The sequence below is a fragment of the Billgrantia ethanolica genome (assembly GCF_021404305.1).
Classification (GTDB): domain Bacteria; phylum Pseudomonadota; class Gammaproteobacteria; order Pseudomonadales; family Halomonadaceae; genus Halomonas; species Halomonas ethanolica.
Map to the genome: position 1 here is coordinate 1432304 of NZ_JABFTX010000001.1, position 109000 is coordinate 1541303.

At 65.4% G+C, this 109000-nt stretch carries 119 protein-coding genes, 1 tRNA gene, 1 other RNA gene and 1 pseudogene (2 of these 122 cut by a window edge); 67 read left to right on the forward strand and 55 right to left on the reverse strand.

Annotated features, from left to right (window positions below):
- Positions 1 to 170, forward strand: the 3' portion of a protein-coding gene (locus tag HOP53_RS06430) for a phosphoketolase family protein (protein WP_234269242.1). 2245 nt of this gene lie to the left of the window's left edge; only the last 170 of its 2415 coding nucleotides appear in the window; the start codon falls outside the window, past its left edge; the stop codon is at positions 168 to 170.
- A gap of 31 nt (positions 171 to 201) precedes the next feature.
- On the opposite strand, the gene HOP53_RS06435 is transcribed toward HOP53_RS06430, so the two are convergent.
- The 7 genes from HOP53_RS06435 to HOP53_RS06465 form a co-directional block, all read right to left on the reverse strand.
- Complete coding sequence (locus tag HOP53_RS06435; RefSeq protein ID WP_234269243.1) at positions 202 to 1443, reverse strand: GspE/PulE family protein; 1242 nt, start codon at positions 1441 to 1443, stop codon at positions 202 to 204.
- A 180-nt stretch (positions 1444 to 1623) separates the two neighbouring features.
- Entirely contained in the window at positions 1624 to 2055 is a 432-nt protein-coding gene (locus tag HOP53_RS06440) for a hypothetical protein (protein WP_234269244.1), read from the reverse strand.
- 11 nt (positions 2056 to 2066) lie between these two features.
- Positions 2067 to 2531, reverse strand: coding sequence for a 2-hydroxyacyl-CoA dehydratase (locus HOP53_RS06445; protein ID WP_234269245.1), 465 nt, complete (start codon positions 2529 to 2531; stop codon positions 2067 to 2069).
- A gap of 133 nt (positions 2532 to 2664) precedes the next feature.
- Complete coding sequence (locus HOP53_RS06450) at positions 2665 to 3129, reverse strand: DUF6586 family protein (protein WP_234269246.1); 465 nt, start codon at positions 3127 to 3129, stop codon at positions 2665 to 2667.
- A complete protein-coding gene (gene topA, locus HOP53_RS06455) occupies positions 3126 to 5753 on the reverse strand; it encodes a type I DNA topoisomerase (RefSeq protein ID WP_103968206.1) in 2628 nt (875 codons plus the stop codon). The genes HOP53_RS06450 and topA overlap by 4 nt, the downstream gene beginning before the upstream one ends.
- Before the next feature lie 258 nt (positions 5754 to 6011).
- Positions 6012 to 8480: a DUF3141 domain-containing protein gene (locus tag HOP53_RS06460; RefSeq protein WP_234269247.1), complete on the reverse strand. Its 2469-nt coding sequence runs from the start codon at positions 8478 to 8480 to the stop codon at positions 6012 to 6014.
- Between the two features lie 137 nt (positions 8481 to 8617).
- Positions 8618 to 9559, reverse strand: coding sequence for an ATP-binding protein (locus tag HOP53_RS06465; protein WP_234269248.1), 942 nt, complete (start codon positions 9557 to 9559; stop codon positions 8618 to 8620).
- Positions 9560 to 9675: 116 nt separating this feature from the next.
- Here HOP53_RS06465 and HOP53_RS06470 point away from each other — a divergent pair, with 116 nt between their 5' ends.
- On the forward strand, positions 9676 to 10665 hold the full coding sequence (locus tag HOP53_RS06470; RefSeq protein ID WP_234269249.1) for a LysR family transcriptional regulator: 990 nt from the start codon (positions 9676 to 9678) through the stop codon (positions 10663 to 10665).
- A gap of 175 nt (positions 10666 to 10840) precedes the next feature.
- Positions 10841 to 11896: a lipoyl synthase gene (lipA, locus tag HOP53_RS06475; protein WP_086508703.1), complete on the forward strand. Its 1056-nt coding sequence runs from the start codon at positions 10841 to 10843 to the stop codon at positions 11894 to 11896.
- A gap of 62 nt (positions 11897 to 11958) precedes the next feature.
- Here lipA and lipB read toward each other — a convergent pair whose 3' ends face one another.
- The 11 genes from lipB to HOP53_RS06530 all read right to left on the reverse strand — a co-directional run bounded on the left by lipB (position 11959) and on the right by HOP53_RS06530 (position 22511).
- Entirely contained in the window at positions 11959 to 12609 is a 651-nt protein-coding gene (lipB, locus tag HOP53_RS06480) for a lipoyl(octanoyl) transferase LipB (RefSeq protein ID WP_086508760.1), read from the reverse strand.
- Between the two features lie 18 nt (positions 12610 to 12627).
- Positions 12628 to 12936 (reverse strand): HP0495 family protein, encoded by a 309-nt coding sequence (locus HOP53_RS06485; protein ID WP_086508702.1) that lies wholly within the window; start codon positions 12934 to 12936, stop codon positions 12628 to 12630.
- Positions 12937 to 13128: 192 nt separating this feature from the next.
- Entirely contained in the window at positions 13129 to 14334 is a 1206-nt protein-coding gene (locus HOP53_RS06490; protein WP_422677591.1) for a D-alanyl-D-alanine carboxypeptidase family protein, read from the reverse strand.
- A 44-nt stretch (positions 14335 to 14378) separates the two neighbouring features.
- Positions 14379 to 15392, reverse strand: coding sequence for a septal ring lytic transglycosylase RlpA family protein (locus HOP53_RS06495; protein WP_234269251.1), 1014 nt, complete (start codon positions 15390 to 15392; stop codon positions 14379 to 14381).
- An 11-nt stretch (positions 15393 to 15403) separates the two neighbouring features.
- Positions 15404 to 16462: a lytic murein transglycosylase B gene (gene mltB / locus HOP53_RS06500; RefSeq protein WP_422677592.1), complete on the reverse strand. Its 1059-nt coding sequence runs from the start codon at positions 16460 to 16462 to the stop codon at positions 15404 to 15406.
- A gap of 54 nt (positions 16463 to 16516) precedes the next feature.
- Complete coding sequence (gene rodA, locus HOP53_RS06505; protein ID WP_234269252.1) at positions 16517 to 17671, reverse strand: rod shape-determining protein RodA; 1155 nt, start codon at positions 17669 to 17671, stop codon at positions 16517 to 16519.
- 3 nt (positions 17672 to 17674) lie between these two features.
- Positions 17675 to 19585, reverse strand: a complete 1911-nt coding sequence (gene mrdA, locus HOP53_RS06510; RefSeq protein WP_234269702.1) for a penicillin-binding protein 2 — start codon at positions 19583 to 19585, stop codon at positions 17675 to 17677.
- A gap of 39 nt (positions 19586 to 19624) precedes the next feature.
- Entirely contained in the window at positions 19625 to 20092 is a 468-nt protein-coding gene (rlmH, locus tag HOP53_RS06515; RefSeq protein ID WP_234269253.1) for a 23S rRNA (pseudouridine(1915)-N(3))-methyltransferase RlmH, read from the reverse strand.
- Positions 20089 to 20448, reverse strand: a complete 360-nt coding sequence (gene rsfS, locus HOP53_RS06520; protein ID WP_234269254.1) for a ribosome silencing factor — start codon at positions 20446 to 20448, stop codon at positions 20089 to 20091. Before rsfS ends, rlmH begins: the two co-directional genes overlap by 4 nt.
- Before the next feature lie 66 nt (positions 20449 to 20514).
- Positions 20515 to 21144: a nicotinate-nucleotide adenylyltransferase gene (gene nadD / locus HOP53_RS06525; RefSeq protein ID WP_234269703.1), complete on the reverse strand. Its 630-nt coding sequence runs from the start codon at positions 21142 to 21144 to the stop codon at positions 20515 to 20517.
- A gap of 65 nt (positions 21145 to 21209) precedes the next feature.
- Positions 21210 to 22511: a glutamate-5-semialdehyde dehydrogenase gene (locus HOP53_RS06530; RefSeq protein ID WP_234269255.1), complete on the reverse strand. Its 1302-nt coding sequence runs from the start codon at positions 22509 to 22511 to the stop codon at positions 21210 to 21212.
- Positions 22512 to 22600: 89 nt separating this feature from the next.
- Between HOP53_RS06530 and HOP53_RS06535 the strand changes: the two genes are divergently transcribed.
- From HOP53_RS06535 to HOP53_RS06545, 3 genes are read left to right on the forward strand one after another with little or no spacing between them, the layout of a single operon-like run.
- On the forward strand, positions 22601 to 23464 hold the full coding sequence (locus HOP53_RS06535; protein WP_234269256.1) for a hypothetical protein: 864 nt from the start codon (positions 22601 to 22603) through the stop codon (positions 23462 to 23464).
- Positions 23457 to 24389: a diguanylate cyclase domain-containing protein gene (locus tag HOP53_RS06540; RefSeq protein ID WP_234269257.1), complete on the forward strand. Its 933-nt coding sequence runs from the start codon at positions 23457 to 23459 to the stop codon at positions 24387 to 24389. Before HOP53_RS06535 ends, HOP53_RS06540 begins: the two co-directional genes overlap by 8 nt.
- A gap of 43 nt (positions 24390 to 24432) precedes the next feature.
- A complete protein-coding gene (locus tag HOP53_RS06545) occupies positions 24433 to 25833 on the forward strand; it encodes a bifunctional DedA family/phosphatase PAP2 family protein (protein ID WP_234269258.1) in 1401 nt (466 codons plus the stop codon).
- 24 nt (positions 25834 to 25857) lie between these two features.
- Here HOP53_RS06545 and HOP53_RS06550 read toward each other — a convergent pair whose 3' ends face one another.
- From HOP53_RS06550 to mpl, 3 genes are all read right to left on the reverse strand, one after another.
- Entirely contained in the window at positions 25858 to 26481 is a 624-nt protein-coding gene (locus tag HOP53_RS06550; protein ID WP_234269259.1) for a LysE family translocator, read from the reverse strand.
- A gap of 67 nt (positions 26482 to 26548) precedes the next feature.
- On the reverse strand, positions 26549 to 27190 hold the full coding sequence (locus HOP53_RS06555; RefSeq protein WP_276574614.1) for a flavin prenyltransferase UbiX: 642 nt from the start codon (positions 27188 to 27190) through the stop codon (positions 26549 to 26551).
- Positions 27183 to 28562 carry a UDP-N-acetylmuramate:L-alanyl-gamma-D-glutamyl-meso-diaminopimelate ligase gene (gene mpl, locus HOP53_RS06560; RefSeq protein ID WP_234269260.1) on the reverse strand — a complete coding sequence of 460 codons (1380 nt, stop codon included), beginning with the start codon at positions 28560 to 28562 and terminating at the stop codon, positions 27183 to 27185. Before mpl ends, HOP53_RS06555 begins: the two co-directional genes overlap by 8 nt.
- Before the next feature lie 179 nt (positions 28563 to 28741).
- On the opposite strand from mpl, the gene HOP53_RS06565 reads away from it, so the two are divergent.
- Positions 28742 to 30001, forward strand: coding sequence for a 6-phosphofructokinase (locus tag HOP53_RS06565; protein WP_234269261.1), 1260 nt, complete (start codon positions 28742 to 28744; stop codon positions 29999 to 30001).
- Positions 30002 to 30082: 81 nt separating this feature from the next.
- Here HOP53_RS06565 and HOP53_RS06570 read toward each other — a convergent pair whose 3' ends face one another.
- Positions 30083 to 31738: a protein kinase domain-containing protein gene (locus HOP53_RS06570; protein ID WP_267955291.1), complete on the reverse strand. Its 1656-nt coding sequence runs from the start codon at positions 31736 to 31738 to the stop codon at positions 30083 to 30085.
- A 298-nt stretch (positions 31739 to 32036) separates the two neighbouring features.
- Here HOP53_RS06570 and ppa point away from each other — a divergent pair, with 298 nt between their 5' ends.
- The 8 genes from ppa to purH all read left to right on the forward strand — a co-directional run bounded on the left by ppa (position 32037) and on the right by purH (position 40781).
- Positions 32037 to 32567, forward strand: coding sequence for an inorganic diphosphatase (gene ppa, locus HOP53_RS06575; RefSeq protein WP_010629112.1), 531 nt, complete (start codon positions 32037 to 32039; stop codon positions 32565 to 32567).
- Positions 32568 to 32765: 198 nt separating this feature from the next.
- Positions 32766 to 34634 (forward strand): protein-disulfide reductase DsbD, encoded by a 1869-nt coding sequence (dsbD, locus tag HOP53_RS06580; RefSeq protein WP_234269262.1) that lies wholly within the window; start codon positions 32766 to 32768, stop codon positions 34632 to 34634.
- A gap of 191 nt (positions 34635 to 34825) precedes the next feature.
- Complete coding sequence (accB, locus tag HOP53_RS06585; protein WP_234269263.1) at positions 34826 to 35290, forward strand: acetyl-CoA carboxylase biotin carboxyl carrier protein; 465 nt, start codon at positions 34826 to 34828, stop codon at positions 35288 to 35290.
- 27 nt (positions 35291 to 35317) lie between these two features.
- Positions 35318 to 36658: an acetyl-CoA carboxylase biotin carboxylase subunit gene (accC, locus tag HOP53_RS06590; protein ID WP_234269264.1), complete on the forward strand. Its 1341-nt coding sequence runs from the start codon at positions 35318 to 35320 to the stop codon at positions 36656 to 36658.
- Positions 36659 to 36738: 80 nt separating this feature from the next.
- Positions 36739 to 37653, forward strand: a complete 915-nt coding sequence (prmA, locus tag HOP53_RS06595) for a 50S ribosomal protein L11 methyltransferase (RefSeq protein ID WP_234269265.1) — start codon at positions 36739 to 36741, stop codon at positions 37651 to 37653.
- A 96-nt stretch (positions 37654 to 37749) separates the two neighbouring features.
- Entirely contained in the window at positions 37750 to 38793 is a 1044-nt protein-coding gene (dusB, locus tag HOP53_RS06600; protein ID WP_234269266.1) for a tRNA dihydrouridine synthase DusB, read from the forward strand.
- A complete protein-coding gene (gene fis, locus HOP53_RS06605; protein ID WP_234269267.1) occupies positions 38790 to 39128 on the forward strand; it encodes a DNA-binding transcriptional regulator Fis in 339 nt (112 codons plus the stop codon). Before dusB ends, fis begins: the two co-directional genes overlap by 4 nt.
- A gap of 72 nt (positions 39129 to 39200) precedes the next feature.
- Entirely contained in the window at positions 39201 to 40781 is a 1581-nt protein-coding gene (gene purH / locus HOP53_RS06610; RefSeq protein ID WP_234269268.1) for a bifunctional phosphoribosylaminoimidazolecarboxamide formyltransferase/IMP cyclohydrolase, read from the forward strand.
- A gap of 157 nt (positions 40782 to 40938) precedes the next feature.
- On the opposite strand, the gene HOP53_RS06615 is transcribed toward purH, so the two are convergent.
- The 4 genes from HOP53_RS06615 to folE all read right to left on the reverse strand — a co-directional run bounded on the left by HOP53_RS06615 (position 40939) and on the right by folE (position 43891).
- Entirely contained in the window at positions 40939 to 42396 is a 1458-nt protein-coding gene (locus tag HOP53_RS06615) for an NAD-dependent succinate-semialdehyde dehydrogenase (protein ID WP_234269269.1), read from the reverse strand.
- Positions 42397 to 42465: 69 nt separating this feature from the next.
- Entirely contained in the window at positions 42466 to 42783 is a 318-nt protein-coding gene (locus HOP53_RS06620; RefSeq protein ID WP_234269270.1) for a hypothetical protein, read from the reverse strand.
- Between the two features lie 95 nt (positions 42784 to 42878).
- Entirely contained in the window at positions 42879 to 43289 is a 411-nt protein-coding gene (gene folX / locus HOP53_RS06625) for a dihydroneopterin triphosphate 2'-epimerase (RefSeq protein WP_234269271.1), read from the reverse strand.
- A gap of 44 nt (positions 43290 to 43333) precedes the next feature.
- Positions 43334 to 43891: a GTP cyclohydrolase I FolE gene (gene folE / locus HOP53_RS06630; protein WP_234269272.1), complete on the reverse strand. Its 558-nt coding sequence runs from the start codon at positions 43889 to 43891 to the stop codon at positions 43334 to 43336.
- 271 nt (positions 43892 to 44162) lie between these two features.
- On the opposite strand from folE, the gene HOP53_RS06635 reads away from it, so the two are divergent.
- The gene (locus HOP53_RS06635) at positions 44163 to 44726 is read left to right on the forward strand and encodes a hypothetical protein (RefSeq protein ID WP_234269273.1); all 564 of its coding nucleotides are present in this window, start codon (positions 44163 to 44165) and stop codon (positions 44724 to 44726) included.
- Positions 44727 to 44815: 89 nt separating this feature from the next.
- Here HOP53_RS06635 and HOP53_RS06640 read toward each other — a convergent pair whose 3' ends face one another.
- Together HOP53_RS06640 and HOP53_RS06645 are read right to left on the reverse strand one after the other, a co-directional pair.
- A complete protein-coding gene (locus tag HOP53_RS06640; RefSeq protein ID WP_234269274.1) occupies positions 44816 to 45802 on the reverse strand; it encodes a serine/threonine protein kinase in 987 nt (328 codons plus the stop codon).
- 268 nt (positions 45803 to 46070) lie between these two features.
- The gene (locus tag HOP53_RS06645; RefSeq protein WP_234269275.1) at positions 46071 to 46808 is read right to left on the reverse strand and encodes a double zinc ribbon domain-containing protein; all 738 of its coding nucleotides are present in this window, start codon (positions 46806 to 46808) and stop codon (positions 46071 to 46073) included.
- Between the two features lie 296 nt (positions 46809 to 47104).
- Here HOP53_RS06645 and bioB point away from each other — a divergent pair, with 296 nt between their 5' ends.
- The 6 genes from bioB (at position 47105) to HOP53_RS06675 (ending at position 51755) form a co-directional block, all read left to right on the forward strand.
- Entirely contained in the window at positions 47105 to 48229 is a 1125-nt protein-coding gene (gene bioB / locus HOP53_RS06650; protein WP_234269276.1) for a biotin synthase BioB, read from the forward strand.
- A gap of 4 nt (positions 48230 to 48233) precedes the next feature.
- On the forward strand, positions 48234 to 49388 hold the full coding sequence (bioF, locus tag HOP53_RS06655; RefSeq protein ID WP_234269277.1) for an 8-amino-7-oxononanoate synthase: 1155 nt from the start codon (positions 48234 to 48236) through the stop codon (positions 49386 to 49388).
- Positions 49385 to 50116, forward strand: a complete 732-nt coding sequence (locus HOP53_RS06660) for an alpha/beta fold hydrolase (protein WP_234269278.1) — start codon at positions 49385 to 49387, stop codon at positions 50114 to 50116. Before bioF ends, HOP53_RS06660 begins: the two co-directional genes overlap by 4 nt.
- Positions 50113 to 50943, forward strand: a complete 831-nt coding sequence (locus HOP53_RS06665) for a methyltransferase domain-containing protein (RefSeq protein WP_234269279.1) — start codon at positions 50113 to 50115, stop codon at positions 50941 to 50943. Before HOP53_RS06660 ends, HOP53_RS06665 begins: the two co-directional genes overlap by 4 nt.
- Positions 50925 to 51626, forward strand: a complete 702-nt coding sequence (gene bioD / locus HOP53_RS06670; protein WP_234269280.1) for a dethiobiotin synthase — start codon at positions 50925 to 50927, stop codon at positions 51624 to 51626. The genes HOP53_RS06665 and bioD overlap by 19 nt, the downstream gene beginning before the upstream one ends.
- A gap of 44 nt (positions 51627 to 51670) precedes the next feature.
- A tRNA-Leu gene (locus HOP53_RS06675) sits at positions 51671 to 51755 on the forward strand.
- Between the two features lie 747 nt (positions 51756 to 52502).
- Here HOP53_RS06675 and HOP53_RS06680 read toward each other — a convergent pair.
- Positions 52503 to 53549: a phage portal protein gene (locus HOP53_RS06680; RefSeq protein ID WP_234269281.1), complete on the reverse strand. Its 1047-nt coding sequence runs from the start codon at positions 53547 to 53549 to the stop codon at positions 52503 to 52505.
- Positions 53546 to 55321, reverse strand: a complete 1776-nt coding sequence (locus tag HOP53_RS06685; protein ID WP_234269282.1) for a terminase large subunit domain-containing protein — start codon at positions 55319 to 55321, stop codon at positions 53546 to 53548. Before HOP53_RS06685 ends, HOP53_RS06680 begins: the two co-directional genes overlap by 4 nt.
- A gap of 163 nt (positions 55322 to 55484) precedes the next feature.
- On the opposite strand from HOP53_RS06685, the gene HOP53_RS06690 reads away from it, so the two are divergent.
- From HOP53_RS06690 to HOP53_RS06775, 19 genes are all read left to right on the forward strand, one after another.
- A complete protein-coding gene (locus tag HOP53_RS06690; RefSeq protein ID WP_234269283.1) occupies positions 55485 to 56300 on the forward strand; it encodes a GPO family capsid scaffolding protein in 816 nt (271 codons plus the stop codon).
- 9 nt (positions 56301 to 56309) lie between these two features.
- A complete protein-coding gene (locus tag HOP53_RS06695) occupies positions 56310 to 57329 on the forward strand; it encodes a phage major capsid protein, P2 family (protein ID WP_234269284.1) in 1020 nt (339 codons plus the stop codon).
- A gap of 9 nt (positions 57330 to 57338) precedes the next feature.
- Complete coding sequence (gene gpM / locus HOP53_RS06700; protein WP_234269285.1) at positions 57339 to 58025, forward strand: phage terminase small subunit; 687 nt, start codon at positions 57339 to 57341, stop codon at positions 58023 to 58025.
- A 101-nt stretch (positions 58026 to 58126) separates the two neighbouring features.
- A complete protein-coding gene (locus HOP53_RS06705) occupies positions 58127 to 58597 on the forward strand; it encodes a head completion/stabilization protein (RefSeq protein WP_234269286.1) in 471 nt (156 codons plus the stop codon).
- Positions 58597 to 58806 (forward strand): tail protein X, encoded by a 210-nt coding sequence (locus HOP53_RS06710; protein ID WP_234269287.1) that lies wholly within the window; start codon positions 58597 to 58599, stop codon positions 58804 to 58806. The genes HOP53_RS06705 and HOP53_RS06710 overlap by 1 nt, the downstream gene beginning before the upstream one ends.
- Before the next feature lie 25 nt (positions 58807 to 58831).
- Entirely contained in the window at positions 58832 to 59176 is a 345-nt protein-coding gene (locus tag HOP53_RS06715) for a putative holin (RefSeq protein WP_234269288.1), read from the forward strand.
- Positions 59173 to 59445, forward strand: a complete 273-nt coding sequence (locus HOP53_RS06720) for a phage holin family protein (protein ID WP_234269289.1) — start codon at positions 59173 to 59175, stop codon at positions 59443 to 59445. The genes HOP53_RS06715 and HOP53_RS06720 overlap by 4 nt, the downstream gene beginning before the upstream one ends.
- Position 59446: 1 nt before the next feature.
- The gene (locus tag HOP53_RS06725) at positions 59447 to 60022 is read left to right on the forward strand and encodes an N-acetylmuramoyl-L-alanine amidase (RefSeq protein WP_234269290.1); all 576 of its coding nucleotides are present in this window, start codon (positions 59447 to 59449) and stop codon (positions 60020 to 60022) included.
- A gap of 60 nt (positions 60023 to 60082) precedes the next feature.
- A complete protein-coding gene (locus tag HOP53_RS06730; RefSeq protein WP_234269291.1) occupies positions 60083 to 60454 on the forward strand; it encodes a hypothetical protein in 372 nt (123 codons plus the stop codon).
- Positions 60348 to 60575, forward strand: coding sequence for an Rz1-like lysis system protein LysC (lysC, locus tag HOP53_RS21705; RefSeq protein WP_422677604.1), 228 nt, complete (start codon positions 60348 to 60350; stop codon positions 60573 to 60575). The genes HOP53_RS06730 and lysC overlap by 107 nt, the downstream gene beginning before the upstream one ends.
- Entirely contained in the window at positions 60572 to 61063 is a 492-nt protein-coding gene (locus HOP53_RS06735) for a phage tail protein (RefSeq protein WP_234253174.1), read from the forward strand. Before lysC ends, HOP53_RS06735 begins: the two co-directional genes overlap by 4 nt.
- Positions 61056 to 61505, forward strand: coding sequence for a phage virion morphogenesis protein (locus HOP53_RS06740; RefSeq protein ID WP_234269292.1), 450 nt, complete (start codon positions 61056 to 61058; stop codon positions 61503 to 61505). The genes HOP53_RS06735 and HOP53_RS06740 overlap by 8 nt, the downstream gene beginning before the upstream one ends.
- A 73-nt stretch (positions 61506 to 61578) precedes the next feature.
- The gene (locus tag HOP53_RS06745) at positions 61579 to 62097 is read left to right on the forward strand and encodes a phage baseplate assembly protein V (protein ID WP_234269293.1); all 519 of its coding nucleotides are present in this window, start codon (positions 61579 to 61581) and stop codon (positions 62095 to 62097) included.
- A gap of 2 nt (positions 62098 to 62099) precedes the next feature.
- Complete coding sequence (locus HOP53_RS06750; RefSeq protein ID WP_234269294.1) at positions 62100 to 62297, forward strand: hypothetical protein; 198 nt, start codon at positions 62100 to 62102, stop codon at positions 62295 to 62297.
- Positions 62298 to 62636, forward strand: a complete 339-nt coding sequence (locus tag HOP53_RS06755; protein ID WP_234269295.1) for a GPW/gp25 family protein — start codon at positions 62298 to 62300, stop codon at positions 62634 to 62636.
- Positions 62633 to 63562: a baseplate assembly protein gene (locus HOP53_RS06760; RefSeq protein ID WP_234269296.1), complete on the forward strand. Its 930-nt coding sequence runs from the start codon at positions 62633 to 62635 to the stop codon at positions 63560 to 63562. The genes HOP53_RS06755 and HOP53_RS06760 overlap by 4 nt, the downstream gene beginning before the upstream one ends.
- Entirely contained in the window at positions 63555 to 64178 is a 624-nt protein-coding gene (locus tag HOP53_RS06765) for a phage tail protein I (RefSeq protein WP_234269297.1), read from the forward strand. Before HOP53_RS06760 ends, HOP53_RS06765 begins: the two co-directional genes overlap by 8 nt.
- A complete protein-coding gene (locus tag HOP53_RS06770) occupies positions 64175 to 65452 on the forward strand; it encodes a phage tail-collar fiber domain-containing protein (protein WP_234269298.1) in 1278 nt (425 codons plus the stop codon). The genes HOP53_RS06765 and HOP53_RS06770 overlap by 4 nt, the downstream gene beginning before the upstream one ends.
- 10 nt (positions 65453 to 65462) lie before the next feature.
- Positions 65463 to 66104, forward strand: coding sequence for a hypothetical protein (locus HOP53_RS06775; RefSeq protein WP_234269299.1), 642 nt, complete (start codon positions 65463 to 65465; stop codon positions 66102 to 66104).
- 45 nt (positions 66105 to 66149) lie between these two features.
- Here HOP53_RS06775 and HOP53_RS06780 read toward each other — a convergent pair whose 3' ends face one another.
- The 3 genes from HOP53_RS06780 to HOP53_RS06790 all read right to left on the reverse strand — a co-directional run bounded on the left by HOP53_RS06780 (position 66150) and on the right by HOP53_RS06790 (position 68389).
- A complete protein-coding gene (locus HOP53_RS06780; RefSeq protein ID WP_234269300.1) occupies positions 66150 to 66746 on the reverse strand; it encodes a hypothetical protein in 597 nt (198 codons plus the stop codon).
- Positions 66746 to 67549: a hypothetical protein gene (locus tag HOP53_RS06785; protein ID WP_234269301.1), complete on the reverse strand. Its 804-nt coding sequence runs from the start codon at positions 67547 to 67549 to the stop codon at positions 66746 to 66748. The genes HOP53_RS06780 and HOP53_RS06785 overlap by 1 nt, the downstream gene beginning before the upstream one ends.
- A gap of 156 nt (positions 67550 to 67705) precedes the next feature.
- Positions 67706 to 68389 carry a hypothetical protein gene (locus HOP53_RS06790; RefSeq protein ID WP_234269302.1) on the reverse strand — a complete coding sequence of 228 codons (684 nt, stop codon included), beginning with the start codon at positions 68387 to 68389 and terminating at the stop codon, positions 67706 to 67708.
- A 176-nt stretch (positions 68390 to 68565) separates the two neighbouring features.
- On the opposite strand from HOP53_RS06790, the gene HOP53_RS06795 reads away from it, so the two are divergent.
- The 7 genes from HOP53_RS06795 to HOP53_RS06825 are packed head-to-tail and all read left to right on the forward strand — an operon-like array spanning position 68566 to position 74809.
- Positions 68566 to 69741, forward strand: coding sequence for a phage tail sheath protein (locus HOP53_RS06795; RefSeq protein WP_234269303.1), 1176 nt, complete (start codon positions 68566 to 68568; stop codon positions 69739 to 69741).
- Between the two features lie 39 nt (positions 69742 to 69780).
- On the forward strand, positions 69781 to 70290 hold the full coding sequence (locus HOP53_RS06800) for a phage major tail tube protein (protein ID WP_234269304.1): 510 nt from the start codon (positions 69781 to 69783) through the stop codon (positions 70288 to 70290).
- Positions 70291 to 70343: 53 nt separating this feature from the next.
- The gene (locus HOP53_RS06805; protein ID WP_234269305.1) at positions 70344 to 70673 is read left to right on the forward strand and encodes a phage tail assembly protein; all 330 of its coding nucleotides are present in this window, start codon (positions 70344 to 70346) and stop codon (positions 70671 to 70673) included.
- Positions 70674 to 70699: 26 nt separating this feature from the next.
- Positions 70700 to 70843, forward strand: a complete 144-nt coding sequence (locus tag HOP53_RS21550; protein ID WP_267955215.1) for a GpE family phage tail protein — start codon at positions 70700 to 70702, stop codon at positions 70841 to 70843.
- A gap of 8 nt (positions 70844 to 70851) precedes the next feature.
- Positions 70852 to 73320 carry a phage tail tape measure protein gene (locus HOP53_RS06815; protein WP_234269306.1) on the forward strand — a complete coding sequence of 823 codons (2469 nt, stop codon included), beginning with the start codon at positions 70852 to 70854 and terminating at the stop codon, positions 73318 to 73320.
- Positions 73321 to 73346: 26 nt separating this feature from the next.
- Positions 73347 to 73790 carry a phage tail protein gene (locus HOP53_RS06820; protein WP_234269307.1) on the forward strand — a complete coding sequence of 148 codons (444 nt, stop codon included), beginning with the start codon at positions 73347 to 73349 and terminating at the stop codon, positions 73788 to 73790.
- A complete protein-coding gene (locus HOP53_RS06825; protein WP_234269308.1) occupies positions 73787 to 74809 on the forward strand; it encodes a contractile injection system protein, VgrG/Pvc8 family in 1023 nt (340 codons plus the stop codon). Before HOP53_RS06820 ends, HOP53_RS06825 begins: the two co-directional genes overlap by 4 nt.
- A 200-nt stretch (positions 74810 to 75009) precedes the next feature.
- Here HOP53_RS06825 and HOP53_RS06830 read toward each other — a convergent pair whose 3' ends face one another.
- The 5 genes and pseudogenes from HOP53_RS06830 to HOP53_RS21710 all read right to left on the reverse strand — a co-directional run.
- Positions 75010 to 75351, reverse strand: coding sequence for a hypothetical protein (locus HOP53_RS06830; protein ID WP_234253158.1), 342 nt, complete (start codon positions 75349 to 75351; stop codon positions 75010 to 75012).
- Positions 75352 to 75381: 30 nt separating this feature from the next.
- Positions 75382 to 75732, reverse strand: coding sequence for a S24/S26 family peptidase (locus HOP53_RS06835; RefSeq protein WP_234269309.1), 351 nt, complete (start codon positions 75730 to 75732; stop codon positions 75382 to 75384).
- A gap of 12 nt (positions 75733 to 75744) precedes the next feature.
- Complete coding sequence (locus HOP53_RS06840) at positions 75745 to 76605, reverse strand: BRCT domain-containing protein (RefSeq protein WP_234269310.1); 861 nt, start codon at positions 76603 to 76605, stop codon at positions 75745 to 75747.
- Between the two features lie 135 nt (positions 76606 to 76740).
- Entirely contained in the window at positions 76741 to 77205 is a 465-nt protein-coding gene (locus HOP53_RS06845; RefSeq protein ID WP_234269311.1) for a S24 family peptidase, read from the reverse strand.
- 90 nt (positions 77206 to 77295) lie between these two features.
- Positions 77296 to 77448 (reverse strand): annotated as a pseudogene (locus tag HOP53_RS21710) (helix-turn-helix domain-containing protein); the annotation flags it as partial.
- A gap of 73 nt (positions 77449 to 77521) precedes the next feature.
- On the opposite strand from HOP53_RS21710, the gene HOP53_RS06850 reads away from it, so the two are divergent.
- The 17 genes from HOP53_RS06850 to bioA all read left to right on the forward strand — a co-directional run bounded on the left by HOP53_RS06850 (position 77522) and on the right by bioA (position 87909).
- Positions 77522 to 77746 carry a DNA-binding protein gene (locus HOP53_RS06850; protein WP_234269312.1) on the forward strand — a complete coding sequence of 75 codons (225 nt, stop codon included), beginning with the start codon at positions 77522 to 77524 and terminating at the stop codon, positions 77744 to 77746.
- 43 nt (positions 77747 to 77789) lie between these two features.
- Positions 77790 to 77993: a hypothetical protein gene (locus HOP53_RS06855; RefSeq protein WP_234253151.1), complete on the forward strand. Its 204-nt coding sequence runs from the start codon at positions 77790 to 77792 to the stop codon at positions 77991 to 77993.
- A 37-nt stretch (positions 77994 to 78030) separates the two neighbouring features.
- On the forward strand, positions 78031 to 78219 hold the full coding sequence (locus tag HOP53_RS06860) for a hypothetical protein (RefSeq protein ID WP_234253150.1): 189 nt from the start codon (positions 78031 to 78033) through the stop codon (positions 78217 to 78219).
- Positions 78216 to 78464, forward strand: a complete 249-nt coding sequence (locus HOP53_RS06865; RefSeq protein ID WP_234253149.1) for an ogr/Delta-like zinc finger family protein — start codon at positions 78216 to 78218, stop codon at positions 78462 to 78464. Before HOP53_RS06860 ends, HOP53_RS06865 begins: the two co-directional genes overlap by 4 nt.
- Positions 78465 to 78495: 31 nt before the next feature.
- Complete coding sequence (locus HOP53_RS06870) at positions 78496 to 78906, forward strand: hypothetical protein (RefSeq protein ID WP_234269313.1); 411 nt, start codon at positions 78496 to 78498, stop codon at positions 78904 to 78906.
- A gap of 35 nt (positions 78907 to 78941) precedes the next feature.
- On the forward strand, positions 78942 to 81623 hold the full coding sequence (locus HOP53_RS06875; protein WP_234269314.1) for a toprim domain-containing protein: 2682 nt from the start codon (positions 78942 to 78944) through the stop codon (positions 81621 to 81623).
- A 14-nt stretch (positions 81624 to 81637) separates the two neighbouring features.
- Positions 81638 to 81958 (forward strand): phage antirepressor KilAC domain-containing protein, encoded by a 321-nt coding sequence (locus HOP53_RS06880; protein ID WP_234269315.1) that lies wholly within the window; start codon positions 81638 to 81640, stop codon positions 81956 to 81958.
- A 2-nt stretch (positions 81959 to 81960) separates the two neighbouring features.
- Positions 81961 to 82245 carry a hypothetical protein gene (locus HOP53_RS06885; RefSeq protein WP_234253145.1) on the forward strand — a complete coding sequence of 95 codons (285 nt, stop codon included), beginning with the start codon at positions 81961 to 81963 and terminating at the stop codon, positions 82243 to 82245.
- 3 nt (positions 82246 to 82248) lie between these two features.
- A complete protein-coding gene (locus HOP53_RS06890) occupies positions 82249 to 82641 on the forward strand; it encodes a DUF7673 family protein (RefSeq protein ID WP_234269316.1) in 393 nt (130 codons plus the stop codon).
- 2 nt (positions 82642 to 82643) lie between these two features.
- Positions 82644 to 82856, forward strand: coding sequence for a hypothetical protein (locus HOP53_RS06895; protein WP_234269317.1), 213 nt, complete (start codon positions 82644 to 82646; stop codon positions 82854 to 82856).
- Complete coding sequence (locus tag HOP53_RS06900) at positions 82849 to 83085, forward strand: Lar family restriction alleviation protein (protein ID WP_234269318.1); 237 nt, start codon at positions 82849 to 82851, stop codon at positions 83083 to 83085. Before HOP53_RS06895 ends, HOP53_RS06900 begins: the two co-directional genes overlap by 8 nt.
- A 3-nt stretch (positions 83086 to 83088) precedes the next feature.
- Positions 83089 to 83307, forward strand: coding sequence for a TraR/DksA family transcriptional regulator (locus tag HOP53_RS06905; RefSeq protein WP_234269319.1), 219 nt, complete (start codon positions 83089 to 83091; stop codon positions 83305 to 83307).
- 17 nt (positions 83308 to 83324) lie between these two features.
- Positions 83325 to 83876 (forward strand): hypothetical protein, encoded by a 552-nt coding sequence (locus HOP53_RS06910; protein WP_234269320.1) that lies wholly within the window; start codon positions 83325 to 83327, stop codon positions 83874 to 83876.
- Complete coding sequence (locus HOP53_RS06915; RefSeq protein ID WP_234269321.1) at positions 83873 to 84727, forward strand: DNA adenine methylase; 855 nt, start codon at positions 83873 to 83875, stop codon at positions 84725 to 84727. Before HOP53_RS06910 ends, HOP53_RS06915 begins: the two co-directional genes overlap by 4 nt.
- Positions 84724 to 85014, forward strand: coding sequence for a hypothetical protein (locus HOP53_RS06920; protein WP_234269322.1), 291 nt, complete (start codon positions 84724 to 84726; stop codon positions 85012 to 85014). Before HOP53_RS06915 ends, HOP53_RS06920 begins: the two co-directional genes overlap by 4 nt.
- A 142-nt stretch (positions 85015 to 85156) precedes the next feature.
- On the forward strand, positions 85157 to 86314 hold the full coding sequence (locus HOP53_RS06925) for an Arm DNA-binding domain-containing protein (RefSeq protein ID WP_234269323.1): 1158 nt from the start codon (positions 85157 to 85159) through the stop codon (positions 86312 to 86314).
- 326 nt (positions 86315 to 86640) lie between these two features.
- On the forward strand, positions 86641 to 87909 hold the full coding sequence (gene bioA / locus HOP53_RS06930; RefSeq protein WP_234269324.1) for an adenosylmethionine--8-amino-7-oxononanoate transaminase: 1269 nt from the start codon (positions 86641 to 86643) through the stop codon (positions 87907 to 87909).
- A 112-nt stretch (positions 87910 to 88021) separates the two neighbouring features.
- Here the strand turns inward: bioA and lpxC are convergent, their stop codons facing one another.
- The 17 genes from lpxC to rsmI form a co-directional block, all read right to left on the reverse strand.
- On the reverse strand, positions 88022 to 88933 hold the full coding sequence (gene lpxC, locus HOP53_RS06935; RefSeq protein ID WP_010629136.1) for a UDP-3-O-acyl-N-acetylglucosamine deacetylase: 912 nt from the start codon (positions 88931 to 88933) through the stop codon (positions 88022 to 88024).
- 112 nt (positions 88934 to 89045) lie between these two features.
- Positions 89046 to 90215 carry a cell division protein FtsZ gene (ftsZ, locus tag HOP53_RS06940; protein ID WP_234259799.1) on the reverse strand — a complete coding sequence of 390 codons (1170 nt, stop codon included), beginning with the start codon at positions 90213 to 90215 and terminating at the stop codon, positions 89046 to 89048.
- A gap of 33 nt (positions 90216 to 90248) precedes the next feature.
- Positions 90249 to 91532, reverse strand: a complete 1284-nt coding sequence (gene ftsA, locus HOP53_RS06945) for a cell division protein FtsA (RefSeq protein ID WP_086509815.1) — start codon at positions 91530 to 91532, stop codon at positions 90249 to 90251.
- Between the two features lie 196 nt (positions 91533 to 91728).
- Positions 91729 to 92451: a cell division protein FtsQ/DivIB gene (locus tag HOP53_RS06950; RefSeq protein WP_234269325.1), complete on the reverse strand. Its 723-nt coding sequence runs from the start codon at positions 92449 to 92451 to the stop codon at positions 91729 to 91731.
- Positions 92448 to 93377: a D-alanine--D-alanine ligase gene (locus HOP53_RS06955; RefSeq protein WP_234269326.1), complete on the reverse strand. Its 930-nt coding sequence runs from the start codon at positions 93375 to 93377 to the stop codon at positions 92448 to 92450. Before HOP53_RS06955 ends, HOP53_RS06950 begins: the two co-directional genes overlap by 4 nt.
- Positions 93374 to 94786, reverse strand: coding sequence for a UDP-N-acetylmuramate--L-alanine ligase (murC, locus tag HOP53_RS06960; protein WP_234269706.1), 1413 nt, complete (start codon positions 94784 to 94786; stop codon positions 93374 to 93376). Before murC ends, HOP53_RS06955 begins: the two co-directional genes overlap by 4 nt.
- Before the next feature lie 58 nt (positions 94787 to 94844).
- The gene (gene murG / locus HOP53_RS06965; RefSeq protein ID WP_234269707.1) at positions 94845 to 95900 is read right to left on the reverse strand and encodes an undecaprenyldiphospho-muramoylpentapeptide beta-N-acetylglucosaminyltransferase; all 1056 of its coding nucleotides are present in this window, start codon (positions 95898 to 95900) and stop codon (positions 94845 to 94847) included.
- A gap of 29 nt (positions 95901 to 95929) precedes the next feature.
- Positions 95930 to 97189, reverse strand: a complete 1260-nt coding sequence (gene ftsW / locus HOP53_RS06970; RefSeq protein ID WP_234269327.1) for a putative lipid II flippase FtsW — start codon at positions 97187 to 97189, stop codon at positions 95930 to 95932.
- Complete coding sequence (murD, locus tag HOP53_RS06975; protein WP_234269328.1) at positions 97179 to 98558, reverse strand: UDP-N-acetylmuramoyl-L-alanine--D-glutamate ligase; 1380 nt, start codon at positions 98556 to 98558, stop codon at positions 97179 to 97181. The genes ftsW and murD overlap by 11 nt, the downstream gene beginning before the upstream one ends.
- Before the next feature lie 37 nt (positions 98559 to 98595).
- Positions 98596 to 99678, reverse strand: coding sequence for a phospho-N-acetylmuramoyl-pentapeptide-transferase (mraY, locus tag HOP53_RS06980; protein WP_234269329.1), 1083 nt, complete (start codon positions 99676 to 99678; stop codon positions 98596 to 98598).
- Positions 99679 to 99687: 9 nt separating this feature from the next.
- The gene (locus HOP53_RS06985) at positions 99688 to 101055 is read right to left on the reverse strand and encodes a UDP-N-acetylmuramoyl-tripeptide--D-alanyl-D-alanine ligase (RefSeq protein WP_234269330.1); all 1368 of its coding nucleotides are present in this window, start codon (positions 101053 to 101055) and stop codon (positions 99688 to 99690) included.
- Positions 101052 to 102560 (reverse strand): UDP-N-acetylmuramoyl-L-alanyl-D-glutamate--2,6-diaminopimelate ligase, encoded by a 1509-nt coding sequence (locus HOP53_RS06990; RefSeq protein WP_234269331.1) that lies wholly within the window; start codon positions 102558 to 102560, stop codon positions 101052 to 101054. The genes HOP53_RS06985 and HOP53_RS06990 overlap by 4 nt, the downstream gene beginning before the upstream one ends.
- 31 nt (positions 102561 to 102591) lie before the next feature.
- Complete coding sequence (locus HOP53_RS06995) at positions 102592 to 104301, reverse strand: peptidoglycan D,D-transpeptidase FtsI family protein (RefSeq protein WP_234269332.1); 1710 nt, start codon at positions 104299 to 104301, stop codon at positions 102592 to 102594.
- Positions 104298 to 104624: a cell division protein FtsL gene (gene ftsL / locus HOP53_RS07000; RefSeq protein WP_234269333.1), complete on the reverse strand. Its 327-nt coding sequence runs from the start codon at positions 104622 to 104624 to the stop codon at positions 104298 to 104300. The genes HOP53_RS06995 and ftsL overlap by 4 nt, the downstream gene beginning before the upstream one ends.
- Positions 104625 to 104635: 11 nt before the next feature.
- Positions 104636 to 105592, reverse strand: coding sequence for a 16S rRNA (cytosine(1402)-N(4))-methyltransferase RsmH (rsmH, locus tag HOP53_RS07005; protein ID WP_234269334.1), 957 nt, complete (start codon positions 105590 to 105592; stop codon positions 104636 to 104638).
- 65 nt (positions 105593 to 105657) lie between these two features.
- Positions 105658 to 106020: RNase P RNA component class A (rnpB, locus tag HOP53_RS07010), an RNA gene on the reverse strand.
- A 53-nt stretch (positions 106021 to 106073) separates the two neighbouring features.
- Positions 106074 to 106931, reverse strand: coding sequence for a 16S rRNA (cytidine(1402)-2'-O)-methyltransferase (gene rsmI / locus HOP53_RS07015; protein ID WP_234269335.1), 858 nt, complete (start codon positions 106929 to 106931; stop codon positions 106074 to 106076).
- Positions 106932 to 107034: 103 nt separating this feature from the next.
- Here rsmI and HOP53_RS07020 point away from each other — a divergent pair, with 103 nt between their 5' ends.
- Both HOP53_RS07020 and HOP53_RS07025 read left to right on the forward strand, forming a co-directional pair.
- Positions 107035 to 108804 carry a penicillin-binding protein activator gene (locus HOP53_RS07020; protein WP_234269336.1) on the forward strand — a complete coding sequence of 590 codons (1770 nt, stop codon included), beginning with the start codon at positions 107035 to 107037 and terminating at the stop codon, positions 108802 to 108804.
- On the forward strand, positions 108788 to 109000 hold the 5' portion of the coding sequence (locus HOP53_RS07025) for a YraN family protein (RefSeq protein WP_234269337.1). The gene runs 156 nt beyond the window's last position; 213 of the gene's 369 nt are visible here — the first part of the coding sequence; it begins with the start codon at positions 108788 to 108790; its stop codon lies beyond the right edge, outside the window. Before HOP53_RS07020 ends, HOP53_RS07025 begins: the two co-directional genes overlap by 17 nt.

Sequence of the window (109000 nt, forward strand, 5' to 3'; positions counted from 1 at the left end):
ACCGGGGCGGCACGCTGGATACCTTCGGCATGCTGTATGCCAATCGCGCTACCTGGGGCCATGTGCTGGAGGCCGTCAGCGAAGTGGCACAGCTCGAACTCGAGGCCCTGCTCGATGAGCCGGAGCGCCTGGCGCTCGCCGGCGAAGGCGACCCCCAGGCGCTGCGCTGAGGCGTTCGGCGCTGCGCTGTCAAGCGCAGCGTCAGGCCGTCAGGATGGCGCCCATGCGGAAGACCTCTCGCAGGCTGGTGATGCCCGACTCGGCCTTGGCCAGGCCATCGGCCAGCATCAGTGTCACGCCACGTTCCAGCAAGTGCCGGCGCAACTCGGCTTCATCGGCATGGCGCAGGATCCGGGCATGATCCTCAGGCGTCAGCTGCCAGATCTCGAACACTCCGATACGCCCGCGATAGCCCAGGCCATCGCAGCGAGAGCAGCCCGATGCGCTCCAGGCCAACTCCGGCACTGCCAGGCCTATCGCCGCCAACCACTCCCGCTCGCGATGTTCGGGCGGCGCCTGCTCCCGGCAGTGCGGGCACAGGCGCCGCACCAAGCGCTGCGCGATGACCAAGCCGAGGTTGGCGCTGATCTCACTGTCGCCAAGCCCCATCTGCCGCATTGAGGTCACCACGCCCACCGCATCGCGACTGTGCAGGGTGCCCATCAGCGAGCGGCCGCTGCTGGTCACGTTCAGCGCCGCGAAGGCCGACTCGCGATCGCGAATCTCACCGATCAGCACGTAATCGGGATCGAGGCGCAGCAACGAACGGGTGCCACTGGCAAAATCGAGGCCATGGTCCGGATCGACCTGGATCTGATTGATGCCCTCGATACCGTACTCGACGGGGTTTTCCAGCGTGACCACATGGCTGTCGGAGAGACGCAGCTGGCCTAGCAACGTATAGAGCGTGGTGGTCTTGCCGGCACCGGTCGGCCCGGCCACCAGCAGCATGCTGCCCGTGGCATCCATCCAGCGCCTGATGCCCAACGCCCCTTCCTCACCGATGCCCAATTCAGCGGTATCCTCATACGCCTGCGGCGGTGCCAGAAAACGTACGGCCAGCTTCTCTCCCGCCACACAGTGCACGGCGGTGACGCGAAGCGAGCGTTCCTCCTCCGGACTCTCCGTGTGGAACCAACTGAAACTGCCCTCCGCCGTGGCCAGCGAGGGTACCGGGTTGAGCTTGGCCAGCACCTTGAACTGGTTGACCAGACGCGCGCCCTGCGTCGGCTCCACGTGCAGCGCCTCGACGATGCGCCCATCGATGCGCAGACGAATGCGGTATCCCCGCCGCTCGGGATCCAGGTGGATGTCACTGGCTCTGGCCCGCTGGGCATCGTCGAGCAGTGCATGCGCCTCCAGCGTATTGCCGCTCGGCAGCGACTCCGCCTCGAGCAGCGCCAGCAAGGCAGGCAGCAGCTGCCGGTAGCTCACCTCGGACACAGCGTTTCCTCCCTGATTGGTCCATGCGCCATATCGTGCCGAAGCACGACCGCTGCAGGAAGTCTAGCGCAGGCAAGGTTCGCCACACGGAATAAGGCCTCGTCACGCAGTGAGCCCCGACAGCTCGGCTGCCGGGGCTCACTAGGCTACTGCGAGGTCAACTACCTGGCTGACTTGGCTCTAGGCGTGGGATTCCACGGTGAAGATGCTCTGCAGCTTGTGCTTCTTGCCGTAGATGTGAACCGTGGTCTCGTCGAAGGGGAAACGATCGCGATACTGGCTGCCATTGTTGAACCTGGGCTTGTGTGCATTGATCATCGCCGCCGTCAGCCGTTCGCGATTGGGGTGCCCCACCAGCCCCACGGCATACCAGAGCTCCTCACCCGGCTGCAGGAAAGCCGCCCATTTGTCGTGATCGGGATGGTGCTCCAGGCCATAGCGGGCGCTGCGATGCTCGCCAACGTAGAGCAGCTCCTGCACGTCCATCTCCTTGGTTTCCGGGTCGCGGGCGGCGCGGAAGACACAGAAGAAGCCCGACTCATCCGGTGTGTCGTGCAACTGCTCGCGCGTCCAGTAGCCCAGCACCTTGGGGGAGAGTAGCTGTTCCGACATGGGTGACCTCCTCAGTAATCTTCCAGTCGTTGCATGTCGCGGACGATGCGCCGCACCTCGGCTTCATGCCCCGAGGCCAGGGCCTCGAAGAAGCCTCTCTCGTCACCGCCACCGGCCAGCTCGGCACGATGGGCGTAGAGATCCTGCAGCGTGCGGTGCGCAGTCAGCGCCGTGGCCAACACGTCCTGCACACTCTTACCATCGACGCCTTCCGGCAAACGTTCAAGTACCGGTGCATGAGGAAAGTCGTTGGGATCGTCGAACCAGGCTTCCAGCACGCTGCGGTGATCGCTGCCGTCATCGAGGTAGCCCAGCAGATCGCCTTGCAGCTTACGCTCGCGCTGGGCCAGGTACTCGAGCGCCATCCTGACCCGCTCCTCCTCCCCTGCGGCGACCAGGCGAGCGTATTGATCGGCCAGACGGGCATGGTAATCCGCCGCCCAATCGACCAGTTCCTTGACTTGATGAAAGCGCATACCCCTCTCCTCCAGGCTGGACACCGGCTTCGCTGACCGGCGCTTTTACTTCATCCTAGCCAAAGCCTGGTGACAACGCTTGACGTACATCAACGGAAAGCGATATGAGTATGCGGCCGCCGGGCAACGGCGGCTACCACTCCTGGCTGGTCTCGCGCAGCGACTGGATCTCGCGCTTGGCTTCCTCGAGGCATGCCCGGAGCTCATCGCCCAAGGCCGCACTGCCGCCCACCGCGATCATGCCCGCAGCGCTCGGCCTGCCCCGCCGGGCGACACCGGCACTATCGTGCAGCGCCTCGATGCGCTGCAGCAGCCAGGCCAGCCAGCTGTCGGGGCGGGCCGCCAACTCGCGCAGCCGGTGCAGCTCGGCAATACCCAGCCCCTCGCCACCGAGCAGCTCGTGCCAGTCGTGTCGCGGCAGGCGGGCGTGCTCGGTGACCTCGCGCAGCAGCGACTCCAGCGCCAGCTCGGCCAGAGCCAGCGCGGCCTCTTCGCTCGCCATGCGCCTGGCCTCGGCGTGCTCGTCGTTACCGGGGTCGGTGTCGAGCAGCAGCTCGGCCTGATACAGCAGCTGATTGGTACGGCTACGCGGGGTCACTTGCGCTTGTCCTCCACCTGCCATTTGCCATTGTCGAAGAGCGCCCGCCAGCCGGTCGCCTTGCCGTCCTCCTCGGTCATGACGAACTGCTCCTTGCTCTTGCGCGAGTAGCGGATCTGCGCCGGGCGACCATCCGGGTCCTCGGCAGGCGCGTCGAGCAGGTAGCGGTATTTCTCGGGCAGCTCCTTGGCATGCGCCTTGAGTTCACGCACCAAGGGCGGGCGCGTTTCGCGATTGCGCGGGAATTTGCTCGCCGCCAGGAACAGACCGCTGGCGCCGTCGCGCAGCACGTAGTGGTCGTCGACCTTCTCGCAGGCCAGCTCCGGCATGGGAATGGGGTCCATCTTGGGCGGCGCCACCTCGCCGCTGCGCAGCAGCTTGCGGGTGTTCTTGCACGCCTCGTTGGTGCAGCCGAAGTACTTGCCGAAACGCCCGGACTTGAGCTGCATCTCGCTGCCGCACTTGTCGCACTCGATGGTGGGCCCTTCATAGCCCTTGATGCGGAACTTGCCGTGCTCGATCTCATGGCCGTCGCAGTCGGGGCTGTTGCCGCAGATATGCAGCTTGCGCTTCTCGTCGATCAGGTAGCTGTCCATCGCCGTGCCGCACTTGGGGCAGCGATGCTTGGCACGCAGCGCCTGGGTCTCGGCTTCTTCATCGGCATCGGCGGGCACCGCCTCGTCGCCGGGCAGCAAGTCGATGGTGGTCTTGCAGCGCTCCTTGGGCGGCAGGTTGTAGCCGGAGCAACCCAGGAACACCCCGGTGGAGGCCGTGCGGATCTGCATCTTGCGCCCGCAAGTGGGGCAATCGATATCGGTGGGCACCGGCTGGTTGGGCCGCATGCCCGCCTCGCTCTCGGCGGCCTCGAGCTCCTCGCGGAACTCGGCATAGAAGGCATCGAGCAGTTCGCGCCAGTTGCGCTCGCCCTCGGCCACCTCGTCGAGGCTGTCCTCCATGCGCGCGGTGAAGGAGTAATCCATCAGGTCGGGGAAGGACTCCTTCAAGCGCTCGGTGACGATGTCGCCCAGCTTCTCGGCATAGAAGCGCCGGCTCTCCAGCTTGACGTAGCCGCGATCCTGGATCGTCGAGATGATCGAGGCATAGGTCGAGGGACGCCCGATGCCGCGCTTCTCCAGCTCCTTGACCAGGCTGGCCTCGGTATAGCGGGCCGGCGGCTTGGTGAAGTGCTGCTGCGGGTCGAGTGCCTCGAGCCGCATGGGCGTACCCTCGGCCAGGTCCGGCAGGGCCTGATCCTCGTTCTTGCCCGCCGGCTTCATCACCCGGGTGTAGCCGTCGAACTTGAGCACCCGGCCCTTGGCCTTGAGCTCGTAGCCATCCGCCTCGACCGTCAGCGTACTGGAGAGGTACTCGGCCGGGGTCATCTGACAGGCCACGAACTGACGCCAGATCAGTTCATAGAGCCGCTCGGCGTCGCGCTCCATACCGGCCAGATCGCCGGCCTTGCGATTGACGTCGGAGGGGCGAATCGCCTCGTGAGCCTCCTGCGCCCCCTCCTTGCTCGAGTAGCGGTTGGGCGACTCCGGCAGGTAGCGCTTACCGTACTCCTGCTCGATATGCTCACGGGCCATGGCCACCGCATCCTGCGAAAGGTTGGTGGAGTCGGTCCGCATGTAGGTGATGTAGCCCGCCTCGTAGAGGCGCTGGGCCAGGGTCATGGTCTTCTTCACCGAGAAACCGAGGCGGCCGCTGGCGGCCTGCTGCAGGGTCGAAGTGATGAAGGGAGCACCGGGTTTGGATCGCGTCGGCTTGTCTTCGCGAGCGGTGATGGCAAGCGACGCCTTGCGCAGCGCCTCGATGCGCTCGAGGGTCTCGGCCTCGGTGGTGGGCCGGAACGTCTTGCCGTCCTGGCGCACCAGCTCGAAGCGCACCGGCTCACCCTCGCTGGAGACGAGGTCGGCATGAACGTCCCAGAACTCCTCGGGTACGAAGGCGCGGATCTCGCGCTCGCGCTCGACGATCAGCCGCACCGCCACCGACTGCACGCGACCGGCGGAAAGGCCGCGGGCAATCTTGGCCCACAGCAGCGGCGACAGCATGAAGCCCACCACGCGGTCGAGGAAACGACGTGCCTGCTGCGCTTCGACGCGGGGCAGGTTGAGCGTGCCGGGCTCCTTGAACGCCTCCTTGATGGCATTCTTGGTGATCTCGTTGAACACCACGCGACGATAGCGCTCGTCGTCACCGCCGATGGTCTCCTTGAGGTGCCAGGCGATCGCCTCTCCTTCACGGTCAAGATCGGTGGCGAGGTAGACGGCGTCGGCCTTCTCGGCCAGCTTCTGCAGCTCGGCCACCACCTTTTCCTTGCCGGGCAGAATCTCGTAGTGGGCCTTCCAGCCATGCTCCGGATCGATCCCCATGCGCCGGATGAGCTGTTCCTTGGCCTTGTGCTTCTTGTACTCGGCTTTCTCCTCGGGCGACATCTTGCGCGTCGCCGCCGCCTGGCGCGCCCGCTCCTTGGGGTCGGTGGCCGTCTTGCCCGAGCCGCTGGTCGGCAGGTCGCGGATATGGCCCACGCTCGACTTCACGATGAATTCGCTGCCGAGATATTTATTGATCGTCTTGGCCTTGGCCGGCGACTCGACGATGACCAATGACTTGCCCATAGTGCTCCACATTCTGCAAGGCGGGACCTTTCCCCGCCTGACGGTTTCGGCCCGCCTGTCCTCGGCGGACGCTCCGTGCGGGGTGAAAAATCCGCCTACCCTACCCCAGCAACCCGTTTCGCGCCAGTTGCTTCCGCATGGCGGCAGTAAAGCAGCAATCTCGACACAGCATCAAGAGAACATCAAGAGAAGGTAAAACAGCAGCGCCTCTGCCGCTAACGGCAGAGGCGCCGGGAGACCACGCTCGAGCGTTGCGCATCAGCGCTTGCGAGGCTTGCGCGGTGCCCTCTTGGCGACGGGCTTCTCATCGCCGGCGTCGCCACTTTCCTTGGACACGGTGGCCTTGGGCACGGCGGCCTTCTTGCTGCGGCTGGCTGGCTTGGCCGGCCCCGCTTTCGCCGGGTTCGGGTCGACCTTGGTCTCGGCATCCTCCAGCATCTTCTTCACTTCATCCCTGGCGGCGACCTCGGCCGTGGCTTCCGCCGCCACCTCGTCGTGCAGGGCGACGAGAGCCTGCCGGCTGGCTGCCGGCTCGACCCGCTCCAGCGCCTCGCCGAAGAGTTCCCGAATATGCTCGTAGCGCTTGCGAACATGCTCGGAAAGCTCGCCGCTGGCCGCCAGCACATGCTCGATGTGCTCGAGGGAGCTGCGAATCGCCTCTGGCCGCTCCCCTGCCAGCAGCTCGGGAATCGCTGCCAGCGCCGCCTCGCGGTCGAGCTTGAGGATGAAGAACTGCTCACGCACCAGGTGCTTGAAGTCCGACAGACTGCTGCCCGGCTCCAGCTCGGCGCGCGACGCCCGCAGGCGCTTGAAGTTGCGCTCGTCGGTGGTGGGCGCTCCGCCCAGCACGTGAATCACCGAACGCATCATCGCCTCGTGGATACCGCCTTCCGCAACGCGCTGGCGCAGCTCGTCCTGGCGCCGCTCGATGAAGCGCCGATGCTCCGGCTCGCTGCCGGGCTGCCTGCGGTGCACGTGGGCATCGCCACCCAAGCCCACCATCGCCTGCAGCAGCGGCTGGCCGTACACGGTCAAGAAAGTGTGTTCGATACTCTGGTCGCGAATCTCCCGCCACGTATCGAGTGCCCGGGAAATCTGGCCGGAGCAGGCCTTCTCCAGTGAGCGCAGCACGTTACTGTCATCGACCGGATGCCGGTCGCGACGCACCCAGTCGGCCAGCACCGGCAGAGGCACCGACAGCGGGTTGCGATCCGACAGCAGCTTGTAGCCCAGACGGATCGGGTGCATACGCCGCATGAGACGGGCCGCTTCGGGTGTGATGGTCGCCCGGATCCAGGGCTGCACGAACAAGCGGTAGAGTCCCAGGTTGATTTCCGAGACGCGTGCCACGGTAGCGAAGCGGGTGTCGTCATCGACGCGGTGATGCAGCACGTCCCGGTCGAGCCCCTCGATGGAGCGCGCCTTGAACTCGAGCAGGTAGTCGCGCTCGATCAGTTCGGCATCGTCGCGCTCCTTGGCGCTGGTGACCGTGGTCTCGTAGAGCCCCGGTGGCAGCACGTCGATGTAGTCGATGTTGGCGGTGAACTCGGCGTGCTCCTTGCGCGACACGCTGCCCGACACGAAGATGCCCAGGTGTCCGGTGCTGTCGTGCACGCAGTAGACGATGGTCTGCCCGCTGGCGATGATGTCGTCGACCCCGCCATACAGGTCGCGCACCCAGCCCAGCGCCTGGGGCGGCGGCGTGATGTCGTCGCCCTGGGAGCAGAACACCACCACCGGCGAGCGCACGTTGCGCAGGTCGATGCGGCGGCCGTCGGAGGTCACCAGTTGGGCGGTGGAGAGGCGGTTGCCGACGAACAGGTTGTCGACGATGTACTGGATCTCCTCGCCTCCCAGCACCACGTGACCGCCCCACCAGCGCTCGAAATTGAGATAGCGCTCGGCCTCGGTATCGACGTTGGCGTACAGGCGATACTGCTTGTCCCACCAGGTATTGGCCGGATTGAGGCGTTCGAAGTTCTGCACCAGCAGGGCGCCGTCGAACAGGCCATCTCCCAGGTCGCTGGCCAGGGTGGTCATCCAGCTGCCGCCGGTCATGCCGCCGGTATAGCGCATCGGCGCCTTGCCCCGCTCGCCGGCCCAATAGGAGAGCGGCGCACCGGCGATGAGGATGGGACCGAAGACGTCCGGCTCGAGCGAGGCCGCCATCATGATCTGCCAGCCTGCCTGACAGTTGCCCACCACCATCGGCTTCTCGCAGGAGTCGGGATGGTGTTCGATCACGCAGCGCAGAAAGGCGATCTCCGCCTCGACCACGTCCTCAACGGTCTGACCGGGCTCCGGGTAAGGCAGAAAGCCGATGAAATAGCAGGGATGACCGGCACGCAGGGCGACACCGATCTCGCTGTCGGGCTTGAAGCCGCCGATGCCGGGCCCGTGTCCGGCACGCGGGTCCACCACCACGAAGGGACGGGACTTGGGATCGACCTCGATCCCGGCCGGCGGCAGGATCCGCATCAGCTCGTAATTCACCGGTCGCGGCAGAGTGCGACCGTCCATCACCACCTCGGCATCGAAGCCGAGTACGTTGGGTTTGGTCTTCTCGATGTGTTCGAGATACTGGTTGCCACGCTCGCGCATCACGTCCATGTACAGCACACTGCGCTCGACGGCATCACGCCAGTAGTCGAAAACGGCACGGCCAAAACCGAATGGGTCGAGCAGGCTGAACGCCTCTGCGGGCGGTGTCGGCATCAGTGAGTTCATGTTCGGCTCCAGTTATCCCGACGCTCGTCAGGGGCGTCAGGAGGAGAAAATTTGCTGCACTGCAACAAGTATAGTACTCCCTGCGCCGGGTCGACGCAGCCGTTTTGTCGATTTTTTGTGACCGCCGCGTGGCTGCCTCACCCCATGTCGCCATTGCCGGACACGACTTCGCCATGCCATTCGGCCAGCGCCCGGCGCTCGCGACGCCTGGCCTCGGCCGCATCGCGCCCCCACACCAGCAGGCGCACCCAGGCATCGTCCGCGACCGCTGCCGGCCGATCGAGCCTGACCCCCGGCCCACCGCAAAGAAGCCCCTTGCCCAGCGGAAGCTGGCGCAAGCTGGCATGCCCCGGCCGCCCCGGACCGTGCCCCATGTGGCCGACCCTGGGCCGCCGCAGCCGCTCACCTCGTACCAGACGAATCTGTTCGACGGCCAGGTCGAGCCCGCTCAACACCTCGGCCAGACCTTCATGGCCCGTCAGGCCGGGGCGCATGTCGACGAAGCCCAGACGGTTGTTGGCCAGGGTGAAGCTCAGCGTCGCCAGGCCAACCAGGCCCAGGACGCGGGCGCCCAGCACGGCCAGCTGTCCCAGATAGGCGCGCTGCTCCGGCGTCAGCCGCTCGCTCGGCGCCACGGCAAAGTCGTCGGCCATCCGCTCGTGCTCGACCAAGGCCAGCGCCTGGCCCCGATTGTCGGCCAGCACCGGCAGATGCACGCACGGCGCAGAGGGCACCGGCTCGGCCAGCGGCAGGCCCGCATCCCGCATCAGATGCCGGGCGGCATCGCCGTCGCACATGGTATCGAGCAGGCTCGTGCTTGACCCGACGAACGCCAACCCCGCGCTGGCACAGGCCCGTGCCAGGCTGCGCTGCTGCGTGGCCGTCGCCTCGCCCGGGTGCAGAGCGTCGCAGCCCAGCTCACGCGCGCGTGCGATCAGCGCATCGTCAGCCAGACAGCCGCCGGCATGCCAGGCCAGGTCGAGTTCGCTGCAGGCCTGGCCTGCACGCAAGGCACCAAGCCCGCTGCCGGCCACCAGCAGGCGCTGCCAGCGCAATGGGTCGAATCGAAGGCTTTGCATGGGTTCCCACTCTATGACTCTGTGACGAGGCCGTCGGCATGACCCGCTTCACCGGCAGTGTTAGCATGACAAGGGTTCTTCACCGGGCTCCCTGTGCCCTTCCAGCGGATCGATCGATGACAACCCCAAGGCTGCTGAACCGCCTGACCTTTCGCCAGTTGCAGGTCTTCCAGGCCGTGCATCGACAGCAATCCTACTCACGCGCCGCCGAACAGCTGGGCCTGACCCAGCCGGCGGTCAGCGCACAGGTCCGTCAGCTCGAGCAGGCCCTCGGCCAGCCCCTGTTCAAGTACACCGGCAAGACCCTGCACGTACTGCCGGCGGCCGATGCCCTGGCCGCCTCGACCCAGGCCATCTTCGGCCAGGTCTCGCGGCTGCAGATGACGCTGTCCGACCTGGACGGCACGATTTCCGGGGAGCTCAATCTGGCGGCCGTCTCCACGGCGCAGTACGTGGTACCGCACCTGATCGCCCGCTTTCGCGCGCATTATCCCAACGTTCAGGTACGCCTGCGGGTATGCAACCGCAGCCAGGCCCTGGAAAGGCTGGCCGCACGCAGCGACGATCTGGTGATCATGGCGATGGTGCCCGAAGAGGACGACAACCTGGTCTTCATGCCGTTTCTGGAGAACGAGCTGATCCCCATCGTCTGGCCCGGCCATCCGCTGCTCGAGGCGCCCTCGCCCACCCTGGAAGACCTGGCCCGTCATTATCTATTGATGCGTGAGTCGGGCTCCGGCGTACGCACCGCCTTCGAGCAGCTCGCCGCCGAGCAGGACGTGACCCTGCAGCATACCATGGAGCTGGGCACCAACGAGGCGATCAAGCAGGGGGTGATGGCTCACCTGGGCGTCACCGTGCTGCCGCGGCTGGCGGTTCGTCTCGAGATCGGCGCCGGGCTGCTGGCGGAGCTGCCGCTGCCGGGTTTCCCCCTGCGCCGCTCCTGGTGCACGGTCTACCCCCGCGACCGCTTCCCCACACCGGTCACCGAACTGTTTCTGCGTTTCGTGCGCGAGCGTCTCGGTGAAATCGAAGCACACTTCAAAGCGCCGCCCCGGCCGATCCCCGACCATGGCGTCGTCTGCCTGCCGCTTACATCAGGTTGAGCGTCACGCCTGCGTCGCCCTGCTCCGCTGTGCCAGTCAGGCGCAATATGGTAGATTACGGGCCTGCGACCAACGTATCAATTGCCGTGCCTTTGGCCAGGTCCGCCCGCGATGATGGCGTACCGATCGACTCTGGCATGGCCGTGGCAGCCGCCTAGTGGAGAGGCTCACACCTATGAGCGACAACACCTCGAAACGCGTGCCTAGCGGCGCGAAGTTCCGCACCGAGCACGGCTTCGCCGCCATCAAGGACGGTATCAAGCTGCAGCGCAGCCAGACCGACGAGCAACCGGAACCGGGACGCAAGCCGAAGTGGCTACGCGCCCAGATGCCCGGCGGCGGGCGTTTCGAGGCAGTGAAGCGCAACGTCAAGGAGCATCGCCTGAGCACCGTGTGCGCCGAGTCTCACTGCCCCAACATGGGCGAGTGCTGGAGCAACGGTACGGCCACCATCATGCTGATGGGGTCGGTGTGTACCCGCGCCTGCCGCTTCTGTGCCGTGGATACCGGCAACCCACGCGGCTGGCTGGACAGCGAGGAACCCGCCAACACCGCCAAATCGGTGGAGCTGATGGGCCTGCGCTACGTGGTGCTCACCTCGGTGGACCGTGACGACCTGGCCGATGGCGGCGCCTCTCACTACGCCGCCTGCATCCGGGCGATCAAGGCCAACACGCCGGCGGTGGTGGTCGAGGCGCTCACCCCCGACTTCGACGGCGACCCGGCTGCCATCGAGCAGGTGGTCGACTCCGGCCTGGAAGTGTTCGCCCAGAACGTCGAGACGGTGGAGCGCCTCACCCACTACGTGCGCGACCCGCGTGCCGGCTACCGCAAGACCCTCGACGTGCTGGCCCACGCCAAGCGCTACCGCCCCGACGTGCTGACCAAGACCAGCCTGATGCTGGGGCTCGGCGAAACCGACGAAGAGATCCTCCAGACCTTCGACGACCTGCGCGCCATCGATGTCGACATCGTCACCCTGGGGCAGTACCTGCGCCCGACGCGCAACCACCTGCCGGTGGAGCGCTGGGTCACGCCGGACGAGTTCGAGCGCTATCGCCGCCTGGGTCTGGAAAAGGGCTTCATGGAAGTGGCCTCCGGCCCGCTGGTACGCTCCAGCTACCGCGCCGACCGGGTGTTCGAGAAGAACAATCTGGGCCTGGCCGCCCCCGCCGAGGTGCCGGGCCAGGAGCCCGACCCCAACCGCATTCAGGCGATCAACGTCGGCTGACGGCGCCCTCTGCCCAAGTCGACGACGGGAAAGAGGGTGGTAAAACGAATCCGCAGGCGGCCCTAGATGGCCGTCTGTGCCTCCAGGAGCTGCAGCTCGCGCCCCAGCTCACGCGCCAGGCTCCGCGCCAGGCTCATGCCCACCTGCTCCACCGAAAGCGGCTCCGTCACCAGATCGGCCAGGCGCGTCATGGCCATGCCGGCATAGCCGCAGGGATTGATGCGAGCGAAGGGACTCAGGTCGGCATCGACATTGAGCGCAACGCCGTGATAACTGGCGCCGCGCCGGATACGCAAGCCCAGCGAGGCGATCTTGGCCTCGCCGACATAGACTCCGGGGGCATCGGGGCGTGCCCGCGCCTCGATGCCCTGCTCCGCCAGCACGGCGATGACGGCATTCTCCAGCGCCGAGACGAGATCCCTCACGCCAAGCCGACAGCGCTTGACGTCGATGAGGGGATAGAGCACCACCTGCCCCGGCCCATGGTAGGTCACCTGCCCGCCGCGATCCGTCTGTACCACCGGGATGTCGCCCGGCATCAGCAGGTGCTCGGGCTTGCCGGCCTGGCCCTGGGTGAAGACCGGCTCGTGCTCCACCAGCCAGAGCTGGTCCGCCGTCGCCTCGTCGCGGGTGTCTGTGAGTTCGCGCATGGCCTGCCATACCGGGAGGTAGGGACATCGGCCCAGGCGCCGAAGCTCTATGGGGGCTGCCATAGCGAAGCTTGGCGGCATCTATACCACCATGTGCACGCGGCCGGTGGCCTTGAGGTCGGCGAACAGCGCCTTGAGCTGCTCCTCACCGGTAGCCCGCAGGGTCAGCCTGACCGAAAGGTAACGGGCGGTACGGCTCTCGACGACCTCGATGCTTTCGGCATCGAAGCTGGCATCGTGGCGCAGCACCACCTGGCACACAGTGGCGGTGAAATCCTCACCGGCATCGCCCACCACCTTGATGGGATAGTCGCAGGGAAAGGTGATGGTCGGCGCCGTTTGGTTTGCCGCCGGGGCTTGGCGCAGATCGCGCAGTTTGTCGTCTGACATGGCTCTCTCGGGGTCGTGGCTCTCTATCGATTTCCGACCAGATCTATTTCCACGTATTTTACTCAGCTTTTACTCGGCTTTCACGCGACACCCAAGCCATCGGCACCCAAGCTGCCGCTGTCCAAGGCATGGCAAGGAGTGCCATGAAGGCGGCGCACGAGGCGCCGCCTGTCTCGAATGACCTGGAACGACCTAGAACCAGCCGCCCACCAGATTGCTGAAGAAACGCCGCACCTGATCGAACAGGCGCTTGAACAGCCCACCCTCCTCGATCGTTTCCAAGGCTACCAGGGGGTGTTCGCCCACGACCTCGTCACCGAGACGTACCTCGAGGGTGCCGACCCGGTCGCCCAGGTTGATGGGAGCATTGAGGTCCTGGCGAATGTCCAGCCGCGCATGCAGCTCTTCGTTGCGCGCCCGCGGCAGGGTCATGGCCACGTCGCGGTCGACGCCGACACGCAGCTCGTTCTTCTCGCCGCCCCAGATACGGGGTGAGTTGAGCACCGCCCCCTGATCGTAGAGATTGAGGGTTTCGTAATAGCGAAAACCGTAGCTGAGCAGCTTCTGGGTCTCCTGTGCACGAGACTCCTCCGAGCTGGTGCCCATCACCACCGAAATCAGGCGCATGCCGTCGCGCTTGGCCGATGCCACCAGGCCGTAGCCCGCTTCGGTGGTCCAGCCGGTCTTGAGGCCGTCGACAGTGGGGTCGCGCCACAGCAGCCGGTTGCGGTTAGGCTGGCGAATGTCGTTGTAGGTGAAGTATTTCTCGGCGTAGACCGCGTAATGCTCCGGGTAGTCATTGATGATGTACTGTGAGAGCAGCGCCATGTCGCGCGCCGATGAGTACTGCTCAGGATGCGGCAGCCCGGTGGCATTGGCAAAGCTGGTGTTGTGCAGCCCCAGGCGTGTGGCGTGCTGATTCATCAGATCGGCAAAAGGCGCCTCACCGCCTGCCAGGTGCTCGGCCACGGCCACGCTGGCATCGTTGCCCGACGAGATGATGATGCCGTAGAGCAGATCGCGGATGGAAACCTCGGTGTTGACCTCGATGAACATCTTGGAGCCGCCCGTGCGCCAGGCGTTCTCGCTGACACGCACCTTATCGTCCAGGTTGATGTTGCCACGATCGAGCTCCCGCTCCACCAGATAGGCGGTCATCAGCTTGGTCAGGCTGGCCGGCGGAAGACGCTCATCGGAGTTGTGCTCGACCAGCACCCTGCCGCTGTCCGCATCCATCAGAATCCAGGACTTGGCAGCGATCTGCGGCGGAGCCGGGATCATGGTCTGTGGGGTCGGCGTTGCCTGGGCCAGAGCCTTGGAGACGAACAGCAACAGGCCGAACAGAATCAGAGGCAGCAGCCGCCGATAGACGGGGGTGGACAACACTCGCATGGGCATGAATCTCATCACTACGTCGAGAAAGGTCAAGGGAACGGCGCGACTCAGTCGGCGCCGTTGACAATAAAGGCTTGTTCGAAGCCGGCACGTCTCAGCTCAGCGCGCACAGGTTCGACCTGTCCGGCGTGGGCCAGAGGGCCGACCTGGACACGATACATGCCGGTGGCATCCGCCACCCGCACGGGGTGGGACAGCTCGCTTTCGAGGCGCGCCTTGAGCGCCCGAGCGTTGTCGGCGGATCCCAGCGCGGCGATCTGCAGAAAGATCGGCATGTCGCCGCCGCTGGCGGCCTGGCTGGACGCTGCACTCGGTGCAGCAGTGCCGGCGCTCGCCGTCGGAGCACTGGCCTGCTGCGGCGCCGAGCTGGCCTGCTGCGGCGCCGGATTGCTGCGCGGAGTCGCCTGAGCCGCTGTTTGGACAGCGCCAGAGGAATTTCGGTTCGCGCCGTTACCGCCATTTTCGGCCAGCCACACCTCCGCATCGATCGCTTCGACCTTGACCCGACCGGTGCCGCGCTCGAGGATGTCGAGCCGTGCCGCTGCCGCGTAGGAGAGGTCGATCTCGCGATCGTTGTGGAAGGGGCCGCGGTCGTTGACCCGGACGATGACCGAGCGACCGTTCTCGAGGCTGGTGACACGCGCATAGGTAGGCAGCGGCAGGGAACGGTGAGCCGCGGTCATCTCGTACATGTCGTAGATTTCGCCATTGGACGTGGCGTATCCATGGAATTTCTCACCGTACCAGGAAGCCGTCCCCTGGCGGGTGTAGCCTCGCGCATCGGGCAGCACGTTGTAGGTCTTGCCCCACACCTCGTAAACGGGACGATTGCCGCCGCGAGAGTGCGGCTCCACGCGCGGCACGGCATCGGGAATCTGGCTGACGTCCGGCGGATTGTCCGGATAGGCATCGCTGTTCATGGCATAGCGACCGCCACCGCTGGATGGTGCCGGAGCGGGCTGTCTATCGGTGCTGTCACGCTGAGGCGAGGTCGTCGGCCCGCTGCTCGCACAGCCCGCCAGCAGAGCGGTAACGGCGAGCACGATCGGCAGCGCTTTCATGGCGTTTCCCTTCATTCGACGGATCCGTTCTGCGGCAGAGGGCCGAGTTCGCGCATCGCGGCGATCTTTTCGGCCAGCTCGGTCACGGCCATGGCATAAAGATGGCTGTGGTTGTAACGGGTGATGACGTAGAAATTCTCATGACCGAGCCGATAGCGCCAGCTCGATTCATCCGCTTCCAGCGCCAACGGAATGACCCGCTGCTCGCCCTCGAGCTCGCCCTGGGAGGCGACGCCCGCCCGCTCCAGCTCGCTCATTTCGACGTAGGGTCGCTGAGTGCGATTGAAATCGATACCGGAAGGCGGCCCATCGGAAGGCCCCTGGGCTTCGGCATAGATCGGCTCGCCGGGGCGCCAGCCGTGTTCGGCGAAGTAGTTGCCCACGCTGCCGATGGCATCGACGGGGTTGGTCCACAGGTTGCGCTGCCCGTCGCCGTCGAAATCGACCGCGTAGGCGCGGTAGCTGGTCGGAATGAATTGTGGATAGCCCATGGCGCCGGCATAGGAGCCCTTGAGGCTGCCGGGATCCACCTCCTGCTCGTGGGTGATCTCGAGGAAGGCCGCCAGCTCGCCGCGGAAGAAATTGCCGCGCACCGGGTGATGGAAAGCCAGGGTCGAGAGCGAGTCGATAACGCGATGACGTCCGGTAAACCGGCCGTAGCTGGTTTCGACGCCGATGATGGCCGCGATCACCTCTGGCGGCACGCCGTATTCGGCATAGGCGCGCTCGAAAGCATCCTCGTGGGCTTCGATGAAATCCACCCCACGCGCGATGCGCTCCGGCTGCAGGAAGATCTCGCGATACTCGTCCCAACGCAGCCGGCGCTCCGCCGCCCCCTCCATGGCATCGAGCACGCCCTGCTGAAAGACGGCTTGTTGCAGCGCCATCTCGAGCCAATCGCGTTCGATGCCGCGCTCGGCCAATTCATCCACCAGTTGCTTTGCCCCCTCATGCTGGGCAGGGGTGAAATCCGCCGCCTGGAGAGACGGTACCATCAGGCCCAGCACCGTTGCCGCCACAGCGGCAACTCGAGGTCCTTTCCACCCTTTCCACTTCCACTCAGGCGTCATGCTTCTGCCACTCCCTGACCGGGGCATTGTCGCTCGAACCCACGCCGCCGCCACCTAACGCGGCAACAGACGACGGTGTCCGTGAATCGACATGAGAATACCGAATCCCGCCAGCAAGGTCACGCTGGAGGTGCCGCCGTAGCTCACCAGCGGTAGCGGAACGCCGACCACCGGCAAAATGCCGCTGACCATGCCGACATTGACGAAGACGTAGATGAAGAAGGTCAGGATGATGCTGCCCCCCAACAGCCGGCCGAAGGTGTCGTGCGACGCCATGGCCAGCCACAGCCCGCGCAGCACGATCAGCAGATAGAGAAGCAGGATCAGCAGCATGCCGACCAGGCCGAACTCCTCACCGAGCACCGCCACGATGAAGTCAGTGTGACGCTCGGGCAGGAATTCGAGCTGCGACTGGGTGCCCTGGAGCCAGCCCTTGCCCCACAGGCCGCCGCTGCCAATGGCCGTGGTCGATTGAATGATGTTCCAGCCTGCCCCCAGCGGGTCGCTCTCCGGATTGAGGAAGGTCAAAACCCGCTGACGCTGGTAATTGTGAAGATTCATCCACAGCAGGGGCAGCGCCGACGCCGCGGCAACGGAAAGAAAGAGGATGAAGCGCCAGGAGAGCCCGGCCAGCAGCACCACGAACACGCCGGCACAGGCCACCAGCAGCGAGGTTCCCAGGTCCGGCTGCTTGGCGATCAACACCACGGGCAGGCCCAGCAGCACGGCACACACCAGCAGATCCTTCCAGCGCGGTGGCAGTTCACGCCGGCTCAGCCAGGCCGCCAGCATCAGCGGCATCACCAGTTTCATCAGTTCCGAGGGCTGGAAGCGTATCACCCCGGGAATCACCAGCCAGCGCCGTGCTCCCATACCGACGTCCCCCACCAGCTCGACGGCAACCAGCATCAGCAGTCCGACAGCATAGAGCAGCAGCGCCCAGCGCATCAGGGTGGCCGGCGGCAGCTGAGCCAGCGCCAGCATGATCACGAACGCCACCACGAAACGCGTTGCCTGGGCCATCACCACTTCGATGCGCTGGCCGCTGGCGCTGTAGAGCACGCCCAGCCCGACCGTCAGCAGAATCACCAGCAACAGCAGCAGCCAGGGATCGAGATGCGTGCGCTCCCAGATGCTCTTGCGCCGCGAAATGCCGCTTTCCGGCGCTCGCACCGGCCGGGCGCGCAGCCCATTCATCAAGCCGAACATCGCTCAGTTCCCCGCCACGGTGCTGTCATCGTTTTCCATCGCCTCGCGGATCTCCTCTGCATCGGGCGCCTCTTCCTCCTCCAGCAGCCAGGCATCGGTCATCGCCCGCGCCAGATGGGCGGCATGGGTACTGCCGCCACCGGCGTTCTCCACGATCACCGAAACGGCGATCTGCGGATCCTCCAACGGGGCAAAGGCCATGAACAGGGCGTGATCGCGCAGCCGCTCGGCCAGCTCCTCGGCGTTGTAGCGCTGATCCTGGCCCAGCGAGAACACCTGCGCGGTGCCCGACTTGCCGGCCATGCGGTACTTCAGGCCCACGCCGGTTCGCCGCGCCGTCCCTTCACTGCCGGTCAGCACTTTCTCCATGCCGGAGAAGACACGGTCCCACCAGACGTCGTTCTGAACGACGATGTCGTCGGGGGTCTCGGGCAGCTCGACGGGCACCGGCTCGTCGCCGATCCGGCTCGCCAGGCGCGGCTTGACCCATTGACCGCGGTTGGCAAGTACCGCCGTGGCGGTTGCCAGCTGCAGCGGCGTGACCTGCCAGTAGCCCTGGCCGATGCCCACCGACAGCGTCTCGCCTGGAAACCAGGGCTGATTGAAACGCGCCCGTTTCCACTCCCGCGACGGCATCAGCGCCCCGCTCTCGCCGAACACATCGTGACCGACGCGCTGGCCGAAGCCGAAGGCGCTCATTTGCGTATGCAGGCGGTCGATGCCCATCTCATGGGCCAGCGAGTAGTAATAAGTATTATTGGAGACGGCGATGGAGCGCTCCATGTCCACTCGCCCGTGCCCCCAGCGCAGCCAGTTGCGATAGCGCCGGCTGTCGTTGGGTAGCTGATAGAAGCCGGGGTCGTTGATGACACGATCCGGCGTGATCACCCCTTCCACCAGACCTGCCAGGGCCAGAAACGGCTTGATCGTGGAACCGGGCGGGTACTGACCGCGGATCGCCCGGTTGAACAGCGGCAGATCGATGTCCTCCTGTAACGCCCGGTAGGAAGCGAAATCGATGCCGGTGACGAACTGATTGCTGTCGAAGCCTGGCGCCGACACCATGGCCAGGATCTCCCCTGTAGCGGGAACGACGGCCACGATGGAGCCGCGCCGGCCATCGAGCAGCTCGTAAGCGAGGCTCTGCAGATCGCGGTCCAGGGTCAGGGTCAGGTTCTGCCCCGGCACGGGATCGGTACGGCCAAGTTCACGCAACACGCGGCCACGCGCATTGGTTTCCACCTGGCGCAGTCCGGCCTGACCGTGCAATACGTCTTCGTAGAAGCGTTCCACGCCGGTCTTGCCGATGAAGTGCGTACCCGCATAGCGCCCCGGGTCGAGGGTCTTGATCTCTTCGGCATTGATGCGACCGACGTAGCCAAGAGCATGAGCCATGATATTCGCGTCGGGGTAGAAGCGCAGCAACTGGGCCTCCACCTCGACCCCGGGCAAACGGTGTCTATTTACTGCCAGCCGAGCGATCTGGACCTCGTCGAGATCGCTCATCAGCAGCGCGGGCTGGAAAGGTCGCTGCGGCTGGCGGGCGCGAATGCGGAATCCCTCCGCCGCTTCTGGCGTCAGCTCCAGCAGCTCCTCGAGCCGGTCCAGCGTGGCATCGAGATTTTCGGCCCTCTCACGTATCAACGTCAGGTTGTAGGTCGGACGGTTCTCGGCCAGCAGCATGCCGTTGCGGTCGAAGATCAAGCCACGGGTCGGCGGCAGCGGTTCCACCCGTACGCGGTTCTTCTCGGAACGGGTGGTGTAGACCTCGTGCTGGACCACTTGCAGATAGACGAGCCGACCCGACAGCAACCCGGTCAGGAGCAGGATCGTCAATACGGCAAGCAGCGCGCGTACGCGAAAGATGCGCAGCTCCTGCTCGGGGTTCTTGAGGGTGTCACGGCGGTCGCGCATGCCGACAATAGGTCTCACTCAGTTTCGGTAAGGCGCCGTTCAGCGGTGGTAGGGATGCCCCACCAGCAGGGTCCAGGCGCGATAGAGCTGTTCGGCCAGAATCACCCTGACCAGTGGATGCGGCAGCGTCAGCGACGACAGTGACCAGCGTCGATCGGCGCCCGCGGAGAGCTCCGGGGCCAGGCCATCCGGCCCACCCACCAGCAGCACCACCTCACGCCCTTCGAGCCGCCAGCTCTCGGCCTCCTGAGCCAGACGCTCGGTGCTCCAGGCTCGCCCGCCGACTTCCAGCGCCACGACGAATTCATCGCCCCGCAGCCGCTCCCGTATGCGCTTGGCTTCCAACGCCACGGCCTTGGCAGTATCGGCATTCTTGCCACGCTGACCGGGTGCGATCTCCTCGATCTCCAGAGCGAAGTCGCGCGGCAGGCGCTTGCGGTACTCCTCCACTCCTTCGTTGACCCAGCCAGGCATGCGGGTACCGACCGCCAACAGGCGGATCTTCATGCGCCGCCCTGCTCCTGATGCTCGCCATCGCTTGGCAGATCGGCCCACAGCCGCTCCAGGTCATAGAGCTGGCGAGTCTCGGGCAGCATGACATGCACGACGAGATCGCCGAGGTCGACCAGCACCCAGTCGGAGCCGGCCTGCCCCTCGACCCCCAAGGGCTGAATGCCACTGGCCTTGGCCCGCTCGACCACATGGTCGGCCAGCGCCATCACATGACGGGTGGAAGTACCGCTGGCCACTACCATCAGGTCGGTGACACTGGTCAGCCGTGAGACATCGAGCAGCGCGACATCCTTGGCCTTGAGATCCTCCAGTGCATCTACCACCAGTGTCTTGAGCGATTCGTTATGCATAGCCCCTCATCAACGGGAAGTCTTGGACGCCGCCATTGTAGCGTCTTGGGCAGCCGCTGGCAGCGTTCAAGAGTGACGATACAGCGAGGCAGCAGCGATTCTTCTCTCCACTGCCTCCGGCAGCAGGTAACGCACGCTGCGCCCCTCCGCCAGACGCTGGCGTATCGACGTCGCCGAAAGCGCCATCCGCGTGGGCAATGCCAGGCGCAGCAGGCCGCCTGCAGCGCGCCGCATGAGAAGCTCGGGTCTATCGACCTCACGCCCGGCGATCAGTTCGGCCAGCGCGGGAGAAAGGGGTTCGGCGTGGTCGGGGCGGTCGATGACGACCAGATGAGCCAGCTCGAACAGCCGCCGTGGCTCGTGCCAGTCGGCCAGACGCAGAAAGGCGTCATGACCCAGCGCCATGATCAGGCGCGCCTCGCGACCGTACTCGTCGCGCAGGCTGGCCAAGGTATCGACAGTGTACGACGGGCCGTCGCGCTCGAGCTCGCGCCCATCGGCCACCAGTCCCGGCGTATCGCCTATTCCCAGCCTCAGCAGGTCCAAGCGCTCCTGTGGCGACACCTGGGGCCTGTCGCGCAATGGCGGCAGACATGCCGGCACCATGTGCACACGATCGAGCGCCAGCGCCTCGTGCAGCTCCAGGGCGCTGCGCAGGTGTCCCAGATGTACGGGATCGAAAGTGCCGCCGAACATGGCCACGCGCGGCGGCTCGAGAGGCCTCACGATCTGCTGGGAGGGCAAGGCGCCGCTCTGCGCCGTCACTGCCGTACCTGACCGTCGCCCAGCACCACGTACTTGCGCGTGGTCAGTCCCTCGAGCCCGACCGGGCCTCGCGCATGCAGCTTGTCGGTGGAGATGCCGATCTCCGCGCCCAAGCCGTACTCGAAGCCATCGGCAAAACGGGTCGAGGCATTGACCATCACCGAGCTCGAGTCGACCTCGGCCATGAAACGCCGCGCCAGCCCGTAATCTTCGGTCACGATGGCGTCGGTGTGGTGCGAACCATAGCGCTCGATGTGCTCGATGGCAGCTTCCATGCCGTCGACCACGCGAATGGCCAGGACCGGCGCCAGGTATTCGGTGTACCAGTCCTCTTCGCTTGCAGCTGCGATACCCTCGAGAATGGCCCGGCTACGCTCACAGCCACGCAACTCGACCCCGTGCGCGGCGTAGGCTCGTGCCAGGCGCGGCAGCAGCGCCTCGGCCACCGGCGCATCGACGAGCAGGGTCTCCATGGTGTTGCAGGTACCGTAGCGATGCGTCTTGGCATTGACGGCGATTGCCAGTGCCTTCTCGGGATCGGCCGTGGCATCGATATAGACGTGGCAGACACCGTCCAGATGCTTGATCACCGGTACCCGCGCCTCGCGCGAGATACGCTCGATCAGCGACTTGCCGCCCCGGGGAATGATCACGTCCACGTATTCGGGCATGGTGATCAGCTGGCCCACCGCGGCACGGTCAGTGGTGGCCACCACCTGCACCGCCGCCTCCGGCAGGCCGGCATCGCGCAGCCCTGCGCGAATGCAGGCGGCAATGGCAGCATTGGAGTCCCGCGCCTCGGAGCCGCCGCGCAGGATGCTGGCGTTGCCCGATTTCAGGCACAGGCTGGCGGCCTCCATGGTCACGTTGGGCCGCGACTCGTAGATGATGCCGATCACGCCCAGCGGCACGCGCATCTGACCCACCTGAATGCCGCTGGGGCGGTAGCGCAACCCCTCGATCTCGCCCACGGGATCGGGCAGTGCCGCCACTTGCTCGAGACCTTCGATCATGCCATCGATACGTGCATCGTTGAGCGCCAGACGATCGAGCAGGGCTGCCTCGAGGCCATTGTCACGGCCACGCGCCAGATCGGCAGCGTTGGCCTCGAGTATCTGACCGCGGCAACGCTGCAGATGCTCGGCCATGGCCAGCAGGGCACGGTTCTTGTCCCCCGTCATGGCGCGACGCATCTGAGTGGCGGCGGCACGTGCCGCCTGGCCGAGGCCAGCCATGTAGGCAACGACATCGTCGATCTGGTTGACGCTGGTTTCGGTTTGGGAGGCGTGAGCGGTCATGCGGAACGAAGTTCTCCTGGCAGAGCGCCACACGGCGCTGCGAACGTTATACTGGCGCGATACCACGTTGAACCCCATAGTAAGGCACCATGCAGAGCAAGTACAAAGTCGGGCTGATGCGCCTGAACCTGTGGGCCGCAGCGCTGCTACTGATCCTGCTGGCTTACCTCGCCGAACCGCCCTCCAGCGCTCTGCTGCTGGCGTTGGCCAGCGGCTGGCTGATGGTGACGGCCAGCCTGCTCGAACTCAGCTACCGACGCCCCTCCACCGTCCCCTGGCAACTATTGCCCAGCCTGTTGCTGGCCGGCCTGCTGCTCGTGGAACCGGAGCGCCACGCGCTGTGGCTGTGGGTGTGGCCCGCTCTGTTGATGCTACCCCAACCCGGCTGGGTCCTGGCGCTGAGCTGCGCCCTGGCCGGTCTCACCTGGTGGCGTCTGGCAGACCTGCTGGGCATCGAGCAGACACTGTTTTCCGGCCTGGTGCTGCTCCCTTTGATGCTGCTTGGGCTGGCGCGCAACCGCTACTTGTTACCGCCCCGTGCCGGCTCGCGTCAGCGCATGCGGCTGGTGCCGGGCCTGCCACTCTGGAGCAGCCAGCAGCTCTCCTCCGACCTGCGCCGAGAGCGCGCCCGCTGCCGCCGGGAGGGCGTGCACGGAGAGCTGATGCTGCTGCGCATGCCACGCGGCAAGTTCTGGCCCATGGCCCAGGAACTGTGCCGCCTGACCCACGATTTCGAGAACTGCTATCGACTCGACCAGCGCACCTTGGCGACGCTGCTGCTCAGCCGCAACGACGACCAGGCCCAGGCCCGGCGTCAGGTGTTGCTCAAGGGGCTGCGCCCTAATGCCGAGGTACGCTTCGTACCGCTGAGCCAGGTCTCGACCCTTGACGACCTGGCGCGACACTTCAGCCACCACCACGCCCAGCCCCAGACGGAGCGCCCGCATGGATGACGATAGCCGCAACGTCGCGGGACGACTCATCGTGGCGTATGCCTTCTCTGCGCTCTTGCTGGGATGCTACGCCGCCTGGCGCTATCTGATGGGGGATTTTAGCCGCATCCTGCTGCCGGCTGCCCTGGCGCTGGTCATGCTGGTCGCCTGCCTGCTGCACGTGGCCCGCCCCCACCAGGCCCGTATGCCGGCCTATCTGGCACTGCTCGTCGGCTATTCGATGCTGGCCCTGGAGCTGCCCTGGCTGGAAGAGGCTGGCATCATGTGGATCGGCCTCGCGCCGCTGCTCACGGTCCTGCTGCTGCCGCTGGCTTCCGCCATGCTGCTGAACCTGTTCCTGGCTCCCGTATGGCTGTTCTTGAGCGATACCGCGATGGACCTGCATTTCGCTCTCGGTTATGTCGCCATGACCCTGGTCGTCGCCCTGGTCCCCTGGGAGCAGCGCCGCCAGCAGGCCCTGCTGGAAGCCACCAACCCTCGCGACCGCCACTGCAACGCCCTGGCGCGGGAGGCCATGCACGAACTTCTGGGCAGCGAGTATCAGCGTACCCAGTTTCTCGGTCAGCCCCTGGCGGTGCTGGCCCTGCACCTGCCGCAACTGGAAATGGCCAGCGAGCAGTTCGGCAGCCGGGCGCGCCAGGCCCTGCTCGACGCGCTGTGTCTCGCCGTGCATCGCTGTTCGCGGCGGCACGACTTCCTGGGGCGACAGGGCACGTCCACCTTCTGGCTGGTGCTGCCCGATACCAGCCAGAGCGGCGCCCAGATGGTACAGCAACGCATCGAGCAGGCGCTCGAGTCGACGGTGCTGGTGGATACCGGTACCCTGCGAGCGCCCATCGCACACTGCCAGCGGCTGCCCGGCGAGAGCTGGCCGCGCTTCGAGCAGCGCCTGCTGGAGCTAACACGCAAGCTCAGCGAGACCTGAGGGCGCCATGCGCCATGAATGACATACCCACAAGGAGTGTTGTTTGAGCCTGACAGAGACCCTGCAACAGCTCGCCCCCTCCCCCGAGATGCTGCTGTTCATCGTGGGAGCCATCGCCCTGCTCGAGTCTCTTGCCCTGGTCGGCCTGCTGCTGCCCGGCGTGGTACTGATCACCGCGGCGGCATCCCTGGCCGGTCATCAAGACATGGCCTTGACCTCCCTGTTGCTGGCCGCCTTCATCGGCGCCGTGCTCGGTGACGGCATCAGCTTCGCCCTCGGCTACAGCCAACGCGAGCGAGTCACCCGACTGTGGCCGCTGTCGCGTCATCCCGAGTGGCTTGCGCGCGGCGCTCGCTTCTTTCAGCGTTATGGCAGCTTGTCGGTCTTCTTCGGCCGCTTCGTGGGCCCGGTGCGCCCGGTGATCCCGCTCATCGCCGGCATGCTGCACATGTCGCCACGGGCCTTTCTCTGGGCCAACCTCGCCTCGGCGGCACTATGGGCGCCAGCCTACGTGCTGCCCGGTTATCTGCTGGGGCAGACCTGGCAGCAGCTGCTCATGCTGCCGCCAGGACTGGAAGCGCTGCTTATCGTTCTGGCGATCATCGTCGTGGTGCTCACGGTAGCCTTCTCGTGGCTGCGTCATCAGGTCAGCCGCTCGGGTCGTGTCTATCGCCTGCTGGCCCATGGCGCTCGACGCCGTCCCTTGCTGCGCCGGGCATGGCTCAAGCGCAGCTGGCGCCGCGGCGAGGTGCCGCTGGCCAGTTGGCTGCTGCTGGTCTTCTCGCTGGGGGGACTGTCCGGGCTGACCATCGCCGTCATCCGCCAGCGCGGCCCCTTTGCCATCGACCTGCAGGTGCATGCCTTCTTCGACACCCTGGTGGTGCCGATGCTGCCCGAGGCCGGCCAGCTGCTGGCGCGTATCGGCGACATGTACGGGATCCTGGCGCTGGTACTGCCCTGGGGCGTGTGGCTGCTTCTGCGTCGCCATTTTTCCGCTCTCGCCCACATCGGTGCCGGGCTCGGCACCATCGCCCTGCTCAACACCCTGGGCAAGGCGCTGATCGGGCGGCCACGCCCGGACACCCCGGACTACCTCACCGGCTCGCTGGCCTATCCCAGCGCACATGCCTCCTCTGCCGTGGTGCTGTACGGGCTGGCCGCCGCCTTCATCGCCCATGAGCTGCCTTCGCAGCGCCGCTTCTGGGTCTACTGGACGGCCATCGCCCTGGCATTGCCCATGGCGCTGTCACGCCTGGTGATCGGTGTGCACTGGCTGTCGGACCTCATCGGTGGCGGTCTGCTGGGGCTGGTGGTATGCGCCCTGGTGCGACTGGCCTGGCAGCGCAAGCCCCGCCCATCTCTCGCGCCCTGCCCCTGGCTGGCCCTCACCGTGGCCTCGCTGATTCTCGTTGCCTCACGGGTCGCCCTGCTGCCGCCGGTATGACGCCAAGCGGGCTGACGCCAGCGCTCAGCCCAGAGCCAGCCAGCCCCCCACGCCTACCATCAGCGTGCCGGCAATGCGGTTGAGCAGGCGGACGTTGCCGCTCTCGCCGAGCACCCGACGCAACCCCTTGCCGCCGGCGGCATAGAGCAGCAGACAGAGAAATTCGATGAACAGAATGATCGCGATCAAGATGGCCAGCTGACCGCCAAGCGACCGCGAGGCATCGAGAAACGGCGGTAGCAACGCGACGAAGAAGGCCCAGCCCTTGGGATTGGCCACCGCGGTAACGAAGCCCTGCAACGCCAGTTGGCCCCGCGAGGCTCTCGGCAACTCGACGTTCTCCAGCGGGATTGCCATGCGCCCACGGGAGCGCCACATCATCACCCCCAGATAGCCGAGATAGGCGCCACCCACCCACTTGAACAGGGCGAACAGTTCCGGCTGACGCAGCATCAAAGCCGCCACGCCGGCCCCGGCCGCCAACGCCACCAGGCCCACGCCGACGAGCTCACCGACCATCATCCACAGCGTGCGCTTCACGCCTTGGGTCATGCCCAGCACCATCGACAGGGTCATGCACATACCCGGCGTCAGCGAGACGAACAGAAAGGTCGGCACGAAGACCGACAGCAACGAGAGTTTGATCATGCGGCTTGGCCTCGTCCTTGGGCAGGCAGTCTGGCAGGTCAGAATGACAAGGAAATGTCCGGCGCGCTCACTCGCCCCAGCGCGGCATGAGACGATGCTCGATGCCGAGCTGGTTGAGAATGCGCGCCACGATGAAATCGACCAGATCGTCCACCGTGGTGGGCCGGTGGTAGAAGCCGGGTGCCGCCGGCAAAACCACCGCCCCCAGACGAGCAAGGTTCAGCATGTGTTCGAGGTGGATGGCCGAGAGCGGCGTTTCCCGCGGTACCAGGATGAGCTGGCGGCGCTCCTTGAGCGCCACGTCGGCGGCGCGCTCGATCAGGTTGTTGCTGGCCCCCGTAGCCACCGCCGACAACGTGCCGGTACTGCAAGGGCAGATCACCATGGCTGATGGCGCCCCCGAGCCGGAGGCCACCGGCGCCATCCAGTCTTCGCGCCCGAAACAGCGAATCTGCCCCTCTGCCGCCCCGCTGCGCTCGCTCAGCGCCTGGGCCAGGCGCTCGGGGCGTGCCGGCAGGCTGGCATCGGTCTCGGTTTCGATGACGAGGTGTGCCGCCTTGGAGACCATCACCCACACCTCGTGGCCGGCGGCGATCAGCGCCTCGATCAAGCGCAGACCGTACTGGGCCCCCGAGGCCCCGGTGAGGGCCACCGTGACGGGGGGAAGAAAATTGGACTTGTTCATCGGCCCAATGCTTGCCTCAGCCATGCGCCACCTCCAGCGCCGCCAGCAACTTGGCATGAATGCCGCCGAAGGCGCCGTTGGACATCACCACGATACGATCCAGCGGCCGCGCCTCGGTCACCAGTGCCGCCACCAGGGCGTCGATGTCCTGCTCCAGGCGGGCCGGTATCGGGCTGGCCTCGAGCACCGGATCGAGCGACCAGTCCAGCCCCGGCGGCTGATACCAGAACGCCAGATCGGCTGCTGCCGTACTCGCCGCCAGGCGTTCACGCAGGGTCCCCAGACGCATGGTGTTGGAGCGCGGCTCGATCACTGCCAGCAGGCGTCCGCGGGGCGTAGCGGCGCGCAGCCCTTCGAGCGTAGCGGCGAAGGCAGTGGGATGATGCGCAAAGTCGTCGATGACCTGGATTCCGGCCACCTCGCCGCGCACCTCCTGGCGCCGACGCGGGGTCTCGAAGCGAGCGGCGGCGGCACAGCCGCGAGCCAGGTCGACCCCGCAAGCGTGGGCCGCGGCCAGCGCCGCCAGCGCATTGCGCGCATTGTGGGTGCCTGTCAGCGCCCAGTCGACCACCGCATCCTCGTCCACCTCGTCCTGCTGATGCACCACCCGGAAGCGCGAGGCGTCGTCCCGCTCCAGCTGCAGGCGCCAGGGGCTCGAGGCGTCGCTACCGAAGCGCTCCACCGGCGTCCAGGCGCCCATCTCCAGCACTCGTTCGAGCGCCGGCTCGCCGTCGGCTACCAGCAATCGCCCACGGCTGGGCACGGTGCGAACCAGGTAATGAAACTGCCGCTCTATGGCGGCAAGATCGGCAAAGATATCCGCGTGATCGAATTCGAGGTTACCCAGAATCGCAATCTCGGGCCGGTAGTGCACGAACTTGGAACGCTTGTCGAAGAAGGCCGTGTCGTACTCGTCCGCCTCGACCACGAAGGGGGATCCGGCGGCACCCAGCCGCGCCGACACACCGAAATTGCGCGGCACGCCACCGATCAGAAAGCCCGGCTCGAGCCCGGCGGACTCCAGCAGCCAAGCGGTCAGGCTGGCGGTGGTGGTCTTGCCGTGGGTGCCGGCCACGGCGATGACCCGCCGCCCCGGCAGCACCTGTTCGGCCAGCCACTGGGGGCCGGAGGTATAAGGCAGGCCGAGATCGAGCAGCGCCTCCACCTCGGGATTGCCCCGCGAAAGGGCATTGCCCACCACTACCAGATCCGGCCGCGGCTCCAGGTTGCTCGCGGCATAACCCTCGCGCAGCTCGATGCCGGCCTCGACCAGTTGGGTGCTCATCGGCGGGTAGACGCCGCTGTCCGAGCCGGTGACGGTATGGCCGAGATCTCGCGCCAGCAGCGCCAGGCTGCCCATGAAGGTGCCGCAGATACCGAGAATATGAACGTGCATGGAGTCCGACCTTAATCACCGCATAACGCAGGCAGGCACCGCCTGCCAGGAAGAACCGGCAGACTAGCACGGCGCGCTGCCGCCTCTCCAGCAGCGTGCAGGCTCGCCGCCTTTCGTCTAAAATACTTCGCCTTGTCGTCAAGCATGAAATGGACTTTTCCCAGGAGCCCCTACGCCCCATGGCCCAGCATAACGCCTTCTATGCCCAGTCTGGCGGTGTCACCGCCGTGATCAACGCCAGCGCCTGCGGCGTGATCGAAGCCTGCCGCCTGCACTCCGACCGCATCGGCAAGGTCTATGCCGGACACAACGGTATCATCGGTGCCCTGACCGAGGATCTGATCGATGTCAGCCAGGAGTCGGACCAGGCCATCGCCGCCCTGCGTCACACCCCCGGCGGCGCCTTCGGCTCCTGCCGCTACAAGCTTAAGGACATCGAGAGCCATCGCGCCCAGTACGAGCGCCTGATCGAAGTGTTCAAGGCCCACGACATCCGCTACTTCTTCTACAACGGCGGCGGCGACAGCGCCGACACCTGTCTCAAAGTCTCGCAACTCTCCGAGAAGATGGGCTACCCGCTGACCGCCATCCACGTGCCCAAGACCGTGGACAACGACCTGCCGATCACCGACAACTCGCCGGGCTTCGGCAGCGTGGCCAAGTACATCGCCACTTCCACCCTGGAAGCCTCTCTGGACATCGCCTCCATGTGCGCCACCTCGACCAAGGTCTTCGTGCTCGAGGTCATGGGTCGCCATGCCGGCTGGATTGCCGCCGCCGGCGCGCTGGCCGGCGAGGGTGAAGGCCAGCCGCCGCACCTGGTGATCTTCCCCGAAGTGCCGTTCGATCGCAGCAAGGTGATGACCCGCGTCGAGGAGTGCGTGGAGAAGTACGGCTACTGCGTGATCGTGGTCTCCGAGGGCGCCCGCTACGAGGATGGCACCTTCCTCGCCGACTCGGGCAATACCGATGCCTTCGGCCACCGCCAACTGGGCGGCGTCGCACCTACGCTGGCCGGCATGGTCAAGCAGGACCTCGGCTACAAGTACCACTGGGCAGTGGCCGACTATCTGCAGCGGGCGGCACGCCACCTGGCTTCGCGTACCGACGTGGAGCAGGCCTATGCGGTCGGCCAGCAGGCGGTGGAGCTCGCCATTGCCGGCAAGAACTCGATGATGCCGGCGATCAAACGCGTCAGCGACTCCCCCTACGAGTGGCGCATCGAGTCCGCGCCGCTGGCCGAGGTGGCCAACCGTGAGAAGTTCATGCCGCGCGAGTACATTCGCGAGGATGGCTTCGGCATCACCGAGGCATGCCGCCGCTACCTGTCCCCGCTGATCCAGGGCGAGGACTATCCGCCCTTCGAGAACGGCCTGCCCAAGGTGGCCAAGCTCAAGCTGGCCAAGGTAGAGCGCAAGCTGCCCGAATTCACGCTCTGAGGCGGTTCGCCGCAATACGCAAGAGCCCTGGCACCTGCCAGGGCTCTTGCGTTGCAGCCAAACTCACTCAAGCAGTCAAACTCACTTCAGCAGCCAGGAGAGCACCAGCAGCAATAGCAGAATACCTGCCACCCCCTGCCAGAAATTAGCGGGGTCACGCAGGAAACGGCGCGGGTCGCGACGCCTGGGCTTGCCCCGTCCGTCATGATGGCGCAGCGCATAGAGCAGCTCGGAGAGGCGCCGGAAGCGCAGCGAGCGCTGCGGATCCAGCGCCCGTCGCAGCGTATCGTCGAGCTGGGGCGTTACCTCCGGGTTGAACAGCCTGGCGCTGCGATAGGCCAGCTGTTCGAGATCGGTATGGCTGCGCAGCCGGTCCGGCGTCAGCGTATAGGGCAGTTCCCCAGTCAGCAGCCAGTAGACCGTCGAAGCCAGCGAGTACTGGTCGCTGCGCCGCCCGACGCCGTCGTCCAGCGCATACTCCGGCGCACTATGTTCGGAAAGGCCGGTCTGTCGGGCCAGCTCGCGGGAGCGTCGGTGCCCGTCCAGATCGCGCATGTGGCACGCACTGAAATCCATCAGCACCACCTGACCGTGGGTATCGATCAGCACGTTGTCCGGGTGAATGCGCTGATGCAGCACGTCGCGATGATGCAGCGCCTGGATTGCCTTGCCCAACTGTACGGCAATATCGAGACGCTGGGCCAGGCTGGCCTGGGGGTGGCGCCGGGCCCACTCGGTGAGCGTCATGCCCTCCACGTAGGCCATCAGGTAGTAAAGATGGCGGCGCGGCCGCGAGGACTCCATTACCCGAGCCACGAACGGGGACTTGACGCGCTCCACCACCCACTGCTGCAGCAGGAAGTGCTCCAGATAGGCATTACGATTGGAGAGCTCGGGACTGGGGGCCTTCATCACCATTTCGCGCTCGGTGCGCGTATCGCGCACCCGGTAGACTCGCGACTGCGCGGTCCGCGAGAGCACTTCCTGCACTTCCAGCCCATCGATGCGCTCGCCCGGGGCAAGCTCGGGGGGAATCGGCAGGTCACCGTATATGCGACTGGGGTGATCGCGCTCCGCCTCGGGCAGCTGATCGATACGCACCAGCTGGAAGCAGAACTGGTCGGCGCCGTAGCCGCGCTCCTGGGCTCGCTCGCGGGCCGCTGCCGCCAGGCGCTCGCAGGCGGCATCGAGATCGCTGGCATCCTGGCGAATCAGCCCCACGTAGTCGGACGGCATCAGAGTGCCGCGCACCGCCTGGGTGGTGAACAGGAAGATGTCGCCCTGCTTCAACGGCAGCTGCAGATAATCGATGTCGATGCTGCCGTCGAGCCCGAGGGCACGCGACGGATAGCGATAGCCGCCCAGATCGGTGATGTGATCCCGCGAGAGCTGCTCGAACTCGGCGCCGCGCAGGCGGAAGATCAGCGTATCGCCCATGTGGAACAGATGGGCTTCACGTCCGCGATAGACCATGGCCGACAGCGAAGCGACATAGCTGCCGCCCTCGACGAAGGTGCTCTGGCTGTAGCACCAGCCATTGAGCGCCCGCAGCACGCGGGTAGCCGAGGTCTTGACGTCCCAGTGATCCGGAGTGGAGAAGTAGTCCGCCAGAAAGCCGCGCACGCTGAGATCGCCGGCCTGCTTGGCAATGCCATTGCGCGAACTCGTATCGCTGATCACGGCGCACGCCCCTTTGGCAGAGAACTGCCCTGCCTGGTCGGGAATGCGCACCGACATGGAGCTGCGATGACGTCGCCGGTCGGGGGCCACGAAAGCCTGCCCGACGCTCAACGCCAGCCGATTGGCCAACACCACGCGCTCATTGGAAATATCGCCGCTGATCACCGCTCGCTCCACATGACTGGCCGAACCGCCCGACGTCGGCCATCATACACGCTTGTGGCCGACACAACCTGTCAACCAAAGCCCAAACCGGGCCGGCTCTCACCTATGTCGCATTGGTAATCCTCACAGCAGCTCCGTATAATTCTGCGCATTTTGCGGCCTCAACTTTTCGCCAACGAAGGAAGCGACGATGAACTTCGACCACATCCCCGCCGGCAAGGACCTCCCCAATGACGTCTATGTCGCCATAGAGATCCCTGCCAACCACGCTCCGATCAAGTACGAGATCGACAAGGAGATGGGCGCCCTGCTGGTGGATCGCTTCATGGCCACCCCGATGTTCTACCCGGCCAACTACGGCTTCATCCCCCACACCCTGGCCGACGACGGCGACCCGCTGGACGCCCTGGTGGTCACTCCCTACCCGGTCCAGGCCGGCAGCATCATCCGTGCCCGTCCGGTCGGCATCCTGAACATGACCGACGAAGCCGGCGAGGACGCCAAACTGGTGTGCGTACCTCATGCCAAGCTGTCCACCCTGTACGATGACGTTCAGGAAGTCGCTGACCTGCCGGAACTGCTGCGCCAGCAGATCGCCCACTTCTTCGAGAACTACAAGGATCTCGAGAAAGGCAAGTGGGTGAAGGTGGAGTCGTGGGAAGGCGCCGATGCCGCCCGCAAGGCCATCGAGAAGGCCGTGGCTGCCTACGAAAAAGCCTGAGCCGAGTCAGCTCTGCCGCACGGGCCGCCCCATTGGGGCGGCCCGTGCTTCTTCCTGCGACATCGGAGCGCAGGCGTAAGGTTCTAACGCAGCCGGCGACTGAGGTATTCTAAGTAAGCCATTCAGCTCGCCGGGAACTTGGCGTCACGCGCCGGGTCCCTGTAACGCCCGGCTACGTTTCGATAAGGAACCTCTGCGTTGACTCACCGCCATCTCGCCATACGTCTGATCTGCACCCTGCTGCTGTGGGTGCCGCTGGTCGCCCAGGCTCAGTGGTTCTCGTCGTCTTCCGGCAACCAGAGTGACTTCCTGCCGGTGATGGAGGCTTTTCAGCCCAGCGCCTGGCACGACGGCGAGACCCTCTACATCGGCTTCGAGAATGCCGAGGGCTATTATCTCTACCGCCACCAGCTTGGCGTCGAGAGTCGCAACGATGCCTTCGAGGTCGGCGAGCCGGAGATCCCCGAGGGCGAGTTCAAGAGCGACGAGTTCCTCGGCGACGTCTACGTCTTCTACGACCGCGTGGTCTTCGAAGCGCCGCTGCAAGGCAGTGCCGAAGGTCCGCTCGATATCACGGTACGCTTCCAGGGCTGTGCCGATGCGGGGCTGTGCTACCCACCGGAGCGGGTCGAACTCCAGGCACCCGCCAGCGCCATGCCTGCCGCCTTCGTCGGCTGGCGCGACGGCAACGGCTCGAGCGGAAATGCCGTCACCACGGCTGCCGCCGCCCCGCCCGCTCTGCAAAGCCAGGATGGCCGCTTCAGCAGCCTGATCGGTGAGGCCAGCCTGCCCATGATACTCGGCCTGTTCTTTCTCGCGGGACTGGGTCTGACCTTCACCCCCTGCGTGCTGCCGATGGTGCCGATCCTGTCGTCGATCATAGTTGGCCAGAACCCAACACGGCCACGCGCTTTCGCCCTTTCCGCCAGCTACGTGGCCGGCATGTCGCTGACCTACGCCCTGGTCGGCGTGTTGATGGGCCTGTTCGGCGCCGGGCTCAACCTGCAGGCGCACCTGCAGTCGGCCCCGGTACTGATCGTCTTCGCCCTGCTCTTCACGCTTTTCGCGCTGGCCATGTTCGGCACCTTCGACCTGCGCCTGTCGCCACGCCTGGCGGGCCGCGTCGACGCCTGGCAGGCCCGCGCCCAGCGCAGCGGCCCACTGGGTCTGGCCGGTGCCGGCTCGCTGTCGGTGCTGGTGGTCTCGCCCTGCGTCTCGGCCCCGCTGGCCGGCGCCCTGGTGTTCATCTCTTCTACCGGCGATGCCATGATGGGGGGCGCCGCCCTGCTGGCGCTCGGCCTCGGCATGGGCGTGCCGCTGCTGCTGGTCGGCACGTTCGGCGCCACGGCACTGCCGCGCAGTGGCGCCTGGATGAACGGCGTCAAGATCGCCTTCGGCATTCTGCTGCTGGGCGTCGCCGTGTGGCTGATCGAGCGGCTGCTGCCCGCCTCCGTCAGCCTCCTGCTGTGGGCTGCCCTGGCCATCGGCAGCGCCCTGGCGCTTGGCGCCCTCTCTCTCAATCAGGCCCAGGGCTGGCCACGCGTACGCCAAGCTGGCGGCCTGCTGTTACTGGCCTGGGGCATCGCCCTGGTGTTCGGCGCCGCCATGGGCGGCAGCGACCCGCTACGTCCGTTGGCCTCCCTGCCCAACGGCTCGGGTGCTGTCGAAGCGCCGCCGGTCACCACCGTGGCGGATCTCGAAGGGCTGCGCAGCGAGCTGCGCGCGCGCTCGACCCAAGGCCAACCGGCCTTCGTTCACTTCACCGCCGACTGGTGCATCTCCTGCAAGCAGATGGAGCGCCAGGTCTATCCCGACCCGCGGGTCGCCGAGCCTCTGGCGCAGTTCGCCCATATCTACGTCGACGTCACCCGCACGGATAGTGCGACCCGCGAGATTCTCGACCACTTCGGCCTGTTCGGACCGCCGAGCCTGCTATTCTTCAGCGGGGAAGAAGAGGTCCGCGAGGCGCGCATCCAGGGCGAAGTACGGGCGGACGAACTCGCCAGCCATCTGCAGGGCCTGCTCGACTGGCTCGAAGGTCAGGCTTCCGCCCCCGAGGCTTCCTGACTTCGCATGACGTAACCGAACGCCGTTCGACCGGCTGGACATCCCCGCGGATTTTAGGCACACTCCGCCAACAACGCTCTTTGAGGCCGATAGCGTCGGCAATGTTCACCATCTTGTCGCGATCTATCGAAAGTTGGCTGGGGTTAACAGCGCCCCTGCCAGCGCCATTTACCCACCGGTCGAGACTCAATATGGATATCCGTAAGGTCAAGAAGCTGATCGAGCTGCTCGAAGAATCCAACATCAGCGAAATCGAGATTCAGGAAGGCGAAGAGTCGGTGCGTATCAGCCGTCACCCCAACGGGGTGAGCTGGCCCCAGCCTCCCATGCCCCAGTATGCGCCCGCTCAAGCCATGCCCAGCCAGCCGGCACCGGCTCCCGCTTCCGGCCCTGCCGAAGAAGCGCCTGCGGCCGCCTATCAGGGGCAGGCGCTGACCTCGCCCATGGTCGGCACCTTCTACCGCAGCCCGGCACCTGGCTCCAAGCCGTTCGTCGAGATCGGTCAGAGCGTGCGCAAGGGCGAGACCGTGTGCATCGTCGAAGCCATGAAGATGATGAACCAGATCGAGGCCGATCGTGACGGCGTCATCGAGGCCATCCTGGTCGAGGACGGCGAGCCGGTCGAGTTCGACCAGCCGATGCTCGTCATTTCCTGATCTTTCACCGACACTGGCGGACTCCCTATGCTGGACAAGGTTCTCATCGCCAACCGCGGCGAGATCGCCCTGCGAATTCTGCGTGCCTGCAAGGAGCTGGGCATCAAGACCGTCGCGGTACACTCGAAGGCCGATCGCGAGCTGATGCACGTTCGCCTGGCCGACGAGGCCGTATGCATCGGCCCGGCCCCCTCGGCGCAATCCTATCTCAACATTCCGGCCCTGATCAGCGCCGCGGAAGTCACTGACTCCAGCGCCATCCACCCCGGCTACGGCTTTCTCTCCGAGAACGCCAACTTCGCCGAGCAGGTGGAGCGCTCCGGCTTCGTCTTCATCGGGCCGCGTGCCGAGACCATCCGCCTGATGGGCGACAAGGTCAGCGCCATCGAGGCCATGAAGAAGGCCGGCGTCCCAACCGTACCCGGCTCCGACGGGCCGTTGGGCGACGACGAAGGCGACAACATGGCCATCGCCCGGCGCATCGGCTATCCGGTGATCATCAAGGCCGCTGCCGGCGGCGGTGGGCGCGGCATGCGCGTGGTTCACACCGAAGGCCATCTGCTCTCGGCGATCAACGTGACGCGCACCGAGGCCCACGCGGCCTTCGGCGACGGCACGGTGTACATGGAGAAGTTCCTCGAACGTCCGCGCCACGTCGAGGTGCAGGTGCTGGCCGACGGCCAGGGCAATGCCATTCACCTGTACGACCGCGACTGCTCGCTGCAGCGCCGCCACCAGAAGGTGCTGGAAGAAGCCCCGGCTCCGGGCATCGATCCGAAGGCCCGCGCCGAGGTACTCGAGGCGTGCCGCCAGGCCTGCCTCGAGATCAACTACCGCGGCGCCGGCACCTTCGAATTCCTCTACGAAGACGGCCGGTTCTTCTTCATCGAGATGAACACCCGCGTGCAGGTGGAGCACCCCGTCACCGAGATGGTGACCGGCGTGGACATCGTACGCGAGCAGCTGCGCATCGCCTCGGGCCTGCCGCTGTCGATCCGTCAGGAAGACGTCAAGCTCAACGGCCACGCCTTCGAGTGCCGCATCAACGCCGAGGATGCGCGCACCTTCATGCCCTCTCCCGGCAAGGTCACGCTCTACCACCCGCCAGGCGGCCTGGGCATTCGCATGGATTCGCACCTCTACACCGGCTATACCGTGCCACCCCACTACGACTCGCTGATCGGCAAGCTGATCACCTGGGGCGACAACCGTGAGATCGCGCTGACACGCATGCGCAACGGTCTCGACGAACTGCTGGTGGAAGGCATCAAGACCAACACCGACCTGCACAAGGACCTGGTCCGCGACGGCCACTTCCAGCAGGGCGGCGTCAACATTCACTACCTGGAGAAGAAGCTCGGCTCCTAGGAAGTTCGCTTCCCGGTCCGAACATCGCTCCCGGCGGGGTGGCCAAGGCCACCCCGTCTGCGTTAAGCACGGAGAATGCCATGCCCTGGCTGCAACTCAAGGCCTATGTCGCCCCGGAGCAGGCCGAGCTGCTCGAAGAGCTGCTACTGGCCGAAGGCGCCACCGCCATCACGCTGCAGGATGCCCACGACGACCCGGTGTTTGAGCCCGAGCGCGGCACCACCCCTTTGTGGAACGAAACGGTGCTGACGGGGCTCTACGACGATCTCGAAGGCCTCGAGGCCATGCTCGAGCGCCTTGCCGCCGCCTGGGCCGAGAGCATGCCCGACGAGCCCTGCCCGGTCATCGAGCACGAGCTGCTCGCCGACCGCGACTGGGAGCGCGAGTGGATGGAGGACTTCAAGCCCTTGCGCATGGGCCAGCGACTGTGGATCGTGCCCAGCTGGCACGAGCCGCCCGACCTCGACGCCGTCAACTTGCACCTGGACCCCGGCCTGGCCTTCGGCACCGGCACCCACCCCACCACGGCGCTGTGCCTCGAGTGGCTCGACGCGCTGGCACTCGAAGGTGGCCTCGACGGCATCGAGGTGCTCGACGTGGGCTGCGGTTCGGGCATCCTCGCTATCGCCGCGCTCAAGCTCGGTGCGGCAATGGCCACCGGCACCGACATAGACCCTCAGGCGCTACAGGCCAGCCGCGACAATGCCATACGCAACGACGTTGCCGAGCACGAGCTGACGCTGTGCTATCCCGAGCAGCTCGACGCCGGGCGCCGCTTCCCGCTGGTGGTGGCCAACATCCTGGCCGGCCCGCTGGTGGAGCTGGCGCCGACCATCGCCGGGCAGGTTGCGCCCGGCGGCCGCCTGGCGCTATCGGGGATTCTCGCAGGCCAGGCCGACGAAGTGCTCGACGCCTATCGTGAGCAGGGGCTGACGATGGATGAGCCCCAGATCCGCGAGGGCTGGGTCCGACTCAGCGGACGACGTCCGGCTTGAACCATGGGCCGCAGCCTCGATTGGCCACCATCGTCACCTTCACCCTGCCCCACCAGGGGCGTATGATATGCAGCCCCTGGTTCACTGAGCCGTCCCATGCCCGATAGTCGCCCACTGCCACAGATCGGTCGCCACCGCCTGCCCAACCGGGTCATCCTGGCTCCCATGGCCGGCGTCACCGATCGCCCGTTCCGCCAGCTCTGCCGCCGCCTGGGGGCCGGACTGGTGGTGGGCGAGATGGTCACCTCCGACCCGACACTGTGGAATACGCGCAAGTCGCGACAGCGCATGGACCATACCGGCGAGCCGGGGCCGCGTGCGGTGCAGATTGCCGGCGGCGACGCCGCCATGCTGGCCGAGGCCGCGCGACTGAACGCCGCACAGGGCGCCGAGATCATCGACATCAACATGGGCTGCCCGGCCAAGAAGGTGTGCAACAAGGCTGCCGGCTCGGCTCTGCTGCGCGACGAAGCCTTGGTGGCGGAGATCCTCGACGCCGTGGTAGCGGCGGTCGAAGTACCGGTGACGCTCAAGATCCGCACCGGCTGGTGTGCCGACAGCAACAACGGGGTGCGCGTGGCACGGCTGGCCGAAAGCGCCGGCATTCAGGCGCTGGCGGTACATGGCCGTCACCGTCAGCAGCGCTACCAGGGTGAAGCGGAATACGACACCATCGCCGCCATCAAGCAGGCGGTGCGCATCCCGGTCTTCGCCAACGGCGATATCGACTCTCCACGCAAGGCGGCCGAAGTTCTGGACTATACTGGTGCGGATGCGGTGATGGTCGGCCGCGGCGCCCAGGGCAACCCCTGGATTTTTCGCGAGATCGACCATTACCTGAACCACGGGCGCACTTGCCCGCCTCCCGACATGAATGAGCGCGCCGGGGTCCTGCGGGGCCATGTGCATGCCCTGCACGACTTCTACGGCGACTACATGGGGGTGCGCATTGCCCGCAAGCACCTGGGCTGGTATCTCGCTGCCGACCGCCGTTTCGACAGCGACCGGCAGCGCGAGCTGCGGGCAGCCTTCAATGCCCTGGAGCAGCCGAACGAACAGTATGACTTCATCGACGATCTGTTTTCCCTCGAGGGCGCAACCGGCCTCTCGTGGGCAACGAATGGAATCAGTGCCGCATGAACCGTGAAGTTTTCGACCCCAATGCCGATATGCCAGGCCTGGAGGGTAGCACTTTGACCGGCCTGCCCGAGCTCGGCGGCCTCACCACGCCACCCAGTACGCTTGGCGAGCAGCCGCTGCGCGAAGCCGTGAACGCCGCCATGCGACGCTATTTCGATCACCTGGACGGCGGTACCGTAACCGACCTCTACGCCATGGTCATGGCCGAGGTCGAGGCGCCGCTGCTGGCCAGCGTGCTGGAATACACCCAGGGCAACCAGACCCGCGCCGCCGAGATGCTCGGCCTCAACCGCGGCACCCTGCGCAAGAAGCTCAAGCAGCACGACCTCATCTGATACCACCGGGCTACGCTCCCGCGCACGGCCCGGCCCCTTACACCCACTACCGACAGAGAGTTGCACCGCACCATGGCCCAAGCCTCCCCCACCCCGGTACGCCGCGCCCTGATCAGCGTCTCTGACAAGACCGGCATCGTCGACTTCGCCCGCGGCCTTAGCGAACGCGGTGTCGAGCTGCTTTCGACCGGCGGCACCTTCCGCCTGCTGCAGGAGAACGGCATCGCCGTTACCGAGGTGTCCGAGCACACCGGCTTTCCCGAGATCATGGACGGCCGCGTCAAGACCCTGCACCCCAAGATCCATGGCGGCATCCTGGGTCGCCGCGGTCAGGACGACGCGGTGATGGCCGAGCACGGCATCGCGCCCATCGACATGGTGGTGGTCAACCTCTACCCCTTCGCCCAGACCGTCGCCAAGCCGGACTGCACCCTGGAAGACGCCATCGAGAACATCGACATCGGCGGCCCGACCATGGTTCGCGCCTGCGCCAAGAATCACGCCCACACCACCATCGTGGTGGATGCCGACGACTATGACCGCGTGCTGGCCGAGATTGACTCCCAAAGCGGCGCAGTAAGCCATGCCACCCGCTTCGACCTGGCAGTGAAGGCCTTCGAGCACACCGCCGGCTACGATGCCGCCATCGCCGACTACCTGGGCCAGCGCGTGCCCGGCGGCGAGGATGGCTTCCCGCGCACCTATAACGTCCAGTTCGTCAAGAAGCAGGCCATGCGCTACGGCGAGAACCCGCACCAGAGCGCGGCCTTCTACGTCGAAGCCGACGCCCGCGAGGCAAGCGTCGCTACCGCTCGTCAGCTGCAGGGCAAGGAACTCTCGTTCAACAACGTGGCCGACACCGACGCCGCCTTCGAGTGCGTCAAGAGCTTCACCGACACCGCCTGCGTGATCGTCAAGCACGCCAACCCCTGCGGCGTGGCGGTGGGTGCCTCGCCCCGTGAAGCCTACGACAAGGCCTTCTCCACCGACCCCACCAGCGCCTTCGGCGGCATCATCGCCTTCAACCGCCCGCTGGACGCCGAGACCGCCCGCGCCATCATCGACCGCCAGTTCGTCGAAGTGATCATCGCTCCCGGGGTCGAGGAAGCCGCCCTTGCCATCGTCACCGAGAAGCAGAACGTGCGCCTGCTCGACGTCGGCGACAACTGGCCCGGCGAGCGCGAGCATGCCCACGACTTCAAGCGCGTCACCGGCGGGCTGCTGGTACAGGACCGCGACCTCGGCATGGTCGGCCGCGACGAGCTGACCGTGGTGACTGAGCGAGTGCCCAGCGAGCAGGAGATGCGCGACCTGGCCTTTGCCTGGAAGGTGGCCAAGTACGTCAAGTCCAACGCCATCGTCTACGCCAAGGGCGGTCAGACCGTCGGCGTCGGCGCCGGCCAGATGAGCCGCGTCTACTCGGCCAAGATTGCCGGCATCAAGGCCGCCGACGAGGGCCTCTCCGTGCCCGGCTCGGTAATGGCCTCGGACGCCTTCTTCCCCTTCCGCGACGGCATCGACGCCGCTGCCGCGGCCGGTATCACCGCCGTGATCCAGCCCGGCGGCTCCATGCGTGACCAGGAAGTGATCGACGCCGCCAACGAAGCGGGCATCGCCATGGTATTTACCGGCATGCGCCACTTTAAGCATTAAAGACGCTGGATCTCGGTCATGCGTCGTTGAAAGTCGCCTAGCCTGACCATCGCTCAGCCGTCTTCTCAAGCAAGTCAGTTACGAAACCCCGTCGGCCAGGGCCGACGGGGTTTTCGTTTCTTGCAGCTTATGACTTTCGGCTCCGGGCGAAGTCCGGTCAGCCCAAATCGATACAGAGGTACTTGGTCTCGAGAAACTCCTCGATTCCCTGGTGGCCGCCCTCGCGGCCTAGGCCCGAGGCCTTGACCCCGCCGAACGGTGCCGCCGTGTTGGAGATGAGCCCTGTGTTGATACCCACCATGCCGTACTCCAGCGCATCGGCGACACGCCATACCCGACCCAGATCCCGCGAGTAGAAGTAGGAGGCGAGGCCGTACTGGGTGTCGTTGGCCATCTGCACGGCATCTTCCTCGTCCTCGAAGGGGAACACCGCTGCCAACGGACCGAAGGTCTCCTCGTGGGCGACCTTCATGTCGGCATTGGCGAAGCTGATCAACGTCGGCGAGAAGAAGTTGCCGCCGAGCGGATGGGGATTGCCACCCAGCAGCAGCTCCGCCCCCTTGTCGACGGCGTCGTGCACGTGCTCGCTTACCTTGGCTACCGCCTTGTCGTCGATCAGCGGACCGATGTTGATGTCCGGCTCGGTGCCGTCACCCACCTTCAGCTCGCTGTTCATCGCCACCGCCAGCTTTTCGCAGAAGGCGTTGATCACGCTGGACTGCACCAGGAAGCGATTGGTGCAGATGCAGGTCTGGCCGGCATTGCGGAACTTGGCCGCCATGGCCCCCTCGACGGCGGCATCCAGGTCGGCGTCCTCGAAGACGATGAACGGCGCATTGCCACCCAGCTCCAGCGAGATCTTCTGAATGTGACGAGAGGCCTGCGCCATCAGCTCGCGGCCCACCTCGGTGGAGCCGGTGAAAGTGATCTTGCGCACCAGCGGCGACTCGGTCATCGCCGAGGCGATCTCGCTGGCACGGCCCGGCACCACGTTGAAGACGCCGCGCGGGATACCGGCGCGCTCGGCCAGCAGCGCCAGCGCGGTAGCCGAGAACGGGGTCTGGCTGGCCGGCTTGATCACGATGGTGCAGCCGGCCGCCAGCGCCGCGCCGGCCTTGCGCGTGATCATCGCCGCCGGGAAGTTCCACGGCGTGATGGCACCGACCACCCCCACCGGCTGCTTGGTCACCACGATGCGCTGATTGGGCTTCGCCGCCGGGATGGTCTCGCCGTAGATGCGCCGCGCCTCTTCGGCGAACCAGCGCAGGAAACTCGCCGCATAGGCAATCTCGCCGGCAGCCTCCTTGAGCGGCTTGCCCTGCTCGTGGGTCATGATCATCGCCAGGTCGTCCTGATGCTCCATCATCAGGTCGTGCCACTTCAAGATGATGTCGGCCCGCTCCTGGGCGGTTAAGGCACGCCAACCGACCAGCGCCGCATCCGCTGCGGCGATGGCGCGCTCGGTCTCTGCCCGGCCCAGCCTCGGTACGGTACCGAAGGTCTCGCCGGTCGCCGGGTTGACCACTTCGATCTGTTCACCGCTGTCGGCAGCGACCCAACTGCCGTCGATATAGGCGAACGGACAGTAGAGCTGCGTTTCCTTCAGAGCTTCCATCTCGTTTCTCCTGGCCTCTACGGGCCTTGCTTCATTTGGCGTGGATGAATTCGTGCGCGCCCTGTCTCGTCATTCCGCCTCGATGGCGCGCGGCTCGGGGGCAGTGGCGGGAGCATCGTCCAGCACTGTGGGCTGGAGCATCGCCGTCAGTATGGCAAGTATCAGCACCAGTGCGATGGCCAGCCAGCAAAAAGCTCGGCCAATGTAGCGGTCGGGGTGGCGGCGGATCTGGCGCAGCCCCATCAAGGCGAAGATGGCGGCGGCAATGTTCAGTGGTGGCAGGCTGCCCTGCAACAGCAGAGCAAAGAGTGCCGTCACGATGGCGGTCAGAGCCCAGGGGGCATAGCGCCGCCGCGGCGACTCCGGGGCGGAGATGTCACGTTCCAACGTTGCGTCTCTCTCTTTCGGCTCAGCGTTACTGCCCCATGCTAAGCGCAAAGCCCCGCTGCGACCAACCCGAAGGCGGCATGCAAAGGTATTGGTCAGGGCCGGCGGCGCGGTTCTCGGCTGGCGGAGAGCGTAATGGAGACGGAGTCGGCAAAGCGCAGCGCATGAGGCTTGTCGATCTCCACCTGAGCGGTGAGCACCTCCTCATGGGACATGATCAGATCCAACACTTCACGGGTCATGCGCTCAAGCAACTGGAATCGGCCCTCCTCCACCAGGGCGATGACCTCCTTGGTGATGGTGCGATAGTTCAGCGCCTGCTCGATACGATTGAAAGCCACAGCCTTGTCGGCCCGGTAACGGATCACGGCATTGACCACTACGTCTTGACGATTGAGGATCTCCTCGTCCTTGATACCGATATAGGTACGCAGGCGCAGATTCTTGATGCGGATGGTCGCCAGGTCATGGTCGAGGTGCTGATCGTCCAGAGCGTGCAAAGGCATGGCATTGGCTCCTGTATGAGGAAGACCGCTAGGGCGCGGCGCGCTCAGCGCCCGGCGACCAGCATGAGAAACTCCTGACGTGTCGTCGGGTTGTCGCGGAAGGCGCCCAGCATCACCGAGGAGGACATGCTTGAGTTCTGCTTCTCCACGCCGCGCATCATCATGCACAGGTGGCGCGCCTCGATCACCACGCCGACCCCGCGGGCACCAGTGACCTGCTGTACGGCTTCGGCCACCTGTCGGGTGAGATTCTCCTGAATCTGCATGCGACGTGCATACATGTCGACGATACGCGCAAACTTGGACAGCCCCAGCACCTTGCCCCTGGGCAGGTAGGCGATGTGACACTTGCCGATGAACGGCAGCAGGTGGTGCTCGCACATCGAATAAAGCTCGATGTCCTTGATCAGCACCATCTCGTCGGTCTCGCTTTCGAACACGGCGCCGTTGACCAGCTCCTCGAGGGTCTGCGAGTAACCGCGGGTGAGGAACTGCATCGCCTTGGCGGCACGCTTGGGCGTATCGCGTAGACCCTCACGCTCGGGGTTTTCCCCCAATTCGAGAATGATCTGGCGATAGAAGTTGGCAAGCTCTTCGTTCATGGTCAGGCCCTGCGACTACTGGGTGGTACCGCTCGTTTCGCGATGGCCCGGCCATCGTCGCTGCTATTCAAAAAATATACAAAAATTATACTTTGTACAACTTTATCCGATCCTGCCGTCATTCTACCGTAACCCACAGTATCTCGCAGGCAGGTCGTCTGAAATTGCCCCGCTGCGACATTCGTGCCACTGCTGCGTAGCGCCGGCTATGGTAAAATGCCATGTATCGAAACTGCCGTAACGCGCAGCCTTGTCCCCGCGAGAGCACGATATGATCAAGATTTCGGATGCGATACTGACGGCCAGCGGAGTGGCCCTACTGCTGATGCCTCTGCATGCCTCGGCCGGCACCCTGTCTCTACCCAAAGATGCCACCATCGCGGTTCAGGCGGTCGACAGCCTGACCCTGGCTGGCGGGGAGACACGCCTGGACGACATTCTGCTGCGCCCCGCTGGCGCCGCTGCCGAAGCCAGCCATGAGCTGCCGGAATACTGCGTTCTCGTCGGCGATGCCCGTCAGGACGGCGATCGTCTGCGTATCACCACCAAGTCGTTGACCTGCATCGAGACGGATGGCGGCGACAGCGATATCTACAGCGGCACTCTCTCAGCCGCCGCATACGAGCTGGATGGCAGCTACGGGATCATGGCGTGTGACGGTGAGCGCTGCGAGCTGGATGCCGATCACGTGTTTCATCTCAAGCTGGCCAGCGCGCTGGAGGTCGAAGAGCAGGACAATCCCTCTGCCCGCATCAACGAGCAGCGCCGCCAGGCCGACGGTGCGGGTATTGCCAACCCGATTCCCGCCGAGCGCCCCGACCCCGACGACATGTAATTCTTCCTGGCGCACCCCGCTGGGGTGCGCAGGGCTCCCCTCGCAGCGCCAGTACCTAACTCTCCGAATAAACTCTCTCGAGCCAATCGTCAGGCCAGCCAGCGCGGCGCCTGCTTTAATGCCAGCCGCTGCTGCTCCAACTGGCGAATGTGCGCATCCCAGTAGCCGGCATCGGGCACCCACGGAAACGCCGGCGGAAAGGCCGGATCGTCCCAGCGGGCGACCAGCCAGGCACTGTGACGCATCAGGCGCAAGGTGCGCAGCGGCTCGATCAGCTTCAATTCACTGCGGTCGAACTCGCGCTGCTGCTCATAGCCCTCCAGCACCTCGGAGAGTTGCATCTGCCACTCCACCTCATGCTCGGCGGTGAACAGCATCCAGAGATCCTGAATGGCCGGCGCCATCAGGCAGTCGTCGAAGTCCACCAGCGCGAAGTGATCGTCACGGCCCAGCATGTTGCCGATATGGCAGTCGCCCTGTACGCGTATCGTCGTCTCCGGCTTCCAGGCGTAGGCCTGCAGCTCGGCATACAGTGCGTTGCTGATTCGCTCGTAAGCCTGGCGCTGGCGGCGATCGAGCCAAGGGGCGCCGAGCACCCGCTGCTGGGCCTCGCGCACCATGCCATCCAGATCGAGACTCACGCGATGGCGAAAGGCAGAGCGCTCGCCAATGGCGTGCACGGCGCCGATCAGCTCGCCCAGCGCATACAGGTGGGACGGATTCTCCAGCTCCGGCGCCTGCCCTGAGAGCTGCGGGAACAGCGCCAGCCGAAAGCCCTCGGCATGATGCAGACTCTGCCCCGCCGCGTTGCGCCAGGGCGCCGCCACGGCCACACCCTCTGCCACCAGCTCATCCAGGAAATCGTGCTCTTCCTGGATCTGGGCGTCCTGCCAGCGCTCGGGGCGATAGAACTTGGCCACCCAGCGCTGCCCCTCGTCGTCATGCAGCAGATACACCCGGTTCTCGTAGCTGTTGAGCGCGAAGGGCTCGCCGGGCAGCCAGAAGCCGAGCGACTCGACGGCGGCCACGACACGGGCGGGAGAAAGGCTGGCAAAAGGGTGCGGCGTGCTCTGCATGATCGTCACCGGTTGAAAAGAACCCCCTATCTTATCAGCCGGAGCCGACCTACCGTCTAAGGAAACGCTGAACAAATTAACGAGCGAGATGAAGCGCAAGGCGCACGGAGCACAGTACCGAGCGAAGCGACAAACAGCCGTAGGCTGGCCCCGAAGGGGTGAGAAACCGAAGGTTTCGAGTCAACCGGAGCCTATGGGGTATAGGTGAGGATTCCGCGCACCGCGCAACGCAGCGATTCGCTCGCGTAGGCATTTGTGCAGTGTTTTCCTACAGCGGTGTGCGCGCCAAGGCCCAGGCCTCCACCTCGCGGGCACCGGCGGCCAGGCAGGCCCGGGCCAGTGCATCCAGGGTGGCGCCGGTCGTCATGACATCGTCGAGCAGCGCCACCCGCTCGGGGAGCGCTCCGGTAATCACGAAGGCATCGCGCAGGTTGCCGAAGCGCTCGGTACGGTCCAGGCCGCGCTGCGAGGGGGTGTGATGGCGACGCTGCGCCCTGTAGAGCCGCAGGCCGTGGCGCGCCGCCAGACGCCTGGCCAGCCAGTCGGCCTGGTCGAAGCCGCGCTCCCGGGCGCGCTTGGGGTGCAGCGGCACCGGGATCAGCGCCTCGGGCCAGGTTAGCATGCGTTGTTCCAGCCCTAATTCGAAGAGTTCGAGCAGCACGGTGCCGGCCCGCGGCGAAGCATGAAACTTGAAGCGCTGCATCAACTGGGCCACTTCGCCCTGATAGCGCAACGGCACCCGCGAACGGACGAAGGCCGGCGGTCGGCTCAGGCAGTGGCCGCAGCGCTTTGCGGCCAAGGAGCCCGAGGGCTGCGGCTCGGCGCAGCTGGGACAGGCCGGCAGGTTCCACGGCAGCGCCTCGAAGCAGGCCGCGCACCAGGGGCGATCCGGCTCGGCCGGCGCCAGGCAGAAGCCGCAGCGGCCCGGCAGTGCACGGCGCAGGCCGAGATCGAGGCCGTGCCAGAGCGAACGCAGCCAGCCGACCGTCGTCTTCCCACCGGCCACTGCCTCTTCACTCGTCGCCTTATCTGAGACCAGGCCTGAGACTTGGCCTGGGACGGCTGTTTCCGGCGACGCCTCCGGTGCGCATCGGGGCTCAATGTTTTCCTGCACGGCCTGGGTCCTTGTGCCATGGCGGACAAGCGCCGAGCTTATCACTTTACGATCCAGAAGCAGCCAAGCGGTACGCAACCAGACGGTAGTCAACCCCGCCACAAGAGCGGGTTGACAGCCCCGCAGTTTCACGTACGCTTCATGGTCAACATCATGACTTTTCAAAGTTGACCAAGGCGAGTCCCCCCATGACCGATGCCCTGCCCACCAGCCTCGGCGGCCTGTCCGATTCCCATGCCAAGGCGCAGCCGCGCCACGACTGGTCGCTGGCCGAGATCGAGGCACTCTTCGCCCTGCCCTTCAACGATCTGCTGTTCCGCGCCCAGCAGGTGCATCGCGCCCACTTCGATCCCAATGCCGTGCAGGTCTCCACCCTGCTCTCGATCAAGACCGGGGCCTGTCCGGAAGACTGCAAGTACTGCCCGCAGTCGGGCCACTACACCACCGGACTGGACAAGGAAAAGCTGCTGGAGATCGAAAAGGTGGTGGCCCAGGCCAAGGCCGCCCAGGAGGCCGGTGCCAGCCGTTTCTGCATGGGCGCGGCCTGGCGCAGCCCGCGCGAAAAGGATCTCGCCGTGGTGCTGGAGATGGTCAGCCGGGTCAAGTCGCTGGGGCTCGAGACCTGCATGACCCTGGGCATGGTGGATGGCGATCAGGCCCGCCGCCTGGCCGAGGCCGGCCTCGACTACTACAACCACAACCTGGACACCTCGCCGGAGTTCTACGGCGAGATCATCACCACCCGCACCTACGCCGACCGCCTGGAAACCCTGGCCAACGTGCGCGATGCGGGCATGAAGGTGTGCTCCGGTGGCATTCTCGGCATGGGCGAGGCACCTCGCGACCGCGCCGCGCTGCTGCAGCAGTTGGCCCGGCTCGAGCCGCATCCCGAGTCGGTGCCGATCAACATGCTGGTCAAGGTGCCGGGCACACCGCTGGAGCAGGTGGAGGATCTCGACCCCATCGAGTTCATACGCGCGATTGCCGTGGCCCGCATCCTGATGCCAGCCAGCCACGTGCGCCTGTCGGCCGGTCGTGAGCAGATGGACGAGTCGACCCAGGCGCTGGCCTTCCTGGCCGGAGCCAACTCCATCTTCTACGGCGATAGGCTGCTGACCACCGGCAACCCCCAGGTGGATCGCGACCGCGCCCTGTTCGCCAAGCTCGGCCTGCATCCCGAGCGGCGCGAAACCTGCCAGGACGACACTCGCCAGCAGGCCTCGCTGGAAGGCGCCCTGGCCCGCCAGATGACCCAGACGACCCAGGCCCAGGCGGCCAGCGCCGCCCTGGCCTACGACGCCACACAGGTCTGAGGTCATGGCGTCGGGTTCCACCGTCTGGACCGAGCGGCTCGAAGCGGCCGCAGCTTGGCGCCGTACCCAGGGGCTCTGGCGTGAGCGCGACACCCTCCAGCCGGGGCTGCTCGATTTTGCCGGCAACGACTACCTCGGCCTGAAGGACGATCCACGCCTGGCCGAGGCCCAGGCGGCAGCGGTGCGCAGGTTCGGCGCCGGGGCCGGAGCCTCGCACCTGGTCAGCGGCCATCTGGAGGTCCATGAAGCGCTCGAACGGCGCCTGGCGGCACTCGTTGGGCGACCCCGGGCGCTGCTCTTCTCCACCGGCTACATGGCCAACCTGGGCACCCTGCAGGCCCTTTGCGACAGCAACACCCTGATCTTCCAGGATCGCCTCAACCACGCCTCCCTGCTCGACGGCGCCGCGCTCGCCGGGGCGCGCTCGCGGCGCTTTCATCATCGCGACCTCGATGATCTCGAACGCCTGCTCGGCCGGGCGTCGGCAGAGGCCGCCAAACTGGTGGTCAGCGACGGTGTGTTCAGCATGGACGGCGACGTGGCGGACATCGGCGGTCTGGCCGCGGTCAGCGCCCGCCACGACGCCTGGCTGATGATCGACGATGCCCACGGCATCGGCGTTCTCGGCGCCCACGGCGACGGCTGCGTGGGGCATGCCCACGGAATCGATCGCGTGCCGGTCCTGGTCGGCACGCTGGGCAAGGCGCTGGGTACCGGTGGCGCCTTCGTCGCCGGCAGTGAAGCGCTGATCGAGCATCTCATCCAGTTCGCCCGTGCCTACGTCTACACCACCGCCCAGCCGCCAGGCGTGGCCGCCGCCAGCCTGGCGGCACTCGACGTTCTGGCCGCCGAGCCGGAGCGTCGCCAGCAGCTGCGCGACAACATCCACTATTTCCGCCGCGAAGCGGCGCTGCTCGATCTGCCCCTGGGCGACTCCTTCACTCCCATTCAACCCCTGATTCTGGGAGAGGGCCGGCAGGTCATGCACTGGGCGGCCCGCCTGCGCGAGGCAGACCTGCTGGTCGGCGCCATTCGCCCGCCTACCGTACCCAACGGAGAAGCCCGGCTGCGCATCACCCTGCGCGCCAGCCACTCGCGGGAAAGCCTGGACCGGCTGCTCGAAGCGGTGGCCCGTCTGCACGAGGAGGCCGCGGCATGACGGCCATGGTGCTGCTCTCGGGCTGGGGCATCGATGCACGCATCTGGCAGCCCCTCGCCCCCTGCTGGCCGGCCGGTATGGAGATACGTACTCCCGACTGGCCCGGTTACGGCGAACGCCGTGGAGAGACCCACCCTGCTTCACTGCCCGAGCTTGCGTCGCTGATGCGCGATGCGCTGCCCGCCGATGCCGTCTGGGTCGGCTGGTCGCTCGGCGGACTGCTCGCCGGCGCGCTGCTGGCCCATCTGCCACCGCCCCGGGCGCTGGTATTGATCGGCACCGCGGCGCGCTTCTGCCACGCAGGCGGAGTCTCGACCGCGGAACTCGACACCTTCCGCCGCGCCTTCGAGCGCCAGCCCCAGGCGACTTGGCAGCATTTTCTACGCTGGCAGCTGCAGGGCGAGCCCACTCCGCGCACGGCACATCGGCGGCTGCTGGACCTGATCGGGAGCCGCCCCAGCGCCTCGACGCTCACCCTGGAAACCGGCCTTCACCAGTTGGCCGAGATTGATTTGACGCCCTGGCTCGCCGCGCCGCCCTGTCCGATCCGACGCGTCGCGGGAACCCAGGACGGTCTGCTGAGCGAGGCGGCGCGCCGCTCGGCCGATCTGGTATTGGCCGATACCGGCCACTGCCCCATGTTGTCATGTCCGGCAGCGCTCACCGCCTACCTGGCGCAGCTGAGGGCAGAGGTGGCAGCCGACGACAAGCGCGAGGCAGCGACATGAGCGGGAGCCTTGGTCACGCCGATGCCCGGCCAACGCCGGACGATCCGAGCGTCTGGCGCCGGCAGGTCGCCCAGGCCTTTTCCCGGGCCTCGGGTCGCTATACGCAGTTGGCACAGGCCCAGCAGCAGATGGGCGCGGCGCTGTGGGAGCATCTGCCGGCCCAGGCCGAGGTCGTGCTGGACCTGGGCTGCGGCCCCGGACACTGGAGTCGACGCCTGGCGGCGTATTTCGGCCCGCACTGCCAGGTACTGGGGCTCGATCTTGCCCCGGGCATGCTGCAAGTGGCACGCGAGACCGAGGGCGAAGGCATCGCCTGGCTCTGTGCCGATGCCGCCGAGCTCCCCCTGGCCGCCCGCCAGGTGGATCTGGTGTTCTCCAACCTGGCGATTCAATGGTGTACCGATCTCGATGCGCTGATGGCCGAGCTGTTTCGCGTGCTACGCCCCGGCGGACGGGCCGTGATCAATACCCTGGGGCCCGGTACGCTGCGCGAGGTGGCTCATGCCTGGTCGACGCCGGACACCCTACTATCCTTCCGTTCGCGGCTGGAGCATCTCGCCAGCGCGCGGCTGGCAGGCTTTAACCGGGTTCACTGCAGCGAGACCGCTGAGCGCTTCTTCTACCCCGACCTGACGGCCGTCATGGCCTCCATCAGAGGGGTCGGCGCCCAAGCCACACGCTCTACCGCGCGTCGCACCCGCCACGATCTGCGCCGCGCCGAGCGGCGCTACGAATCGCTGCGCGAGCCCGCGGGCCTGCCGCTGAGCTATCAGCGTCTCACCCTCGTTCTCGACAAGGAGCCGGCATCATGTCCGCCTACTTCGTGACCGGTACCGATACCGACGCCGGCAAGACCCTCGTCGCCGCCGGCCTGCTGGCCCTGGCACGCGCCAAGGGGCTCACCACGCTGGGGCTCAAGCCCGTCGCCTCGGGCTGTGCAAACACTCCCGACGGCCTGCGCAACGACGATGCCCTGGCCCTACTGGCCCGCAGTGTGCCGGCGGTGAGCTATGACACGATCAACCCCTTCGCCTTCGAGCCCGCCATCGCCCCGCACCTGGCCGCCCAGCGCGCCGGCGTCCAGCTCGATCTGACCGGGCTGAGCGAACAGATTGCCGCCCGGCTGCAGACCCCACGCGATTTCACCCTGGTGGAGGGCGCCGGAGGCTGGCGGGTGCCGCTCAACGACAGCGAAGACCTGGCCGGGTTGGCGACGCGCCTCGATCTGCCGGTCATCTTGGTGATCGGCCTCAAGCTCGGCTGCCTCAACCATTCCCGCCTGACGGCGGAGGCGATACGTGCCGACGGCGCTCACCTGGTCGGCTGGGTGGGCAATCTGCTGGATGCCGACTTCGCCCGCGATGAATCGCTCTATGCCGACAACCTGGCGACCCTGAAGCGCACCCTCGACGCTCCCTGCCTGGGCGTGGTGCCGCGCCTGAGCCGTGTGGCCCCGGCCAGACGCCCCGAAGCCGCCATCGCGCACCTCGAGCTTCCCCATGGCAATTGACTTGCCCTCTGGGGTCCGTACAATGTGGACGCCTGCCCAACCGTGCGGATGTGGTGGAATTGGTAGACACGCCAGATTTAGGTTCTGGTGCCTTCGGGCGTGGGAGTTCAAGTCTCCCCATCCGCACCACTTTTCGTTCTAAGTAGTTGTTTTTACTGTCTCACTTTCGCAGTCCCCGCTGATTTCCAGTCCCCGCCAAGTCCCCAGCACGAGAGAGAATATGCGCGTGACGCGCGTGCGGGCATGACGTGCGCGAAGGAATCCTAGAATCCCTGGGGGGCTGGGAAAAAGGTAACAAAGGTAACGGCAAGCCGAAAAATGGCGCAAGCCGATGAAATTTAAGCATTTCAAACGAGTGTCCAAAAGGTAACAAAAAGGTGATGGAAAGGTAATGCGTTACCTTTTTGAAGGGTGATTTCTTCATTTTCTAGAATCCTTTATAAACAGCCACTTATGGCGGCGTTACCTTTTGCAGTACCTTTTGTTACCTTTTAAAGGTAACGCCTGATTCCTTTACATTCAGTCACTTGCAATCAAAAAATGGCCGAATTACCTACGTTACCTTTTTCCGAGCACCCCCCACCTTCTGAGAATCGCTCTCGCTCGCCGGCTGTCTCGCCCTGGCCTTCGGTTCGCACAAAAACGCAAGGAAACACAAACGCTTAGAATCCCTTCGCCTCGCTATTCTGTGGCGCTGGCAGCCTTGGGCTGCACGCACGAAAAAAAAGCCATGAAGAAAGCCCGGGGGCGGGGGGGAGGCGGCGCGGCGCAGGTGATGGACCTGGGGGCATGGTGGTCGCGGCGCGAGGTGGCGCGTGCTGACGAGCAGGCACAAAAAAGCCGCCCAGCGGGCGGCAAGCGGAGCATCCGATTGTGTCAGGCGGCGCTTGGCTCGTCTTCCTCGAGGCGGTACGGCCGGAACCTCACGATCTCCTCCCCCACGATCTCGTTGATCTCCTTCAGGCTCTCCTGGATCGGCTCGAGCTCGTTGACCACGAAGACGCGGGCTGCCTTCTCGGCATCACCGAAGCCGGCAGAGTTTGTGGGCACGATCCCCATCAGCTGCGGGGGGATCCGGTGGCCGGCGAGCTGGTCGTCGCGCGTGAGGTTCTTGATGTTCCAGAACTCGTCCTTTGCCGCGACCTCAGACACGGGGATCACCTGTACCCCGTCCTTCTTGCCCTTGGGGGAGTAGAGGAAGAGGTTGCGGAAGTTCCCGGGGCCCTTGCTGTCCTTGAGGGCCTGGCGCATCGCGTCGATGTCTTTCTGATCATGGGCGGGGTCATTCACATACATGATGAACCCGGCATGGCTGCCGTTGAGGTAGTAACGCCGACGGAAGAGCGTGGCCGATTCGTTCAGCCAGGCAGACTGCAGACTCCCGATATAGTCGGGTACCCCGTAGATCGACTGATCGATATCGGGCTCGAGCAGGTGGACCACCCTGCCCCTCGGTAGCTCTATCCGCTCGAGGTAGTTGGGTACCCACCAGTAACGATCGGCATCGATGCCGCCGCGGCGCATGTACTTGGCGCGGAGATGGCGGAACGGCAGGCGCCGGCCGAGCAGCCCCCGCACTTCCTCGAGGTAGCCATTGCCGAACACCAGGTAATCCAGCACCAGGGCGCTGAACACTTGCCTGCTCAAAAGGGGGTGGGGTTCAAAACTTCTGAGCAAGATGTTGCGCTTCACCTGCATGGCGGAGCCATGGTGCGCCGTGGCGCGGTAGCTCTTTGCCAGGATCGAGAGCGGGATCGGCGGCTCGTACCACTCATCCGGAGTGAGCCAGGCCCCCTCATACCAGATATCCCGCATGCTGGTGACCGGCTCGGGATCTCCGAAGCTGAAAGCCTCCATCCTGGCCCCGCCGTCTGTGGTGTAGGCCGGCACGCGAATGCGCGGCTTGCTGGTCGTCTCGCTCATTCGTAGATCTCCATCATGGAGCCCGCACCTTCTTCGGTTGGGCCGTCGATCGGTTCATTGTGCAAGGCATGCATCGTCGCCCACGCCAGGTCGGCGTGGCCGGTGGCGCGGCTGCGCCCGCTTGAGTAGGTGTACTGCCGACCGCTCGGCGTCAGCTCGCGCTTGATGGCCATGAAGCTCTGGGCCAGGTCGCTCCATCCGGCATCGAACTCCAGCCGGCCCTTGCGCATGATCTGCTGGGCCTGCATGACCAGCATGCCCTTGACCGCCGGGTCGTAGCGGAAGCGCACCAAGGTGGGGAACCACTTCTCCACGTGTTCAGCCACCGCTTCGCCCAGGCCGGTGACATCGATGCCGATATGCTCGATGCGGTACTTCTCCTGGAACGACTTGATGAATGCCGCCTGGGCCTCGTAGTCCTCGCCTTTGAGCCGGTGCCGCTCGAGCAGCCGGTGCTTCTCATTCTTCGTGCGCGCCGGCAACACCACGACGAGGCCGGCGCCGTCCCCATCCTCCCCGGTACCGGTGGGGTCGTAGCCGATCCAGACGCCTCGCTCGCCCACCGGGCGCGGGGCGAAGGGGCGGTAGTCGTCCCACTCCTCCCAGCTGTCGACCATGCACGGATGGACGAGGGCCAGGGGGAAGGCGCTCTGGCTGTCATCGACGAACTGGCACATCAGCAGGTTGTTGAACTCGTCGACGCTGTACTCGAGCCGCAGCTGGTCCAGGTCGAACAGATCACATCCACCCCGAATCGCATCCTCCACGGTCACGATCTGCCGCCACTGGCCGTCCGGGCAGAGCCTCCCGGCCGCCAGCGCCGCGTGGCTCACGTCGAACTCGACTCGCTCGGCCTTGGGCCGCCGAGCGTTGAACAGCTCACCGGACCAGAACGGGTAGGCCTCATGGCCCAGGCTCGAGGGGGTGGAGAAGTACGTCTGCCGCCACTTCTTATGCATGGCCATCCCGGACGTCACCTTCCTGAACTCCTGGAAGCGGTGAATCCAGAAAAACTCATCCAAATAAACGTCGCCGTGGTAGCCCTGCGCCGTCTTGCTGTTAGTGCCAAGGAAGTGCAGCTCGGCGCCGTTGTCGAGAATGATCGGATCGCCCTTCAGGTCGACATCGCAGATCTCTTTCACGAACTGGACGATGTAGCTGCGGAAGATGTGCGCCTGCGCCTTCGATGCGCTCAGGAAGATCTTGTTGCGACCATGCTCGGCGGCATCGACGATCGCCTCGCGGGCAAAAAAGAACGTCGCGCCGATCTGGCGGCTCTTGAGGATGTTGCGGATACGATGCTTCTGGCCGGCCTCGTACCAGCCAAGCTGATACTGAAAGCTGGTCTCAAGGAACGCTGCCTTGAGCAGCTCGACCTGCGCCTCATCCAGGGCGTTCCGGCGCTGCTTTCGCCGCGGCGCTTCGTTCCGCGCGTGGATGTTCGGGTTCAGGTCCGATTCACGCCCCGTCTCCTGGTACCGGTGCACCCGGGCCAGCCGCTCGATCTGCCGGACCAACAGATCGATCTCCTTGAAGTCACGCCCCTCCTTCTCCGGCTTGGCGATCAGCTGGACCAGCCGCGCCTCGAGCGCGCCCTCCACCCGTTCGAGCGGCGTGGCCTCCTCCCACTTGTCGCGACGCTTCCAGCTATGAAGCGTGTCCGCCTTCTCCCCAAGGAACTCAGCAATACGAGCCACCCGCCACCCCTGCCAGTAGAGGTGGCGGGCGGTGATGCGAGGCGAATCGAGAGTATCGGGGGGCATTGTCGTCATGCGGCCAGCGTACCCGCGCGCGTGAGCGCCTTATCTGCATGGGCCATGTACCAGGGGAGCCGTACACGCCGGGCAGATTGAGGCCCCGCGCATGGGCGAGGAACCTGACCGCACATGACCGCAACCTAAGCCAGCCGACCGATAACTCAGCCGAGGGCACCTCATGAAATGGTTCCGCGTCGCCACTCAAGGCGCTACGACAGATGGCCGCGAGATCTCACGCGAGTGGATCCAGCAGATGGCCGAAAACTACGACCCGAAGAAGTACGGCGCGCGAGTGTGGATGGAGCACATCCGCGGCATTCGCGCCGACAGCGATTTCGGCGCCCTGGGCGACGTCATCGCGGCCAAGGCCGAGGAAGTCGAAGACGGCAAGCTCGCGCTTTTCGTGCAGATCGACCCGACCCCTCGCCTCAAGGAGATCAACGGCCAGCGGCAGAAGGTTTACACCTCCATCGAGGTGAACCCCAAGTTCGCCGATTCCGGTGAGGCCTACCTCGAGGGCCTTGCAGTGACCGATAGCCCCGCGAGCCTGGGCACCGAGATGCTCAAGTTCTCCGCCCAGCAGGGCGACAAGAGCCCGCTCGCCGCTCGCAAGCGCAATCCCGGCAACCTGTTTTCCGAAGGTGTCGAAGTCGAGCTGGATTTCTCCGACGAGAAGCCGGCGGACGAGGGCCCGAGCCTGATGGAGCGCGTCACGGCGCTGTTCAAGAAGCACGATGCCAAGACTGACAAGGGCTTCGCCGCCTTCCGCGCTGACCTTGAGCAGACCCTCGGCCTGTTCGTCCAGAAGCACAGCGCCTTGGCCGACGATCTCGCTGGCCGGCCCACCGCCGAGGCCTTCTCCGAGCTGCAGGCCGCTCACACCGCGCTGAAGGGCCGTTTCGACGAGCTCTACAACCAGCTCGACCGCACCCCCGACACCCCGCCCCGCACGCCTGCCACCGGTGGCGAAGGCGCTCAACTGACTGACTGCTGAGGAACCCCGATGCGCAACGATACCCGTAAGGCCTTCAACCAGCTGCGAGACCGCATCGCTCAGCTCTCAGGCGTCGACACCGCCTCCGAGCAGTTCAACGTCTCGCCGTCGGTCCAACAGACCCTGGAATCCAAGATCCAGGAAAGCTCCGAGTTTCTCGACCGGATCAATATCGTCGGCGTCGACGAGCTCAAGGGCCAGAAGATAGGCCTGGGCGTGACCGGTCCCATTGCCGGGCGCACCGATGTCACCCAGAAGGACCGCACGCCGCGCGATGTGACCGACCTCACCGACACCACCTATGAGTGTGTGTCGACGGAGTTCGATACCTACATCACCTGGGCCCAGCTCGATGCCTGGAGCCGCTTCCCCGACTTCCAGCAGCGCGTGCGCAACGCCATCATTCGCCAGCAGGCGCTCGACCGCATCATGGTGGGCTTCAATGGCACCACGGCCGCCACCGAGACCAACCGCGTCGAAAATCCGATGCTGCAGGACGTCAACAAGGGCTGGCTGCAGCTCTATCGCGAAAAGGCCCCTGCCCGGGTGCTCAGCGAAGGCGCCAACGCAGGCGAGGTGCGGGTCGGCCCTGGTGGCGATTACGAAAACCTCGACGCCCTGGTCTACGACGTCGTCAACGAAATGATCGACCCCTGGCACCGCGAGTCCACCGAGCTGGCCTCGATCATGGGCCGGAAGTTGCTGGCGGATAAGTACTTCCCGTTGATCAACCAGAACCACGCGCCCACCGAACAGCGCGCGCTGGACATGATTGTCAGCCAGAAGCGGGTTGGCGGGCAGCAAGCAGTGCGCGTGCCCTTCGTTCCCGATGGCAGCTTGCTCATCACCAGCCCGCAGAACCTCTCGCTCTACTGGCAGCTCGGCAGCCGCCGCCGGCACATCCTCGACAACCCCAAGCGCAACCGGATCGAGAACTACGAGAGCTCGAACGACGCCTACGTGGTCGAGGATTACGGCTTCGGCTGTCTCGTCGAGAACATCGTGTTCGGCGACTGGACCGGCGAATAAGGAGGCCCGATGACAAGCCCCGCCCGTAAGCACTTCCAGCGCGTCTCCGCCGCCCAGGCGGCGGGGACTGCCCAGCCCAACCGGCCCCAGAACGGCGACCAGTACGAGCTGCACGCCGCCGCGCTGTGGGAAGCCCGCCGCACCCTCAAGGGCATCAAGTCCGTGCAGGCCAAGATCGAGAAGAAGCGCGAGCTGTTGCCACAGTTCGACGACTACGTGACCGGCGTGCTCGAGGCCGGCAACGGCGCCCAGGACGACGTGCTGATGACCGTCCTGGTGTGGTGCATCGACATTGGTGCCCTCGAGGGCGCCCTGGACATTGCCGAGTACGCCATGCGCCACAACCTGCAGACACCCGACCGCTACGAGCGCGACACCCCCAGCCTTATCGCCGAGGAGATCGCCGAGCAGGCCCTGCGCATGCTCGCCGACGATGGTACCGCCGCCTCTCGCATTGCCGAGATCCTCGAACGGACCCAGGCGATCACCGCCGATCACGACATGCACGACGAGATCCGCGCCAAGCTGCACAAGGCCTGGGGCTACGCCCAGCGTGACGCCGGCATGCTGGAGGCCGCCCTGGGCAACCTGCAGCGCGCCCTGTCGCTCAATGACCGCGCCGGCGTGAAAAAGGACATCGAAAAGCTCGAACGCGAGCTCAAGAACGCGGCCCCGGGCGACACCGCCCAGGGCTGACCCAGAGTCGCCCGCCGACGCCAAGGGGGCGCCGGGGGAGAGCGGGCTACGGCCCCATCTCGTTGATCCCGGCCCACCCCCTTCTTACATGAGTCGTCGCCATGTCGCTGATCGCCGCCGGTACCGGCAAGACCGAAACGCCCCTCGAGGAGATCGCCAACAACGGCTTCTGGCCGGCGGTATCGCCGTCTGACTTCCGCGATGCCGAGCGCCTCGACGGCACAGTTACCGCGCCCCGCCTGGTACAAGCGCTGCGCGTGGCGATGGCAGACGTTAACCGGCAACTGGCCGACTACCAGGCCGAGCAACAGGCCGCCGGCATCGAAAGCGCCGCGGCCATCCCGCTCGAGCCCTGGCAGATCGAAGGCCACCATGCCCAGCTCTACCGCCGCGCCGTCTACGCCCAGGCCCACGCCGACCTGCTCGAGCGCTATCGCTCCTACAGCGCCACCGGCGAGGGCGACGAGCGCGGCGAAGCCAAGGATCTCGCCGCCGACGACTACCGCGGCGATGCCCGCTGGGCAATCGCCGAACTCACCGGCCGCACCCACAGCACCGTGGAGCTGATCTGATGCAGACCGTGCGCGCCCACCAGGGCGAAACGCTGGACGCACTCTGCCACCGCGTGCTCGGCACCACGGCAGCGGTGACCGAGCAGGTGCTGCAGCTGAATCCCGGTTTGGCCGAACTCGGCCCGATTCTGCCGGAGGGCACCCCGGTCAAGCTGCCCGACGCCCCGCCTCAGCCAGAGCGGCGCGACGTCATTCAGCTCTGGACATAACGAAACGCAATACGCAGAGGACCTCATGGCCGAACCCAGCACCACGACCGCCGCCGGTACCGCCACGCTCACCGCCGTGGTGATCGGCCTGCTGCCGGGCATCGACGCCAATGCCGTCATTGGCGCGTTCTGCGGCGCGAGCCTGTTCGTGATCAGCGCCAAGGATCTCGGGCTGTTCGAGCGCCTCGCCTATCTCGCCATCTCGTTCTGGATCGGCTATCTGGGCGGCCCCGCGATGCTCGGCAGCATCATCGACCACAGCGCCGTGGCGGCATTCGTTGCCGCTGCGGTGACCATCACCGCCGGGCTGAGAGTCATCGAGGGGGTCAAGACCCTCGACCTGAAGGCCTGGCTAGGAGGCAAGAAGTGACTATCGCCGAGCTGGTGACCGTGATAGCCGCCCTGGTGATCATCGCCCGCATCCTGACGTTTCGGCGCAACGGCAGCCGCTACCGACCCGGCGTGTCTTTCCTCGCCTGGCTGTCCGTCGTCACGTGCACAGTGATCGTCGTGCGCATCATCGCTGCGGGAGAGCCGGAAGCCTGGTGGCTCGCCCTGCTGCTCGCCGCTACCGCCGCCCTGGTGCTGCGCGCCGGCGGCAACCTTGCCCACTTGTTCCGCCCACGCCGGAGGCAATGACATGACTCACCCGCTCACGCCTGCTGCCACTCAGGTCAAGTCCCTATTCATCGCCGCCGGCCATTCGGACACCGACCCGGGTGCCGTCGGGCACGGTCACACCGAGGCCGATATCGTGCTCGAGTTCCGTGACCTGCTCGCCGGCTACCTGCGCGGCAAAGTGTTGTTCGACAAAGACGGCCAGCCCGGCCAGAACCTGCCGCTGCGCGAAGCCATCGGCGCCGCGAAGTCGCACGACATCGCCATCGAGTTCCACTGCAACGCATTCACCAACCCGTCGGCCACCGGGGTGGAAACCCTCAGCGCCCGCGAGCACTACCCCCTCGGCAACGCCATCTGCAAGGCCGTGAGCGAAACCCTCGGCATCGCCAACCGCGGCGCCAAGGGTGAAGCCAGCGGGCAGCACAGCCGCCTCGGCTTCATCGCCACCGGCGGCGGCATCATCGTCGAACTGTTCTTCATCACCAACAAGAGCGACCTCGCCAAGTACATCGCCAACCGCCGCCGCCTCGTCGAAGCCGTCGGCAACGTGCTGATCGAAGCCGCTTGCGCCGATACCTACGGCGCGGCGGCATGAAGCTCGCATTGGCCATCGCCGCCGTCGGCTACGCCCTCTCCAATGAATGGAGCGCTTTGCATGAACCACTATCGCAAGCTCGTCGGCATCATCTTAATGGCCCTACCCCTAACCGTCGGTTGGGTGGGCCGTGGCTGGTACGAGGACGCCCGGCGCCTTACCGCCGAGCGGGCCACCCGCCAGGCCATCGATGCCGCCATGGCGCGAGAGTCCGACATAGCCGAGCGCGTCGAAGCCCGTCTCGCCGAGCTCACCGCCAACGAGCGCGTCATCGACAGGGGAATCATTCGTGAGATCGAGCGCCCGATATATCGCCGCGTCTGCCTTGAGCCTGACGCTGTCCGCCTGCTCAACGACGCCGCCGCCGGCCGCGCTCCCGATCCAGCAGAGCCTGCTGCAGCGCTGTCCGGCCGAGCTGCCGGAGCTGACTGACGGTACCGGCGGCGACGTCGCTCTCACCATGAGCGCCTGGGCCAGCCAGTACCACCGCTGTGCCACGCGCCACAACGGCCTGGTTGACGCCATCGAAAGCCATTCGGAGACCCGCCAATGATCAAGCTGCAAGCCCTGCGCAAGCACCTGCTCGAGGCCGTGCCCGACCTCAAGCGTGGCCCCGAGAAGCTGCTCACCTTCGTGCAGGATGGCGGCATCGCCTTCGCTCGTGGACAGCATCTCAGCCACGAGTACCGCGTCGACGCCCAGATCGTCGTCACCGATTACAGCGGCAGCCTGGATACCCTGATGATCCCGCTACTGCAGTGGCTCAGCCGCTACCAGCCCGATCTCGACCCCGACGAGGCCATACGCCTCGAGGCCGAGATCCTCAGCAACGACGCCTGGGATCTCGCCCTCACCGTGCGGCTTACCGAGCGCGTCATCGCCCTGGTGAACTGCGAAACCGGCACCATCAACGCTGAGCACCGTATGCCCGCCTATCCGATAGAGGTCTGCCCGGCGCTCTCCTGGGAGCTTCACACCAAGGCGCCCGGGGAAGATGCCTACCAGCTGGCCAGCAGTTGGGAGAGCCCCACCGATGAGTGAGCGCGATCTGGAATCGTTCGAGCGCTGGCTCGAGCCGCTGATCGAGAAGCTCAGCCCCGGCGAGCGTCGCCAGTTGGCCCGCCAGATCGCCCGCGAGAACCGAATCAGCCAGCGCGAGCGCATCAAGGCCCAGCGCAACCCCGACGGCAGCGCCTACCAGCCCCGCAGCGCCCTGCGCGGCCAGGCCGGCAGCATCCGTCGCAAAGCCATGTTTACCAAGCTGCGTAGCGCCCGCTATCTCACCATGAGCGCAGGCCCCGATGCCGCCGTGGTTCGCTTCATGGGCCGCGTAGCCAGCATCGCCCGGGTTCACCAGCTTGGCCTGCGCGACCGCGTCGCGCCTGGCGGCCCTACCGTACGCTACCCGCAACGCGAACTGCTCGGCTTCACCCGCGCCGATCGCGAGCGCATCCGAGACAACCTGATCGACCACCTCACCTGACCAGGCGTGTACCGCTCGCCCGGTACATTCCCCACCGCTACCGCCCCCTACCCGCGCGCGACAGCATGGCCCCATGAACAACGTCGCCGAACTGCTCCGCCTGATTAACAACCTGATCCGCCTCGGCACAATCGCCGAGGTGGACCACGCCACCGCGCGCGTACGGGTAAAGGCCGGCGAGCTGCTCACCGCCTGGCTGCCGTGGATCGAAGGCCGCGCCGGTACCACCCGTACCTGGGATCCGCCCACCGTCGGCGAACAGGTCGTCGTGTTCTCCCCCGGTGGCGACCTCGCCGCCGGCGTCGTGCTCACCGGCCTGAACCAACAGGCCCACCCGGCCCCCAACAGCAGCCCCAACGTCATCGGCCGCTGGCTGCCCGACGGTACTCGCATCGAGTACGACCACGAAGCCAGCACCTTGACCATCGACTGCGTCGGCGCCGTCCACGTCAAGGCCGCCGGCAAGGTCACCGTCGACGCCGAGAGCATCCACCACAACGGCGGCAGCGCCGTCGTCACTACGGCCCATATCTGCCACCTGACCGGCCTGCCGCATGGCGACGGGTCCAGCACGGTCACCGCAGGGGAATAGCCATGGCCCTCGACAAAGACAGCCAGAAGGTACGTATAGCCGCCGAGTTCGCTGGCCTTGGCGCCGAGCGCGAAGGCGAACATTCATGGGTGGACCGACTGGCCGAGGCCATCGCTAACGCTGTCGTCGATGAGATCCAAAGCAACGCTGAAGTGCCCGTGACTACCGGCAGCTCGGCCGGCACCTACGGAGTCGTGTAGATGACCGGAATGAACGCCCAAACCGGCCGCCGCCTCGAAGGCCTCGATCACATCCGTCAGAGCGTGCGCAACATCCTCACCACGCCCATCGGCTCCCGAGTCATGCGCCGCGACTACGGCTCGCTGCTGCCCGAACTGATCGACGCCCCGCTCAACGACGCCACCCTGCTGCAGGCCTACGCTGCCTCTATCATGGCCCTCATCCGCTGGGAGCCGCGCATTCGCGTGACCGCCATCCGTCGTAGCGTCAGTACAGTCCAGCCCGGCCAGGCAGTGCTCGAAATCGACGGCCAGACCCGCGAAGGCCAGCCCCTGCAGCTCGAGGTACCCATTGCATGAGCGGCCCTATCGATCTCTCCCAGCTGCCGCCGCCGCGCGTCGTCGAAGAACTCGACTACGAGGCCGTCTATGCCGAGCGAAAGGCTGCGCTTCTCGCCCTGGTGCCGGCCGAGCGCCGCGACGACGTCGAAGCCACCCTCGAACTGGAAAGCGAGCCGCTCACCCTGCTGCTGCAGGAAAACGCCTACCGCGAGCTCCACTGGCGGCAGCGTGTCAACGAAGCCGCCCGCGCCGTCATGCTCGCCTACGCCAACGATGAGGACCTCGATCACCTGGTCGCCAACTACAACGTTCAGCGCCTCATGATCGACCCCGGCGACCCCACCGCCACCCCGCCGGTACCGCCCACCTACGAGGGCAACACCGAGCTACGCCTGCGCGGGCAGGAATCATGGGAAGGCCTCAGCGTCGCCGGCCCCACCGGTGCCTATGAGTTCCACGCCCGTAGCGCCGACGGCCGCGTTGCCGATGTCCGCGCCCTCTCGCCCGAGCCCAGCGAGGCACTAATCATCGTCCTGTCCCGAGAGGGAAACGGTGAGGCAAGCCCGGAGCTACTCGGCATCGTTGGCAAGGCCCTCTCTGCCGAGGATATTCGCCCGGTGGGTGACCGCGTGACAGTGCAGTCAGCCGAGATCATCGATTACCAGATCATTGCCGAGCTGCAGCTCTTCGAGGGGGCCAGCAGCGCAGAAGAGCCGATCCTCGAAGCCGCAAACGCCCGGTTGCAACGCTACATCGAAGCCCAGCACCGCCAGCGCCGGCGGCTTGGCGTCAGTATCTACCGTGACGCCATCAAGGCGGCGCTGCACGTCGAGGGCGTCGAGCACGTCAACCTCATCGAGCCCGCCGAGCACTTGATACTCGACAAGACCAAGGCCGCCCGCTGCACATCATTCAGTGTCGTCGTGGGGGTGTCCGATGAGTGAACAGCGACACCCCCTGCTGCCGCCCAACGCATCGCCCCTTGAGCGCGCCGCCGCCGAAGCCCTCGCCGAGATCCAGCGGGTACCGGTGCCACTGCGCCAACTGTGGAACCCTTGGGACTGCCCGGCCCACCTGCTGCCCTACCTCGCCTGGGCATTCTCAGTCGACCGATGGGATCCGAGCTGGTCAGAGGCCGCCAAGCGCTCCGTTATCGCAAGCTCCAAATATGTGCACAGCAAGAAAGGCACCATCTCTGCGCTGCGCCGAGTCGTCGAGCCGCTGGGCTACCTGCTTCGGGTAACGGAATGGTGGGAAACCGAGCCTGAAGGGCCGCGGGGAACCTTCGCGCTTCGTATCGGTGTTCTCGATAAGGGCATCACCGAAGAGATGTTCCTCGAGCTGGAACGCCTCATTGACGACGCAAAACCGCTCACGCGACACATCACCGGCCTCGACATCACCCTGAGCACCTATCTGAACACCTATGTCGGTGTCGCCATCAACGACGGCGACGAGCTTGACGTGCTGCCCTGGGAGAGCCCCGACATCGACGTGGTTTGCCACACCCGCCAAACCCTGGTCACCACTTCCAACGACACGATGGATGTCTACCTATGATCGACGAAAACTCCACATTCGGCGGCTTCCTGACGGCCATCGGCGAGGCAAAGCAGGCTAATGCCAATGCGCTCGAGATTCCCTGGAAGCTCACCCATATGCTGCTGGGCGATGCCAACGGAACAGACCCGGTACCCGAGCATGATCAAACCCAACTGATCAACCAGCGGCACCGCGCCGCAATTAATCAGCTCTCCGTTGATCCGGCCAACCCGGCAATCCTGATCGCCGAGATCGTGCTACCGCCAAATATCGGCGGCTGGTGGATCCGTGAACTCGCCCTCGAGGACGAAGACGGTGACTTTGTCGCGGTGGCCAACTGTCCGCCTAGCTACAAGCCCCTACTCGCCCAGGGCAGCGGCCGTAACCAGGTGGTGCGCATGCACGTGGTTCTCAGCAACACGGCAAACGTGCAGCTGAAGATAGACCCGAGCGTCGTACTCGCCACCCGGCAGTATGCAGATAACGCCATCGCAACCCACGCCGGCAGTCGCAACCACCCCGCTGCCAGCACCGCAGCACAGGGCATGGTGCGCATGGCCACCAGCGAGGAAACTCGGCAAGGCACCCGCACCGACCGGGCCACCCACCCCGCCGGCATCAAATCCGCCATCGAAGAAGCTCTATCAAATGGGGGCTACCAGTTCGCCGCCTACGACGAGGAGCGCACCTATACCACCGGCGAGATCGTCCGCAGCGATGGCGTCTTCTACGAGTTCTACGATCGCGATCAAGACGGCACCGTCCAGGGCGTCGACCCAACAAACTCCGCTAACCGCCCGCACATCTGGATGCAGTGGGACGGCGTCAAGCCGGGCACCACCGTCGAATGGCGCTCAGAGACCTTGCCTGAGGGCTACGTCGAAAACGACGGCAGTGAGATCAGCCGCACCGACTACCGGCGTATTTTCGCGGCATTCGGCACCACCTACGGTGCGGGTAATGGCTCAACCACGTTCGCAATGCCGGACGACCGGGGCGAGTTTAAAAGAGGGCTGGATCGTGGGCGTGGGGTGGATCCGGGGCGTTCTATTAGCGCTCACCAAATGGATCAGTTCCAGGGGCACCGCTTTGGTACTGGTAGTGCAGGCAGCACAGGTAGCACGATGGTAAATGGTCTGGCTGAGGCCGGAAATGAAAATAGATCAGTTGTAAGGGTTACCGGCAGCGGAACTGCCTTAGGTATTCAATCAGACGGAACTAACGGAACACCTAGGGTCGGCAACCAGACCCGCTCACGCAACAACGCCGTCATTTACCTAACCAAGGCCTGAGGAGACCGACATGCGCATCTGGGACATTCACCCCACCGACCGTACCGCTATCGATCCTGCCGGCCGCGAAGCCCCGCGCGATCCCATGCGGCAGCAGCCGCGCATCCCCGCCGGGGCTACCAGCATCGCGCCACCCGAAACGGGCGAGCACCAGGCCGCGCGCTGGACCGGTGAAGCGTGGGTGGTCGTTCCCGACTGGCGTGGGCACGTTTACTGGCTTGCTGACGGCAGCCGCCACGAAATTACCGAGCTGGGCAAAGAGCCACCGGCCGATGCTCTCGACGTAGAGCCGCCCGAGAAAGTCGACACCCTCGCCGCCCGCAAGCGAGTCGATATCGACGCCGCCTCAGTCGCCGCCCTCGACCAGGTCCGCAGCGACTACCCCGACTACGAGCAGCTCAGCTGGGAACGTCAGGAACGCGAGGCTCGCGACGGTGCCGGCCCGCTGATCCAGGCCATCGCCGATGCTCGCGGGCTGTCCCTCGAGGAGCTGATCGAGCGCATCATCGCCAAGGCCGACGCCTATCAGCAGGCCGCCGGCATCGTGATCGGCCGCCGCCAAGCCCTGCGCGACCAGATCGACGCCACCGAAGCCGACGAGGATCTCGACGACGACGCGAAGCGCGCCGCCATCGCCGCCATCACCTGGTAGCGCCACTGCCGACCACACCAGCCCGCCGCCCGGCGGGCTTAACTATCAAATCCCGTAAATCGCCTCGCCTCTCTTAACCGAGTCATAATAATTCTTATAGGCTTGCTGATAGTAAGCAAGGTCGCCCTTAATCTCTCTTACAAGTTGCGGCGCTGAAAAAATAGGGTAAGCAGAAGCCTTATTCATATTTCTTTGCTTTACATTTTTATGCATCCCGATTAGATCGCCGCTTTTATCAATTGATCTCTCCCACTTATTAAAGCCACAGCTTTCATAAAAAGCTTTAAGCCCTTTTTCAGAGATAGCCACCAGCAGCTGAAGCTCTTGTGCCAAGGAGTTAACTAAGAAAGATGCCCCGCCTTGATTTCTATATTTCGCTGGCGTGTATAACGCCCTCAGCCTGGACTCAGGGCCATCCAAGCCATAGTTCACAACAGCCAGCGATAAAGGATGCTCGCCAACTTCTTCGTCAAAAACGCCGAACAGGCTCGCTCGCCCCCCGAAGAATTTTGTTGTTTGGTAGCCTACGTAGTTAATAAAATCCTCATCCCTATAACGAGGCTTTTCGCCAAATACTCCCTTGAAAAGCAAAGCAAGGTATGCGTCTCTACAGCTATGACCTGTAATTTCAAAAAATTTCATTACCCTTCTCCCCGCGCAGGATAAACACCATGGAGCAATTCCCCTATCTGCTGCCACTTACTTTCTACCACACCCAACCCATGATAACTTACGGGCAGACTCAAAAGCCTTGCCACTTCTTCAGCATTCTTTTTCCTAAGAGGGAGATTGTACGCTATAGAACTTCTTATTACCGTCACGTAGTCCCCTATCTCTGCATAGAAATAATCTTTCAGCTCTGGCGCATCCCTCAAGCACTCAGCAACAAATTTCGCAAGCTTATATGGATTATCCGTACAGTTACTGGAAACAAGACTAAGAAAGGCTTTGCTTTCTGAACTCAAAGCATCAGGAAACATTAGCTCATTAAAAAAATGACGACGAAGAGTGTTTGGGCTAATTATTATAGGCTTAAACGCTGCCACTTCATCATCAGTTAAATCGTGAACAACACTCTTCCCCAGCTCACTTATGCAAGAAGACAATAGTGTTGGAAAAATTTTTTCAGCCCGGCTATAAGCCTCGACTTTCCGCTGATGGATCTCCACTTCTTGCAATTGCCTTTCCTGTTGCTCAATCATTTTATCTTGTTTCTCGATCAATCTATTTTGCTGGTTAAGTGTAACCAAGAAAGCGAGGAGCGTGGCAGCGAGTATCGCTACGCCGGCTGTACCAGATGCATAGTTGGCGAAGCTCGCCCAGTCTTTCGGATCATCCGATAGCGGCCACCCATAAAAATGGATTCCATAAGCGCCAAAAGCGACACCGCATACCAACACCACCCCCAGAACGAGTGCCCAGTAGCCCTTCATTGCCTCACGCATCGCTTTATTCTCTCCTGTAATCCTAACCCCACAATACCAAAGCGCAGGCCATTGCCCCGCCCTTCTTGCATAACACTCGGTTTCAGCTACCCACGCGGGCGCTCGGCCCGGTGATGGCAACCGCTACCGCCGCCCGGCGGGCTGTTTCGTTACGGGTCAGCCTGGTTTAGGAATTGCCAAAGTCAAAGGTGCCAGGTTCGGGTCACGCCGCCTAGCCTCATCGCATATATAGGCACAGTGATTCGCCCCATCAAGGCAAATAGCTTTAGCATAACGAAGCGGATACGCATCCTCAGATATTACAAAATCCATACTTCCTGATTTCTGGTCTTGAACCCTAAAATCTTCAGAGTTAACTATATAGCGCGCCGTCCTTATCAGCCCTTCTCTTCTAGCAAGGCACATTGCATATGCACTGGTTAGCTCCACACCAAGCGATGAGAGAATATAACCATCCTGATGGATTGCCTTAGTTGGCTTAGGGTCAAATTCGTGCGTCTCGTTTGCAATTCTGAGAATAAATTGATAATCTCTCTCTGACAAAAACAAGTCAACAGACTGAAAATAGATCAATAACTGAGAAATTTCATTATAAAGCAACTGAAGAGCACTGGTTTCATTTTGGTAACTCCTCTCTTTTTCTCTCTCACTTTCCTTGTAACGCACATACATAGGCAAGGCCAACGCAACAACTAAGGCGATGACCGAAGTTATGGCTTGAAACCAAGCTGGATTCCAATTTTGCGCGGACTGCCTTGCAACGAAGGCAACCATCACCCCCAAAAGTAGCGCCAGAGTAAAAGCCAGAATAACTACACGGCTATTTTTAAACCTATCCATGTCCCCCCCCGGAACTCACATCTCTAGTCAAATCATAACGCCTCACAGCCGATGTGGCTCCAATCATGTACCATTCCCCCGGTACACGCCCCCCTTATGGCCCCCTGCGCACGCGCGCGGCACGGTGACGGCATCACGCCCGTTCTGTCGCCACCCGCCACCGCGCAGGAGCCCCCATGCCCGATCAATATCACCACGGCGTACGCGTCCACGAAATCAATGAGGGCACGCGCCCGATCCGCACCGTCGCCACGGCCGTCGTCGGCCTGGTGGCCACTGGGCCGGAGGCCGACGCCGACCTCTTCCCGCTGGATACCCCGGTGCTGCTCACCGATCTGTATGCCGCCATCGGTAAGGCCGGTACCGGTGGCACCCTGGCGCGCTCGCTGCGGGCCATCGTTGCCGAGGCTCGCACCCTGGTGGTCGCGGTCCGCGTCGAGGAAGGCGCCGATGCCGGCGAAACCACCGCGAACCTCATCGGCGGCGTCACCGAGTCGGGCCAGAAAACCGGCATGCAGGCCCTGCTGGCCGCCGAGCAGCGCTTCGGTATCAAGCCGCGCATTCTCGGCGTACCGGAGCTGGACGATGAGAGCGTGGCCGCCGAGCTGATCAGCATCGCCAAGAAGCTGCGTGCCTTTGCCTACGTCAGTGCCCATGGCTGCGAGACGAAGGAAGAGGCCGTGATGTACCGCGAGGCCTTCGGCGCTCGCGAGGCCATGGTGATCTGGCCCGACTTCCAGGCCTTCGACGTCGACGCTGAGGAAACCCGCCCGCTCTCCGCCGTGGCCAAGGCCCTCGGCCACCGCGCCCGGCTGGACCAGGAATTCGGCTGGCACAAGACGCTCTCCAACATCCCGGTCAACAGCGTGACCGGCATCAGCAAGGATGTGTTCTGGGATCTGCAGGACCCCAACACCGACGCCGGCTACCTCAACGCTGCCGAAGTCACCACGCTTATCAACCGCAACGGCTTCCGCTTCTGGGGCTCGCGTACCACGTCAGACGATCCGCTGTTTGCCTTCGAGAACTACACCCGCACCGCCCAGGTCATCGCCGACACCCTCGCCGAGGCGCACCTCTGGGCCGTGGACAAGCCGATGCACCCCAGCCTGGTGCGCGACATCATCGAGGGCATCAACGCAAAATTCCGCGAATGGGTACGCCTGGGCTACCTGATGGGCGGCGAGGCGTGGTTCGACGAGTCCGCCAACAGCCCCGAATCCCTCAAGGACGGCAAGTTGTTCATCGACTACGACTACACCCCCGTGCCGCCGCTCGAGAACCTCAACCTGATGCAGCGCATCACCGATCGCTACCTGGTCGATTTCGCCGACCGCGTCGCCGCCGCCTGAGCCGGTTCGGCCTCGGTAACCAATTAGGAGAAGCTGAGCATGGCACTTCCCAAGATCCTCAAGGACTTCAACCTGTTCGGGGACGGCAACAATTGGCAGGGCATGATCCCCGAACTCACCCTGCCCGAGATGGCGCGGCGAATGGTCGAGTACGAAGGCGGCGGCATGGATGGCCCCATCGAAGTCGACCAGGGCGCCGAGCTGCAGGTATTCGAGTGGACCGCCGGCGGCATGATCGTCGAGATCTTCGATACCTGGGGTTCACCGATCCACGATGCCGCCCTGCTGCGCCTCACCGGCAGCTACGAGAGCGACGAGACCGGCGAAACCGTACCGGTCGAGATCGTCATGCGCGGCCGCCACAAGACCATCGCCCTGGGCGACGCCAGCAAGGGCGACAACAACCAGATCAGCGTCACCACCACGCTGAGCTACTTCAAGCTGACCGTCGACGGTGAAGTGATCATCGAGCGCGACGTGCCCGGCATGGTGTTCCGCGTGCGCGGTGAGGACCGCTACGCCCAGCGACGCCGGAACCTCGGCGTCTAAACCACCCCACTCCCGGCCGCCACCCGGCGGCCTGATCCGCTCCAGGAGAGACCATGGACGAGCAAGCCAAAGACACCGCCCCCGCCACCGCGCCGGGCATCCCTACCGAAACCGTCACCCTCGATACGCCGATCCAGCGCGGCAGCAAGACAGTGACAGAGATCACCGTGCGCAAACCGCTCAGCGGTGCCCTGCGCGGCGTGGCCCTGGTCGATCTGCTGAACATGGATACCCACATCCTGCATAAGGTGCTGCCGCGCATCACCGAGCCCGCCCTCACCGAGGCCGAGCTGCGCAAGATGGACCCGGCCGACCTGGTGCAGCTGGGCAGCAAGGTGAGCCGTTTTTTGCTGGGCAAGCGGGCGGAGGACAGCGACACGTAATCCTGCCCGCCTATGTCGATGACGCCATGGCGGATATCGCCATGGTGTTTCACTGGGGGCCGGCTGAGATGGCCCCCATGCCCCTCGAGGAGCTGATGGACTGGCGAGAGCGCGCCCGCCAGCGCGTGGAACAGACCAACCGACCGCAACGCTCTCCACAACGCCGATAGGAGCCCGCATGGCCCGCGATCTCAACCTGAGCGTGACGCTCAGCGCCATCAACAGGGCCACCGGGCCACTTCGACAGATCATGCAGGGCAGCCAGGGCGCCGGCCGCGCCATCCGCGAGACCCGCGACCAGCTGCGCAACCTGCAGGACCAGCAGAAACAGCTCACCGCTTTTCGCGACATGAGTCGCCAGAGCCACGCCACCCGGCGGGCACTGATGGACAAGCGCGAAGAGCTGCGCCAGATCTCCCAGCAGCTGCAGAGCACCGAGGGTCCCACCCGTCGCCTCACCCAGCAGCAGGCCAATGCGCAGCGCGAGGTCGACAAGCTCACCCGTGAGTACCGCGGCCAGCGCGACCAGGTGCGCGAACTCGCCCGGCAGCTGCCGCCAGGCATCGAGGGCACCCGCGGCCTCGCCCAACAGAACGAAGCCCTCGCCCGCCAGATCGAAGAGACCAACCGCCGCCTCGAGCGTCAGCAGAACGCCCTGCGCCGCCTGGGCGATGCCGACGTCAGCGGCCGTTTCCGCAACATGACCGGCGAGGCTCGCCGCTTCACGCGTAACCTCACCATCGGCGTTACCCTGGCCGCCGGCTCTATCTTCGGCCTGGCCAACAGCACCGCCACCCTCGGCGACGATGTCGCCAAGACAGCCGACGCCATCGGCATGGGCATCACCGAGCTGCAGGAGCTGCGCTACGCCGCCGAGCGCTCCGGCGTTGCCACCGGCACCCTCGACGGCAGCATGCAGCGTTTCGTTCGTCGTATCGGTCTGGCCGCCCAAGGCTCCGGCGCCGCCAAGAAAGCCTATGAAGAGCTCGGCCTCTCGGCCCAGGAGCTCGCCCGCATGTCGCCCGATCGAGCGCTGGGCATCGTCGCCGATCGGCTCAACGAGATCGAAGACCACACCACCCGGGCCGCCTTTGCCAGCCAGCTGCTGGGCAACTCCGGCGCCGACATGCTCAACATGCTCAAGGACGGCAGCGATGGGCTGACCGACTACGCCCGCCAGGCTCGCCTGACCGGCAGCGTGCTTTCCGAAGAGGCCGCACGCGGCGCCGAGGACTTCAAGGACGCCCTGCTCGATGCCCAGCTCGGCATGAGCGGCATGCGCCACACCATCGGCGCCGAGCTGATGCCCGCCGTTACCCAACTGATGCGCGAGCTCTCCGGCTGGATGCAGGAGAACAGCCACCGGGTACGCGCCTTCGCCCGCGAATTCGGCGAGCGCCTCAAGGCCGCGGTACCGGTCATCATCGAGCTGGCCAGCGGCGCCGCCAGGCTGGCCGGCACCTTGGCGGACATCGTCACCCGAGCGGCCGACATGGTCGGCGGCTTCGACAACCTGGCCATGGTGGTCGGCGGCCTGTTCGCCAGCAAGCTGATCCTCAGCGTGGTGATGTTCGGCATCAGCCTGGTCAAGGCCGGCGCTGCGCTAGCCAGCCTGGCCGCTACCCTGCCGGGCCTGGTCGGCGGCATCAAAGCACTCGGCCTGGCCTTCGCCGCCACACCGATCGGCTGGGTCATCGCCGGCATCACCGCCATCGCCGCCGGCGCCATCTACCTGTGGCGCAACTGGGAAACCATCGGACCCAAGTTCACCGCCCTGTGGGACACCCTGCGAGAGCTCCCCGGCCGCGCCTGGGCCGGCATCAAAGCCGCCTTCGAGGATGGCATCGGCGGCGTGACCCAGCTGCTGGTGGACTGGTCACCGCTCGGCATCCTGTGGCGCGGCATCCGCGCTGGCCTGGCCGCCCTGGGCATGGAGCTGCCCGGCACCCTATCCGAGCTGGGCGGCATGATCATCGACGGCCTGCTCGGCGGCCTGCGGGCCAAGGCCGGCGAGGTGCGCGACGCCGTGACCGGCATCGGCGGCAACATCGTCGGCTGGTTCAAGGAACGTCTGGGCATCAACTCGCCCTCGAGGGTCTTCGCCGGCTTCGGCGGCGATCTGCTGGACGGCCTGATCAGCGGTATCGACGACAAGTGGAGCGTGCTGCGCGACTCCATCGGCAACACCGCCGGCGCCGTAGTCGGCTGGTTCAAGGACCGGCTCGGCATCCGCTCCCCCTCGAGGGTGTTCGCTCAGCTGGGTGACGACACCCTAGCCGGCTACCGCCAAGGCCTGGAGCGCTCCGAAGACGGCGCGCTGCGCGAGATCAAGCACTTCGGCGACCGTGTACGCCGCGCCGGTGCCGGTCTGGCCCTCGGCACCATCGCCACGGCGGCCGTCGCCAGCGGCAACGTCGAGAGCGGTGGCCACGGCGGCGGCATCGCCTTCGATACCCGCCCGCCCATGGCCGCGCCCAGCGCCGGCGGCCTGCAGGTGAGCATCGGCGAGATCAACGTGCACGCCGCCCCGGGCATGGATGAACAGGCCCTCGCCCGCCTTGTGGCCTCCGAGGTGCAGCGCGCCCTGGCCGAGGCCGAGCGCAACGCACGCGCCCGCCAGCGCTCCGCCCTTTTTGATACCGACTGACCGACACCGACTGAGGACACCCAACCATGATGATGACCTACGGCCTGTTCGTGTTCCGCCTGGGTACGGTGCCCTACCAGGAGCTGCAGCGGCAAACCGACTGGCGCCACCCGGGGCAGAGCCGCGTGGGCGCCCGGCCGGCGCGACAATTTCTCGGCCCAGGGGAAGACACGATTACGCTCACCGGCACGCTGCTGCCTGAATTCACCGGCGGCCAGCGTCACCTGGACGAGCTGCGCCGCATGGCCGGCGACGGCAAGGCCTGGCCCCTCATCGAGGGTACCGGCAAGAACTACGGCCTGTTCGTGCTCGAGTCGCTCAATGAGCGCAAGGGCAAGTTCTTCCGCGACGGCGCCGCCGGCCAGATCGACTTCGACATGACGCTGCAGCGAATTGACGACGAGGATCGCGAGCGCCTCGCCGTGCTCGATGCCGCCACCCTGCGTCTGGTGCGGGGGATGTTCGCATGAGCCGCCGGCCCGACTACCGCCTCACCCTGCAGGGGCAATCGCTCCACCCTGAGCTGCGCGCCCGCCTGGGCCGGCTGCGCTTGACTGATCGGCGCGGCATGGAAGCCGACCAGCTCGACCTTACCCTCTCCGACCACGACGGTCGCCTGGCCCTGCCGCCCCGCGGCGCCGAGCTCACGCTTGCCATCGGCTGGCATGGGGAAGGCCTGGTCGAGCGCGGCAACTACATCGTCGACGAGGTGGAGCACAGCGGCAGCCCCGACCAAGTGAGCATTCGCGCCCGCAGCGCCGACATGCGCGGCGACCTGCCCGGCAAACGCAGCCGCAGCTGGGACGATCTCACCCTCGAGCAGATCATCGAGACCATCGCCGGTCAGCACGAGCTCGAGCCCATCATCGGCCAGAGCTACCTCGGCGCCCTGGTCGAGCACATCGACCAGACCGAGGAGTCGGATCTCCATTTTCTCACCCGCCTGGCCGAACGCTTCGACGCCGTGGCCACCGTGAAAGCCAAGCGGCTGCTCTTCGTCGCCGCCGGCCAGGCGCTCACCGCCAGCGGCCTCGAGATCCCCACGCTCACCCTCACCCGCCGCGACGGCGACCAGCACCGCTACACCAGCACCGACCGCGACAGCTACAGCGGCGTAATCGCCCAGTGGCACGACCCCACCGACGCCAGGGTGCACGACGTCATCGCCGGTACCGACGAGAACCCAAAGCGCCTGCGACCCAGCTACGCCAGCCAGGCCGACGCCCTGGCCGCCGCTACCAGCGAGTGGCAGCGCATCCAGCGCGGCCACGCCGAGTTCACCCTGCAACTGGCCGAAGGCGACCCGCGCCTGATGCCGGAAACCCCGGTACGCCTGCGCGGCTGGAAGGAAGAGATCGACGCCACGCCCTGGATCGTCACCGAAGTGACTCACGAGCTGGGCGATGGCGGCTTCACCAGCAGCGTGCAGCTGGAAGTGCGCAATCAGGAAGGCGGCGCTACGCGAAATCTGGAGGAAGACGAAGGGTGAAGGGTCTGGATTTGGCGTAGCGCGCCCATGAAAAAGCCCCGCTCGTCCTGAGCAGGGCTTTTGGAATGGCGCCTCTTTTCATCCCTGGCGACCGCGGCGAATCGATCGCATCGCGAAGCGTCTTCACCAAGTTATCAGCCTGCCGCGGGCACCGATATGGCATATGGCTTACACGGATGTAGGAAAAAGCCGATCCTGACCTACTTGATATCCAGCTGCTTGCTGATGCCGTCCCAGACCGCCAGCACCCGGCCGCCGCGGTTGATCACGTTGGCAGTGCGCAGCACGTTGCCCGGCCCTGCTACCAGGCACTGGAAAGTCTCGACCATGCCCAGGCGGGTGCCGAAGTCGAGCTGATCCCAAACGCCCTCATCCACGGCAAACGACATGGTGCCGTTGATATTGCCAGCGCCGAGAATGATCTCATGCTCCTCCGCCTGCTCCCACTTGGTGAGTGCGTCGTCTTGGTCGCAGGCCATCGCCGTGGTCGATACCGCCAGCATCAGGGCAGCCAAAGCTGCAGCTGCAGTCAATCGTTTCATGGTTGTCTCTCCCCCTTCCCTTGCGTTGTATCAGGCCGTCGCCTGTTGTCTTAAGTGCTGGATGACGACGCCGCGGCAGTCTTTCGCCTTGGCAAAGTGGCCTCGGCCACCGCATGCCGGCATCAGCCGATGACCGCCGCCGATCCGGTGGCTGCGGAACAGCCGGAACTGGCTTTCGATCTCCACCACCACCAGGTCGGCATGCTCCACGGGGCGCGCCTCATCCACCACCAACACATCGCCCTCGATGATACCGCCGTCGCCCCCAGCCTCGTCGCTCACTTCGACCAGGTAGCAGCTGGCTGGCAGCCGCTGGGGTTCAAGCCCATCAAACGCCGGGTGCTCGGCAAGCTGGCAGGGGCCCAAGTAATTCACTTTCATCACCCCTCTCCATCAGCTTGGCACCACGCCGGTATCCAGAAAATCCAAGAACTCCGTTTCGCTCATCACGACAACCCCTTTCGCCTTGGCCTCTGCCAGTTTGCTCGGCCCGGCATTGGGGCCGGCACAGAGGAAATCGAGGTTCTGGGTGACACTCTTTCGCACCTTCATGCCTTCCGACTCGGCCTCGCCCTCCAGCTCTGCTCTGGCTTCGGCATCAAAACCGGTAAACAGGATTTCCAGCGGGCGGCTCTTGGCCTGGCGTGGAGCCACCGTAGCCACCGATGGGCCATTGAGCAGGTGCTCCCCCTCGAGGAAAAAGGCGATGCGATCCCGACGAAAGGTGCGAAGCTCTCCCCGGTCAACACAGAAGCCCTTGATGTAGCGCCCCGAGGCGCTCCAGTTGGCCACCTCGCGCGTGCTGAGATTGCCCTCGGCGTCCTCATACTGAAAGCGCAGATTGCCAGATCGCGCCGGCGCACGGGTGGAAGACGGTGCATGCTGTCGTGATGCAGGTTCGGGCGATACCGGAGCGGCCGGTGGCTCAGGCTGAGATGACGGCGGTGGCGACTCTGCGGGGGCGAGACGACGTTTGGCAGCCCTTCTTGACACCAACAGCGCCAGGAGCATCGGCAAGGCTAGCAGCAACCCGCCGAATATTTCCGCACTCCTCGAGGTCTCGCCCTCTTGCCCGGGAACGCCAAGCAGGCCGCCCAGCATCATCTCGGCACCCAGCATGGCAAAGGGGAAGAACAGGAAGCCGGCCGAATGCCGCCACCACCAGGGGCGGCCATTGGTCTTCATGGAGCGAGCCAGGGCCCACCAGCCCGCCATGCCGAGCGAAAGCCCGCCGATAGTTATTAGGTTCTCCATTGTCATTCCCTTGCGTACAGGCCCCCTCTGGGGCGGTTCTTGTGGGCGGTCTTTCGCCGCCTCGCTTATCGTCAGAGGGTCCGCCAGGTACCCGCCTGGCGCTATGGCATTACTGCATTGTTGCAACAATGCCGGTCACGAAATTCTCCCTATCCGCACCTCACAGCGCCCCAGGATCTCCACCTCGCGCATCTGCTCGGGCTTGATCATCTCGGGCTGGTAGTGCTCGTTGTCGCTGATCAGGTACAGCGCGCCGCCGGCCAGGCGCTGCACGCGCTTGATGCGCCGCTCGCCGCTCACCGTCAGCAGGAACACCCCTTCCTGCCGAATGTCCCGGTTGGCCAGGTCCACCAGCACCCAGTCACCGTCGGCCAGGGTGCTCTCCATCGAATCCCCGCGCACCTTGATGCCCGCCACCTGGGTGGGCTGGATGCCGAGGGCCTGCAGCTGCGCCTCGGGGAAGTAGATATGACCCTCGATCCGCTCGCCTTCCAGGTCACGGCCGGCGCCGGCGGCGCCCTCGACGTCGTAGAGCTTCACTTCGGCCAGACCAGGGCCGGGTGTGCCGGCAACTGCCACATCAGCAGAGCCGTTGATCAACTGGGCAGCCTGACCTTCGTTTGGACCACCAGAGGTCGAACGGATACCAGTTACAACGAACTGAATGTCGACCCCGAGCTTGGAAAGCTTTTCGAGATAGCTCGTGTCGGGGTTTCTCTTGCCTCGCTCGTAATTCGATTGAGCAAATTTCTTTACCCCACCAGCCTCGCCAAAAGCCTCTTGTGACAGGCCCAGCCGGGTTCTTTCCAGCCGAAGCCGCTCACCTAAGTTGGTCGATTGCACAAGCAAACCCTTGACAGTTGTTCATTCGAATACCATCATCTGAGCAACACACGATTGAACACAGGTTAACACAATGCCCCTTACCCGTGAGCAAGCCCGCCAGGCGCTCGATCAACGCGGTATCAGCATCGCCGAGTTCAGCCGCGCCCACGGCCTCAACCCCAACCTCGTCAGTGACCTGCTGGCCGGCCGCAAGAAGGGCCGCCGCGGCGAGGCCCATCGTGCCGCCGTGCTGCTCGGCATCAAGGACGGTGTCGTCACCGACGTCGACGACTTTCCCCCCAAGCCCAAGCCCTAAGGCAAGGCTGAATTTCCTGATCCGCTGCAGAAGGACATTTGCCATGTACCAGGACCCCAAACGCGTTCGAACCAAGAAAACCGTCTACCTCGACCAGTACGAGGAGGGCGTGATCATCGCCTTGGCCAACTACCTGGGCGTGCCCAAGGCCGAGGTCATGCGCGAAATGATGATGAAGGAAGCGCGTGAGGTGCTCGGCGTCGATCTCGCTGGCCTCACGCCAAGCATCACCGATCAAGCCAGCTGAACGGAGCCCCTACATCCACCGTGCATCCGAGGTGCTCATGCCGGAACAACCCATGGAGCTCGATCAGCAGATGAAGGCGGTGCTGGATGCCGTCTGCCAGCAGCAGGGGCTGGAAACCCGCGAGCAGGCCGCCGAGTGGCTGCTGCGCCGGCGCATTCGCCGCGGCGCCCAGGGCCTCACCGGCCGCGGCCGGGCTCTCTACGAAGTGAAACGAGGAAACCAGTGACGCATTCCCGACGCCTCTCGTGCCCCCACTGCGGCAGCTCCATGCGCATCCGCAACTCGGTGGGCATCACGCCGGTGTACCGCGAGGCCTGGGTGCATTGCAGCGACGAGGTGGGGTGCGGCTTCCGCGCCAAGATGGGCATGGAGCTGATCCACACCACCTGCCCCAGTGCCAAGCCGAACCCGGATGTACAGCTGCCGCCGGCGCCTTCCCTGCTGGCCCAGCTGATGAACGAAGCCAACTGATAACCACACGGTACGCAGGAGCAACATCACCATGACCAAGATCACGCCCATCACCGCCGCCGCCCAGTCCCGCGCCGTGGTCCACCAGCTGGACCCGCAGAACCTCGCCATCGGCTGGATGTTCCGCTGCGGCCATCAGCTCGACCGCGTTACCGCCATCGAGGAGCTGACGGTGTATCTGATGAGCGAGCTGGAGCTCCCCGAGCACGTCGCCGAAATCCAGGCGCTGCAGGCCTACGCCGAAACCTCGAGCGTCAACCAGCTGGCCCACATCGACGTCGATGCCACCACGGCCCACCTGGTGGTCATGCGCACTGCCGGCGGTCGCCCCGTGGCCTTCACCGCCGAAGACCTGATGCACGTGCTCTCTCGCGCTCGTGAAGAAGGCAAGGCACGCGTGGTGAACAGCACCACCCGCACGCCGATCGTCATCCAGCAGTAACCCTCTCTTCCACGTCATGGCATAGGAGGCTCAGCGTGAATTCATCGCTGCGCCAAGACATCCTCGCGCGCCTGCTGCGCGATTTCGACGCCCAGGAGCGCGGGCCGTACCTGCAAAAGGTGCGCTGCCCGGGCTGCGGCGAGCGCGAGGCGTTCATCAAGGCCGACGAGCCGTGGATGCTGAAGTGCGGCCGTGAGAACCACTGCGGCGAGCAGGCCCATGTGAAGAGCCTGTTCCCGGAACTGTTCGAGTCGTGGAGCGAGCGCTACGCGCCCCGCCCTGGAGAAGAGTCACGCGAGAAGCCCACCAGCCTCACCCCGGTCGCCGATGGCTACCTGCGCGACGGCCGCGGCTTCGAGCTCGAGCGCATCCAGGGCTGGTATACCCAGGAGAGCTACTGGCGTCAGGACGTGGGCGGTACCGCCACCGTGCGCTTCACACTGCCCGGCGGCGCCTACTGGGAGCGTCTGCTCGACAAGCCCGAGCGCTTCGGCAAGCAGAAGGCCAACTTCGTCGGCCGCTACAAGGGCCAGTGGTGGTGCCCGCCGGCGCTCTCCCTCGAGGACCTGGTCGAGGCCGGCGATGTGTGGATCGTCGAGGGCATCTTCGATGCCATCGCGCTCTACCACCACGGCATCGCCGCCGTCTCGGCGATGAGCTGCGCCAACTACCCCGAGAACGCCCTCGAGCAGCTGGCCGATGCCGCCCACAAGGCCGGTACCGCGCGCCCCACCCTGGTGTGGGCGCTGGACGGCAACCGCGCCGGCCAGAACGCCACCGAAAAGCACGTGAAGCGCGCCCGCGCCGCCGGCTGGGAGTGCAAGGCCGCGCAGATCCCCGGCGGTGGCCGCCACGACTGGAACGACTGCCACCAGCGCGGCGAGCTCACCGAGAAGCATCTCGAGACCTACCGCTACCACGGCGACCTGCTGCTCGCCCCTTCGGCCATGGCCAAGGCGCTGATCATCTACCGCCGCACCGAGCGCCGTGAGTGCTGGTTCGAGTTCAAGCGACAGCTGTGGTGGTGGAAGCTCGACGTGGACGCCTACGATCGCGCCGTGCGTGCCGAGGGCGCCGACGGCGGCGACCAGATGCAGATCGATCCGGCCATTCGCGATGCCGCCCTTGAGCAGGCCGGCAGCGTGAAGCGGATCTGTACCTGCTACCCCACGGCGCTCTACTACCAGGCCAACAGCGTCACCGACGAGAGCTGGTACTACTACCGCGTCGAGTTTCCCGGCGGCCAGCCGCCGGTGAAGAACACCTTCAGCGGTGGCCAGCTGGCCAGCGCCTCGGAATTCAAGAAGCGCCTGCTGGGCGTGGCCCCCGGCGCGGTGTGGACCGGTACCAGCCAGCAGTTGGATACCCTGCTGCAGGACCAGATCGGCAACATCAAGACGGTCGAGACCATCGATTTCATCGGCTACAGCAAGGAGCACGGCGCCTACGTGTTCGGCGACCTTGCCGTGGCCGGCGGCAAGCTGCACAAGATCAACAGCGAAGACTTCTTCGAGCTGGGCCCGCGTAAGCAGCTCAAGACCCTGAGCCAGTCCGTCACCCTGCATATCAACGCCGACCGCAAGGCCTACCGCACCGACTGGACCGGCCAGCTCTACGGAGCGTTCGGCCTGCGTGGCGTGGTGGCCACCGCCTATTGGCTGGGCAGCCTGCTCGCCGAGCAGATCCGCAGCGAGATGGGCAGCTTCCCGTTCCTCGAGATCGTCGGCGAGGCCGGCGCGGGCAAGTCCACGCTGATCGAGTTCCTCTGGAAGCTGGTCGGCCGTCGCGACTACGAGGGCTTCGACCCCAGCAAGGCGACCATGCCGGCGCGCAGCCGCAACTTCGCCCAGGTGAGCAACCTGCCGGTGGTGCTGATCGAGTCCGACCGCGAGCAGGAAGGCGGTACCAAGCAGAAGCAGTTCGACTGGGACGAGCTCAAGACCGCCTTCAACGGCCGCTCGATCCGCGCCCGGGGCGTGAAGAACAGCGGCAACGACACCTACGAACCGCCCTTCCGCGGCTCCATCGTCATCAGCCAGAACGCCCCGGTTCAGGCCGGCGAGGCGATCCAGACCCGTATTTGCCACCTAATGTTCACCCGCGAGGGCCAGAACCGCCAGACCAAGGAGCTGGCCGAGGCGCTCGAGAAAACCGAGCTCGAGCACGTCAGTCAGTTCGCCCTGGACGTCGCCCAGCGGGAAGCCGCTCTGCTCGAGCTGATCACCCGCAACGCCCGCGCCTACGCCAACCGCCTCGCCGAAGACCCCGATATCAAGGTGCTGCGTATTGCCAAGTGCCACGGCCAACTGATGGCCCTGCTCGACTGCCTCGGCCCCGAGGGGCTCGGCCTGTTCGACGCACAGGTGATCGAGATGGCCGCCGGCTACGTGAAGCAGATGGCCCGCGAACGGCAGCAGGCGATCAACGCCGACCACCCGCTCGTGCAGGACTTCTGGGAGGCCTACGACTACCTCGAAGGCCTCTCCGAGGAGCCGCTGCTCAACCACTACGGCAAGGGCGCGGCGCAGATCGCCATCAACCTCAAGGACTTCGAGCGCCGCTGTGCCGACTACAAGCTGCGCGTGCCCGAGATGCGCGAGTTGAAGCGCTACCTGCGTGCCAGCAAGACCCGCAAGTTCATCGACGCCAACCGCACCGTTCGCAGCCAGATCCGCCTGGGCGGCACGAGCGTGAAGTGTTGGGTTTTCCAGGCCTGAAGGGAGAGGACGCCATGAGCCACCGCACCTACACCCTCGACCAAGCCGCGCCCCTGTTCAACCTGGGGCGCAACACCCTGGCCCGCCGCCTGCGTGAGGCCGGCGTGCTCGGCGCCGACAACCTGCCGGCCGGCCCCTACCGCGGCCGCGTGGAGCTGGTGATCGTCGCCACCGGCACCTACCGGCACCCCATTGCCGGCTGGACCCACTACGGCCGCACCGAATTCACCGACGCCGGGCTCGACCACATCGCCGCCAAGCTCGGCATCGAACTCGCCCGCCTGCCGCACCCCAGCAGCCGGCGCGCACAACCACCGCACCATGCAAGGAGCTGATTATGAGTGATTACGACTGCAACACCTGTGGAAAGAAGCGTCGTCCCGATCTGAGCCAGATTCGGGAAGGTGACAAGGTCTCGTTTGTTACTGCAACCCAACGCGGTCGCTCTATTCGAATATCGACCAAGGAGGGAAAGGTACTTCAAGTACTTGATGAAACCCTATCCATCGAAAGCCGGAAAAAGCTGTACAGGGTCAACAAGGGCGACGCCACTCCCCAGGGCGCTCCCAGCCCACTCACATATGCCCTATGTGGCACTTGCGACTGTCAGGCGGAGGGCTGAGCCATGCAGACCCGTATGCCCAACCTCACCCAGCGCCTCAGCGAGCGCAACCGCGAAGCCCTCGAAGCCATGCTCGTCCAGGAGGCCGCCACCGAGCAGCGCCTCGAGGACCTCGAGCAGCGCGGCCCCTTCGCCCTGCAACGCCTGGTCGAAGTGGCCAACGGCCACACCGGCCAGAGCCACCACTGCCGGCGCATCCTGCTCGCCGTCTACAACGGCGGCGAGTGGCCGCTCGATCTCACCCGCCTGCGCGTGATCGACCGCGACCTGCAGCGCGCCGCCTTCACCGTGATCGAGTGGTCCGCCTACACCGGGCGGGAGCTCCACGAGTACCTGGACGACGGCGACAAGCTGATGCGCCGCTTCTGGCTCATCGAAACCGGAGGAAAGGAATGATCATGGCCACCACACAGACGAACACCAGGCCGCCCCGCGGCATCCTGCAGGACGCCGGCGAGCTCGCCGTCGCCAGCGATCGCACCGGCACCACCCGCCACCGCTACGCCATGGTGGTGTCGTTCAACACCGAAGAAGAGCTGCGCCAGGCGCTCGAGGCCCACCAGTGCCGGTACCAGGACAGCCAAGCCATCCAAGAGGCCCGTCATGGCTGACAACGCCGACCTCAAGCCCTGCCCGTTTTGTGGCAGCGACGACACCTTCGTCGAGCGCATGACCCTCGGCAGCTGCGCCGTCATTTGCAACCAGTGCCAGGGGCGAGGCCCCGACACCTGCCCCGAAGACGATGCCGACCTCGAAGCCGAGGAGCGTTACGACTGGGACCCGGGCGAGGCAGCCGCACGCCGCCTTTGGAATACCCGCCCAATGAACAAGGAAGCCTAAGCCATGGCTGACAACGCTGATTTAGCCACCGAACTGATGGAGCGCCGGCTCGCCGGCGCCCTGGCCAACCGCCCCGCCTGGATCGGTTACGACCCGGCCGTGACGGATTGCGAAGACTGCGGCGACGAGATCCCCGCCGCACGTCGGCAAGCCGCTCCCTGGGCAACGACGTGCATCGAATGCCAGGGCATCCGAGAGCAGCGCGCCGCCCAGCGGCGCTGAGCGGGAAGGAGTGAGACGTGAATAAGACCTATGACGAACTCTGTGACGAGATCCTGCAGCTGCGCGAGCAGCTGCAGGCCGCTCAGCAGACCGCCCTGGCTGCCCGCGTCGATTACCTCGAGGCGCGGTTGGCACGCGCCGATGAGCGAGCGAGCCGACTGCGCAACCTCGAGGCCCAGCTGCAGGGCGAGGTTAACGAGTTAGAGGGGCGAGTTCTGGAGCTCGAAATAGAGAACGCAGCAATGAAGGACGCCCTACGCCCATTTGCGCAGGCCTGGCTGCTCAGGCAACCCAGGCTGGACGGCACCCGAAAAGCCAACGAGCGCCGCCTTGAGCGCGCTCTCGAGGGGTTTTGGTCAGCTGGGTCGGGCGATGAACGCTTCGCGCTGACTGGCCAGCACCTGAAAGATGCGCATGACGCCCTGACTACCATTTCAAGTGAGCAGTGCGACCAGAAGGAAGCGCAAGGTTGCCAGGCCTGCAACTCAACGCCGGGCCAGTTCCATGCCCCCGAGTGTCCCGTCGTCAATGCTTTCACCGCTGGCCGTATTCGTGGAGGTGAGGAATGACCACGATGCCACCTGTCATGCGCTACCACGGTGGGAAGTCGCGAATCGCCGAATGGGTGATAGACCGCTTCCCGGCTCATAAGGTCTACGTCGAGCCATTCGGCGGTGCTGCCAACATCCTCATGCAGAAAGCGCCGGTACGGGCCGAGATCTACAACGACCTCGATGGCGAGATCGTCAATGTATTCCGTGTGCTGCGAGAGCCGGCGACGGCCGAGCGTCTGGCAGAGCTCTGCCGCCTGACGCCATACGCCCGCGCCGAATTCGACCTCTCGCAAGAGCCAACGTCGGATCCCGTCGAGCAGGCCCGCCGCACCCTGTTTCGCGCCTGGGCATCGTTCGGCTCGGCCGGCGCCACGCGCGGTAACTCCGGTATGCGCACCTTCAGCCGGCCAGATGGCTCATATCTGGGCGTGGCCAAGGCCTGGAATCGTATCGCCGGGGCAATCGACGCGTTCACCGATCGCCTGCGCGATGTAGTCATCGAGAATCGGCCGGCACTGAATGTCATAGCCCAGTACGACTCACTCGAGACCCTGCATTACGTGGACCCGCCCTACCTCCCGGAAACCCGCACATATGGCAGCGGCCGGTACTATCGTCACGAAATGACCGTCGAAGACCACGGAGAGCTGCTTGAGGGTCTTCAGCAGCTACAGGGCTTCGTGATCCTCAGCGGCTATGAGTCCCGGCTCTACGATGAGCGGCTAGCAGGCTGGCAGCGCCTCACCCTGGCAACATCGGGCTCTTCTCGCATGGGATCAGTGAAGCGCACGGAATGCTTGTGGCTCTCGCCGCGCGTTGTTGAAGCCCAGCGGCAACAAGACATCTTCGCGGGAGGTGCCGCGTGAACGAACAGCCGAAAGGCGGACGCCTCGCCCGCCGGGCGGCCATGCTCTGCCAGGACCCGACGTTTCGGCTCTACCTCGACCGCCGCCGGCGGCACAAGCACGGCTTGAGCGAGAGCCAGCTGCCCGACGGCACGCACAACCAGGACGACGCCCGGGACTGGCTCTGCCAGGCCTGCCGCATCGAGAGCCGCGCCGAGCTGGATCACAATCCCCAGGCCGCCGAGACTTTCGAGGGCATTCGCCAGCGCTACATCAACTGGCGGTACCGCACCCAACCCACTACCTAACTCATTGTTTTTATTACCGCCCCACTCCGGGCGGTTCGCTCATATAGAGCGATAACGGTATAAGATCAGTCAACTTTTCAAGTGCTATCGTGTTGACTCGTGTTTTTCCTTACACTGTGCCCTCTACCGCTGCGAGGGCGATATGGCTGGCTTCGAAGTTCACCGCGGCAAGCTCCGCGTCTATTTCCAGTACCAGGGCGAGAAGTGCCGGGAACCGTTCGGACCCGACACACCCGAGATGCGTGAGCGCGCCAAGGGCTTCGCCCAGGTGCTCGACTACGAGCTAGCGGCCGGCACCTTCGATTACGCGCGGCACTTCCCCAACAGCCGGCGCGTGGCCCGCAACACCTTCGGCCACTACCTCGAGGCCTGGCTCAAGAGCAAGGAGCGGGAGGTAGCCGCCTCGTCGATCCGCAGCTACCGCAACAAGTCCCGCAAGCACCTCGAGCCCAAGTGGGGCCACCGACAGATCCACACCATCGAGCATACCGAAATCCGTGAGTGGATCGCCGACGAGCTAAACTACCTGGCCAGCAAGACCATCAAGGAAGTGGTGGCCATCTTCTCCCAGGTGTTCGAGCTCTACGTTGCCAGCGTGAAGGCAACCTACAACCCGGCCGCCGGCATCATCGTCAAGCTGCCGGACGCTCAGGATCCCGACCCGTTCACCCTGTCCGAGATCGAGAAGATCTCCTCTACCCCAACCCACCGGCCGCAGCCGATGAACCTGATGCGCTACGCGATCTGGGACGGTCCCCGCCTGAGCGAGGCCATCGCGCTGTGCTGGGAGGATGTCGAGGACCTCGAGGCCGGCATGGTGCGGTACCGGCATGCCCTGGTAGAGGGTGGCTGGAAGGTAACCAAGACCAAGCGATCGAGCCGCCGGCATCGCCTGCTGAAGCCGGCACGGGAAGCATTGCTCGAGCAGCACAAGATCACCGGCGACCTGGCACCCATCACCGTGGAGATCGTCGACCGGGACAACCGGACCAAGCGCAAACACAAGGTGCGGCCGGTATTCCTCAACGACCAGGGGCGCCCCTTCTCCGGCGACCAGGCAGTCAGGGAGAAGTTCTGGCGCGCTCACCTCAGGCTCGCCGGCGTGCGGTACCGAGGCCCGGGCAACGCCCGGCATACCTTCATCAGCCAGATGCTCTCCACCGGCCTGGTCCCCATTCACTGGATCGCCGACCACGTGGGGCACAGCAGCATCCAGATGATCCAGCAGCGCTACGGCAAGTGGATCCACGCCGACGGACCGGACATTCACCAGGCCGTCGAGAAGCTGCTCGACCTATAGCCAGTCCCCACACTGGTCCCCATACGGCCATTTCAGGAACCGTTAATAATGCAAGTTACTGTTTGGGAACAACAAAATAGTGCGGAAAGACGAGGGTTCAAGTCTCCCCATCCGCACCATCTCGGCTCGCCCTCTTCAAGCCGTGTGACATATGCCATTTTCACCCTTGCCGTTTTCGTCCTTGCCGTTTTTGCCCTGGCAAGGTACGCCGCAATCTACGTGGCTGCCGTTACGGCGCGCATGACGCTGCCGATTCGCTGCGCCCGCTCCATGCTCAGGCGTCAGCTCACTGCTCAACTTACCGCCCAACCTTCACGGAGGCGCTGATGGCTTCCCCCGTCTGGCATCCCTATGCCCATCTGCTCACCCAGGCTGCCGCGCCCAAGGTCGTCGGCGGCGAGGGGCCGCGCTTCTTCCTCGAAGGCGGCGAGACACTGCTCGACGCCACCTGCTCCTGGTGGTGCATGATCCATGGCTACTCGCATCCGCGTCTGGTGGCCGCCATCAAGGAGCAGGCGGATAGCCTGTGCCACGTGATGCTGGGCGGGCTCACCCACGAGCCCGCCGACAGGCTGGCCCGCGAGCTGGTGAGGATCACGCCGCCCGGGCTCGAACACGTGTTCTTCTCCGACAGCGGCTCGGTGGGGATGGAAGTGGCGATGAAGATGGCCGTGCAATATCACCACCTGCGCGGCAAGCCCGCAAAGCACCGCATGCTGTCGCTGATGAAGGCCTACCACGGCGATACCAGCGGCTGCATGGCGGTGTGTGATCCCGAGGAGGGCATGCACAGCCTGTTTTCCGGCTACCTGCCCCGCCACCACTTCGCGCCCGCACCGCAAGCCCCTTACGACGCCGCCCCCGACGAGGTGGCAAGGGATCTGGCCGCCCTGCGCGGCGTACTCGAACGCCACCATGGAGAGATCGCCGCGCTGCTGATGGAGCCGCTGCTGCAGGCCGCCGGCGGCCTCAACATGACCTCGCCGCTCTATTTGAGCGGCGCACGGCAGCTGTGCGACGAGTTCGACGTGCTGCTGGTATTCGACGAGGTGGCCACCGGCTTCGGTCGCACCGGCAAGCTGTTTGCCGCCGACCATGCCGGGGTGACGCCGGACATCATGGTGCTCTCCAAGGGCCTGACCGGCGGCTACCTGGGCCATGCGGCCACCCTGGCTACCGAGCGGGTACACGGCGCCTTCGTCGGCGAGTCGCCGCTGCATGCCTTCATGCACGGCCCCACCTTCATGGGCAACCCGCTGGCCTGCCGCGTCGCCCTGGAGAGCCTCGCCGTGTTCGAGGAGGAGCGCTACCTAGACAAGATCGCCGACCTCAATCGCATATTGCGCGAGGAGCTGCTGGAGGACGAAGCACTGCGCCGACATCCCGACGTCGACGACGTGCGCGTGCTCGGCGCCACCGCCGTCATCGAGGTGAAGGATGCCAGCCGGCTGCAGGGCGTTGCAGCATTCGCCCGCCGCCAAGGGGTCTGGCTGCGTCCGTTCGGACGCTGGCTCTACACCATGCCCGCCTATGTCACGCCCGAGACAGACATGCGCCAGATCACAGGCACGATGAAGGGCTGGTTTCTGAAGTGACGGCGTCTCCGGGCTGAAAGACGTTCCTGAGCTGAGAGATGCTGGCCCGAAAAACGACGGCGCCGCCCGAAGGCGGCGCCGTTGGCATGAGCGGTCGCGGCAAGGCCGAGAATCAGGCCATGGCCGGCTGTGCATAGGAGATGGGCGCCAGCTCGCGCTCCTTCTCGAAGGTGACGATCTCGTAGGCATCGGGCTGAGCCAGCAGGGCGCGGCACAGCTGGTTGTTCAGCGCGTGGCCCGACTTCACGCCACGGAACTCGCCGATCAGGCTGTAACCCAGCAGGTAGAGGTCGCCGATGGCGTCGAGCACCTTGTGCTTGACGAACTCGTCCTCGTAGCGCAGCCCACCCTCGTTCACGATGCGGTAGTCGTCGACCACGATGGCGTTGTCGAGGCTGCCACCCAGGGCGAGATTGTTGGAGCGCAGGTATTCGAGATCGCGCATGAAGCCGAAGGTCCTGGCCCGGGAGACTTCCTTGACGAAGGAGGTCGTGGAGAAGTCCACCACCGCGGTCTGCTTCTGATCCTCGAAGACCGGATGATCGAACTCGATGGCGAAGGAGACCTTGAAGCCCTGGTGCGGCAGGAAGCGCGCTTCCTTGCCGTTCTCCTGGACCACCACCTCACGCTTGATGCGGATGAATTTCTTGGGCGCTTCCTGCTCGGCGATACCGGCCGACTGGATCAGGAACACGAAGGGACCGGCACTGCCGTCCATGATCGGCACTTCAGGAGCGCTGATATCGACATAGGCGTTGTCGATGCCCAGGCCGGCCAGCGCCGACATGAGATGCTCCACGGTAGCGACCTTGACCTCGTCGCGCGAGAGCGCAGTGCACAGAGTGGTATCGGTAACCAGAGTGGCACTGGCCGGCACCTGGACCTCGGGATCCAGGTCCGTACGCACGAACACGATACCCGTGTTTACCGGTGCAGGGCGCAAGGTCAGGTAGACCTTCTTGCCTGAATGGAGGCCGACGCCGGTGGCGCGGATGGTGTTCTGCAGGGTGCGTTGTCTGATCATGGGCAGTAGCCAGGCCGTTGTTAGGTTATCAAACACCGTTCACTATAACACCGAACGATTGTTTCAACAAAAAAACATCTCCTGGCCCTGCCTAAGCCTGCAATAGCTTTTCTCAATCGGCCTGTCGACGCAGGAAGGCCGGAATGTCCAGGTAATCGTCCAGTTCCTGAGGGGAGCGCCTCCGCTCCGGCTGCGGCTTGGCGGCCTCCTGGGGCTCAGCCTTGGCCACGGCACTCTGCTGACGCATGGCTGGCTGCGCACGCTGACGATACTCGCTGCCTTCGTTGCGCTTGGCAGCCTGTGCCGCTGCTGCCTTGACCTGACGGCCTTCGAGGCCGGCAGCCACCACGGTGACCCGCAGCTCGTCGGTCATGTCCATGTCGATGGAAGTGCCCACGACGATGGTGGCATCCTGAGAGGCGAACTCCTGCACCGTGGCACCGACATCGTTGAACTCGCCGATCGACAGATCCGGGCCGGCGGTGATGTTGACCAGGATACCGCGGGCGCCGTGGAGATCGATGTCCTCCAGCAGCGGGCTGCGGATGGCCTTCTCGGCGGCCTCACGGGCACGGTTCTCGCCGGTGGCGCCACCGGTACCCATCATCGCCATGCCCATTTCCGACATCACGGTACGCACGTCGGCGAAGTCGACGTTGATGATGCCGGGGCTGGTGATCAGTTCGGCGATCCCCTGCACGGCACCCAGCAGCACGTCGTTGGCGGCGCTGAAAGCCGTCAGCAGGCTGGCATTCTTGCCCAGCACGGAGAGCAGCTTCTCGTTGGGGATGGTGATCAGCGAGTCGACGTGCTCGGAGAGCTCCTTCATGCCCTCTTCCGCCACGCGCATGCGCTTCGGCCCCTCGAAGGGGAACGGGCGGGTGACCACGGCCACGGTGAGAATACCCAGCTCCTTGGCCACCTGAGCCACCACCGGCGCGCCGCCGGTACCGGTACCTCCACCCATGCCGGCGGTGATGAAGACCATGTCGGCGCCGTTGAGAAGTTCGGCGATACGCTCGCGATCCTCCATCGCCGCCTGACGGCCGACGTCCGGATTGGCACCGGCACCCAGCCCCTTGGTGATCTCGTTGCCGAGCTGGAGCACGGTCTTGGCGGCTACCCGTTTGAGCGCCTGGGCGTCCGTATTGGCGCAGATGAACTCGACGCCTTCGATGTTGCTCTCGACCATGTGATTGACGGCGTTACCGCCGCCACCGCCCACGCCGACGACCTTGATGACCGCACTGCTCGAGGGTGCGCTATCTACCAGTTCGAACATAAGCCCCGTCTCCTGGACCGCGCCGCGGCCCTGTCAGAAATTTCCTTTCAACCAGCCCTTGAGTTTTGCCAGCGCCGGAATCCCTTCCCATCCTCCACGCTGAGAGACGTCATCACGCCTGGGTGGCGCAGCCACCACCCTGCCCTCGCGGCCATGCCCGTGCCTAGCCTCCTGAAGGGCGTAATGTAGCAAACCAACACCGGTGGAATAAATCGGATTGCGCACCACATCGGAGAGACCGCGCACATTGTGCGGGCAGGCGATGCGAACCGGCATGTGGAAAATCTCCTCGGCCAGTTCGACGACCCCCTCCATGCGCGACGTGCCACCGGTGAGTACCACGCCTGCCGCCACCAGGTCCTCGTAGCCGCTGCGCCGCAGTTCATCGCGAATCAGCGTGAACAGCTCTTCGTAGCGCGGCTCGACGACTTCGGCCAGAGCCTGGCGCGACAGATCGCGGGAAGGACGATCGCCCACGCTCGGCACCTTGATCATTTCGTCGCTGGCTGCGAGTTGGGTGAGTGCGCAGGCGTACTTGACCTTGATCTCTTCGGCATATTGGGTCGGCGTACGCAGTGCCATGGCAATGTCGTTGGTCACCTGGTCGCCGGCTATGGGGATCACCGCCGTGTGGCGAATGGCGCCTTCGGTGAAAACGGCGATGTCGGTGGTACCCCCACCGATATCGACCATGCAGACACCAAGCTCACGCTCGTCCTCGGTCAGCACGGCCATGCTGGATGCCAGCTGTTCGAGGATGATGGCATCGACTTCGAGGCCGCAGCGCCGCACGCATTTATCGATGTTCTGCACGGCATTGAGCGCTGCCGTAACGAGATGTACGCGTGCTTCGAGGCGGACGCCCGACATCCCCAAAGGCTCGCGAATACCGCCCTGGGTGTCGATGGCGAACTCTTGGGGCAGGACATGCAGCACACGCTGCCCCTCGGAGATGGCTCGCGCACGAGCAGAATCGATGACGCGCTCGATGTCGGTGGGCATGACTTCGCGCTCTTTAATCGCCACCACACCGTCGGAATTCATCGAGCTGATATGGCTGCCCGCCACACCGACATAAACCGAATGGATGTCGCACCCAGCCATCAACTCGGCCTCTTCCACGGCGCGCTGAATCGACTGGACCGTCGACTCGATGTTGATTACCACGCCTTTTTTCATGCCGCGCGATGGGTGCGACCCAATGCCGGCGATCTCGATGCCGCCGTCATCGGTAGGCTGTCCGACGATGGCCACTACCTTGGACGTTCCGATATCCAGCCCGACTACCATGTTGGATGAATTGGAAGTGACTGCCATGTGCCGGAGTGTCTCCTGAAACTTGACCCGCTGGGTATCCCATTAATTCTGATAAATGGTCATTGCGCCCATTATAGAAACAACTGGCGTTAAACCACCAGTCCATTGCAAAAAACCTTGTTCACGATACGGGTTATTCACGCCAAAGAAAACACCGCAGCGGCTGCAAGACGAGCTAGAAAGTCGAAGAAAGCTGTCAGCCGGTCCCGTCGTCTTCATCCTGAGGGTCGGTTTCACCATGCCAGGCCACAGCAACTCCGTTCGGATACCTCAAGTCGATATAACGAATATGCGCTGCATGCGGCCCCAACTGACGCTGCCATGCCGCGGCCAACCTGGCCAGACGCGCCTCCCGGTCGCTCCGCCCCAGCATGACCCAAACACCGTCGTCAAGCTGCAGTCGCCAGGCACCACGCGGCTCCAGGCGCAACTGCGAGATGGTGATGTCCATCTGTTCGAAGCGCGAACTCAAGCGATTGTGATAGGCCAGCACCTCGGCACCGCTGCCCACCGGACCGGCCAGGTCGGGAAGGCCTTCAGGCGGCTCTATCGGTTCGAAGGCAAAGGGTTCGCCCTCGGGATTGAGCAGATAATCATCGTTCCAACGCGCCACCGGCACCTGCTCGACCAGCTCGAACGCCAGCGTATAGGGCCACTCGCGCGATAGTCTGACCTCAGCCAGCCAATCAATGTTGCGTGCCGCACGGCGCAACGCTGGCAAGTCGGCGGAAAGCCAGGTCTGGCCTTGCAACAGCGGCGCCAACTGCGAGCGCAGATAATCGGCGCTGACGTGCTGCAATTCGCCGCGGATCGCCACCCGCTCGATGGGGCGGTCGAGCCAGGTCCACAGGGCGCGCCCGCCGGCTCCCAGCAGGATCAGCAGCAGCAATACCCCTAACGTCGAGCCGCGGCTGCTCATGCCTGACGCGACTCCAGCGTGGTACGCAGAATACGCAGCACCAGTTCATCGAAGCCCATTCCCGCATGGGCGGCCGCTTGAGGCACCAGGCTGTGGTCGGTCATGCCCGGCGAGGTGTTGACCTCGATCAGCCAGAATTTTCCCTGAGCGTCGCGCATCACGTCGACGCGACCCCACCCCTCGCCGCCAACCGCTTCGAAGGCCTGACGGCAGAGTGCACCCAGCGCCGCCTCCTGTTCGGCATCGAGACCGCAGGGAAGATGGTAGCGGGTGTCATCCGAGTTGTACTTGGCTTCGTAGTCGTAGAACCCGCTGGGCACCTCGACGCGGATGGCCGGCAGCACGCGCTCTTCCAGCAGTGATACCGTATATTCCTCACCGCTGATGAAACGCTCGGCCATGACGCGGGCATCGTAGCGGGCCGCCTCGCGGTAAGCTGCCTCGAGAGTCTCGCGGCTGTCGACGATGGTGATGCCGAGGGTCGAGCCCTCGTGCACCGGCTTGACGATCAACGGCAGCCCCAGGGTGGCGACGATCTCCTCCCAGTTGCTGTCGGCCGCCAACATCAACGATTCCGGCGTGGGCAGCCCCAAGGCCTGCCACACTAGCTTGGTGCGCTGCTTGTCCATGCCCAGCGCCGAGGCCAGTACGCCGCTGCCGGTGTAGGGAATGCCCAGCAGTTCCAGCGCGCCCTGGAGCGTTCCGTCCTCGCCTCCACGCCCATGCAGGGCGATGAACACGCGGTCGGGAGCCAGCGCCTCGAGGCCGACCAGGCCGCCATCGGCGGGGTCGTAGCCGATGACGTCGACACCGCTACGCTCGAGCGCCGCCAATACTGCCGCTCCGCTCCTCAGCGATACCTCACGTTCGGCGGAATTTCCGCCGAACAGCACCACTACCCGGCCGAGTCCGTGCGTCAGCTTCATAGTGTCACCTCGTCGAGATTCAGTCGGCTCTCGGCCAACCCAAGGGCGATGCCGCCCACGTCACCCGCGCCCTGAGTGATCAAAATGTCGTCGTCGCGTAGCACTCTCGCCAGCAGAGCCGGCAGCTCGGACTTGTGCTGCACGAAGATCGGATCGAGCGGACCGCGCTGACGAATGGAGCCTGCCAACGTCTTGCCATCGGCGCCGGGAATGGGCGCTTCGCCGGCGCTGTAGACATCCAGCAGCAGCAGCACGTCGACCCCCGCCAGCACCCTGACGAAATCCTCATATAGATCGCGGGTACGGCTGTAGCGATGGGGCTGATAGACCATCACCAGCCGACGCTGGGGCCAGCCGGCCCGCACCGCCTTGATCACCATCTCCACTTCGCGGGGATGGTGGCCGTAGTCGTCAACCAGCATGACCTCGCCAGTGCCGGACGGGGGCGGAAAGTGGCCGTGGACCTGGAAGCGTCGGCCCACGCCGGCAAAGCCGGCCAGGCCACGCAGGATGGCGGCATCGTCGACGCCGGCATCGGTAGCCACGGCGATCGCCGCCAGCGCATTCAACGCATTGTGCCGCCCTGGCATGCCCAGCCGCACCTCAAGGGGGGGCAGCCCATCGGGTCGTAGCGCGGTGAAGCGAATCTCGCCACCCTGCTGCACGAAATCGACGACACGGTAGTCGGCATCGTCGCTGAAGCCATAGGTGACGAACTGGCGATGAACGCGGTCGAGCAGGCCACGCACGTGCTCGTCGTCGATGCACAGGATGGCCAGCCCGTAGAACGGCAGGTTGTGCAGGAACTCGATGAAGGTACCCTTGAGCCGCTCGAAGTCGCCGCCGTAGGTGCTCATGTGATCGGCATCGATATTGGTGACGATGGAGACCATCGGCTGCAGGTGCAGGAACGAGGCATCGGATTCGTCGGCCTCGGCCACCAGATAATCGCCCTCACCCAAGCGCGCATTGGTACCGGCGCTGGTCAGCTTGCCGCCGATGACGAAGGTCGGGTCGAGACCGCCTTCAGCGAGCAGCGTGGCGGTCAGGCTGGTGGTCGTGGTCTTGCCGTGCGTACCGGCCACGGCGATACCGTGGCGAAAGCGCATCAGCTCGGCAAGCATCTCGGCCCGGCGCACCACCGGCACGCGGTGCTCCTGGGCCCAGCGAATCTCCGGGTTCGAAGCATCCACGGCGGTGGAGACGACGACCACGTCGGCGCCCGCCACGTTGCCCTCGGCATGGCCGATGGCCACGCGAATGCCGCGCTCACGCAGCCGGGCCACCACCGTCGAGGCCTTCAGGTCGCTGCCGCTGACCTGGTAGCCCTGGTTGGCGAGCACTTCGGCGATGCCGCACATGCCGGCGCCGCCGATACCCACGAAATGGATGTGCCGAATACGGCGCATCCCCAGGCCCCGCCCGTGGCGGGGCAGCGTTGCCTGGCCGGGAACCGGCCTCAAGGTGCTATCGCTCAAGCGCTGTCTCCATGCAACCGGCCACCAGGCGCTCTACGGCATCGAGGTGCGCGCAACGGCGCGCCTGCCGGGCCATGGTGGCAAGAGTGTCGGGGTCTAGCAGCGTCGCCAGGCTGTTGGCCAGCGCCGCTGCCGTCATCTCGTGTTGCGGCATCAACTGCGCCGCACCCGCCGCCACCAGGGCGCGGGCATTGGCCGTCTGGTGGTCGTCCACCGCATGGGGCAGCGGCACGAACAGGGCCGGCTTGGCCGCGGCGGCCACCTCGGACACGGTCAGCGCCCCGGCCCGACAGACGACCAGATCGGCCCAGTCGTAGGCCGCCGCCATGTCGTCGATGAAAGCGCTCACCTGCGCCTCGATCCCCTGCGCCAGATAGGCGTCACGGGTCGCCGCATCCTTGTCGCGGCCGGCCTGGTGCCGCACTTCGGGACGGCTCGCTTCAGACAGTGCCGCAAGCGCCTCGGGCAGGCGCTGGTTGAGCGGCAGTGCTCCCAGCGAGCCGCCGACAATCAACAGTCGCAGCCGGCGGCCGCGCATCGTCTGCGCCTCGCGGGGCGACTCGCCCAGAGCGGCGATCTCCTCGCGCACCGGATTGCCGACCACCTCTCCCCGCGCACCGAAGGCCTGGGGAAAGGCGGCGTAGACGCGGCGGGCCAGCCGTGCCAGCGCTCGGTTGGTCAACCCGGCCACGGCGTTCTGTTCATGGATTACCAGCGGGCGGCCCAGCAACCAGGCCGCCAGCCCACCGGGCCCGCTGGCGAAACCGCCAAGGCCCACCACCAGTGCCGGCTCGAGCCGGCGAATGATACGTGTCGCCTGCCAGACGCTGCGCACCAGGTTGAAAGGCGCCTTGAGCCAGCCGGCCAGGCCATTACCGCGCAGACCTGCCACCGCAATGCGGTGCAGCGGCAATTCGGCCGCCGGCACCAGCCGATTCTCGATACCTCGCGGACTGCCCAGCCAGTGCACCTCCATTCCCTGGGCCTGCAGCCCACGAGCCAGCGAAAGCGCCGGAATGACATGGCCTCCGGTGCCGCCCGCCATGATCAGCACCCTTCGCTCCCTGACTTGCGTCACTTCATGACTCCCTGTCCATGGATCCTGGGTTCACGACGCCCGGCGGTTTCCCGTGGCGCGGTCGGGCTTGTCCGCCGCAGCGCCTGGCGGGTGTCAATGTCGACGCGCAGCAGCAGCGCCATCATGGCGGCGCTGACCAGCAGGCTGGAGCCGCCGTAGCTGAGCAGCGGCAGGGTCAAGCCCTTGGTAGGCAGCATGCCGGTGCTCACAGCGATGTTGATGAAGGCCTGGGCGCCGATCACCAAGGCGATGCCGTAGCTGACATAGGCGGCAAAGGCCATTCCGGCCAGCTCGGCCCGCCGGCCAACCGCCAGCGACCGCCAGATCAGCAGAGCAAAAAGCCCGACCACGGCGATGGCGCCAAACAGTCCCAGCTCTTCGGCGATCACGGCAAAGACGAAGTCGGTGTGGGCTTCGGGCAGGTAGAACAGCTTCTGTACGCTGTTGCCGAGCCCCATGCCCAGCCAGTGCCCGCGTCCGAAGGCGATCAGCGCCTGGGTGAGCTGGTAGCCGCTGGCGAACTGGTCGGCCCAGGGATCGGAGAAACTGGTCAGTCGCGCCAGACGGTATGGCTCCGCAATGGCCACGTAGAATCCGAGCACGCCGACGCCGATCAGGATGAACACGAAGCGGCCCCAGGGTGCGCCGGCCAGCAGCAGCATGCCCATCACGCAGCCGGTCATCACCACCACCGCGCCGTAATCGGGCTCGAGAATCAACAGGACGGCAATCACGCCCATCACCAGCAGCGGACGCAGAAAGGCGCCCCAGCTACGGCGGACCTCCGGCAGGAAGCGCTCGAGATAGCCAGCCAGATAGACGATCAGGCACAGCTTGGCCACCTCGGATACCTGTAGATTGAAAGGCAGCAGCGGTATCGACAGCCAGCGCCGGCTGCCGTTGACCTCACGCCCGATCAGCAGTACCAGGAACAGCAGGGCTATGCTGATCAGCAGCAGCAGCGGACCGTTGGCACGCCACCAGGCCAGCGGGGATCGCAGCGTCAGCACGCCCACCCCCAGCGCCATCAGCACGAACAGTGCATGGCGCTGGCTGAAGTACCAGGGGTTGCCGGTGAGGCTGGCCGCCACTTCGGTCGACGCCGAGGTGACCATGACCCAACCGGTCAGGATCAAGGCCAGGGCGGCAAACAGCAGCCAGCCGTCGAACGGCTGATCGCGGGTCGACAGCCGCTCGCGCAGGCGCCGTAGCCGAGCGAACCTCACCTTGCCCGCCTGCTTCGTCTTAGTCGACATGTCCCGCCTCCTTCACGAAGCGCTCGACGCCTCGGCGAAACGCCTCTCCGCGTGCCGGGTAGCCGGAAAACTGATCGAGGCTGGCACAGGCCGGCGAGAGCAATACGCAGTCACCCGGCTCGGCAATGTCCCTTGCTCTGACCATCGCCGCCGCCAGATCGTCGACCCGGGTCACGGTCACGCGGCCCTGCAATGCCACGGCGATTCGATCGGCATCGGCACCGAACAGAATCGCTTCTCGTGCGTAGCGGGCCAGCGGCTCGGCCAGTGGCGAAAAATCCGCCCCCTTGCCCTGCCCCCCGGCCAGCAGCACCAGGTGTCCCGGCAGGGTGGGACCGAGCCCGGCGATGGCCGCCAGGGTGGCGCCGACGTTGGTTCCCTTGGAGTCGTTGACCCAGCGCACGCCGTCCACTTCGGCCACCAGCTCGCTGCGATGAGGCAGGCCCTTGAACTGGCGCAGCACGCGACACATGGCCGCCAGCGAAAAGCCGAGCTGCGTGCCCATGGCCAGCGCCGCCAGCGCATTGGCCTGGTTGTGCCGCCCCGCCACCCCCAGCTCGTCGGCCGCCATCAGCGCCGTGTCTCCATGCATCAGCCAGTCGCGACCGTCCAGTTGAGCGATACCCCACTCGCCCGCTCGCGGCGGCTGAGTGGTGAAGCGCTCCATGGGCAGCGGGTCGAGGGGCCAGGTCATGGGGTCTTCGGCGTTGACCACGGCATGACGAGCGCCGCGGAAGATGCCGAGCTTGGCTTCACGATACCCCGCCATGTCATCGTGGCGATCCAGGTGATCTTCAGAAAGATTGAGAAAAGCAGCCGTCTCGGCGCCGAGCCGGGGAGTCGTCTCGAGCTGGAAGCTCGACAGTTCCAGCACATACAGCTCCGCCTCGGGGGCTTCGGCCAGCAGATCCAGCGCCGGCGTGCCCAGGTTGCCGCCTACCGCCACCCGTCGACCGGCAGCCTGGGCCATCTCCCCCAGCAGCGTGGTTACGGTGGACTTGGCGTTGGAGCCGGTAATGGCAGCGATGGGCGCGCGCGCGGCGCGTACGAATAGGGCGATCTCGCCCACCACCAGCGGCTCCCCCGAATCGCGCCGACGCCCCACCCACTCGGCCAGGCCCGGCGTACGCAGGTCGACGCCGGGACTCACCACGATCTCCTCCGCTTCACTCATGTCGAGCGCCGTGAATGCTCCACAGTGAAGCTCCGCCTGGGGGTGCGCGCGACGAAAATCTTCGAGCCCCGGCGGCGCTTCGCGGGTATCGGCGACCATGAAAGGCACGCCCGCTCTGGCCAGGTGCCGGCAGATGGCCCGGCCGGAGATGCCCAGCCCGACCACCAGCGTCACTCCCTTCGGCACCTTGCGCATTCAACTCTCCTCGCCCGACAGGATGGGCGCATTCGAATCAGCGAATCTTGAGCGTCGCCAGACCGACCAGAACCAGCACCACGGTGATGATCCAGAAGCGCACGATGACCCGCGGCTCCGGCCAGCCCTTGAGCTCATAATGGTGGTGTAGCGGTGCCATGCGGAAGATGCGACGCCCGGTCAGCTTGTAGGAGCCCACCTGCAGGATCACCGAGATGGTCTCGAGCACGAAGATGCCGCCCATGATGAACAGCACGATCTCCTGACGCACGATGACCGCCACCACGCCGAGAGCCGCACCTAGAGCCAGTGCCCCGACATCGCCCATGAACACCTGGGCCGGATAGGTGTTGAACCACAGGAAGCCCAGCCCGGCGCCGGCAATGGTGGCGCAGAACACGGCCAGCTCGCCGGCACCGGCAATGCTCGGGATCTGAAGGTAGTTGGCAAATACCGCATTGCCGCTGGCGTAGGCGAAGATCGCCAGGCCCATGGCCACCATGACAGTGGGCATGATGGCCAGACCATCCAGACCGTCGGTGAGGTTGACGGCGTTGGAGCTGCCCACGATCACCAAGTAGGTGAGCACGATGTAGAACACGCCCAGCGGAATGACGATATCCTTGAATAGCGGCACGATCAGGCTGGTTTCCACTGCGCTGGTGGCGGTCAGATAGAGCACCAGCGCCGTCGCCAGGCCGATCACCGACTGCCAGAAATACTTCCAGCGCGCCGGCAAGCCACGGGGATTCTTCTCCACCACCTTGCGGTAGTCGTCGACCCAACCGATCGCACCGAAACCCAGCGTCACCGCCAGCACGATCCACACGAAGCGGTTGGAAAGATCTGCCCATAGCAGCGTACTGACGGCGATCGCCATCAGGATCATGGCCCCGCCCATGGTCGGCGTGCCCGCCTTGGAAAGATGCGACTGAGGGCCGTCATCGCGCACTGCCTGACCGATCTGGCGTTCGACCAGACGCCGAATCATCCACGGCCCCAGCCACAGGCAGAGCAGCAGAGCCGTCATGGTGCCCAGGATCATGCGCAGGGTCAGATAGTTGAATACGTTGAAGGCGCTCTGGTACTGCGCCAGAAAATCAGCCAGAAAAAGCAGCATGTGTTGCGTTCACCTTGATGCGTCAGCTCGTAGCGCCGCCACGACCCGTTCCATGCCAGCGCTGCGCGATCCCTTGATCAGAACGCTGGCACCGGTGGGCAGATGGTCCAGGACATGACGCGTCAGCGCCTCGTGGTCGTTGAAATGAATTCCGCCGTCGCCGAAAGCCTGGCTTGCGGCCTGAGCCAGCTCGCCGCAGGTCATCAGCACGTCGATCCCCAGTTTCCGTGCGTAGTGGCCGACCTCTGCATGCAGCCGGTCCGAATCCTTCCCCAGTTCTCCCATGGCGCCAAGTAGGCACCATCTGGGGCCGGGCAGCTCGGTCAGCAGCGCCAGCGCCGCCTTGACCGCTCCCGGGTTGGCGTTATAGCTGTCGTCCAGCAGGCGGCTCTGCCGTATGCCGCTTAGCGGACTCAGGCGTCCCGGCATCGGTATGCAAGCCGCCAGCCCTGCCAGCACCTGCTCGTCGTCGACACCCAGCGCCAGCGCTCCCGCCGCCGCCGCCAGCGCGTTGGCGACGCTATGCCGCCCCAACAGGGCAAGCTGCACCCGGCCAATCCTGCGGCCATCCATGACAAGCGTGAAAGCATAGCGCCCCAGGGCGTCGCAGGCCAGCTCGTCGGCCCGCACCCGGCTGTCTTCGGCGAATCCGAAATCCAGTACTTGCCGTGGGGCGGCCAATTGCGCCCAGAACGGGAAATAGACATCGTCACGGTTGAGCACCGCCACGCCATCGGCACCAAGCCCGGCCAGTATCTCGCCCTTGGCCTGAGCGATCTGGCCCATGCCGCCGAACTCGCCGACATGCGCTCCGGTGACGTTGGTGATGATGGCCACCTGCGGCTCGGCGAGGCTGGTGGTCCAGGCGATCTCGCCAAGGTGGTTGGCACCCAGCTCTACCACCGCCCGACGATGCGCGTCGGTCAAACCCAGCAGGGTCAGCGGTGCGCCGATATCGTTGTTGAGATTGCCCCGCGTGGCCAGGGTCATGCCGGCCCGACCAAGCAGCTGAGCCAGCAGCTCCTTGACGCTGGTCTTGCCGCTGTTACCCGTTACCGCCACCAGCGGACCGCCCCAGGCCCGGCGTCGGGCACGCCCGAGCAGACCGAGCGCCAGGCGCGTGTCTGGCACCACCATTTGAGGCAGCGGGTCCTCGACGGGCCGCTCGACCAGGGCCGCCGCCGCACCGGCCACGCGGGCCTGGGCAATGAAATCGTGGGCATCGAAGCGCTCGCCGCGCAGCGCCACGAAGAGGCTGCCCGGCGACAGACTGCGCGTATCGCTGACGATATCGCCGAGTGCCACGTCGCGCGCAGGCGCATCCACGCCCAGCGCGGCGGCCACCTCGGCAAGCGTGTGCAGACCCGATCCGCTCATTGCCCCGCCTCGCGCCTGGCCAGCGCCGACTCGCTCTCGGCAACATCGCTGAAGGGATGACGCACGCCGGCGATCTCCTGATAGCCTTCGTGACCCTTGCCCGCGATCAGCACCACATCGTTGACCTCAGCCTGAGCGATGGTGCGGGCAATGGCTGCGCTGCGCCCTGCCACGACCTCGCTGCGCTGCCTGGCCTCGGCCGATACGCCGGCAAGTATCTGCTGGCGTATCTCGGCGGGGTCTTCGCTGCGGGGATTGTCGTCGGTGATCACCAGTCGGTCGGCATAGCGCTCCGCCGCCGCTGCCATCAGCGGGCGCTTGCCGCTGTCGCGATCGCCGCCGCAGCCGAACAGACACCACAATTTACCGTTGCCGGGCAGATGCTGGCGCAGCGCACCCAATGCATTCTCCAGCGCTCCGGGGGTATGGGCGTAGTCGACGATCACGGTCGGCATGCCGGCGCTGCCGAAGCGCTGCATGCGCCCGGGTACGGGGGTCAGCCCGGAGGCTGCTGCAAACAGCGCCTCCAGGCTTTCGCCGAGGCCGTAGAGCGTGGCAATCGCAAGCAGCACGTTGTCGAGATTGAACCGCCCCATCAGCGGCAGCTCGAGACTATGCTCCCCCTCCGGGGTCGCGATCAGCGCCAACTGGCCGGATGTACCGGGGCGCCAGTCGACGACGCGCAATGTCGCCGCCGAATCGTCGCCGACGGCCAGCACGCGCACCCCGTCGGGGAGTCCGGCCAACATCAGCCTGGCCAAGGAGTCGTCGGCATTGACCACCGCCAACTCCAGCTCGGAGCGGCGGAACAGGCGTGCCTTGGCCGCGGCATAGGCTGCCATGCTGCCGTGATAATCCAGGTGGTCGCGAGTGAGATTGGTGAACACCGCGGCCGTGACCCGGCAGCCGTCCAGGCGGTCCTGCTCCAGCGCATGGGAAGACACCTCCATGGCCACCCGCCCGATACCACTTGCAGCCATCTCACCGAGAGCCGCCTGCAGCATCAGCGGCCCCGGCGTCGTCAGCCCGGTATCCGTGAGCTCCCCGGGACGCCCGACACCCAGCGTACCGACGACGCCGGCATCATGGCCGAGGGCCGCACTCAGTTCGGCCAGGTAGTGGGTCACGGAGCTCTTGCCATTGGTTCCGGTAACGCCGATCAGTTCCAGCGTCTCCGGCACGTCGTACAGCGACTGACCCAGCTCACCCAGGCGCTGGCGCAGAAACGGCAGACCCAGCACCGGCTGGCCCGCGGCAGTAGCGGGCAGCGATTCGCCCGGCTCGAGATGGTAGAGCACCTGCACGGCCCCGGCCTGCAGCGCCTGGGCCAGATATCTGCGGCCGTCCCCGCTTACACCGGGCACAGCCACGAAGACGTCGCCCGGCACCACCAGGCGGCTGTCGAGCACCAGACGCAGCGCAGCGTCGCCGGTCGACTCCGGCATCGTCAGATTGGGCCAGCAGCGGCGCAGAGCCGACTGTAGACGGGAAGCACTCACCTGCATCGACGCACCTCGGTCGTGGGAAAGGCAGCGGTCATTGTGTTCGTTGATCCGGCGGCACGTCGAGCAGGCGCAACGCGCTGCCCGTGACACGCGAGAAGACCGGTGCCGCCACGGCACCGCCGAAGAAATCCCCAGCCCGGGGATGATCGATCATGACGATGGTGACGATACGCGGGTCGGACACCGGGGCAACGCCGGCAAACAGGCTGCGGTAGGCGTTCTCTTCATAGCCCGTCACCGAGGTCTTGCGTACCGTACCGGTCTTGCCCGCCACCCGATAGCCCGGAACGGCAGCACGCCGCCCGCCGGTGTTCGGCTGCACGGACTGCTCCATGATGCGCAGCAGCTCGTGGGCCACCTGAGGATCGATGGCAGGCTCCCCCATCGGCGCCTCGTTCAGCTTGAGCAGCGAAGGCGGCATGCGCACTCCGCCGTTGGCCAGGGCGGTGTAGGCGCTGGCCAGCTGCAGGGCGGAGACCGACAGACCATAACCGTAGGAGAGCGCCGCCCACTGGCTGCGCGACCAGCGCACGGGCGCCGGCATATGGCCTACGGCCTCGCCGGGAAAGCCGGTGTCGGTACTCTGGCCGAAGCCCAGCCGACGGTAGAGATCGGGCACCAGCGGATCGTCCAGCTCCAGCACCAGCCTCGACATGCCGATGTTCGACGACTTTTCCAGGATGCCCGCCAGGTCCAATCTGCCGTAGTTGCGGATGTCGCGAATGGTGAAGCGGTCGATGCGCATCCAGCCCGGCGAGGTATCGACCACGATGTCGCTGTCGAAGCGTCCGCTCTCCATGATGGCCGCCATAGCCAGAGGCTTCACCACCGAGCCGGGCTCGAAGACGTCGACGATGGCCTGGTTGCGCAGCCCGCGCGGGTCCAGCCCGGCACGGTTGTTGGGGTTGTAGGAGGGCTGATTGGCCATGGCCAGCACTTCGCCGGTGCGGGCATCCATCATCACCACCACGCCACCGTCGGCATCGTGCTCGGCCACGGCGGCCTTGAGCTCGCGATAAGCCATGTACTGCAGGCGCTGATCGATGGCAAGGGTCAGCTCACCGCCGGGCTGAGCCTCTCGCAGAACGGCCAGATCGCGTACCAGGCGGCCACGACGATCCTTGATCACCCGGCGCTGCCCTGGGGTTCCGGCCAGGTAGGGCTGGTAGGCTAGCTCCACCCCCTCCTGGCCCAGGTCGTCCACGTTGGTCACGCCCAGCAACTGGGCGACCACCTCGCCGGCCGGGTAATAGCGCTTGTACTCGTGCTGGGCATAAACGCCAGGAACGCGCAGATCCAGTACCCGCTGCGCGGCAACCGGCGTGAGCTGACGCCGCAGATACATGAACTCCCGCGCCGCGAAGCGCTCCAGCCTGGCATCGAGATCGTCCAGCTCGACGCCCAGAGCCTGAGATAGCATCAGCCGCTGGATACGGTCCTCGGGAACTTCCTGAGGGTTGGCCCACAGCGTCACAACCGGGGTGGAAATAGCCAACGGCTCACCGTTGCGATCGGTAATCATGCCGCGGTGAGCGGTGAGCGACTCGGTGCGCAGAATCCGCGCATCGCCCTGCCCCTGGAGGAACGGCCGGTCGAAGACGTGCAGTGTCACGATACGCCCGGCCAGCAGCAGCAGGCCAATGAACACCACTCCCAGCACGACGCCGTATCGCAGCCCGCCCATGGGAGCCATGGGGGGACGCCGCCGCGGTGTCACTCCATTGCGCACATCCGTACTCATGGCCGGATGACCTCGACTTCGTTGACGTGAGGGAGCCGCATCTCGAGCCGCTCGACGGCCAGACGCTCGATGCGCGCCGGCGACGACCAGGCACTCTCTTCCAGCAATAGCTGTCCCCACTCGGTCTGCAACTGATCGCGCTCACGCTCGAGTTGCTGCAAGCGCGCATACTGGGCGCGTGTCTGATGGCTGGTATTGACCACCACCATGGCGGTAATCAGACACGCAAGCACCAGTCCGATGACCAGCAGCAACCGCCAACTGGGGCGCCTGTTCGCTGGCCAGGCGGCTCGCAGCATGCGTGGTGACAGGCGTCCTTGCATCATGCCACTCCTCAGGCCAGCTTGCGCGCAGCGCGCATCACAGCGCTGCGCGCGCGCGGATTGGCGTCGATTTCAGCCGCCGACGGGCGCTGGGCCTTGCCCAGCATCTCCAACCGCCTGCGCAGTTGGTCCTCGCGAACCGGTACGCCTCTCGGCAGGTCGCTGTCACCACGCACGTGTTCACGGATGAAACGCTTGACCCGGCGATCCTCCAGCGAATGGAAGCTGATCACCACCAGATGGCCGCCGGGGGCCAGCGCTTCCAGCGCCGCAGCCAGCGCGGCATCAAGCTGTTCGAGCTCGGCGTTGATGTGAATACGCAGCGCCTGAAAGGCCCGCGTGGCAGGATGCTTGCCTTTCTCCCAGGCGGGGTGGGCCGTCTTGAGCACCTCGGCCAGGTCGCCGGTGCGTAGAAAGGGCTTTTCCATACGGCGCGTCACAACGGCCCGGGCCAGACGTTTGGCAAACCGCTCCTCGCCGTAGCTCTTGAACACCTGAGCGATCTCGGCTTCGCTGGACCGCGCCAGCCAGTCGGCGGCACTCTCGCCCCGGGTCGGATCCATGCGCATGTCGAGGGGGCCGTCACGCAGGAAGCTGAAGCCCCGTTCGGGGTCGTCCAACTGCGGCGAGGAGACGCCAACGTCCAGCAGCACGCCGTCCAGCTTGCCGAAGAGGGCATGCTGACGAGCGATCTCGGCCAGATTGGCGAACTCGCCCTGCTCGATGGTGAAGCGCGAATCCGTCAGCGTCCGCGCCTCGGCGATGGCCTGGGGGTCGCGGTCGATGGCCAGCAGGCGGCCCTGTGGACTCAAGCGTTCGAGAATGGCGCGGGAGTGGCCGCCGCGCCCGAAGGTGCCATCCAGATAGACACCCTGGGGATCGTGCACGAGAGCATCCACGGCCCCATCCAGTAGCACGCTGGCATGACGAAAGCCATGACGGCTCGGTTCAGCTGCGGATGGCGGCATGCGCTTTCCTGATGTCTCGGACTCATAGGAACGCATCCGGCAGTCCGGATGCGTTAGCGGTGAATCGGGGGAGTCGGCCGATAAGCCGGGTTCTGTCGTGGACAGTCATTCATCTAGGAGTCGCGTCACCGCGACCCTCCAGCAACCTACCCGAACCCGACGCGGGCCACGCCATAGGGTTCCTATTTGGTCTTGCTCCGGGTGGGGTTTACCATGCCACGCACTGTTACCAGGCGTGCGGTGCGCTCTTACCGCACCCTTTCACCCTTGCCGGCCTCCCGAAGGAGACGTAGGCGGTCTGCTCTCTGCTGCACTTTCCGTCGGCTCGCGCCGCCCAGGCGTTACCTGGCACCCTGCCCTGTGGAGCCCGGACTTTCCTCCCCCGCAGCGACCAAGGCCGATGCGGCGGCGACCGTCTGGCCGACTCCGAGCGCAAGAATACCAGCGTGCCGGTGGCCTCTCAATGTCTTTCCGCCCCGCATCAACGGGCTTCCTTCAGCGTCTGGGCCTGGCCATACCAGGTTTTCTTCGCCCCGCCCAGCAGCCTTGCCGCCACGGCCGCGGCCTGCTTCACCCCCACGCCCTCGTCCAGCAGCGCTGCAAGCAGAGTCTGCGCCTCAACGCTTGTCGCATCGGCGCTCTCCTTGGGCTCGGCCCCCGCCACCATGATCACGAACTCGCCCCGCGTCTGATCCGGGTCGGCCTCCATGCGGGCCAGCAGCGCCTCGGCATCGCCTTCGAGAAAGGTCTCGAAGGATTTCGTCAGCTCCCGCGCCAGAACCAGCCGGCGCGCACCGAGCTCGGCAGCAATGTCGCTCAGCGTATCGCGAATCCGGTGCGGCGACTCGTAGAAAACCAGCGTCTCCTCGCGCGAGGCCAGATCCTTCAGGCGCTGTCGGCGAGCCCCGCTCTTGGGAGAGAGAAATCCCTGGAACAGGAAGCGATCGGTGGGCAAGCCGGACGCACACAACGCCGCTACCAGCGCACAGGCACCGGGAACCGGCACGATGCGACGCCCCCGCGCCCGTAGCTCGCGCACCAGCACGAAGCCCGGATCGCTGATCAGCGGCGTTCCCGCGTCGCTGACCAGGGCGATGCTTTCGCCGCCCAGGAGGCGCTGGTCGATCTGCTCGACTCGGGCCGCCTCGTTGTGCTCGTGCAGCGAGAGCATGGATACCGACAACCCCAGGTGACGCAACAGCCGCGACGTGTGACGGGTGTCCTCGGCGGCGACCAGCGCTACCTCGCCCAGCACCCTAGCCGCCCTGGGGCTCAGGTCCTCCAGATTCCCAATCGGCGTGGCGACCACGTACAATGTACCAAGATGTATATCTGACATGGCGACTCCTCAGGGGGATTGTTCGGCCTCAGCCCGTGCGAGATGAAGGGTCGACACCCGAGGCAGATGAACGCCGCTCCGAGCCCGAGACAAGGATGGATTCATGTTAAAGATGCCCCGCGGCCTGCTGGCCACCGTGCTCCTCGCCCTGCTGGTGGCTGGCTGCGCGCCTCCCGGTATCGTCGAGCGAGCCCCCGTCGATGACCCCGAGCAACTCCTGCGGCAGGCGCAGGAGCAGGCACCCGAAGAGGCCGCGCTGAGCCGGCTCCAGGCGGCCGATATCCTAGCACGCCAGGGGCAGCGCACACAGGCACTGCAAATCTCGAGTGAAATCGACGATGGCCTGCTTCCTGCCGACTACCGTGTGCAGTGGGCCATGCTGCTGTCGGAGCTCGGCAACGAACTCGACGAGCCCTGGGCAGTGATCCAGGCCGGCCAATTGCTCGACGAGATGGATTTCCCCCGGGATGCCGGCTTGATCCTGCGCGAGCGCCTGGGGCTGGCGCTTGGCCAGGTCGGCGAACATCGCGCCGCCGCCGACATGCTGATGTACGTTCAGGCACGCACGGAGAGCGAAGCACTCACCGATCCCATCTGGAACTCACTCTCCCGGCTCGACGCCAGCGAACTGGCCAGCCTGCGCGAAGGTGCCGACGAGCTGACCCAGGGCTGGCTGAGTCTTGCCAGCCTGGTACGGGAAAGCGACGGGGACATCGAGCGCCTGCTGGCAAACCTGGATACCTGGCGTGAGCGCAACGCCCGGCACCCGGCAGCCCGAGACGTGCCCTCGGAACTGCTCGCCCTGCGTGAGCTGCGCGGCAGGGAAGTCCGCCACATCGCCGTCTTCCTTCCCGAATCGGGCCCGCTGAGCAGCGTCGCAGAATCGATCCGCGCCGGCATACGCATGCACCACATGAACAGCGCCGAGCGCAACGGCGGCCTGCGCCTCTCGTTCATCGACGCCAGTCACGGCAACCTCGACGCCCTCTATGCCGAAGCGCGCGACCTGGGGGCCCAGGTGGTCATCGGCCCCCTCGACAAGGATGAAGTCACCGAGCTCGAGAATCGCGACCGCGTACCGCTGCCGACACTGGCGCTCAACTACGGCCACGGCGACATGAACCAGGCACAAGGCCTGTTCCAGTACGGATTGTCGGCAGAGGACGAAGCGCGCCAGGTAGCCCGTCGCGCCCGCGAGGACGGCCACCGTCGCGCTGCCATGATGGTACCCGACAACGAGTGGGGCACACGGGTCGGTCGCGCCTTCCAACAGGAGTGGAGCCGGCTCGACGGCATCATCACCAACGCCGTCACTTACGACCCCCGCGGCTCCGCCACCGAAAGCACGCGACGGGTGCTCGCCGGCGGTCGTCCGGACATGCTGTTCCTGCTGGCCTTGCCCAGCTACGCCCGCCAGGTGCCACCGAACCTGGACTATTTCGATGCTGCCAACCTGTCGATCTACGCCACCTCGCACCTGTACGAGGGACGCCCGCAGCCGCTGCTCGACCACGACCTCGATGACGTCTTCTTCATCGACATCCCCTGGCAGATCCCCGATGCGGCAGTCGGCGGCATCGAGGCCCTGCCCTACCTGGCCAGCTTCCAGGATCTGCGCGAAGACTCCGACCCCGCCACCTTCCGTCTGATGGCAATGGGCGTCGATGCCTATGAGCTGGCGCGCCGCCTGCCCCAGTTCCAAATGCTGCCCGAGAGCGAGCTGTTTGGCGCTACCGGCCTGCTGCTTCCGGGGCGCGACGGTCGCATCGAGCGCCGACTGCCATGGGCACGCTTCGAGCGTGGTGTACCGCGCCCAATCCTGACCTTCGACCTGCTCGACGGTGACCTGCCCGACAATGGCCAGCTCAACTGACGCCCGCGCCCGCGGCGCTCGTGTCGAGCGCCTGGGTGCCGAATGGCTATCGGGCAGAGGGCTCAAGCTCATCGCCAGCAACCAGCAGTTCAAGGGCGGTGAGCTCGACCTGGTGATGAGTGACGGCGAGACGCTGGTCTTCGTCGAGGTGCGTCACCGTGCCGACACACGCCACGGCCACCCTCTCGAGACCGTC

What these genes read in the sequence shown, in the direction of transcription:
- lipB (WP_086508760.1), bottom strand. Translation starts at nt 12,609, where the DNA reads ATGGCAGCCCCCATAGAGCTTCGGCGCCTGGGCCGATGTCCCTACCTC.
- HOP53_RS06680 (WP_234269281.1), bottom strand. Translation starts at nt 53,549, where the DNA reads ATGAGCGAGACGACCAGCAAGCCGCGCATTCGCGTGCCGGCCTACACC.
- ftsL (WP_234269333.1), bottom strand. Translation starts at nt 104,624, where the DNA reads ATGCAAGGACGCCTGTCACCACGCATGCTGCGAGCCGCCTGGCCAGCG.
- rsfS (WP_234269254.1), bottom strand. Translation starts at nt 20,448, where the DNA reads ATGCATAACGAATCGCTCAAGACACTGGTGGTAGATGCACTGGAGGAT.
- rodA (WP_234269252.1), bottom strand. Translation starts at nt 17,671, where the DNA reads ATGTTCGGCTTGATGAATGGGCTGCGCGCCCGGCCGGTGCGAGCGCCG.
- HOP53_RS06570 (WP_267955291.1), bottom strand. Translation starts at nt 31,738, where the DNA reads ATGTCGGTGCGCATTCCCGACCAGGCAGGGCAGTTCTCTGCCAAAGGG.
- HOP53_RS06795 (WP_234269303.1), top strand. Translation starts at nt 68,566, where the DNA reads ATGCCCGATCAATATCACCACGGCGTACGCGTCCACGAAATCAATGAG.
- HOP53_RS06955 (WP_234269326.1), bottom strand. Translation starts at nt 93,377, where the DNA reads ATGAAGCTGACGCACGGACTCGGCCGGGTAGTGGTGCTGTTCGGCGGA.
- HOP53_RS06985 (WP_234269330.1), bottom strand. Translation starts at nt 101,055, where the DNA reads ATGAGCGGATCGGGTCTGCACACGCTTGCCGAGGTGGCCGCCGCGCTG.
- folX (WP_234269271.1), bottom strand. Translation starts at nt 43,289, where the DNA reads ATGCCTTTGCACGCTCTGGACGATCAGCACCTCGACCATGACCTGGCG.
- HOP53_RS06990 (WP_234269331.1), bottom strand. Translation starts at nt 102,560, where the DNA reads ATGCAGGTGAGTGCTTCCCGTCTACAGTCGGCTCTGCGCCGCTGCTGG.
- bioB (WP_234269276.1), top strand. Translation starts at nt 47,105, where the DNA reads ATGACCGATGCCCTGCCCACCAGCCTCGGCGGCCTGTCCGATTCCCAT.
- mpl (WP_234269260.1), bottom strand. Translation starts at nt 28,562, where the DNA reads ATGCACGTTCATATTCTCGGTATCTGCGGCACCTTCATGGGCAGCCTG.
- HOP53_RS06780 (WP_234269300.1), bottom strand. Translation starts at nt 66,746, where the DNA reads ATGAAATTTTTTGAAATTACAGGTCATAGCTGTAGAGACGCATACCTT.
- rlmH (WP_234269253.1), bottom strand. Translation starts at nt 20,092, where the DNA reads ATGAAGATCCGCCTGTTGGCGGTCGGTACCCGCATGCCTGGCTGGGTC.
- HOP53_RS06530 (WP_234269255.1), bottom strand. Translation starts at nt 22,511, where the DNA reads ATGACCGCTCACGCCTCCCAAACCGAAACCAGCGTCAACCAGATCGAC.
- HOP53_RS06705 (WP_234269286.1), top strand. Translation starts at nt 58,127, where the DNA reads ATGTCGCTGATCGCCGCCGGTACCGGCAAGACCGAAACGCCCCTCGAG.
- HOP53_RS06790 (WP_234269302.1), bottom strand. Translation starts at nt 68,389, where the DNA reads ATGGATAGGTTTAAAAATAGCCGTGTAGTTATTCTGGCTTTTACTCTG.
- HOP53_RS06815 (WP_234269306.1), top strand. Translation starts at nt 70,852, where the DNA reads ATGGCCCGCGATCTCAACCTGAGCGTGACGCTCAGCGCCATCAACAGG.
- HOP53_RS06925 (WP_234269323.1), top strand. Translation starts at nt 85,157, where the DNA reads ATGGCTGGCTTCGAAGTTCACCGCGGCAAGCTCCGCGTCTATTTCCAG.
- rsmI (WP_234269335.1), bottom strand. Translation starts at nt 106,931, where the DNA reads ATGTCAGATATACATCTTGGTACATTGTACGTGGTCGCCACGCCGATT.
- HOP53_RS06805 (WP_234269305.1), top strand. Translation starts at nt 70,344, where the DNA reads ATGGACGAGCAAGCCAAAGACACCGCCCCCGCCACCGCGCCGGGCATC.
- HOP53_RS06835 (WP_234269309.1), bottom strand. Translation starts at nt 75,732, where the DNA reads ATGAAAGTGAATTACTTGGGCCCCTGCCAGCTTGCCGAGCACCCGGCG.
- HOP53_RS06880 (WP_234269315.1), top strand. Translation starts at nt 81,638, where the DNA reads ATGAGCCACCGCACCTACACCCTCGACCAAGCCGCGCCCCTGTTCAAC.
- HOP53_RS07020 (WP_234269336.1), top strand. Translation starts at nt 107,035, where the DNA reads ATGTTAAAGATGCCCCGCGGCCTGCTGGCCACCGTGCTCCTCGCCCTG.
- HOP53_RS06665 (WP_234269279.1), top strand. Translation starts at nt 50,113, where the DNA reads ATGAGCGGGAGCCTTGGTCACGCCGATGCCCGGCCAACGCCGGACGAT.
- topA (WP_103968206.1), bottom strand. Translation starts at nt 5,753, where the DNA reads ATGGGCAAGTCATTGGTCATCGTCGAGTCGCCGGCCAAGGCCAAGACG.
- ppa (WP_010629112.1), top strand. Translation starts at nt 32,037, where the DNA reads ATGAACTTCGACCACATCCCCGCCGGCAAGGACCTCCCCAATGACGTC.
- HOP53_RS06685 (WP_234269282.1), bottom strand. Translation starts at nt 55,321, where the DNA reads ATGACGACAATGCCCCCCGATACTCTCGATTCGCCTCGCATCACCGCC.
- HOP53_RS06840 (WP_234269310.1), bottom strand. Translation starts at nt 76,605, where the DNA reads ATGGAGAACCTAATAACTATCGGCGGGCTTTCGCTCGGCATGGCGGGC.
- fis (WP_234269267.1), top strand. Translation starts at nt 38,790, where the DNA reads ATGAACCGTGAAGTTTTCGACCCCAATGCCGATATGCCAGGCCTGGAG.
- HOP53_RS21550 (WP_267955215.1), top strand. Translation starts at nt 70,700, where the DNA reads ATGGCGGATATCGCCATGGTGTTTCACTGGGGGCCGGCTGAGATGGCC.
- nadD (WP_234269703.1), bottom strand. Translation starts at nt 21,144, where the DNA reads ATGTTCGGCGGCACTTTCGATCCCGTACATCTGGGACACCTGCGCAGC.
- HOP53_RS06855 (WP_234253151.1), top strand. Translation starts at nt 77,790, where the DNA reads ATGTACCAGGACCCCAAACGCGTTCGAACCAAGAAAACCGTCTACCTC.
- HOP53_RS06755 (WP_234269295.1), top strand. Translation starts at nt 62,298, where the DNA reads ATGACCGGAATGAACGCCCAAACCGGCCGCCGCCTCGAAGGCCTCGAT.
- HOP53_RS06440 (WP_234269244.1), bottom strand. Translation starts at nt 2,055, where the DNA reads ATGTCGGAACAGCTACTCTCCCCCAAGGTGCTGGGCTACTGGACGCGC.
- HOP53_RS06915 (WP_234269321.1), top strand. Translation starts at nt 83,873, where the DNA reads ATGACCACGATGCCACCTGTCATGCGCTACCACGGTGGGAAGTCGCGA.
- lpxC (WP_010629136.1), bottom strand. Translation starts at nt 88,933, where the DNA reads ATGATCAGACAACGCACCCTGCAGAACACCATCCGCGCCACCGGCGTC.
- murD (WP_234269328.1), bottom strand. Translation starts at nt 98,558, where the DNA reads ATGCGCAAGGTGCCGAAGGGAGTGACGCTGGTGGTCGGGCTGGGCATC.
- HOP53_RS06750 (WP_234269294.1), top strand. Translation starts at nt 62,100, where the DNA reads ATGGCCCTCGACAAAGACAGCCAGAAGGTACGTATAGCCGCCGAGTTC.
- mltB (WP_422677592.1), bottom strand. Translation starts at nt 16,462, where the DNA reads ATGACGCCTGAGTGGAAGTGGAAAGGGTGGAAAGGACCTCGAGTTGCC.
- HOP53_RS06760 (WP_234269296.1), top strand. Translation starts at nt 62,633, where the DNA reads ATGAGCGGCCCTATCGATCTCTCCCAGCTGCCGCCGCCGCGCGTCGTC.
- HOP53_RS06695 (WP_234269284.1), top strand. Translation starts at nt 56,310, where the DNA reads ATGCGCAACGATACCCGTAAGGCCTTCAACCAGCTGCGAGACCGCATC.
- murG (WP_234269707.1), bottom strand. Translation starts at nt 95,900, where the DNA reads ATGGCGGGCGGCACCGGAGGCCATGTCATTCCGGCGCTTTCGCTGGCT.
- HOP53_RS06725 (WP_234269290.1), top strand. Translation starts at nt 59,447, where the DNA reads ATGACTCACCCGCTCACGCCTGCTGCCACTCAGGTCAAGTCCCTATTC.
- HOP53_RS06885 (WP_234253145.1), top strand. Translation starts at nt 81,961, where the DNA reads ATGAGTGATTACGACTGCAACACCTGTGGAAAGAAGCGTCGTCCCGAT.
- HOP53_RS06825 (WP_234269308.1), top strand. Translation starts at nt 73,787, where the DNA reads ATGAGCCGCCGGCCCGACTACCGCCTCACCCTGCAGGGGCAATCGCTC.
- HOP53_RS06785 (WP_234269301.1), bottom strand. Translation starts at nt 67,549, where the DNA reads ATGCGTGAGGCAATGAAGGGCTACTGGGCACTCGTTCTGGGGGTGGTG.
- ftsA (WP_086509815.1), bottom strand. Translation starts at nt 91,532, where the DNA reads ATGGCAGTCACTTCCAATTCATCCAACATGGTAGTCGGGCTGGATATC.
- HOP53_RS06565 (WP_234269261.1), top strand. Translation starts at nt 28,742, where the DNA reads ATGGCCCAGCATAACGCCTTCTATGCCCAGTCTGGCGGTGTCACCGCC.
- HOP53_RS06830 (WP_234253158.1), bottom strand. Translation starts at nt 75,351, where the DNA reads ATGAAACGATTGACTGCAGCTGCAGCTTTGGCTGCCCTGATGCTGGCG.
- folE (WP_234269272.1), bottom strand. Translation starts at nt 43,891, where the DNA reads ATGAACGAAGAGCTTGCCAACTTCTATCGCCAGATCATTCTCGAATTG.
- purH (WP_234269268.1), top strand. Translation starts at nt 39,201, where the DNA reads ATGGCCCAAGCCTCCCCCACCCCGGTACGCCGCGCCCTGATCAGCGTC.
- mraY (WP_234269329.1), bottom strand. Translation starts at nt 99,678, where the DNA reads ATGCTGCTTTTTCTGGCTGATTTTCTGGCGCAGTACCAGAGCGCCTTC.
- HOP53_RS06550 (WP_234269259.1), bottom strand. Translation starts at nt 26,481, where the DNA reads ATGATCAAACTCTCGTTGCTGTCGGTCTTCGTGCCGACCTTTCTGTTC.
- HOP53_RS06660 (WP_234269278.1), top strand. Translation starts at nt 49,385, where the DNA reads ATGACGGCCATGGTGCTGCTCTCGGGCTGGGGCATCGATGCACGCATC.
- HOP53_RS06775 (WP_234269299.1), top strand. Translation starts at nt 65,463, where the DNA reads ATGCGCATCTGGGACATTCACCCCACCGACCGTACCGCTATCGATCCT.
- lipA (WP_086508703.1), top strand. Translation starts at nt 10,841, where the DNA reads ATGAGCGACAACACCTCGAAACGCGTGCCTAGCGGCGCGAAGTTCCGC.
- HOP53_RS06950 (WP_234269325.1), bottom strand. Translation starts at nt 92,451, where the DNA reads ATGAGCAGCCGCGGCTCGACGTTAGGGGTATTGCTGCTGCTGATCCTG.
- HOP53_RS06770 (WP_234269298.1), top strand. Translation starts at nt 64,175, where the DNA reads ATGATCGACGAAAACTCCACATTCGGCGGCTTCCTGACGGCCATCGGC.
- ftsZ (WP_234259799.1), bottom strand. Translation starts at nt 90,215, where the DNA reads ATGTTCGAACTGGTAGATAGCGCACCCTCGAGCAGTGCGGTCATCAAG.
- HOP53_RS06735 (WP_234253174.1), top strand. Translation starts at nt 60,572, where the DNA reads ATGATCAAGCTGCAAGCCCTGCGCAAGCACCTGCTCGAGGCCGTGCCC.
- HOP53_RS06740 (WP_234269292.1), top strand. Translation starts at nt 61,056, where the DNA reads ATGAGTGAGCGCGATCTGGAATCGTTCGAGCGCTGGCTCGAGCCGCTG.
- HOP53_RS06730 (WP_234269291.1), top strand. Translation starts at nt 60,083, where the DNA reads ATGAACCACTATCGCAAGCTCGTCGGCATCATCTTAATGGCCCTACCC.
- dusB (WP_234269266.1), top strand. Translation starts at nt 37,750, where the DNA reads ATGCCCGATAGTCGCCCACTGCCACAGATCGGTCGCCACCGCCTGCCC.
- murC (WP_234269706.1), bottom strand. Translation starts at nt 94,786, where the DNA reads ATGCGCCGTATTCGGCACATCCATTTCGTGGGTATCGGCGGCGCCGGC.
- HOP53_RS06870 (WP_234269313.1), top strand. Translation starts at nt 78,496, where the DNA reads ATGACCAAGATCACGCCCATCACCGCCGCCGCCCAGTCCCGCGCCGTG.
- HOP53_RS06800 (WP_234269304.1), top strand. Translation starts at nt 69,781, where the DNA reads ATGGCACTTCCCAAGATCCTCAAGGACTTCAACCTGTTCGGGGACGGC.
- accC (WP_234269264.1), top strand. Translation starts at nt 35,318, where the DNA reads ATGCTGGACAAGGTTCTCATCGCCAACCGCGGCGAGATCGCCCTGCGA.
- HOP53_RS06555 (WP_276574614.1), bottom strand. Translation starts at nt 27,190, where the DNA reads ATGGCTGAGGCAAGCATTGGGCCGATGAACAAGTCCAATTTTCTTCCC.
- HOP53_RS06535 (WP_234269256.1), top strand. Translation starts at nt 22,601, where the DNA reads ATGCAGAGCAAGTACAAAGTCGGGCTGATGCGCCTGAACCTGTGGGCC.
- HOP53_RS06890 (WP_234269316.1), top strand. Translation starts at nt 82,249, where the DNA reads ATGCAGACCCGTATGCCCAACCTCACCCAGCGCCTCAGCGAGCGCAAC.
- rsmH (WP_234269334.1), bottom strand. Translation starts at nt 105,592, where the DNA reads ATGCCGCCATCCGCAGCTGAACCGAGCCGTCATGGCTTTCGTCATGCC.
- HOP53_RS06995 (WP_234269332.1), bottom strand. Translation starts at nt 104,301, where the DNA reads ATGAGTACGGATGTGCGCAATGGAGTGACACCGCGGCGGCGTCCCCCC.
- HOP53_RS06465 (WP_234269248.1), bottom strand. Translation starts at nt 9,559, where the DNA reads ATGCAAAGCCTTCGATTCGACCCATTGCGCTGGCAGCGCCTGCTGGTG.
- HOP53_RS06900 (WP_234269318.1), top strand. Translation starts at nt 82,849, where the DNA reads ATGGCTGACAACGCCGACCTCAAGCCCTGCCCGTTTTGTGGCAGCGAC.
- HOP53_RS06485 (WP_086508702.1), bottom strand. Translation starts at nt 12,936, where the DNA reads ATGTCAGACGACAAACTGCGCGATCTGCGCCAAGCCCCGGCGGCAAAC.
- HOP53_RS06765 (WP_234269297.1), top strand. Translation starts at nt 63,555, where the DNA reads ATGAGTGAACAGCGACACCCCCTGCTGCCGCCCAACGCATCGCCCCTT.
- HOP53_RS06690 (WP_234269283.1), top strand. Translation starts at nt 55,485, where the DNA reads ATGAAATGGTTCCGCGTCGCCACTCAAGGCGCTACGACAGATGGCCGC.
- bioD (WP_234269280.1), top strand. Translation starts at nt 50,925, where the DNA reads ATGTCCGCCTACTTCGTGACCGGTACCGATACCGACGCCGGCAAGACC.
- HOP53_RS06470 (WP_234269249.1), top strand. Translation starts at nt 9,676, where the DNA reads ATGACAACCCCAAGGCTGCTGAACCGCCTGACCTTTCGCCAGTTGCAG.
- accB (WP_234269263.1), top strand. Translation starts at nt 34,826, where the DNA reads ATGGATATCCGTAAGGTCAAGAAGCTGATCGAGCTGCTCGAAGAATCC.
- ftsW (WP_234269327.1), bottom strand. Translation starts at nt 97,189, where the DNA reads ATGTCGACTAAGACGAAGCAGGCGGGCAAGGTGAGGTTCGCTCGGCTA.
- HOP53_RS06860 (WP_234253150.1), top strand. Translation starts at nt 78,031, where the DNA reads ATGCCGGAACAACCCATGGAGCTCGATCAGCAGATGAAGGCGGTGCTG.
- HOP53_RS06895 (WP_234269317.1), top strand. Translation starts at nt 82,644, where the DNA reads ATGGCCACCACACAGACGAACACCAGGCCGCCCCGCGGCATCCTGCAG.
- HOP53_RS06640 (WP_234269274.1), bottom strand. Translation starts at nt 45,802, where the DNA reads ATGCAGAGCACGCCGCACCCTTTTGCCAGCCTTTCTCCCGCCCGTGTC.
- HOP53_RS06905 (WP_234269319.1), top strand. Translation starts at nt 83,089, where the DNA reads ATGGCTGACAACGCTGATTTAGCCACCGAACTGATGGAGCGCCGGCTC.
- HOP53_RS06745 (WP_234269293.1), top strand. Translation starts at nt 61,579, where the DNA reads ATGAACAACGTCGCCGAACTGCTCCGCCTGATTAACAACCTGATCCGC.
- HOP53_RS06445 (WP_234269245.1), bottom strand. Translation starts at nt 2,531, where the DNA reads ATGCGCTTTCATCAAGTCAAGGAACTGGTCGATTGGGCGGCGGATTAC.
- HOP53_RS06540 (WP_234269257.1), top strand. Translation starts at nt 23,457, where the DNA reads ATGGATGACGATAGCCGCAACGTCGCGGGACGACTCATCGTGGCGTAT.
- HOP53_RS06490 (WP_422677591.1), bottom strand. Translation starts at nt 14,334, where the DNA reads ATGCCCATGCGAGTGTTGTCCACCCCCGTCTATCGGCGGCTGCTGCCT.
- HOP53_RS06495 (WP_234269251.1), bottom strand. Translation starts at nt 15,392, where the DNA reads ATGAAAGCGCTGCCGATCGTGCTCGCCGTTACCGCTCTGCTGGCGGGC.
- HOP53_RS06850 (WP_234269312.1), top strand. Translation starts at nt 77,522, where the DNA reads ATGCCCCTTACCCGTGAGCAAGCCCGCCAGGCGCTCGATCAACGCGGT.
- HOP53_RS06635 (WP_234269273.1), top strand. Translation starts at nt 44,163, where the DNA reads ATGATCAAGATTTCGGATGCGATACTGACGGCCAGCGGAGTGGCCCTA.
- HOP53_RS06710 (WP_234269287.1), top strand. Translation starts at nt 58,597, where the DNA reads ATGCAGACCGTGCGCGCCCACCAGGGCGAAACGCTGGACGCACTCTGC.
- prmA (WP_234269265.1), top strand. Translation starts at nt 36,739, where the DNA reads ATGCCCTGGCTGCAACTCAAGGCCTATGTCGCCCCGGAGCAGGCCGAG.
- bioF (WP_234269277.1), top strand. Translation starts at nt 48,234, where the DNA reads ATGGCGTCGGGTTCCACCGTCTGGACCGAGCGGCTCGAAGCGGCCGCA.
- gpM (WP_234269285.1), top strand. Translation starts at nt 57,339, where the DNA reads ATGACAAGCCCCGCCCGTAAGCACTTCCAGCGCGTCTCCGCCGCCCAG.
- HOP53_RS06460 (WP_234269247.1), bottom strand. Translation starts at nt 8,480, where the DNA reads ATGAACTCACTGATGCCGACACCGCCCGCAGAGGCGTTCAGCCTGCTC.
- HOP53_RS06715 (WP_234269288.1), top strand. Translation starts at nt 58,832, where the DNA reads ATGGCCGAACCCAGCACCACGACCGCCGCCGGTACCGCCACGCTCACC.
- mrdA (WP_234269702.1), bottom strand. Translation starts at nt 19,585, where the DNA reads ATGCGCGACCGCCGTGACACCCTCAAGAACCCCGAGCAGGAGCTGCGC.
- HOP53_RS06615 (WP_234269269.1), bottom strand. Translation starts at nt 42,396, where the DNA reads ATGGAAGCTCTGAAGGAAACGCAGCTCTACTGTCCGTTCGCCTATATC.
- HOP53_RS06820 (WP_234269307.1), top strand. Translation starts at nt 73,347, where the DNA reads ATGATGATGACCTACGGCCTGTTCGTGTTCCGCCTGGGTACGGTGCCC.
- bioA (WP_234269324.1), top strand. Translation starts at nt 86,641, where the DNA reads ATGGCTTCCCCCGTCTGGCATCCCTATGCCCATCTGCTCACCCAGGCT.